The sequence below is a fragment of the Bradyrhizobium sp. CSA207 genome, from assembly GCF_029051685.1.
In the GTDB taxonomy this organism is placed as follows: domain Bacteria; phylum Pseudomonadota; class Alphaproteobacteria; order Rhizobiales; family Xanthobacteraceae; genus Bradyrhizobium.
The window spans coordinates 114,393-227,403 of the sequence record NZ_JAACFT010000008.1 but is presented as its reverse complement, the minus strand read 5'-3'; the positions used below and the strand labels follow the sequence as shown (position 1 = coordinate 227,403).

General features: G+C 63.8%; 106 protein-coding genes and 2 pseudogenes (2 of these 108 only partly in view). 60 read left to right on the top strand and 48 right to left on the bottom strand.

Annotation, left to right across the window (positions count from 1 at the left end; translation table 11 throughout):
- Positions 1-548: pseudogene (locus tag GWG65_RS11755) on the top strand (MsnO8 family LLM class oxidoreductase) (its annotated part extends 154 nt beyond the left edge of the window); the annotation flags it as partial.
- A gap of 112 nt (positions 549-660) precedes the next feature.
- On the opposite strand, the gene GWG65_RS11750 reads toward GWG65_RS11755, so the two are convergent.
- On the bottom strand, positions 661-1,521 hold the full coding sequence (locus GWG65_RS11750; RefSeq protein ID WP_275195733.1) for a prephenate dehydratase: 861 nt from the start codon (positions 1,519-1,521) through the stop codon (positions 661-663).
- A gap of 21 nt (positions 1,522-1,542) precedes the next feature.
- A complete protein-coding gene (locus GWG65_RS11745) occupies positions 1,543-2,283 on the bottom strand; it encodes a 3-deoxy-manno-octulosonate cytidylyltransferase (protein WP_275195732.1) in 741 nt (246 codons plus the stop codon).
- A 219-nt stretch (positions 2,284-2,502) separates the two neighbouring features.
- Here GWG65_RS11745 and GWG65_RS11740 point away from each other — a divergent pair, with 219 nt between their 5' ends.
- The 6 genes from GWG65_RS11740 to GWG65_RS11715 all read left to right on the top strand — a co-directional run bounded on the left by GWG65_RS11740 (position 2,503) and on the right by GWG65_RS11715 (position 10,993).
- Entirely contained in the window at positions 2,503-3,057 is a 555-nt protein-coding gene (locus GWG65_RS11740) for a cytochrome c family protein (RefSeq protein ID WP_275195731.1), read from the top strand.
- A gap of 219 nt (positions 3,058-3,276) precedes the next feature.
- Positions 3,277-5,178, top strand: coding sequence for an extracellular solute-binding protein (locus GWG65_RS11735; RefSeq protein WP_275195730.1), 1,902 nt, complete (start codon positions 3,277-3,279; stop codon positions 5,176-5,178).
- A 14-nt stretch (positions 5,179-5,192) separates the two neighbouring features.
- Positions 5,193-7,064 (top strand): extracellular solute-binding protein, encoded by a 1,872-nt coding sequence (locus tag GWG65_RS11730; RefSeq protein WP_275195729.1) that lies wholly within the window; start codon positions 5,193-5,195, stop codon positions 7,062-7,064.
- A 3-nt stretch (positions 7,065-7,067) separates the two neighbouring features.
- Entirely contained in the window at positions 7,068-8,174 is a 1,107-nt protein-coding gene (locus GWG65_RS11725; RefSeq protein WP_275195728.1) for a microcin C ABC transporter permease YejB, read from the top strand.
- Positions 8,174-9,352 (top strand): ABC transporter permease, encoded by a 1,179-nt coding sequence (locus GWG65_RS11720; RefSeq protein ID WP_275195727.1) that lies wholly within the window; start codon positions 8,174-8,176, stop codon positions 9,350-9,352. The genes GWG65_RS11725 and GWG65_RS11720 overlap by 1 nt, the downstream gene beginning before the upstream one ends.
- Before the next feature lie 3 nt (positions 9,353-9,355).
- A complete protein-coding gene (locus GWG65_RS11715) occupies positions 9,356-10,993 on the top strand; it encodes an ABC transporter ATP-binding protein (protein ID WP_275195726.1) in 1,638 nt (545 codons plus the stop codon).
- Positions 10,994-10,999: 6 nt separating this feature from the next.
- On the opposite strand, the gene GWG65_RS11710 is transcribed toward GWG65_RS11715, so the two are convergent.
- Together GWG65_RS11710 and GWG65_RS11705 are read right to left on the bottom strand one after the other, a co-directional pair.
- Positions 11,000-11,842: an NlpC/P60 family protein gene (locus tag GWG65_RS11710; protein WP_275195725.1), complete on the bottom strand. Its 843-nt coding sequence runs from the start codon at positions 11,840-11,842 to the stop codon at positions 11,000-11,002.
- Positions 11,835-13,211, bottom strand: a complete 1,377-nt coding sequence (locus GWG65_RS11705; RefSeq protein WP_275195724.1) for a leucyl aminopeptidase family protein — start codon at positions 13,209-13,211, stop codon at positions 11,835-11,837. Before GWG65_RS11705 ends, GWG65_RS11710 begins: the two co-directional genes overlap by 8 nt.
- Before the next feature lie 200 nt (positions 13,212-13,411).
- On the opposite strand from GWG65_RS11705, the gene GWG65_RS11700 reads away from it, so the two are divergent.
- Positions 13,412-13,615: a hypothetical protein gene (locus GWG65_RS11700; protein ID WP_275195723.1), complete on the top strand. Its 204-nt coding sequence runs from the start codon at positions 13,412-13,414 to the stop codon at positions 13,613-13,615.
- Between the two features lie 224 nt (positions 13,616-13,839).
- Entirely contained in the window at positions 13,840-14,652 is an 813-nt protein-coding gene (locus tag GWG65_RS11695) for a tetratricopeptide repeat protein (protein WP_275195722.1), read from the top strand.
- A gap of 58 nt (positions 14,653-14,710) precedes the next feature.
- Here the strand turns inward: GWG65_RS11695 and GWG65_RS11690 are convergent, their stop codons facing one another.
- From GWG65_RS11690 to GWG65_RS11645, 10 genes are all read right to left on the bottom strand, one after another.
- A complete protein-coding gene (locus GWG65_RS11690) occupies positions 14,711-15,685 on the bottom strand; it encodes a type II secretion system F family protein (protein WP_275195721.1) in 975 nt (324 codons plus the stop codon).
- Between the two features lie 9 nt (positions 15,686-15,694).
- On the bottom strand, positions 15,695-16,672 hold the full coding sequence (locus GWG65_RS11685) for a type II secretion system F family protein (protein WP_275195720.1): 978 nt from the start codon (positions 16,670-16,672) through the stop codon (positions 15,695-15,697).
- Positions 16,673-16,688: 16 nt separating this feature from the next.
- On the bottom strand, positions 16,689-18,152 hold the full coding sequence (locus GWG65_RS11680) for a CpaF family protein (RefSeq protein WP_275195719.1): 1,464 nt from the start codon (positions 18,150-18,152) through the stop codon (positions 16,689-16,691).
- Positions 18,153-18,173: 21 nt separating this feature from the next.
- Positions 18,174-19,442 (bottom strand): AAA family ATPase, encoded by a 1,269-nt coding sequence (locus tag GWG65_RS11675; RefSeq protein ID WP_275195718.1) that lies wholly within the window; start codon positions 19,440-19,442, stop codon positions 18,174-18,176.
- Positions 19,439-20,173, bottom strand: coding sequence for a CpaD family pilus assembly protein (locus GWG65_RS11670; protein WP_275195717.1), 735 nt, complete (start codon positions 20,171-20,173; stop codon positions 19,439-19,441). Before GWG65_RS11670 ends, GWG65_RS11675 begins: the two co-directional genes overlap by 4 nt.
- A 20-nt stretch (positions 20,174-20,193) precedes the next feature.
- Entirely contained in the window at positions 20,194-21,684 is a 1,491-nt protein-coding gene (locus GWG65_RS11665; protein ID WP_275195716.1) for a type II and III secretion system protein family protein, read from the bottom strand.
- Positions 21,681-22,484 (bottom strand): Flp pilus assembly protein CpaB, encoded by an 804-nt coding sequence (gene cpaB, locus GWG65_RS11660; RefSeq protein WP_275195715.1) that lies wholly within the window; start codon positions 22,482-22,484, stop codon positions 21,681-21,683. Before cpaB ends, GWG65_RS11665 begins: the two co-directional genes overlap by 4 nt.
- A gap of 128 nt (positions 22,485-22,612) precedes the next feature.
- Positions 22,613-23,137, bottom strand: a complete 525-nt coding sequence (locus tag GWG65_RS11655) for a prepilin peptidase (RefSeq protein ID WP_275195714.1) — start codon at positions 23,135-23,137, stop codon at positions 22,613-22,615.
- 125 nt (positions 23,138-23,262) lie between these two features.
- A complete protein-coding gene (locus tag GWG65_RS11650) occupies positions 23,263-23,403 on the bottom strand; it encodes a hypothetical protein (RefSeq protein ID WP_275195750.1) in 141 nt (46 codons plus the stop codon).
- A gap of 76 nt (positions 23,404-23,479) precedes the next feature.
- Positions 23,480-23,644 carry a Flp family type IVb pilin gene (locus GWG65_RS11645; protein WP_275195713.1) on the bottom strand — a complete coding sequence of 55 codons (165 nt, stop codon included), beginning with the start codon at positions 23,642-23,644 and terminating at the stop codon, positions 23,480-23,482.
- Positions 23,645-23,910: 266 nt separating this feature from the next.
- On the opposite strand from GWG65_RS11645, the gene GWG65_RS11640 reads away from it, so the two are divergent.
- A complete protein-coding gene (locus GWG65_RS11640; protein WP_275195712.1) occupies positions 23,911-24,738 on the top strand; it encodes a sterol desaturase family protein in 828 nt (275 codons plus the stop codon).
- 162 nt (positions 24,739-24,900) lie between these two features.
- Positions 24,901-25,395: a pilus assembly protein N-terminal domain-containing protein gene (locus GWG65_RS11635; protein WP_275195711.1), complete on the top strand. Its 495-nt coding sequence runs from the start codon at positions 24,901-24,903 to the stop codon at positions 25,393-25,395.
- 164 nt (positions 25,396-25,559) lie between these two features.
- On the opposite strand, the gene GWG65_RS11630 is transcribed toward GWG65_RS11635, so the two are convergent.
- From GWG65_RS11630 to GWG65_RS11620, 3 genes are all read right to left on the bottom strand, one after another.
- Positions 25,560-25,772 (bottom strand): cold-shock protein, encoded by a 213-nt coding sequence (locus GWG65_RS11630; protein WP_007599788.1) that lies wholly within the window; start codon positions 25,770-25,772, stop codon positions 25,560-25,562.
- Positions 25,773-26,040: 268 nt separating this feature from the next.
- Positions 26,041-26,325: a translation initiation factor IF-1 gene (gene infA / locus GWG65_RS11625; protein WP_275195710.1), complete on the bottom strand. Its 285-nt coding sequence runs from the start codon at positions 26,323-26,325 to the stop codon at positions 26,041-26,043.
- 24 nt (positions 26,326-26,349) lie between these two features.
- On the bottom strand, positions 26,350-27,918 hold the full coding sequence (locus GWG65_RS11620) for a DEAD/DEAH box helicase (RefSeq protein WP_275195709.1): 1,569 nt from the start codon (positions 27,916-27,918) through the stop codon (positions 26,350-26,352).
- Between the two features lie 505 nt (positions 27,919-28,423).
- Between GWG65_RS11620 and urtA the strand changes: the two genes are divergently transcribed.
- The 15 genes from urtA to GWG65_RS11545 all read left to right on the top strand — a co-directional run bounded on the left by urtA (position 28,424) and on the right by GWG65_RS11545 (position 42,521).
- Complete coding sequence (gene urtA / locus GWG65_RS11615) at positions 28,424-29,746, top strand: urea ABC transporter substrate-binding protein (protein ID WP_275195708.1); 1,323 nt, start codon at positions 28,424-28,426, stop codon at positions 29,744-29,746.
- Between the two features lie 144 nt (positions 29,747-29,890).
- The gene (gene urtB / locus GWG65_RS11610) at positions 29,891-31,501 is read left to right on the top strand and encodes an urea ABC transporter permease subunit UrtB (RefSeq protein WP_275195707.1); all 1,611 of its coding nucleotides are present in this window, start codon (positions 29,891-29,893) and stop codon (positions 31,499-31,501) included.
- Complete coding sequence (gene urtC / locus GWG65_RS11605) at positions 31,498-32,667, top strand: urea ABC transporter permease subunit UrtC (RefSeq protein ID WP_275195706.1); 1,170 nt, start codon at positions 31,498-31,500, stop codon at positions 32,665-32,667. Before urtB ends, urtC begins: the two co-directional genes overlap by 4 nt.
- Positions 32,668-32,672: 5 nt before the next feature.
- On the top strand, positions 32,673-33,434 hold the full coding sequence (gene urtD, locus GWG65_RS11600) for an urea ABC transporter ATP-binding protein UrtD (protein WP_275195705.1): 762 nt from the start codon (positions 32,673-32,675) through the stop codon (positions 33,432-33,434).
- Between the two features lie 3 nt (positions 33,435-33,437).
- On the top strand, positions 33,438-34,133 hold the full coding sequence (urtE, locus tag GWG65_RS11595; RefSeq protein WP_275195704.1) for an urea ABC transporter ATP-binding subunit UrtE: 696 nt from the start codon (positions 33,438-33,440) through the stop codon (positions 34,131-34,133).
- 50 nt (positions 34,134-34,183) lie between these two features.
- Positions 34,184-35,029, top strand: coding sequence for an urease accessory protein UreD (locus GWG65_RS11590; protein WP_275195703.1), 846 nt, complete (start codon positions 34,184-34,186; stop codon positions 35,027-35,029).
- A gap of 40 nt (positions 35,030-35,069) precedes the next feature.
- Entirely contained in the window at positions 35,070-35,372 is a 303-nt protein-coding gene (locus tag GWG65_RS11585; protein WP_195802235.1) for an urease subunit gamma, read from the top strand.
- 9 nt (positions 35,373-35,381) lie between these two features.
- Positions 35,382-35,687 carry an urease subunit beta gene (locus GWG65_RS11580; protein ID WP_247388141.1) on the top strand — a complete coding sequence of 102 codons (306 nt, stop codon included), beginning with the start codon at positions 35,382-35,384 and terminating at the stop codon, positions 35,685-35,687.
- A gap of 57 nt (positions 35,688-35,744) precedes the next feature.
- Positions 35,745-36,284, top strand: coding sequence for an HD domain-containing protein (locus GWG65_RS11575; RefSeq protein ID WP_275195702.1), 540 nt, complete (start codon positions 35,745-35,747; stop codon positions 36,282-36,284).
- A gap of 37 nt (positions 36,285-36,321) precedes the next feature.
- Positions 36,322-38,037, top strand: coding sequence for an urease subunit alpha (gene ureC, locus GWG65_RS11570; protein WP_275195701.1), 1,716 nt, complete (start codon positions 36,322-36,324; stop codon positions 38,035-38,037).
- 129 nt (positions 38,038-38,166) lie between these two features.
- A complete protein-coding gene (locus tag GWG65_RS11565) occupies positions 38,167-38,466 on the top strand; it encodes a putative quinol monooxygenase (RefSeq protein WP_035998129.1) in 300 nt (99 codons plus the stop codon).
- A 12-nt stretch (positions 38,467-38,478) separates the two neighbouring features.
- The gene (ureE, locus tag GWG65_RS11560; RefSeq protein ID WP_275195700.1) at positions 38,479-39,078 is read left to right on the top strand and encodes an urease accessory protein UreE; all 600 of its coding nucleotides are present in this window, start codon (positions 38,479-38,481) and stop codon (positions 39,076-39,078) included.
- Entirely contained in the window at positions 39,059-39,787 is a 729-nt protein-coding gene (locus tag GWG65_RS11555) for an urease accessory protein UreF (protein ID WP_275195748.1), read from the top strand. The genes ureE and GWG65_RS11555 overlap by 20 nt, the downstream gene beginning before the upstream one ends.
- 161 nt (positions 39,788-39,948) lie before the next feature.
- Positions 39,949-40,572, top strand: a complete 624-nt coding sequence (gene ureG, locus GWG65_RS11550; protein WP_275195699.1) for an urease accessory protein UreG — start codon at positions 39,949-39,951, stop codon at positions 40,570-40,572.
- 299 nt (positions 40,573-40,871) lie between these two features.
- Positions 40,872-42,521, top strand: coding sequence for an HWE histidine kinase domain-containing protein (locus GWG65_RS11545; RefSeq protein WP_275195698.1), 1,650 nt, complete (start codon positions 40,872-40,874; stop codon positions 42,519-42,521).
- Positions 42,522-42,529: 8 nt separating this feature from the next.
- Here GWG65_RS11545 and GWG65_RS11540 read toward each other — a convergent pair whose 3' ends face one another.
- The 5 genes from GWG65_RS11540 to GWG65_RS11520 form a co-directional block, all read right to left on the bottom strand.
- Entirely contained in the window at positions 42,530-43,183 is a 654-nt protein-coding gene (locus GWG65_RS11540; protein ID WP_275195697.1) for a TetR/AcrR family transcriptional regulator, read from the bottom strand.
- Positions 43,184-43,230: 47 nt separating this feature from the next.
- Positions 43,231-44,373 carry an OpgC domain-containing protein gene (locus tag GWG65_RS11535; RefSeq protein ID WP_275195696.1) on the bottom strand — a complete coding sequence of 381 codons (1,143 nt, stop codon included), beginning with the start codon at positions 44,371-44,373 and terminating at the stop codon, positions 43,231-43,233.
- A 183-nt stretch (positions 44,374-44,556) separates the two neighbouring features.
- Positions 44,557-45,012 carry a hypothetical protein gene (locus tag GWG65_RS11530; RefSeq protein WP_275195695.1) on the bottom strand — a complete coding sequence of 152 codons (456 nt, stop codon included), beginning with the start codon at positions 45,010-45,012 and terminating at the stop codon, positions 44,557-44,559.
- Between the two features lie 72 nt (positions 45,013-45,084).
- Positions 45,085-45,456 carry a DUF883 family protein gene (locus GWG65_RS11525; protein WP_275195747.1) on the bottom strand — a complete coding sequence of 124 codons (372 nt, stop codon included), beginning with the start codon at positions 45,454-45,456 and terminating at the stop codon, positions 45,085-45,087.
- A 78-nt stretch (positions 45,457-45,534) separates the two neighbouring features.
- Positions 45,535-46,647 (bottom strand): AI-2E family transporter, encoded by a 1,113-nt coding sequence (locus GWG65_RS11520; protein ID WP_275195694.1) that lies wholly within the window; start codon positions 46,645-46,647, stop codon positions 45,535-45,537.
- Positions 46,648-46,858: 211 nt separating this feature from the next.
- On the opposite strand from GWG65_RS11520, the gene GWG65_RS11515 reads away from it, so the two are divergent.
- The 3 genes from GWG65_RS11515 to GWG65_RS11505 all read left to right on the top strand — a co-directional run bounded on the left by GWG65_RS11515 (position 46,859) and on the right by GWG65_RS11505 (position 48,804).
- Positions 46,859-47,635 carry a L,D-transpeptidase gene (locus tag GWG65_RS11515; RefSeq protein WP_275195693.1) on the top strand — a complete coding sequence of 259 codons (777 nt, stop codon included), beginning with the start codon at positions 46,859-46,861 and terminating at the stop codon, positions 47,633-47,635.
- A 17-nt stretch (positions 47,636-47,652) separates the two neighbouring features.
- Positions 47,653-48,303, top strand: coding sequence for a DUF2865 domain-containing protein (locus tag GWG65_RS11510; RefSeq protein WP_275195692.1), 651 nt, complete (start codon positions 47,653-47,655; stop codon positions 48,301-48,303).
- 345 nt (positions 48,304-48,648) lie between these two features.
- Complete coding sequence (locus GWG65_RS11505) at positions 48,649-48,804, top strand: Thivi_2564 family membrane protein (RefSeq protein ID WP_011084288.1); 156 nt, start codon at positions 48,649-48,651, stop codon at positions 48,802-48,804.
- An 82-nt stretch (positions 48,805-48,886) separates the two neighbouring features.
- Here GWG65_RS11505 and GWG65_RS11500 read toward each other — a convergent pair whose 3' ends face one another.
- The 4 genes from GWG65_RS11500 to cysD form a co-directional block, all read right to left on the bottom strand.
- Positions 48,887-49,087 (bottom strand): CsbD family protein, encoded by a 201-nt coding sequence (locus tag GWG65_RS11500; RefSeq protein WP_187435802.1) that lies wholly within the window; start codon positions 49,085-49,087, stop codon positions 48,887-48,889.
- Positions 49,088-49,182: 95 nt separating this feature from the next.
- A complete protein-coding gene (locus GWG65_RS11495) occupies positions 49,183-51,348 on the bottom strand; it encodes a malate synthase G (protein ID WP_275195691.1) in 2,166 nt (721 codons plus the stop codon).
- Positions 51,349-51,728: 380 nt separating this feature from the next.
- Complete coding sequence (gene cysC / locus GWG65_RS11490) at positions 51,729-53,645, bottom strand: adenylyl-sulfate kinase (RefSeq protein ID WP_275195690.1); 1,917 nt, start codon at positions 53,643-53,645, stop codon at positions 51,729-51,731.
- A 20-nt stretch (positions 53,646-53,665) separates the two neighbouring features.
- On the bottom strand, positions 53,666-54,460 hold the full coding sequence (cysD, locus tag GWG65_RS11485; protein ID WP_247388121.1) for a sulfate adenylyltransferase subunit CysD: 795 nt from the start codon (positions 54,458-54,460) through the stop codon (positions 53,666-53,668).
- A 245-nt stretch (positions 54,461-54,705) separates the two neighbouring features.
- Between cysD and cysG the strand changes: the two genes are divergently transcribed.
- From cysG to GWG65_RS11425, 12 genes are all read left to right on the top strand, one after another.
- Positions 54,706-56,142, top strand: coding sequence for a siroheme synthase CysG (cysG, locus tag GWG65_RS11480; protein WP_275195689.1), 1,437 nt, complete (start codon positions 54,706-54,708; stop codon positions 56,140-56,142).
- Positions 56,139-56,456 carry a DUF2849 domain-containing protein gene (locus tag GWG65_RS11475; protein ID WP_275195688.1) on the top strand — a complete coding sequence of 106 codons (318 nt, stop codon included), beginning with the start codon at positions 56,139-56,141 and terminating at the stop codon, positions 56,454-56,456. Before cysG ends, GWG65_RS11475 begins: the two co-directional genes overlap by 4 nt.
- 11 nt (positions 56,457-56,467) lie before the next feature.
- Positions 56,468-58,123: a nitrite/sulfite reductase gene (locus GWG65_RS11470; RefSeq protein WP_275195687.1), complete on the top strand. Its 1,656-nt coding sequence runs from the start codon at positions 56,468-56,470 to the stop codon at positions 58,121-58,123.
- A complete protein-coding gene (locus GWG65_RS11465; RefSeq protein WP_275195686.1) occupies positions 58,110-58,625 on the top strand; it encodes a DUF934 domain-containing protein in 516 nt (171 codons plus the stop codon). Before GWG65_RS11470 ends, GWG65_RS11465 begins: the two co-directional genes overlap by 14 nt.
- Positions 58,622-59,347 carry a phosphoadenylyl-sulfate reductase gene (locus tag GWG65_RS11460; RefSeq protein ID WP_275195685.1) on the top strand — a complete coding sequence of 242 codons (726 nt, stop codon included), beginning with the start codon at positions 58,622-58,624 and terminating at the stop codon, positions 59,345-59,347. Before GWG65_RS11465 ends, GWG65_RS11460 begins: the two co-directional genes overlap by 4 nt.
- 124 nt (positions 59,348-59,471) lie before the next feature.
- Entirely contained in the window at positions 59,472-60,473 is a 1,002-nt protein-coding gene (locus GWG65_RS11455; RefSeq protein WP_275195684.1) for a sulfate ABC transporter substrate-binding protein, read from the top strand.
- Positions 60,474-60,509: 36 nt separating this feature from the next.
- Complete coding sequence (cysT, locus tag GWG65_RS11450; protein WP_275195683.1) at positions 60,510-61,346, top strand: sulfate ABC transporter permease subunit CysT; 837 nt, start codon at positions 60,510-60,512, stop codon at positions 61,344-61,346.
- A gap of 10 nt (positions 61,347-61,356) precedes the next feature.
- On the top strand, positions 61,357-62,265 hold the full coding sequence (gene cysW / locus GWG65_RS11445) for a sulfate ABC transporter permease subunit CysW (protein ID WP_275195682.1): 909 nt from the start codon (positions 61,357-61,359) through the stop codon (positions 62,263-62,265).
- Positions 62,255-63,289, top strand: a complete 1,035-nt coding sequence (locus GWG65_RS11440; RefSeq protein WP_275195681.1) for a sulfate ABC transporter ATP-binding protein — start codon at positions 62,255-62,257, stop codon at positions 63,287-63,289. Before cysW ends, GWG65_RS11440 begins: the two co-directional genes overlap by 11 nt.
- Positions 63,290-63,383: 94 nt before the next feature.
- Positions 63,384-63,887, top strand: a complete 504-nt coding sequence (locus GWG65_RS11435; RefSeq protein WP_275195680.1) for a CAP domain-containing protein — start codon at positions 63,384-63,386, stop codon at positions 63,885-63,887.
- Positions 63,888-63,964: 77 nt separating this feature from the next.
- Positions 63,965-65,152: a patatin-like phospholipase family protein gene (locus GWG65_RS11430; protein WP_275195679.1), complete on the top strand. Its 1,188-nt coding sequence runs from the start codon at positions 63,965-63,967 to the stop codon at positions 65,150-65,152.
- On the top strand, positions 65,145-65,933 hold the full coding sequence (locus GWG65_RS11425; protein ID WP_275195678.1) for a 3-hydroxybutyrate dehydrogenase: 789 nt from the start codon (positions 65,145-65,147) through the stop codon (positions 65,931-65,933). The genes GWG65_RS11430 and GWG65_RS11425 overlap by 8 nt, the downstream gene beginning before the upstream one ends.
- 138 nt (positions 65,934-66,071) lie before the next feature.
- Here the strand turns inward: GWG65_RS11425 and GWG65_RS11420 are convergent, their stop codons facing one another.
- The 3 genes from GWG65_RS11420 to GWG65_RS11410 form a co-directional block, all read right to left on the bottom strand.
- Positions 66,072-66,896: a sulfite exporter TauE/SafE family protein gene (locus tag GWG65_RS11420; RefSeq protein WP_275195677.1), complete on the bottom strand. Its 825-nt coding sequence runs from the start codon at positions 66,894-66,896 to the stop codon at positions 66,072-66,074.
- A gap of 208 nt (positions 66,897-67,104) precedes the next feature.
- The gene (locus GWG65_RS11415) at positions 67,105-68,472 is read right to left on the bottom strand and encodes an oligosaccharide flippase family protein (protein ID WP_275195676.1); all 1,368 of its coding nucleotides are present in this window, start codon (positions 68,470-68,472) and stop codon (positions 67,105-67,107) included.
- Between the two features lie 177 nt (positions 68,473-68,649).
- Complete coding sequence (locus GWG65_RS11410; RefSeq protein WP_275195675.1) at positions 68,650-69,489, bottom strand: protein-disulfide reductase DsbD domain-containing protein; 840 nt, start codon at positions 69,487-69,489, stop codon at positions 68,650-68,652.
- 142 nt (positions 69,490-69,631) lie between these two features.
- Between GWG65_RS11410 and GWG65_RS11405 the strand changes: the two genes are divergently transcribed.
- On the top strand, positions 69,632-70,276 hold the full coding sequence (locus tag GWG65_RS11405) for a YqgE/AlgH family protein (RefSeq protein WP_148739013.1): 645 nt from the start codon (positions 69,632-69,634) through the stop codon (positions 70,274-70,276).
- 129 nt (positions 70,277-70,405) lie between these two features.
- Here GWG65_RS11405 and GWG65_RS11400 read toward each other — a convergent pair whose 3' ends face one another.
- Positions 70,406-71,293 (bottom strand): TauD/TfdA family dioxygenase, encoded by an 888-nt coding sequence (locus GWG65_RS11400; RefSeq protein ID WP_275195674.1) that lies wholly within the window; start codon positions 71,291-71,293, stop codon positions 70,406-70,408.
- Positions 71,294-71,523: 230 nt separating this feature from the next.
- Here GWG65_RS11400 and GWG65_RS11395 point away from each other — a divergent pair.
- Both GWG65_RS11395 and GWG65_RS11390 read left to right on the top strand, forming a co-directional pair.
- Positions 71,524-72,260: pseudogene (locus GWG65_RS11395) on the top strand (SDR family oxidoreductase).
- 64 nt (positions 72,261-72,324) lie between these two features.
- A complete protein-coding gene (locus GWG65_RS11390) occupies positions 72,325-72,699 on the top strand; it encodes a CsbD family protein (protein WP_275195673.1) in 375 nt (124 codons plus the stop codon).
- A 52-nt stretch (positions 72,700-72,751) separates the two neighbouring features.
- Here the strand turns inward: GWG65_RS11390 and GWG65_RS11385 are convergent, their stop codons facing one another.
- A complete protein-coding gene (locus GWG65_RS11385; RefSeq protein WP_275195672.1) occupies positions 72,752-74,443 on the bottom strand; it encodes an SGNH family hydrolase in 1,692 nt (563 codons plus the stop codon).
- A 182-nt stretch (positions 74,444-74,625) separates the two neighbouring features.
- Positions 74,626-76,026, bottom strand: a complete 1,401-nt coding sequence (locus tag GWG65_RS11380; protein ID WP_275195671.1) for a lytic murein transglycosylase — start codon at positions 76,024-76,026, stop codon at positions 74,626-74,628.
- A 203-nt stretch (positions 76,027-76,229) separates the two neighbouring features.
- Here GWG65_RS11380 and GWG65_RS11375 point away from each other — a divergent pair, with 203 nt between their 5' ends.
- The gene (locus GWG65_RS11375) at positions 76,230-77,105 is read left to right on the top strand and encodes a UTP--glucose-1-phosphate uridylyltransferase (protein WP_275195670.1); all 876 of its coding nucleotides are present in this window, start codon (positions 76,230-76,232) and stop codon (positions 77,103-77,105) included.
- A gap of 154 nt (positions 77,106-77,259) precedes the next feature.
- Here the strand turns inward: GWG65_RS11375 and GWG65_RS11370 are convergent, their stop codons facing one another.
- Positions 77,260-78,756, bottom strand: a complete 1,497-nt coding sequence (locus GWG65_RS11370; protein ID WP_275195669.1) for a diguanylate cyclase — start codon at positions 78,754-78,756, stop codon at positions 77,260-77,262.
- Between the two features lie 153 nt (positions 78,757-78,909).
- On the opposite strand from GWG65_RS11370, the gene GWG65_RS11365 reads away from it, so the two are divergent.
- Positions 78,910-79,179 carry a hypothetical protein gene (locus GWG65_RS11365; protein ID WP_275195668.1) on the top strand — a complete coding sequence of 90 codons (270 nt, stop codon included), beginning with the start codon at positions 78,910-78,912 and terminating at the stop codon, positions 79,177-79,179.
- A 183-nt stretch (positions 79,180-79,362) separates the two neighbouring features.
- Here GWG65_RS11365 and GWG65_RS11360 read toward each other — a convergent pair whose 3' ends face one another.
- Complete coding sequence (locus GWG65_RS11360) at positions 79,363-82,239, bottom strand: EAL domain-containing protein (RefSeq protein ID WP_275195667.1); 2,877 nt, start codon at positions 82,237-82,239, stop codon at positions 79,363-79,365.
- 139 nt (positions 82,240-82,378) lie between these two features.
- Entirely contained in the window at positions 82,379-83,377 is a 999-nt protein-coding gene (locus tag GWG65_RS11355; RefSeq protein ID WP_275195666.1) for an NAD(P)H-quinone oxidoreductase, read from the bottom strand.
- Between the two features lie 110 nt (positions 83,378-83,487).
- Here GWG65_RS11355 and GWG65_RS11350 point away from each other — a divergent pair, with 110 nt between their 5' ends.
- On the top strand, positions 83,488-83,679 hold the full coding sequence (locus GWG65_RS11350; protein ID WP_275195665.1) for a DUF1192 domain-containing protein: 192 nt from the start codon (positions 83,488-83,490) through the stop codon (positions 83,677-83,679).
- A 596-nt stretch (positions 83,680-84,275) separates the two neighbouring features.
- Positions 84,276-84,785 carry a DUF1465 family protein gene (locus GWG65_RS11345; protein WP_275195664.1) on the top strand — a complete coding sequence of 170 codons (510 nt, stop codon included), beginning with the start codon at positions 84,276-84,278 and terminating at the stop codon, positions 84,783-84,785.
- Positions 84,786-85,010: 225 nt separating this feature from the next.
- Here GWG65_RS11345 and rpmE read toward each other — a convergent pair whose 3' ends face one another.
- Positions 85,011-85,238 carry a 50S ribosomal protein L31 gene (gene rpmE / locus GWG65_RS11340; protein ID WP_247387036.1) on the bottom strand — a complete coding sequence of 76 codons (228 nt, stop codon included), beginning with the start codon at positions 85,236-85,238 and terminating at the stop codon, positions 85,011-85,013.
- Positions 85,239-85,439: 201 nt separating this feature from the next.
- Between rpmE and GWG65_RS11335 the strand changes: the two genes are divergently transcribed.
- Positions 85,440-87,284, top strand: coding sequence for an ABC transporter ATP-binding protein/permease (locus GWG65_RS11335; protein WP_275195663.1), 1,845 nt, complete (start codon positions 85,440-85,442; stop codon positions 87,282-87,284).
- Between the two features lie 180 nt (positions 87,285-87,464).
- Here GWG65_RS11335 and GWG65_RS11330 read toward each other — a convergent pair whose 3' ends face one another.
- From GWG65_RS11330 to GWG65_RS11320, 3 genes are all read right to left on the bottom strand, one after another.
- Positions 87,465-87,911, bottom strand: a complete 447-nt coding sequence (locus tag GWG65_RS11330; RefSeq protein ID WP_275195662.1) for a GNAT family N-acetyltransferase — start codon at positions 87,909-87,911, stop codon at positions 87,465-87,467.
- A gap of 127 nt (positions 87,912-88,038) precedes the next feature.
- Positions 88,039-89,067 (bottom strand): peptidoglycan -binding protein, encoded by a 1,029-nt coding sequence (locus GWG65_RS11325; protein WP_275195661.1) that lies wholly within the window; start codon positions 89,065-89,067, stop codon positions 88,039-88,041.
- A 39-nt stretch (positions 89,068-89,106) separates the two neighbouring features.
- Positions 89,107-90,126, bottom strand: a complete 1,020-nt coding sequence (locus GWG65_RS11320) for a flagellar motor protein MotA (protein WP_275195660.1) — start codon at positions 90,124-90,126, stop codon at positions 89,107-89,109.
- A gap of 183 nt (positions 90,127-90,309) precedes the next feature.
- On the opposite strand from GWG65_RS11320, the gene GWG65_RS11315 reads away from it, so the two are divergent.
- The 4 genes from GWG65_RS11315 to GWG65_RS11300 all read left to right on the top strand — a co-directional run bounded on the left by GWG65_RS11315 (position 90,310) and on the right by GWG65_RS11300 (position 92,910).
- Positions 90,310-90,615: a hypothetical protein gene (locus tag GWG65_RS11315; RefSeq protein WP_275195659.1), complete on the top strand. Its 306-nt coding sequence runs from the start codon at positions 90,310-90,312 to the stop codon at positions 90,613-90,615.
- Positions 90,612-91,640, top strand: coding sequence for a cyclopropane-fatty-acyl-phospholipid synthase family protein (locus GWG65_RS11310; RefSeq protein WP_275195658.1), 1,029 nt, complete (start codon positions 90,612-90,614; stop codon positions 91,638-91,640). The genes GWG65_RS11315 and GWG65_RS11310 overlap by 4 nt, the downstream gene beginning before the upstream one ends.
- 166 nt (positions 91,641-91,806) lie before the next feature.
- The gene (locus GWG65_RS11305) at positions 91,807-92,379 is read left to right on the top strand and encodes a DinB family protein (protein WP_275195657.1); all 573 of its coding nucleotides are present in this window, start codon (positions 91,807-91,809) and stop codon (positions 92,377-92,379) included.
- 303 nt (positions 92,380-92,682) lie between these two features.
- Positions 92,683-92,910 (top strand): hypothetical protein, encoded by a 228-nt coding sequence (locus tag GWG65_RS11300; RefSeq protein ID WP_275195746.1) that lies wholly within the window; start codon positions 92,683-92,685, stop codon positions 92,908-92,910.
- 78 nt (positions 92,911-92,988) lie between these two features.
- Here the strand turns inward: GWG65_RS11300 and GWG65_RS11295 are convergent, their stop codons facing one another.
- Entirely contained in the window at positions 92,989-93,393 is a 405-nt protein-coding gene (locus GWG65_RS11295) for a response regulator (protein WP_275195656.1), read from the bottom strand.
- 358 nt (positions 93,394-93,751) lie between these two features.
- Between GWG65_RS11295 and GWG65_RS11290 the strand changes: the two genes are divergently transcribed.
- Together GWG65_RS11290 and GWG65_RS11285 are read left to right on the top strand one after the other, a co-directional pair.
- The gene (locus tag GWG65_RS11290; RefSeq protein WP_275195655.1) at positions 93,752-94,945 is read left to right on the top strand and encodes an efflux RND transporter periplasmic adaptor subunit; all 1,194 of its coding nucleotides are present in this window, start codon (positions 93,752-93,754) and stop codon (positions 94,943-94,945) included.
- Between the two features lie 162 nt (positions 94,946-95,107).
- Positions 95,108-98,263 carry an efflux RND transporter permease subunit gene (locus GWG65_RS11285; RefSeq protein WP_275195654.1) on the top strand — a complete coding sequence of 1,052 codons (3,156 nt, stop codon included), beginning with the start codon at positions 95,108-95,110 and terminating at the stop codon, positions 98,261-98,263.
- A gap of 32 nt (positions 98,264-98,295) precedes the next feature.
- On the opposite strand, the gene GWG65_RS11280 is transcribed toward GWG65_RS11285, so the two are convergent.
- Both GWG65_RS11280 and opgC read right to left on the bottom strand, forming a co-directional pair.
- Positions 98,296-98,598 carry a hypothetical protein gene (locus GWG65_RS11280; RefSeq protein ID WP_275195653.1) on the bottom strand — a complete coding sequence of 101 codons (303 nt, stop codon included), beginning with the start codon at positions 98,596-98,598 and terminating at the stop codon, positions 98,296-98,298.
- Between the two features lie 33 nt (positions 98,599-98,631).
- Positions 98,632-100,005 (bottom strand): OpgC domain-containing protein, encoded by a 1,374-nt coding sequence (gene opgC / locus GWG65_RS11275; RefSeq protein WP_275195652.1) that lies wholly within the window; start codon positions 100,003-100,005, stop codon positions 98,632-98,634.
- A gap of 601 nt (positions 100,006-100,606) precedes the next feature.
- On the opposite strand from opgC, the gene GWG65_RS11270 reads away from it, so the two are divergent.
- On the top strand, positions 100,607-101,269 hold the full coding sequence (locus GWG65_RS11270) for a response regulator transcription factor (protein WP_275195651.1): 663 nt from the start codon (positions 100,607-100,609) through the stop codon (positions 101,267-101,269).
- Here GWG65_RS11270 and GWG65_RS11265 read toward each other — a convergent pair.
- Positions 101,264-103,384, bottom strand: coding sequence for an MASE1 domain-containing protein (locus GWG65_RS11265; RefSeq protein ID WP_275195650.1), 2,121 nt, complete (start codon positions 103,382-103,384; stop codon positions 101,264-101,266). The genes GWG65_RS11270 and GWG65_RS11265 overlap by 6 nt on opposite strands.
- 1,278 nt (positions 103,385-104,662) lie before the next feature.
- Between GWG65_RS11265 and GWG65_RS11260 the strand changes: the two genes are divergently transcribed.
- From GWG65_RS11260 to GWG65_RS11245, 4 genes are all read left to right on the top strand, one after another.
- Positions 104,663-104,896, top strand: a complete 234-nt coding sequence (locus GWG65_RS11260; protein WP_275195649.1) for a hypothetical protein — start codon at positions 104,663-104,665, stop codon at positions 104,894-104,896.
- 737 nt (positions 104,897-105,633) lie between these two features.
- The gene (locus GWG65_RS11255) at positions 105,634-105,825 is read left to right on the top strand and encodes a hypothetical protein (protein ID WP_275195648.1); all 192 of its coding nucleotides are present in this window, start codon (positions 105,634-105,636) and stop codon (positions 105,823-105,825) included.
- Positions 105,826-106,316: 491 nt separating this feature from the next.
- Positions 106,317-106,751, top strand: coding sequence for a hypothetical protein (locus tag GWG65_RS11250; RefSeq protein WP_275195647.1), 435 nt, complete (start codon positions 106,317-106,319; stop codon positions 106,749-106,751).
- Between the two features lie 71 nt (positions 106,752-106,822).
- On the top strand, positions 106,823-106,972 hold the full coding sequence (locus tag GWG65_RS11245; RefSeq protein ID WP_275195646.1) for a hypothetical protein: 150 nt from the start codon (positions 106,823-106,825) through the stop codon (positions 106,970-106,972).
- Positions 106,973-108,122: 1,150 nt separating this feature from the next.
- Here the strand turns inward: GWG65_RS11245 and GWG65_RS11240 are convergent.
- From GWG65_RS11240 to fba, 5 genes are all read right to left on the bottom strand, one after another.
- The gene (locus tag GWG65_RS11240) at positions 108,123-108,914 is read right to left on the bottom strand and encodes an inositol monophosphatase family protein (protein ID WP_275195645.1); all 792 of its coding nucleotides are present in this window, start codon (positions 108,912-108,914) and stop codon (positions 108,123-108,125) included.
- 110 nt (positions 108,915-109,024) lie between these two features.
- Positions 109,025-110,101, bottom strand: coding sequence for a tetratricopeptide repeat protein (locus GWG65_RS11235; protein WP_275195644.1), 1,077 nt, complete (start codon positions 110,099-110,101; stop codon positions 109,025-109,027).
- Positions 110,102-110,109: 8 nt separating this feature from the next.
- A complete protein-coding gene (locus GWG65_RS11230; protein WP_275195643.1) occupies positions 110,110-110,778 on the bottom strand; it encodes a thiamine phosphate synthase in 669 nt (222 codons plus the stop codon).
- A gap of 3 nt (positions 110,779-110,781) precedes the next feature.
- Entirely contained in the window at positions 110,782-111,807 is a 1,026-nt protein-coding gene (locus GWG65_RS11225) for a class I fructose-bisphosphate aldolase (RefSeq protein ID WP_275195642.1), read from the bottom strand.
- Between the two features lie 213 nt (positions 111,808-112,020).
- On the bottom strand, positions 112,021-113,011 hold the 3' portion of the coding sequence (fba, locus tag GWG65_RS11220; protein ID WP_275195641.1) for a class II fructose-bisphosphate aldolase. Its footprint extends 77 nt past the window's final position; only the last 991 of its 1,068 coding nucleotides appear in the window; its start codon lies off the right edge, out of view; it ends in the stop codon at positions 112,021-112,023.

Sequence of the window (113,011 nt, the reverse complement as noted above, 5' to 3'; positions counted from 1 at the left end):
TCGTCGCGATGCCCGACGACACACCCTTGCCGCCGGTCTGGCTGCTCGGCTCCAGCGATTATTCCTCGGAATTGGCTGCGCAAGTCGGCATGGGCTTCGCCTTCGCCCATCATTTTGCGTCCCACGACGCGATCGATGCGATGGTGCATTACCGCAATCGTTTCCAGCCCTCGGCGTGGCGCGCGAGCCCGCAGGCGATCCTCGCCGTCGCCGTCATCACGGCTGACACTGATGACGAGGCTGAAAAACTCGCCGCCTCGTTCGACCTCAACCGCCTACGCCGCGACCGCGGCCAGTACCTGCCGCTGCCGAGCGTCGAGGAAGCGCTGGCTTATCCCTATACGGATGCCGAGCGCACCTCGACCCTGCGCAACCGCTCGCGCCTGTTCGTCGGCTCGCCTGCCACGGTACAGCAGAAGCTCCAGCCGCTGATCCATGCCAGCAAGCCCGACGAGCTGATGGTGATCACCGCTGTCTACGACCACGACGCGCGCAAGAAGTCGTATTCACTGCTGGCGGAGGCGTTCGGGCTGGCGAAGCCGGCATAATCGCTCTCGTGCCCCGGACGCGGCGCAGCTCCCTTCCGCGGTGCGCTGCTGAGCGGGGGCCCATCTTGGCTCCTGGGTCCCGGCTCGCGCTTCGCGCGTCCGGGACACGAGACTAGTCCTGCTGCGTTTCGTTGAACGTCGCGCGGAACGGATGTCCCGGATACACGCCGACGATACGGAATTCGCGCGAGAAGAACTTCAGCTCTTCGATCGCAAACGCCAGGCCCTTGTCCTCGGGATGACCGTCGACGTCGGCGTAAAACTGCGTGGCGAAGAAATTGCCGTCGACCATGTAGCTCTCGAGCTTGGTCATGTTGACGCCGTTGGTGGCAAAGCCGCCGAGCGCCTTGTAGAGCGCGGCAGGCAAATTGCGCACCCTGAATACAAAAGTCGTGACCAGCGGGCCCAAGCCTTGCGCGGCCCATTTCGGCTCCCGCGCCAGCACCACGAAGCGCGTGGTGTTGTGGGCCTCGTCCTCGATGTCCTCGGCGAGGATGTCAAGTCCATAGATTTTTGCGGCCAGACGCGAGGCTATCGCGGCGACCGTCTTGTCCTTGCGCTCGGAGATGTCGCGGGCGCTGCCGGCGGTGTCGGCGTGCACGATCGGCTTGATGCCGAGCTTGCGAATGATGCGCCGGCACTGGCCGAGCGCATGCACATGGCTCTCGACGCTCTTGATGTCCTCAAGCTTGGTCCCCTTCACCGCCATCAATTGATGGCGGACCGGCAGAAACCATTCGCCGATGATGAAGAGGCCGGAGGCGGGGAGCAGGTGATGGATGTCGGCGACGCGGCCTGCGACCGAATTTTCGATCGGGATCATGCCAAGATCGGCCTCGCCCGACGAGATCGCCGACAGCGCGTCCTCGAAGGTGGCGCAGGGCATCGGCTCGGCGTCGGGATAGGCCTCGGCGATGGCGATGTGGGAATTGGCCCCGGGCTCGCCCTGGAATGCGATCTTCATCTTGCTCATGGTCGGCCTTGTAACAGCAGCTCAGGATTTGGAAAGGATGCTGCGGGCGGTCTCAAGGTCCGCCGGCGTATCGACGCCGCGGGGTACGGTATCGACGATGGTAAAGTCGATCCGCATGCCGGCCTCAAGCGCGCGCAGCTGCTCCAGGCTCTCCTGCAATTCCAGCGGCGACGGCGGCAGCGAGACGAACCGCTCCAGGGCCGCGCGGCGGTAGGCGTAGAGGCCGATATGATGGTAGCGCGGTCCGTCGCCGGTCGGCGCCGTGGCGCGGGTGAAATAAAGCGCGCGCATGCGCCTGCCGCCGAGCGAGGTTCCCACCGCCTTCACGACGCTCGGGGCAAGGTCCTCCTCCTCGGTATGGATCTGCGAGGCCAGCGTGGCGATGTCGACGGCCGGATCGTCCAGAGGCGGCAGCACATCGCGGATGTTGCCGGTCGTGATGGTCGGAAAATCGCCCTGGAGATTGACCACGATCTCGGCCTCGCCTGCGGGATCGAGCTTCTGCATCGCTTCGTGGATGCGGTCCGAGCCCGATGGGTGCTCGGTGCGGGTCATCACGGCCTCGCCGCCATGGGCGGTCACGACCGAGGCGATCTCCGCCGTATCGGTTGCAACCGCAACCCGGCCGATTCTGGCGGCCTCGGCCCGGCGCAGCACGTGCACGATCATCGGCAGGCCCGCAATATCGGCAAGCGGCTTGCCGGGCAGGCGGGTGGCCGCCATGCGAGCCGGGATCAGCACCAGGATGCGGGGATCGGTCATCGGTTCAAAGGCCTGGAAATGGAGCGTTTTCCGCGTCGAGAAATGGGATGGGAATGAGGCGAAAGCCGGCTCGCTTATACGGGTTGCCAGACCACGGGCAAACCGATATCTCAATGGCAAAACTCGGGGAAACAATAAGGAACGTTTGATTCTCCCGAGGCGCGTCCTGGCGGCCGCTTGGCCGCTTGATCCTTCTTGCGGTGTGGGGCCTGGCCGGAAATGGACTCTTTCGAACTCAACAAGATCCTCGGTGCCGTGCTCGGCACCTGTCTTTTTCTGCTGGTGACGAGCTTCACCGCCCAGGCGCTGTTTTCGCCGAGGATACCGGAAAAGCCGGGCTTCGAGATCGCCGTGAAGGAGGACGCCGGTCACGGCAAGGAAGGCGGCGCTGCTGCTGCTCCCTCCGAGCCGATTGAAAAGCTGCTTCAGACCGCCTCCGTCGAAAAGGGCGCTGCGGCCGCCAAGAAGTGCGGCGCCTGCCACACATTCGAGAAGGGCGGCCCGAATCGCGTCGGTCCGAATCTCTTCGGCGTCGTCGGCGAGGCGAGGGGGCAGGGCCGTAACGGCTTCAACTTCTCAGCCGCCATGAAAGGCAAGGGCGGCACGTGGACATTCGACGACCTGAACAAGTTCATCGCCAATCCGAAGGGCTTCATCCCGGGCACCGCGATGGGCTTCGCCGGTATCCCGAAGGATTCCGAACGCGCCGACGTCATTGCCTACCTGAATTCACTGTCGGATCATCCTCAGCCGCTGCCGACCGCGTCCAAGTAGGACCTTTCGGCCTGCTCACTATTTCTGCATTTCTGCGGCCAGGCTGAAAAGCCTGGCCGCTTGCGTATCCGGGCCTCGCGGTGTCGGTATCGGGGCGTTTGGCCGCAGCGAAGGCTGGAGCGGGGCCTCCAAGATGAGGAAAAAGCAACGTGTTCCGTCGAAACCTCGCCTATATTGAGCACTTAAAGGGGTAACCTCCTTCAAGACAGGGATGTTGATTTGGCCATCACCCGACGCGACCTCTTGCTCACCGGCACTGCTGCCGCCGCACTTCCCGCCCTCGGTTCCGGGATAGGCGTTCCGTTGATTGGTACGGCCGAGGCGCAGGCCGCAGGCGAGTTGCCCTGGCGACACGCGCTGTCGCTGTTCGGGAACGTCAAATATCCCGCCGGCTTCACGCGGTTCGACTATGTCAATCCGGAAGCCCCCAAGGGCGGTGCAGCGCGCCAGATCGCCGTCGGCACGTTCGACAATTTCAACATCGTCGTCGCCGGCGTGAAGGGCGCGATCGCCGGGGCCGTCGCCTTCATCTACGAATCCCTGTTGACGGCCTCGCTGGACGAAGTCTCGACCGAGTATGGCGCGCTCGCGGAGGCCGTGAGCCATCCCGACGATTTCTCCTTCGTGACCTATCGCCTGCGCGCCGAGGCCAAATGGCATGACGGCAAGCCGGTCACCGTCGACGACGTCATCTTCTCGCTCGACGCCTTCAAGAAGCACCACCCGATGTACTCGGCCTATTACAGCCATGTGGTCAGGGCCGAGAAGGTCGGCGACCGTGACGTCAAGTTCGTGTTCGACGCGCCTGGCAATCGCGAACTGCCGCAGATCGTAGGACAGCTCACCATCCTGCCGAAGCACTGGTGGGAGGGTACCGACGCACAAGGGCGCAAGCGCGACGTCTCCGCCACCACGCTGGAGATACCGCTGGGCTCGGGTCCCTACCGGATCAAGGAGTTCGTTGCCGGCCGCACCATCGGCCTTGAGCGCGTGAAGGACTATTGGGGGCGTGACTTCGCCGCCAATGTCGGACGCAACAATTTCGACGAGCTGCGCTACGAATACTTCCGGGACGCCACCGTCGCGATCGAGGCATTCAAGGCCGACCAGGTCGACTGGCGCACTGAGAACAGCGCCAAGAGCTGGGCGACCGCCTACGATTTCCCCGCCGTGGCCGAGAAGCGCGTGATCCTGGAAGAGTTCGCCAACCGCAGCTCGGGCGTCATGCAGGCCTTCGTGCCGAACCTGCGCCGCGCCAAATTCAGGGATCCGCGCCTGCGTCGTGCGCTCAACTACGCGTTCGACTTCGAGGAAATGAACAAGCAGATCTTTTTCGGCCAGTACAAGCGCATCAGCAGCTATTTCGACGGCATCGACGAATTGATGGCGACCGGCCTGCCGCAGGGCAAGGAACTCGAAATCCTCGAAACAGTGCGCGCGGACGTGCCGCCCGAGGTCTTCACAACGGCTTACACCAACCCGGTCGGAGGCAGCCCGGAAGCCGTGCGTGACAATCTGCGCGAGGCGCTGCGCTTGCTGAAGGAGGCCGGCTACGAGGTGCGCGATCGCAAGCTGATCGACGTCAAGACCGGGACCCAGCTTGCCTTCGAACTCTTGAGCTCGGATCCGAGCTTCGAGCGGATCGTGCTGTTCTACAAGCCATCGCTCGAGCGCCTCGGCATTGCGGTCAGCGTGCGGACGGTCGATCCGACGCAATACGAGAACCGGCTTCGCGACTGGGATTTCGACATCATCACCAACTCCTGGGGCGAGTCGCAGTCTCCGGGCAACGAGCAGCGCGAGTTCTGGGGCTCCAAGTCCGCCGACATGGCCGGTTCGCGCAACGTTGCCGGCATCAAGAACCCCGCCGTCGACAAGCTGATCGAGCGGGTCATCTATGCCACCGACCGCGACGATCTCATCGCCGCCACCAAGGCGCTGGACCGCGTGCTGCTCTGGAATAACTACGTCGTGCCGCAGTGGAATTATCCGAAAGTACGCACCGCCCGCTGGGATCGCTTCGGACGGCCGTCGGAATTGCCCAAATACGGCCAGTCCGGCTTCCCGTTCATCTGGTGGTACGACGCGGACAAGGCGGCGCGGATCGCGAAGAAATCGTGAAGGACATTGTTCGCATGGCGCAGCCCTCACGCCGGCACGTGCTCGGCCTCGGCATCGGCGCCGTGAGCGCGTCCTGCTTGCGCGGCGCGGTAGCGTCGGAACTGCCGGCCGAAATGCACGGCATCTCGGCGTTCGGCGATCTAAAATATCCCGCCGACTTCCATCATTTCGACTACGTCAATCTCGACGCGCCGAAGGGTGGCTCGTTCTCGCTGATCCCATCGGTGCGCGCATACAACCAGTCCTACCAGACCTTCAACTCGCTCAACGCCTTCATCCTGAAGGGGGATGGCGCGCAGGGCATGGACATGACCTTTGCGGCGCTGATGGTACGAGCCAATGACGAGCCGGACGGGATGTACGGGCTTGCCGCCAAGTCCGTGCAGATATCGCCCGACAGGCTGATCTATCGCTTCACGATGCGACCCGAGGCGAAATTCCACGACGGCACCAAGCTCACCGCGCTTGACGCTGCGTTTTCGCTAACGGCGCTCAAGAGCAAAGGCCATCCGCTGATCATCGTGCAGATGCGTGACATGGTCAGCGCAGAAGCTATCGACGATGCGACACTGGTCGTCACCTTCGCCAAAGGGCGGGCTCGCGACGTCCCGCTCTATGTCGCCGGCCTGCCGATCTTTTCGAAATCGTATTATGCATCTCGAACCTTCGATGAAACATCTCTGGAGATTCCGTTAGGCTCGGGTCCGTACAAGGTCGGAAAATTCGAGGTCAATCGCTACATCGAATACGAGCGCGTGAAAGACTGGTGGGCAGCCGATCTTCCGCCTTGCCGCGGCAGCTACAATTTCGACGTCGTGCGCTATGAATTTTACCGAGACCGCGATGTCGCGTTCGAGGGCTTCACCGGCAAAAATTACCTCTATCGCGAGGAGTTCACCTCCCGCATCTGGGCGACGCGCTATGACTTTCCTGCGGTGAAGGATGGCCGGGTCAAGCTCGAGGTCGTGCCCGACCTCACGCCCTCCGGTGCGCAAGGCTGGTTCATCAACACGCGGCGCGACAAGTTCAAGGATCCGCGCGTGCGGGAGGCCTTGATCAATGCCTTCGATTTTGAGTGGACCAACAAGACCATCATGTACGGCGCTTACGCCCGTACCGTGTCGCCGTTCCAGAACTCGGACCTCATGGCGAGCGACGGACCTCCGTCGCCGGAAGAGCTGAAGTTGCTGGAGCCATATCGCGGTCAGGTGCCTGACGAAGTATTCGCCGCGCCGTTTGCGCCCCCGGTATCGGACGGCTCCGGGCAGGACCGCAGCCTTTTGCGCAAGGCGCAGCAGCTGCTGAGCGAGGCTGGCGTGCCCATCAAGGACGGCAAGCGGACACTGCCGAACGGCGAGGTGTTCAGGATCGAGTTCCTGTTGGACGAGCCTTCGTTCCAGCCGCACCATGCGCCCTATATCAAGAACCTGGCGACGCTCGGTATCGAAGCGAGCGTGCGGCTCGTCGATGCCGTGCAATACAGGGCGCGCCAGGAAGAGTTCGATTTCGACATGACGATCCAGCGCTTCAGCATGTCGGCGACGCCCGGCGATGCGATGCGCTCGTTCTTCTCTTCGCAGGTCGCGGCAACCAAGGGCTCATACAATCTCGCGGGTATCGCCAGCCCGGCCATCGACGCCATGATCGAGAAGATCATGGCGGCCGACAGCCGCGAGGAATTGACCATCGCCTGCCGTGCCTTCGACCGTCTGTTCCGTGCCGGCCGCTACTGGGTGCCACAATGGTATAACAAGACCCATCGGCTCGCTTATTGGGATCAGTTCAGTCATCCGGAGAAGCTGCCACGTTATGCCAACGGCGTCGGCGCTCCCGATATCTGGTGGTACGACCGCGCCAAGGCCGCCAAGCTCGAGCAGGCGAAATAGTCCATGAGCGCCTATATCGCCCGCCGCATCCTCCTGATGATCCCGACCCTGCTCGGGATACTCTTCGTCTCCTTCATCGTGGTGCAATTCGCGCCCGGCGGCCCGGTTGAGCGCGTAATCGCGCAGCTCTCCGGCGCCGATACCGGCGGCAGCTCGCGCATTTCGGGAGGCGGCGATTTCGCGCAGCGCGCGCCGGGGCAACTCGGTGCCGGCGATGCCATCAACTCGAAATACCGCGGCGCGCAGGGCCTCGACCCCGACTTCATCAAGAAGCTGGAGGTGCAGTTCGGGTTCGACAAGCCGGCGCCGGAGCGCTTCGCGCTGATGGTCTGGAATTTCGCCCGCTTCGATTTCGGCAAGAGCTATTTTCGCGACGTCAGCGTACTCCAGCTCGTCAAGGAAAAGCTGCCGGTCTCGATCTCGCTCGGCATCTGGCTGACGCTCCTGACCTACCTGATCTCGATTCCGCTCGGAATCCGAAAGGCGGTGAAGGACGGCACGCGTTTCGACACCTGGACGTCGAGCGTGCTCGTGCTCGGCTATGCGATTCCCGGCTTCCTGTTCGCGATCCTCCTGATCATCCTGTTTGCCGGGGGCTCGTTCTTCAACTGGTTTCCGCTGCGCGGGCTGACGTCAGACGGCTGGTCGCAGTTTCCCTGGTACTGGAAGATCATCGACTACTTCTGGCATTTGACGCTGCCGCTGATCGCGATGGGGCTCGGCGCGTTCACCACCATGACGTTCCTGACCAAGAACTCGTTTCTGGACGAAATCCGCAAGCAATACGTGATGACCGCGCGCGCCAAGGGCTGTAGCGAGGGCCGGGTGCTCTATGGGCACGTCTTCCGCAACGCGATGCTGATCGTCATCGCGGGCTTTCCCAGCACCTTCATTCACGCCTTCTTCTCGGGCTCGCTTCTGATCGAGACCATCTTCTCGCTGGACGGGCTGGGACTGCTCAGTTTTGAGAGCGTGCTCAACCGTGACTACCCCGTGGTGTTCGGTACTCTCTTCATCTTTTCGCTCGTCGGCCTCGTGGTCAATCTGATCTCGGATTTGACCTATATGTGGATCGACCCGCGGATCGATTTCGAGGCGCGGGAGGTCTGATGACGCTAACCGCCCCGACCCCGATCGAAACCACCATGAAGTCGCCGCTCGGCCAAGTCGTGCCGATCACGCATAAGCCGTTCGCACCGTCGCCGCTCAACCGGCGGCGCTGGGAGAATTTCAAGGCGAACCGGCGCGGCTACTGGTCGTTCTGGCTCTTCATGATGCTGTTCGTGATGTCGCTGTTTGCCGAGCTGATCGCCAATGACCGGCCGTTCCTGATCAAATATGACGCGCATCTCTACTGGCCCGCCTTCATCACCTACTCGGAAACGACGTTCGGCGGCGACTTCGAGACCGCGGCCGACTATCGCGATCCCTATTTGCAGAAGCTGATCAGGGACAAGGGCGGCAGCATCGTCTGGCCCCTGATCCGCTACTCTTACGACACCCATAATCTCGATCTGCCGACGCCCGCACCGTCGCCGCCGACCTGGATGTTGACGGAGGCGCAGTGCAAGCCCGTCGTCGAGAAGAAGGGCCTCAAGAGCTGCCGCGATCTCGAATACAATTGGCTCGGCACCGATGACCAGGGGCGCGACGTGGTGGCGCGCCTGATCTACGGTTTCCGCATCTCGGTGCTGTTCGGCCTCTGCCTGACCATCATCTCCTCCGTCATCGGCATCGCGGCCGGCGCGGTGCAGGGCTATTTCGGCGGCCGGGTCGATCTCATATTCCAGCGCTTCATCGAGATCTGGACCGCGATCCCCTCGCTCTATCTGCTGCTGATCCTGTCGTCGGTGCTGGTGCCCGGCTTCTTCGTGCTTCTCGGCATCCTGCTCTTGTTTTCCTGGGTGTCGCTGGTCGGGCTCGTACGCGCGGAATTCTTACGCGGGCGCAATTTCGAGTACATCCAGGCGGCGCGGGCGCTCGGCGTGTCGAACGCCGTGATCATGTTCAGGCATCTGCTGCCGAACGCGATGGTCGCGACGATGACGTTCCTGCCGTTCATCGTGTCGAGTTCGGTCATGACGCTGACAGCACTGGACTTCCTTGGCTTCGGCCTGCCGCCCGGCTCGCCCTCGCTCGGCGAGTTGCTGTCGCAGGGCAAGTCGAACGTGCAGGCGCCGTGGCTCGGTTTCTCCGGCTTCTTCTCGGTCGCGATCATGCTGTCGCTACTCATCTTCACCGGCGAAGCCGTGCGCGACGCCTTCGATCCGCGCAAGACGTTCAGGTAGAAGATGGACGCCATCAACCAGCCTCTGCTTGCAGTGAGCGACCTCTCGGTGGCCTTCCACCAGGGCGGCGGCACGACGCTCGCGGTCGACAAGGTCTCGTTTCAGATCAAGCGCGGCGAATGCCTGGCGCTGGTCGGCGAGTCCGGATCCGGCAAATCCGTCAGCGCGCTCTCGATTCTGAAGCTGCTGCCCTATCCGAGCGCCTCGCATCCCTCGGGGAGCATCCGCTTCAAGGGGCGCGAGCTGATCGATCAGTCCGAGCAGCAGATGCGGGAGGTTCGCGGCAGCGACATCTCCATCATCTTCCAGGAGCCGATGACCTCGCTCAACCCGCTGCACACGATCGAGGCGCAGATCGGCGAGATCATCCAGCTGCACAATCCGACCAGCAACGCGCAAGCGCGCGAACGGACGCTGGAACTGCTGACACAGGTTGGCATCCCCGAGCCCGAAACGCGGCTCAAAAGCTATCCGCACCAGCTTTCCGGCGGCCAGCGCCAGCGCGTGATGATCGCGATGGCGCTCGCCAACGAGCCGGATCTGTTGATCGCGGACGAGCCGACCACCGCGCTCGACGTCACCGTGCAGGCGCAGATCCTGACGCTGCTTGCGGAAATCCGCGCCCGGCTTGGCATGAGCCTGCTGTTCATCACTCACGACCTCGGCATCGTGCGCCGCATCGCCGACACCGTCTGCGTCATGAAAGGCGGCGAGATCGTCGAGCAGGGGCCGGTCGAGCAGGTCTTCACCGGTCCGAAGCATCCCTATACGCGCGATCTGCTCGCGGCGGAGCCGAAGCCCGATCCGGCGCCACCGCAGCCGAGTGCGCCGGTGGTGATGTCGGCCGATGATCTCAAGGTGTGGTTTCCGATCAAGCGCGGGCTGATGCGCAAGACGGTCGGCCACATCAAGGCGGTCGACGGCGTCAGCGTTGTCGTACGCAAGGGCGAGACGCTCGGCGTCGTCGGCGAATCCGGCTCAGGCAAGACCACGCTGGGGCTAGCGCTGCTGCGGCTGATTTCCTCGAACGGACGGATCGTGTTTCTGGGAAAGGACATCCAGGGCCTGCGCTTCGAGGAGATGCGCCCATTCCGGCGTGACATGCAGATCGTATTCCAGGATCCGTTCGGCTCGCTCAGCCCGCGCATGTCGGTCGCCGATATCATCGCCGAGGGTCTGTCCGTACATCAGCCCAAGCTGTCGCGCGAGGAGCGCGAGGCACGCGTCGTCAAGGCGATCGAAGATGTTGGGCTGAAGCCGGACACCCGTTATCGCTATCCGCACGAGTTCTCCGGCGGCCAGCGCCAGCGCATTTCGATCGCGCGCGCGGTGGTGCTGGAGCCGGATTTCGTCGTGCTGGATGAGCCGACCAGCGCGCTCGACATGCTGATCCAGGCGCAGATGGTCGACCTCCTGCGCGAGCTCCAGCGCAAGCGCGACCTGACCTACATGTTCATCTCGCACGATTTGCGCGTCGTCGCTTCGCTTGCCAGCCACCTGATCGTGATGCGGGGTGGCAAGGTGGTCGAGGAGGGCCAGGCCGCCGAGCTGTTCAAGGCCCCGAAGACGGATTACACGCGCGCGCTGTTTGCGGCGGCGTTCCGGCTGGAAACGGCGGGAAATGGGTCGGCGACGACGTAATCCCGGCTAGAGCCGCTTGATCGCAACGATCTCGCTGCCGGCCTGCCTGATCCGCGCGATTGCCGGCTCGGTCGGCTCGATCACCGTCGCCATGTGATGCGCATTGGCGTGAACCATGGTGCTGCCATCGCGGACGATCGCGACGTGGCCCTTCCAAAAGATCAAATCGCCGCGCTGCAGCTTGCCCCTCTCGTGCGGTTCGAGCGCGAGGCCGAGACCCGCCTGCTGCATGTCGCTGTCGCGCGGGCAGCCGATGCCTGCCGCCGTCAGCGAGACCTGCACCAGGCCCGAGCAATCGATGCCGAAACTGCTCTTGCCGCCCCAAAGATAGGGCGTGCCGACGAAGCGCTCGGCGACCGCGACGAAATCCGGCTCGCGATAATCGAGCAATGCGAGATGCGCCTTCGGAAGATATGTTCCCTCGCGCGTCACGGCGAAACTGCCGTCTTCGCGCGCCACCGCGAGTTTCGATCCCAGCACCAGCGTGTCGGCCGGCGGCAGCTTGATCGAGGGACCGGGGAAGGCGAACGTTCGAAGCGCGGTCACCAAGTGCGTCGGCGCTGTCGAGGGCCGCGCCAGGCCTGCGTCGGGCAGCCAGCCGACATAGCCGTCGCCGCCTAGCTGGCCCCAGGCCCAGCCTTCGCCGTTGCGATCGTAGACCGTGACGCGTTCGCCGCGTAGCGCCTGCGTCATCAGCATCGCGTTCGAGGACGGCTGCTCGCGCACTGGCGCAATCGGCTCGACCACTTCGAATTCCTCGCCGGTGACGAAGCGATCAGCCTGCACTTTGCCTTCGAGATATTTCGCGGCGAGGTCGCCCCGCGCCGGCGTCAGCCGCGGATCATGCATAGCGCTCGCTCAGCAATGTGTAGAGTGCGCGCGCGGCCTGACATTCGCCGCCCTCGGGACGTGCCGGTTTTGCCGATGGCGTCCAGCCATAGATATCGACATGCAGCCAGCTCTTGGCCTGCTCGACAAAGCGCTGCAGGAACAGCGCGCAGGTGATCGAGCCGGCAAAGCCGCCGGACGGTGCGTTGGTGATGGTGGCCGTCTTGGAGTCGAGCCACGCATCGTAGGCCGGCCATAGCGGCATGCGCCACAACGGATCGTTCTCCTTCGCCGCGCAGCGCGCCACGTCGGCGGCAAGTGTCTCATCGTTGGTGTAAAAGGGCGGCAAATCCGGCCCCAGCGCGACGCGAGCGGCGCCCGTCAGCGTGCCCAGATCGATCAGCAGGTCCGGCTGCTCCTCGTCCGCCAGCGCTAGCGCGTCGGCGAGCACGAGGCGGCCCTCCGCGTCGGTGTTGCCGATCTCGACGGTGATGCCCTTGCGCGAGGTGAAGATGTCGAGCGGACGGAAGGCGTTGCTGGAAACAGCATTCTCCACCGCCGGGATCAGCACGCGCAGCCGGACCTTCAGCTTCGCATTCATCACCATGCGCGCGAGCGCCAAGACGTTGGCGGCGCCGCCCATGTCCTTCTTCATGATCAGCATGCCGCTGGACGGCTTGAGGTCCAGCCCGCCGGTGTCGAAGCAGACGCCCTTGCCGACCAGCGTCACCTTGGGATGGGAGGGATCGCCCCAGCTGATGTCGATCAGCCGCGGCGCGCGGTCCGAGGCCATGCCGACGGCATGGATCAACGGAAAATTCTGCGCCTTCAAGTCTTCACCGACGATGCAGGCAAAGCTTGCGCCGAATTCGCCGGCGAGTGCCTGCGCAGCCGCGGCCAGCTGCTCCGGGCCCATGTCGTTCGCCGGCGTGTTGATGAGGTCGCGTGCGAGCATCGCGGCATCCGCCACGCGGCTAACCTCGGCTGCATCGACGCCGTCCGGCGGCACCAGCCGGACCTCTGGGCGGTCTGCCTTCCGGTACCGGGCGAAGCGGTAGCTGCCGAGCGCAAAGGCGAGCGCAGCCAGTCGTGCATCGTGCGGTGCATTGGCAAAGCGATAGGTGCCCGGCGGCAACAGGCCCGGCAGAGCGCCCGGCCGGAACAGGTCGCGCGATCTGGCGCTGTCATCCTCGATACCGAACAAGATCTGCGCGATCGCGCCGTCGGGCGCGGGCAGCGCAAGGTAGCCGCCAGGCTTGGCGGCAAAGGCGCTGGCCGTCGCGAACTGGCGCTGCGATGGCGGCAGTGCCTCGCGGACCGTGTCCCAGCTCGACTTGGTGACGAAGGTGATCGGGATGGCGGTGGACGAGGTCTCGAAGACAGAAGGCATTGGCGGGTCCGGAACGTCAGATCAGCGGGTCATTCGGTCGGAGGATACTTCGCAGAGTTTTGCCGCGCCAGCAATCGGGTTCGCGATCACCCGTCGAGCGCTACTCGCGAGGGAGGGGACATGCTAGGTTCCGACAATGGTGGCCAGGTGCGCAGAGATCGCCGGCGACCGCAGACGAAGCGTGCCGGGAGGAAGTCGCGATGGACGTTGTGTGGAGCGTGGTCACATTCATGGGCCAGGCCGTCGAGGCGGTTTTTGGCTATGTCGAACATCACCATTGGATCTTCGCGTTCCTCGCCGGCGGCTACGTCTTCTATCTGCACGACCGTTCGGTCCACGCGCGGTTTGATGCGCTCGACAAGCGCATCGACGAAATCCGCAAGCGCCTCGCGATCGAATATTGACCGGACCGGCGAAACCATCTTGGGAGGAGCTCGTGTCTCAGCTGAGAACTGACGTTCGCGCGCGCGGCCGCAGGGCTTTACTAGCGCCTGGGCCTCGGCGGCGAGATGCCGCCGCAAACGCCGCCGTGAAGGCGAGGGGCGGCCGGGCATTAACCGGCCGTTAGGGTTAACAGTCTATTGCTGACGCGTTCGGCTCGATCAATTGGCTCGAGAGTCAAAGCGTCATGCGTCAACGGTTCAGTCTTGCCCGGCTTCTTACGTCCACCTCGCTGGTCGCGGCGGTGGCGGTCGGCCTCGGCGGCTGCACGGCCATGTCGAAGCTCTCCGACGTCACCGGCTCGGTCGGGTCGCGTGCAGAAGCCGCCCCCACAGATCCTGCGCGTGCCATTGAAGCCTATGGCGAGCGCTATCGTGCCAATCCCAAAGACGCCGATGCCGCGCTTGCCTATGGCCAGGCGCTGCGCGCAAACGGTCAGCGCGCCCAGGCCGCTGCGGTGCTGGAGCAGGCGACCATCGCCAATCCCGGCAACAAGGCGCTGCTCGCCCAATACGGCCGTGCGCTCGCTGACAATGGCAATTTCCAGCAGGCCTTCGACGTGCTGTCGAAGGCGCATTCGCCCGACAATCCGGACTGGCGCCTGCTCTCGGTGCAGGGCACTGCACTCGACCAGATGGGCCGTCACGCCGAGGCGCGCTCCTACTATGCGAGCGCGCTGAAGATCGCTCCGGATGATCCTGGCGTGCTCTCCAATCTCGGCCTGTCCTACATGCTGTCGAAGGACCTGCCGAAGGCCGAAGAGGTGCTGCGGCAGGCTTATGCCTCGCCGCGTGCCAGCGGCCGGGTGCGGCAGAATCTCGGCCTTGTCGTCGGCCTCCAGGGCCGCTTCGCCGAAGCCGAGACTATTGTGAAGGCGGACCTGCCGCCGGATCAGGCCGCGGCCAATGTCGCATATCTCAAGGACATGCTGAGCCGCAGCGATGCCCCGCGGGGCGCAGCGAAGCGGACGCCGGTCGCCTCGCTCAGCCAGCCCGAGTGATCAGACCTGATCTTGCAATCTTGAAGTCGCGCGCGGACCGCGTGCGGTCCGCCTTGCGTCAGTGCAGTTCGGAGATCTTGATGCCGGTCGGTCCGAGAATGACGACGAACAACACTGGCAGGAAGAACAGGATCATCGGCACCGTCAGCTTAGGCGGCAGCGCAGCGGCCTTTTTTTCGGCTTCGTTCATGCGCATGTCGCGGTTCTCCTGAGCCATGACGCGCAAGGAATGGCCGAGCGGCGTGCCGTAGCGCTCGGCCTGCTGAAGCGCCAGACACACCGATTTGACGCCTTCGAGCCCGGTGCGCCGCGCCAGATTCTCGTAAGCAACCTTGCGGTCCTGCAAATAAGACAGCTCGGCCGTCGTCAGCGTGAACTCCTCCGACAGTGCGATCGACTGGCCGACGATCTCGGTGGCGACTTTCCTGAACGCCATTTCGACCGACATGCCGGATTCGATGCAGATCAGAAGCAGGTCGAGCGCATCGGGGAAAGCGCGCTTGATCGAGAGTTGACGCTTGGAGATCGCGTTCTTGAGGAACAGCATCGGCGCCTGGAGGCCGAGATAGGCCGCGCCAACGCAGATGCCGATCTTGATCGGCAGCGACTGCTCCAGATGCGCGATCAGGAATACGTACATGGTAGAGCCGACGAACAGAACTAGCGGCGCCACCATGCGGGCAAACAGAAAGGTGACGTAAGGCGCCTGCCCGCGATAGCCTGCCATGATGAGCTTGTCGCGCGCGGCTTCCTGCGCGAGCCATTTGGTAAGGTTGAAGTCCTCGACGACGCGAGAAACGAGTTGCTTCGGCGTCTGGCGCAGCGACACCTTCTCGTTCCTGTTGAGGCGTTCGCGCTCGCGCTGCCGGATGCGTTCGCGCTCGCTCGCCACCGCCTTCATGCGCTTGGAGAGGCCTTCGCCGGCGAACAGCGGCATCACCAGCGTATAGACGGTGGCGCTGGCGGCGATGGCCGCCAGCATCATAGTCATGAAGCGGACGTCATGCAGTTTCGAGACGAGGAATTCGACCATACGGCACCGTCAGAAATCGAAGTTGATCATCTTCTTCATCACCATGATGCCGATCGACATCCAGACGACGCAGCCGACCAGCATGAGCTGGCCGGTGGGATGGGTCCACAGCAGCGAGATGTATTGTGGCGTCGAGAGATAGACGAGGAACATCACGATCGGCGGCAGCGATCCGATGATGCCGGCCGATGCCTTGGCTTCCATCGACATCGCCTGGATCTTTTCCTTCATCTTCTTGCGGTCGCGCAGCACCTTGGAGAGGTTGCCGAGGGCTTCGGAGAGGTTGCCGCCGGACTTCTGCTGGATCGAGATGACGATGCCGAAGAAGTTGGCTTCCGGCAGCGGCATGCGGTCATAGAGCCGCGAGCAGGCCTCGCCGAGCGGCATGCCGATCGCCTGGGTCTCGATGATCGCGAGGAATTCGCTGCGCAGCGGTTCCGGCGAATCGGCAGCGACGACCTTGATCGATTCGAACAGCGGCAGTCCCGCCTTGATGCCGCGGACGATCACGTCGACCGCGTCGGGCAGTGCTTTCAGGAATTTGTTTTCGCGACGCTTCTTCAGGAAGCCGAGCGCCCACCGCGGCAGGCCGAACCCGCCGGCAAAGGCGAGGCCCCCGGCGCCGAGCAGGCCGCCCCCGACGAACAGGGCGGCAGCGAACAGCGCGCCCGCCACGACGGCGGATACGATCCAGAATTTCTGCGGCGTCCAGTCGAGTCCTGCCTGCGACAGGCGGACGCTGAGCGGAACGCTTTTTTCCTGCTGGCGCCGCGCCTCGAGATCCTTGAGCGACGTCTCGACCTGCTCACGGCGCGATCGCTGGGTCTTTTCGGTCTGCTTGGCTGCGGGCGCGTCGGCACGCGCGATCGAGGCGCGGCGGCTTTCCGCCTTTCGCTCGCCGGACAGCAACGGATAAAGGAAGACCCAGCCGATGCCGCCGACGGCGGCGGTGGCGAGGAAGGCGAGAGCGAGGACCTGCATGTTCATGATCGTGCTGACCTGCTCATGTCTTCGGCGCCACTTCCGCCGCGTCGAGCGCGGCGGCAAGGCGCTTCTCGTCGCCGTAATAGCGGGCGCGTTCCCAGAACTTCGGGCGGCCGATGCCGGTCGAGCGATGCCGGCCGATGATCTTGCCGTTGGCGTCCTCGCCGATCATGTCGTAGAGGAAGATGTCCTGGGTGATGATGGTGTCGCCCTCCATTCCCATCACCTCGGTGATGTGGGTGATGCGGCGCGAACCGTCGCGCAGGCGCGCGGCCTGGACGATGACGTCGATCGAGGCGCAGATCATCTCGCGGATGGTCCGCGAAGGCAGCGAAAAGCCGCCCATCGTGATCATGGATTCGCAGCGCGACAGCGCCTCGCGCGGGTTGTTGGCGTGCAGCGTCCCCATCGAGCCATCGTGGCCGGTGTTCATGGCCTGCAGCAGGTCGAACGCCTCGGGGCCGCGGACTTCGCCGACGATGATGCGTTCAGGACGCATACGCAGGCAGTTGCGCACCAGCTCGCGCATGGTGACCTGGCCTTCGCCTTCAATGTTGGGCGGGCGGGTTTCGAGCCGCACCACGTGGGGCTGCTGCAGCTGCAGTTCGGCCGCGTCCTCGCAGGTGATGACGCGCTCGTCGTGCTCGATGTAGTTGGTCAGACAGTTGAGCAGAGTGGTCTTGCCCGAGCCGGTACCGCCGGAGATCAGCACGTTGCAGCGGACGCGGCCGATGATCTGCAGGATTTCCGCGCCTTCCGGCGAGATTGCGCCGAACTTGACCAGCTGATCCAGCGTCAGCTTGTCCTTCTTGAATTTGCGGATGGTGAGCGTCGGCCCGTCGATCGACAGCGGCGGCACGATGGCGTTGACGCGGGAGCCGTCGGCGAGGCGGGCGTCGCAGATCGGAGAGGATTCGTCGACGCGCCGGCCGACCTGGCTGACGATGCGCTGGCAGATGTTGAGGAGCTGCTGGTTGTCGCGGAAGCGGATGCCCGTACGCTGAATCTTGCCGGCGACCTCGATATAGACGGTGTTGGCGCCGTTGACCATGATGTCGGCGATGTCGTCGCGCGACAACAGCGGCTCGAGCGGGCCGTAGCCGAGAACGTCGTTGCAGATGTCGTCGAGCAGCTCTTCCTGCTCGGCGATCGACATCACGATATTCTTGATCGCGATGATCTCGTTGACGATGTCGCGGATTTCCTCGCGCGCCGACTCGGAATCCAGCTTGGCGAGCTGGGCGAGGTCGATGGCCTCGATCAGCGCGCCGAAGATGGTCGCCTTGACCTCGTAGTAATTGTCCGAGCGGCGGCTCTCCATGGCCGGCGCGGGCCTGGCGGGGGCGAGCGGCGGCGAGGCAACGGCCGGCGGGTGCGGCGCGCGCGACACTGCGGGCGCCGGAGCCGGGGAAGGCTCTGGCGACGCGGCGCCGGGCTTCGGGGCCCGAGGGTCGGTGTCTGTTCCGCTACGCTTACCGAACACTTAACAACTCCTTGCGGCGGCTTATTTTCCCCGCAACTTCTCAATCAGGGGTGAAAGGAAGGACGACTTTTGCTTCTTGGTTTCGCTACGGCCGGTCAGGCGCTGCGCGATCTGAAGAAACATCTCGATCGATTTGTGATTGGCGGAGATCTCCGCGATCATCTGACCGTTATTGGCCGCCGAACCGAATATTTGCGGCTCGAACGGAATCGAGACGACCGGCTGGCTCTCGATCGCCTTGGCAAACTCGGCTGCAGCGATCTCCGGCCGCTTCGGCACACCGACCTGGTTCAGGCAGTAGAGCGGCGGCCGGTCGTTGGGGCGCGAGGCCTTCAGGAGATCGAACAGGTTCTTGGTGTTGCGCAGGTTGGCCAGATCAGGCGCCGCCACGATCAGGATATCGTCCGCCCCGATCAGGGCGCGCTTGGTCCAGCCGGACCACTGGTGGGGAATGTCGAGCACGATGCAGGGCATGGTCGCGCGCAGCGTGTCGAACACGGAGTCGAAGGCGTCGGTGCCGAAATCATAGACCCGGTCGAGCGTCGCCGGCGCCGCCAGGAGGCTGAGGTGGTCGGTGCACTTCGACAGCAGGCGGTCGATGAAGGCGGTATCGACGCGGTCGGGCGAGAACACGGCGTCCGCAATGCCTTGCGGCGGATCCTGATTGTAGTCGAGCCCGGCGGTGCCGAAGGCTAGGTCGAGATCGGCGACCACCGCGTCCATCGCAAGGTCGCGCGCGATTGCCCAGGCGACGTTGTGGGACACGGTGGAGGAACCAACTCCGCCCTTGGCGCCGACGACGGCGATGATGCGTCCGACCGCTTTGGCTTCCGGCGCGGAGAACAGGTTGCAGATCGAGCGCACGACATCGATGGCGCCGACCGGCCCGAGCACGTAGTCGCTGACGCCGCGACGGACCAGCTCGCGGTAGAGCGTGACGTCGTTGATGCGGCCGATCACGACCACGCGGGTACCGGCGTCGCAGACGGTGGCAAGGTGGTCGAGGCCGGTCAGGAGGTCGTTGCGTCCGTCGCTCTCGAGCACGATCACGTTCGGCGTGGGCGCCGAGCGATAGGCTTCGATGGCAGCCGCCATACCGCCCATCTGGATCTTCAAATGGGCCTTGCCGAGACGGCGATCCTCGCCGGCCGACTGCACGGCGGCGGCGGTCTCCACGGTTTCGCAGAACGCCTGGACCGAGACGCGCGGCGCGGGCGCGATGTGCTCTTCGGCCGGCGGAAGCGGGGTTTCCGGCTGCTCTTCTTGAGTCTGGCGAGCGTAGCTGATCATTTGCCGGTGTCGCTGAGTTTGGCCTTGTCGGCCTCGGGATAGCTGATCGCCGTCGGAGTTCCCTTGCGATACTTCTCGAACGCGGTGGTGCGACGCGCCTGGTAGGAAGGTGCTTCAGACCGCGGTTGCTCGAGGTCCGAGGGATTGTCGACCATCGCCGCAAGATTGCGCTGATAGGCGCAGCCGAAATTGTAATATTGCTTGTTCTCGAACCAGCTCTTGTTCTTGATCGAGGGACCGATGTCCTCCGGCCACAGCCCGCAGGGGCCTGCAACCGCGGCGATCTTGGAATAGGTGAGCCGGATCGGCGGCAGGAAGCGCTTGTCTTCCGGCTGATAAGGGCGAACCGTGATGCCGCGCGGCGGAACGCCAGCCGCCGCCAGCATCGCCTGGATCTCACGCATGGTATCCGCCACCGGACGCGCGTTGGGCGTGCCCGACGGTACGTCGATATGGATGGCGCCGGTGCCTTCGTGCAGCCAGGTCGACGCCACGCCCATCACGTCGGCGCGCTGGGCGGCAGTCAACCCGCCGCGGGCATGTCCGACGAAGACGACGATCGAGCGGTTCTGCTCCTCGATCGCGATCGGGTGGCGCTGCTTGTAGTCGTCAGGAATGGAGGCGGTAGCGACCTCGTCGTGCTGGCAACCGCCGAGCGCGAGGGCGATACCGACGAGCGCGCCACCGAAACCGATGGCGCGTTTGCGAATCTGGGGTGGTCTTGTGGTCATAACGAAGTCCCCGTTCCGCCTCAATCGGTGATGAAGCCGTAGGTGCCGCGGTAATTCCGGCCCGGTTCGGTCCGGCCCGGCACGCCGTAGAGGCGGTTGATGTTGCCGAGCAGACCGGCCTGCGGGTCCGCGGGCGCCGCAAAGCCGTCATCCGGACGCGACAGATCCTTCTGCGCCACCGCGCGTACGACGTAGGGCGTGACGATCACGACCAACTCGGTCGTGTTGTTGACGAAGTCGCGGCTGCGGAACAGCGTGCCGAGGATCGGAAGCTGCATCATGCCGGGCAATCCGTTGACGGCCTGCTTGGTCTGCTCCTGGATCAGCCCGGCCATCGCCATCGCGCCGCCGGACGGAATCTCCAGCGAAGTTTCCGCGCGGCGGGTCTTGATCGAGGGCACGGTCAGCGAGTTCACCGAGCTCGACGTCACCGCCTGCGACAGCGTGATCGAGTTTTCGTTGGACAATTCGGACACTTCCGTCATCACCCGCAGGCTGATCTTGCCTTCGCTCAGCACCACGGGGGTGAAGTTGAGCGAGATGCCGAACTTCTTGAAGCTGATCTGAGTGGTACAGACATGCGTGGTGGGATCGCACGCATAGCCTGCCGGCACCGGGAATTCACCGCCGGCGATGAAGGTCGCCGACTCGCCAGAGATCGCGGTCAGGTTCGGCTCGGCCAGCGTGCGGATCACGCCGGCGGATTCCATCGCCCGGAGCGTCGCCTGCACCGACGGGGCCGCGCCGAACTTCGTGGTCAGATTGTTGCCGTCGACGAGGTTCTTGCCAAGGGCTGTAAACGGGTTGGAGTTGTTGAAGCTCACCACCGACGTGCCGTAGTTGAGGTTCGCGGAGAGGTCGATGCCGAGTTGCTTGATGATGCTGCGCGCGACTTCGGCGACCGTCACCTTCAGCATGACCTGGTCGCGGCCGCGGACCACGATCGAGTTCACCACCTTGTCGGCGCCGCCGGCGAGCCGCGCGGCGAGATCGTTGGCCTGCTGCGCTTCAAGCGGGTTCGCCGCCGAGCCGGTCAGGACGACGCCGTCGCCGAGGCCGTCGATCTGGATGTCGGAATTGGGCAGGACCTGCTTCAGTGCAGCCCGCACGCCGTTGAGATCGCGCTTGACCGCGATATCATAGGCCGCGATCTGCTGACCGGCGGAATCGAAGAACACGATGTTGGTCTGGCCGACCGAGGCGCCGATGATGTAGGCGCGCTGTGCCGAGCGGACCACCGCATTGGCGATCTTGGGATCGGCGACGAGCACGTCCTTGATGTCGCGCGGCAGGTCGATCACGATCGACTTCCCGACGCCGAGCGAGAGGAAGCGCGCGTTCATCTGGCCGTCGGCCGCGACCGGGGCCACGGGGCGGTAGTCGGCGGCGATGACCGGCACCAGCGCCGGATTGAGAGTCAGCGCGAGAGTGGCCGAAAACGACAGGCTGCGGACCAGGGAGGTTCGCATCGTCGACGATTTTGCCCCACGTTTCATATCGACTGCCCTCATCGTGCCTTCGCCGTCTGGCTGGGGACGCCGTAGCGAATGACCGAGATGCCGTCTCCGCGCTGCTTTTGCGTCTCGTCCAGCGCGTTGTCGCTCATCTTGACATCGGCAATGCTGCGCAACGCCAGTGACAGTGTGCCGCTCTGGCGGGCGGCGGAAAGGGTCGAGGTCTGCTGGGGATTGAGTTCGAGGGTGACGGTCTTGCCGACCACCGAGTTCTGACCGTCCTTCTCCTTCGGCGCCTGGTCGATGGCCAGCACGCGGATATTGACGAGGATGATCTCGGACGTGACGATGTCCGGGGCACCGGAGCTCTGGTCTGGATTCTTGAGGCGTCGGGTCAGGAGCACGTCGACGCGATCGTTGGGCAGGATGAAGCCGCCGGCGCCGGTCTCGGGAGAGATTTCGGTGGAGATGGCACGCATTCCGCTCGGAAGGATCGCGGCCATGAAGCCGGAGCCCTCGGCCTTGACCAGCTTCTGGTCGCGGATCGGCTCACCCTGAATGAAGGGGGCGCGCGCGATCGAGCCCGTGACCTGGGTCACGCCCTCGGGACGCTCGTTGCGACGGATGAAAGTGGAGCTGGCGGTTGCTGACGGCCAGGTCTGCCATTGCACGTCTTCCGGCTTGACGGTCTGACCGAGGCCGATGTCGTTCTTGGCCACCAGCACGTCGACGGTCGGAAGCTGCGCGACCGGCGCCGCCGGAGGCGGCGCAGAATTGTCCGAGCCGCTCGCCAGGTACGCGGCGACACCGCCGGCGCAGATGGCGACCGTCAGGACGACAATGCGTGCCCTATTCATACGCTCACTTTCCAACTAAACGCCGCGACGCTTCCGCCGCCGTAATCGGCAGTTGACCAGCTATTCGTCAAAGCATGGTTAATGAGGCGTATCTAAATCGCCTTAACGCCGGGTTGATCCCGGTGCGTTCAGCGCAGCGCGAGGTGAGCGAGGTCGATCGCTTTCACCCATTCGGTCTCCGGGTAGACCATCAGCGCGCTCAGCGCGAGCGCAATGCCGTAGGGAATGCCGCTCTCCTTGGCGTGCAGCCGGGCGAGCCAGGCCTGGCCCGCGAGCCCGTAGGGCAGCGGCCATTGCCGGAACTGGAGCAGGAGCAGCGTCAGCGCTCCGCCGAACAGCGAGGCGTAGAGCAGGAAGTTCATCAATTGCGCGAAGCCGAACCAGAGTGCGACGGAGGCCGCGACCTTCGCGTCGCCGCCGCCGACCCAGCCCATAGCAAAGCAGGTGAAGGCCACGACCAGGACAAGCGCGCCGGCGCCGACATGGCTCAGTATGTCGTAAGGTGCCATGCCACCGGCAATGGCGAGTGCGAAGAAGCCCGCGCCGAGCGCCAGCGACACGCGGTTCGAGATGGTCATCGTGAAGAGGTCGCTCGCGGCGGCAAATGCCATCAGGGCCGGAAACAGCAGAAGGCGCGCAAGGTCGAGGATCATGGGCTGCGTCTTGAGGCCTGGGTTTGTCGCCGGATCGGGGCGTCGCTAGCAATGCTAGTGGGCAGTGCTAAACAAACCGACAATGGCGACAGCAGCCCTGGGGGCGGAGCCCGCCGAGGGCGCTCTCACCAGAGGCTGGCAATGCGTGCGGCGAGCGCGACCATCGCAAGCAGCAGCGCAAGGCAGACCCAATATGTCGGCGAGTCGGTCCGCGCCGTGTCCGCCTGGCTTGCCGCAAATGCGGCATCGGTTCTGTACTTACGCAACGCCACTGGAACTCGCCGTGTCCGAAAACACAAAGGCCCCGGAGGTCCGGGGCTTTTGCCGTCGTGCGTCCGTCGCTTACTTCAGCGACGTGCTGATCGAGCCGAACTTGGTGTTCAGCGTGCTGCCGAGATTGTTGACGACGGTGATGATGGCCAGCGCGATGCCGGCGGCGATCAGGCCGTATTCGATGGCGGTGGCGCCGGACTCATCCTTCACGAAACGCGCGATCAGGTTGTTCATGAACTAAACTCCATCTGGGGTGGGGTCGCCTCATCGGCGCTATTGACGCGATGACCATGAGAGCCGAGCTCTTTCGGTAGAGTTAATTCAGCCCGGGAAACCCGGCGTCTGCGCGGTGCTTTTGGCCAGAGTGAATTTCGCCTTAAGACGGCAGTTGCAAATCGCTCGTGTTCGGAACGCGCTGCAGGTGCGCGGCGAACTTCACCCTCCCTTAAATCTAGCGGAGTAGGCCTAGAGGAGACCAGGAATTCGGAAGAGAGGCGACGATGTCGAGCCTACCCATGCAGGTCGCCCTGATGCTCGGCGAGACCATCGAGAAAGTGATCCCCATCACCTTCGGGCTGGCGGTGGTCTTCACGGTGCTCGAGCATTTCTGGGCCTGCAATCCTGGCGCGCCGTGGTGGCGGAAGCGGGAAATCATCACCGACATCTGCTATTGGTTCTTCGTTCCGGTGTTCGCCCGCACCATGCGGATCGGGCTCTTGATCGTCGGCGCAGGCGTCGTCTTCAATATCCACGACGCCGACGATCTCATCGCCTTCTACGACAATGGTCACGGGCCGCTGTCGCAACTGCCGCTCTGGGTGCAGGGCGTGCTGTTTGTGGTCCTGGCCGATTTCATGCTGTACTGGCTGCACCGGCTGTTTCACGGCGGCGGGTTCTGGAAGTACCACGCGATCCATCACTCCTCGGAGGAACTGGGCTGGATTTCGGCGGCCCGCTTCCATCCCGTCAATCTCATGCTTGGCACGATCGGTGTCGACGTCGTGTTGCTGATGGCCGGCATTTCCCCGAACGTCATGATCTGGGTCGGCCCGTTCACCACCTTCCACTCGGCCTTCGTGCACGCCAACCTGAACTGGACCTTCGGGCCGTTCAAATATTTGCTGGCGACGCCGGTGTTCCACCGGTGGCATCACACGTCGCTCGAAGTGGGCGGCGACACCAATTTCGCCGGAACGTTTCCGATCTGGGACATGATGTTCGGCACCTTCCGCATGCCGGCGGGTGAATTGCCGCAGGATTACGGCAAGGACGAAGCGACCATGCCGAAGGAGATTGCGGGCCAGCTCGCCTATCCATTCCGCCGCTAGGACCGGATTCGGGGCCTTGAGGCCGCAAAACGCCAGTCCGTTCAAACAATAGTCGGCGAATTTGCGGAACGTTCACGAATTGAGGGCAGGCTAGCCGTGTCGGGCGCCGGCTCCGCTTTCCGAATCGTTTCTGCCGGTTTGTGACGTCCCGGGAGTAAGTGTATGCGTAAAGAGTTGCTGCGCCGCCGTGCGCGCGTTTGCCTTCTGGTTGCGGCCGCAGTGCTGGCGTCGCCAGCCGCGGGCCAAGCCGAGTCCACCGCCGAAGCCATCGCCGTCAATGTCGACCAGGCCAAGCTGGTGCGGCTGCCCGGCAAGGTGGCGACCATTGTGGTCGGCAATCCCCTGATCGCTGACGTCACGCTCCAGCCCGGCGGCATGATCGTCGTGACCGGGAAGGGCTATGGCGCGACCAATTTCGTCGCGCTGGACCGCGGCGGTGAGATTCTGGTCGATCGCCAGATCCAGGTCGAAGGTCCGAGCGACCGGCTCGTCACCGTCTATCGCGGGATCGAGCGCGAGTCCTATAGCTGTATGCCGATCTGCCAGCGCCGCGTGACGCTCGGCGATAGCGATGCGTATTTCAACAACACGATGAACCAGGCCGGTACGTTGAGCAGCAACGCCAGCAACGGCGGCACAGCCGCCAAGACCAACTAGCAAGACCAACTAGCAAGACCAACTAGCAAGACGAACTAGCAAGACGAACTAAACTAGCAAGAGCGCGGCCGCTCGTTCCGACATGAAAAAGGCCGTGCATTGCGCACGGCCTTTTCCTTTGGCTTGTTCGCTCGATCCGATCCGGCTCGAAGGCCGGGGCTGGCTCAGCCGGCGGAGCGAAGATTGTCGGCGGCCGACTTGCCGGACCGGCGATCGGCCACGATCTCGTACGAGATCTTCTGGCCTTCGCGCAGCGTGCCGAGGCCTGCGCGCTCGACGGCGCTGATGTGTACGAACACGTCCTGGCCGCCGTCGTCGGGCTGAATGAAGCCAAAGCCCTTGGTCGCGTTAAACCACTTCACGGTTCCCATGCTCACGGGGGTAGTTCCTTCTCAGATAACACAATGTAAGAGCCTGCTCGCGCAGGCAGGTTAGATCGAATTTTTGGAAGGGTCGTCAGCGTGTCTGAACCGGCTGTACCGGTGGATGCCAATGTCGTCCGGCCGAAAATCGATAAGTTGATTTTATTGGAATCAAGGCGCCAAAACAATCCTGCGCGCACGATTTTTTGATCCGCCGCGGTTTGCGCGGCGGATCAGCATGCAGGTCAGCATTTTAGTTCCGCGCTTGCGTCGGATCGATCGCTTAGCGTCGGCGGAACTGGCCGCCCGCCCCGCGCCGCGGCGGTCCACCGGCCGTGGAGGGACGTTCGTCCTTGTGACGGAAAATCAGCCGGCCCTTCTCGAGGTCGTAGGGCGACATCTCCACCGTTACGCGGTCACCCGCCAGCGTCTTGATGCGGTTCTTCTTCATCTTGCCGGCGGTGTAGGCGACGATCTCGTGCCCAGCGTCGAGCTGCACACGGTAGCGCGCGTCGGGGAGGATTTCAGTGACCAGTCCTTCGAACTGGATCAGCTCTTCCTTAGCCATGAATTACTCCAGGTCGATGGTCGGCTAATTCGAATATGGTTTGCGGGTCGGTTGGCCCATCGGCCGACTCTCGCGGCGCAAAAAGGCCACGCCTTGTATCCCATCAGGCTTGCCTGCGCTATGCGCCGAACGCTGTTCCGGTCGGTCGGTTGACGATGAGTGCATCTTTCCACCGGACTGGCGGCGGCGAGATCCCTTGGCGGTGTTCTGGCCGCCGCCGGGCCGTCCGTCAACATGCCGGCCTTCACCGTGCCGACCTTCGCCGGGCCTTCCGTCGCCCTGCTTGCCGGCGCTATGCCGTCCGTCGCTGCGTCTTTCGTCGGCGCGTCGGCCCTCGCCGTTGCGTCCCTCACCATGCCTTGCGCCTTGGGGACGCTGGCCCGGGCGGCCCGGGCGTCCCTGCCGCTGCTGTGAGGGGGCTGGGCCCGCATCGTTGCGCCCTGCGTCCGTGCGGTGATCCTCCCGCGGCAGCGCCACGCGGATCAGCCGCTCGATATCGCGGAGATAACCGAGTTCCTCACCGCCTGCGACCAGCGAGATCGCGGTGCCCTCGGCGCCAGCGCGCGCCGTGCGGCCGATGCGGTGAACATAGGTCTCGGGCACGTTCGGTATGTCGAAATTGATGACGTGGGTAATGCCATCGACGTCGATGCCGCGGGCGGCGATGTCGGTGGCGACCAGGGTGCGGATCTCGCCGGAGCGGAACTGCGCCAGCGTCCGCTCGCGATGGTTCTGCGACTTGTTGCCATGGATGGCGCTGGCGGCGATGCCGGCCCTCTCGAGCGTCTTCACCACCTTATCGGCGCCGTGCTTGGTACGGGTGAAGACCAGTGCGCGGTTGATCGGCTCGTCCTTCAGGAGCTTGGTCAGGACGGCGGGCTTGGCCGAGAAGTCGACCTGGATGATGCGCTGGTTGATCCGCTCGGCCGTCGAGGACACCGGGGTGACCGCAACGCGGGCGGGGTCACGCAGCATCGCGTCCGCGAGTTCGGCGATGTCCTTGGGCATTGTGGCCGAGAAGAACAGCGTTTGCCGCTTGATCGGCAGCTTGGCGACGATTTTGCGGATGTCGTTGATGAAGCCCATGTCGAGCATGCGGTCGGCTTCGTCGAGCACCAGGAATTCGACGCTCGAAAGCTTAAGTCCGTTGCTCTGCACGAGATCGAGCAGGCGGCCGGGGGTCGCGACCAGCACGTCGACGCCCGGCATGAGCGCGCGGACCTGGCGCCCCATCGGCACGCCGCCGATTGCGAGCGTCGAGGCAAGGCGAACGTGCCGGCCATAGGCGTTGAAGCTGTCGAGGATCTGGCCGGACAGTTCGCGCGTCGGCGAGAGCACCAGCACCCGGCAGGTCTTGGGCTGCGGCTTGATGCGATTCTCGAGCAGGCGGTGCAGGATCGGCAGCGCGAAGGACGCGGTCTTGCCGGTTCCGGTCTGGGCGATACCGACCACGTCCCGGCCGGTCAATGCCAGCGGGATGGTCTGGGCCTGGATGGGGGTGGGCGTAACGTACTTCTCTTCGGTGAGAGCACGCGAAATGGGTTCGGCGAGGCCGAAATCCTGAAACGAAGTCAAAAGGTGGGTTCTTTCCATGTCAAAAGCGGGCGCCCGGCGCAGTCTGCGGGGCACGCGCAAGAGGGTGTCGAGAGGACACCTGCGTGTTTGGGGTGTCGGATGGGCTTGATGGGATGGGGCAAGCCAAACGCCCGTAAGGGCCTAAGAACACGCGGCTCGCAACGACCGCTTGATTCGCAAGAGGTCTCCCGCACCATATGGAACATCCAGGGGGCGTTTTCAAGGCGGGCCAGCACCGAATGGCGATTGCGGTGCGGAAATAGCTATGCCGGAAATTTAGACAGAAGCGCAATTCTGCCCAGAAAATAGACTGTTTGCCACATTAGCATACATTTTATTCGCCCAATTTCTGAGCAAGTGGAGTGCGGCGAAACTTTGATTTCGAACAAATAATCAAATTACATCAATGGCTTGATTGGCATTCAGCCCATGGCATGGTTCTTGCGATTCCGTTAATCGCAGGCGGCCGTGGGGCCGTTTCGCAGCGTCTTTTTCACGTCTGCGTCAGGGAGATGATACAATCATGCTTACCAAATCCACTCACGATATAGCGGCGTCATTTAGCCGCCGCGGCGTGCTCGCCGCGACCGCCGGACTGATGCTCGGTCTGGCTTCATTGACCGGCGCGAAGGCCGCCGACGACACCATCAAGGTCGGTGTCCTCCATTCTCTCTCCGGCACCATGGCCATCAGTGAAACCACGCTGAAGGACACCATCCTCTTCCTGATCGACGAACAGAACAAGAAGGGCGGCGTGAACGGCAAGAAGCTCGAGGCCGTCGTCGTCGACCCTGCCTCGAACTGGCCGCTGTTCGCCGAAAAGGCGCGCGAGCTGATCACCAAGGACAAGGTCGCGGTCGTGTTCGGCTGCTGGACCTCGGTGTCGCGCAAGTCCGTGCTGCCGGTGTTCAAGGAGCTGAACAGCATCCTGTTCTACCCCGTGCAGTACGAGGGTGAGGAAAGCGAGCGCAACGTGTTCTACACGGGTGCCGCGCCGAACCAGCAGGCGATCCCGGCCGTCGACTACCTGATGAAGGAAGAGAAGGTGAAGCGCTGGGTGCTCGCGGGCACCGACTACGTCTATCCGCGCACCACCAACAAGATCCTGGAAGCCTATCTGAAGTCGAAGGGTGTCGCCCAGGAAGACATCATGATCAACTACACCCCGTTCGGTCACTCCGACTGGCAGACGATCGTGGCCGACATCAAGAAGTTCGGCTCGGCCGGCAAGAAGACCGCGGTGGTCTCGACCATCAACGGCGACGCCAACGTTCCCTTCTACAAGGAGCTCGGCAACCAGGGCATCAAGGCCAAGGACATCCCGGTCGTCGCGTTCTCCGTGGGTGAGGAAGAACTCGCCGGCATCGACACCAAGCCGCTGCTTGGCCATCTCGCCGCCTGGAACTACTTCCAGTCGATCAAGTCGCCGGAGAACGAGAAGTTCATCAAGGCGTGGCAGACCTACACCAAGAATCCGAAGCGCGTGACCAACGATCCGATGGAAGCGCACGTGATCGGCTTCGACATGTGGGTCAAGGCGGTCGAGAAGGTGAAGTCGACCGATCCCGACAAGGTCATCGACGCTCTCCCGGGCATCGAAGCCAAGAACCTGACCGGCGGCACCTCCAAGATGCTTCCGAATCACCACATCACCAAGCCGGTGTTCATCGGCGAGATCAAGGCGAACGGTCAGTTCGACGTGGTCTGGAAGACGCCTGGCCTCGTTGCTGGCGACGCCTGGTCGAAGGAGCTCGACGGCTCCAAGGATCTGATCGGCGACTGGGTCGGCAAGAAGTGCGGCAACTTCAACACCAAAACCAACAAGTGCCTCGGTTCGGGTTCTTGATCCAAGGACTCCCGATCGAAGGGCTCCTGATCCAGGGGCTCCCGATCCAAGAACTCCCGATCGAAGCCTGACGGCCAACTGCACCACCGGAGAAGGCGGCGATCCCGCCGCCTTCTCCACATATTTCTGCCGGGGTCATTCACAGTGCCAGCCAATTTGTCCGCCCGTCTCTGTTCGCTTGCGCTTTCGTTGTTCCTGATCGTGTTCGCGCTGCCGGCCTTCGCCGGTCCGTTCGAGGATGCGGTTTCCAAATTCGCCAACGACGATTTCTCCGACACGGAAGAGGCGATCGGCGCGGTCGCGAGCAGCGGCAATCCGTTGGCCTACCCCATTATCAGTGCGCTCCAGGACGGCCGCCTGATGGCCGATCCGGACAGCAAGAAGGTTTACGTCACCGGCGCCGACGGCAAGTCGATCGATGCCGCGACTGGCCAGCCGGTGGCCAGCGTTCCCGACAGTGCGAGCGCGGTCCGTCTCAACAATCGTCTGCGCCGCAGCGTCGACGCCGCGATCGGTGGTCTGACGCTGATGTCGCCGGACCTCGGAATGCGCCTGCAGGCCGCACAATCGGTCTTCAAGTCGCATGAGGAGACCGCGCTCGACGCGGTCGAAGGCGCGCTCGCCAAGGAAACCAACAGATCTGTCAAGGCCACGCTGGGCGACGCGCGTGCCGCCATCCTGCTGTACAAGTCCGACGCCACCGAAGTGCAGAAGCTCGAGGCGGTCGCCACCATCAAGGCGCGCGGCGACCAGGAAGCGCTCGCTCTGCTCACCGGCATCGGCAGCGATCAGCCCGCCTCGGTGACGAAAGCCGCCGCGAGCGCAATCGGCTCGATCCAGAGCTCGCTGGCGGTCTGGTCCATGGTGCAGAATGCCTGGTACGGCCTCTCGCTCGGCTCCGTGCTGCTGCTCGCGGCGATCGGCCTTGCCATCACCTTCGGCGTGATGGGCGTCATCAACATGGCGCATGGCGAGATGGTGATGATCGGGGCCTACACCACCTTCGTGGTGCAGGAGGTGATCCGCACCCGTTATCCCGGCCTGTTCGACTATTCGCTGCTGATCGCCGTGCCGCTCGCCTTCCTCGTCGCCGGCGCCCTCGGCGTCGTGATCGAGCGCAGCATCATCCGTTTTCTCTATGGCCGTCCGCTGGAGACGCTGCTTGCGACCTGGGGCCTGTCGCTGGTGTTGCAACAGGCCGTGCGCACCATGTTTGGTCCGACCAACCGCGAGGTCGGCAATCCCTCCTGGATGAGCGGCGCCTTCGAGCTCGGCCAGATCACCATCACCTATAACCGGCTCTGGATCCTCTGCTTCACGCTCGCGGTGTTCGCGATCCTGCTCGCGATGCTGCGCTATACCGCGCTTGGCCTCGAGATGCGCGCGGTGACGCAGAACCGCCGCATGGCGGCCTCGATGGGCATCGCCACCTCGCGCGTCGACGCCCTGACTTTTGGCCTCGGCTCCGGCATTGCCGGCATCGCCGGCGTGGCGCTGTCGCAGATCGACAATGTCAGCCCCAATCTCGGCCAGAGCTACATCATCGACAGTTTCATGGTCGTGGTGTTCGGCGGCGTCGGCAATCTCTGGGGCACGCTGGTCGGCGCCTTCACGCTCGGCATCGCCAACAAGTTCCTGGAGCCGGTCGCCGGCGCCGTGCTCGGCAAGATCGCCATCCTGGTTCTGATCATCCTGTTCATTCAAAAGCGCCCGCGCGGCCTGTTCGCGCTCAAGGGGCGGGCGGTGGAAGCATGACGCCGCATATGCTGACGCGATCGTTGGACCGCAGCGCAACCATCTTTCTGCTGGTCGTGGCCGCGTTGGGGGTGTTGATCCCGCTTTCCAACCTGCTGCTGCCTGCCGGCTCGTTCCTGCAAGTGCCGACCTATCTCGTCGCGCTCTGGGGCAAATACGTCTGCTACGCCATCCTCGCGCTCTCGATCGACCTGATCTGGGGCTATTGCGGCATCCTTTCGCTCGGCCACGGCGCCTTCTTCGCGCTCGGCGGCTACGCGATGGGCATGTACCTGATGCGGCAGATCGGCACCCGCGGCGTCTACGGCAATCCGGTCCTGCCCGACTTCATGGTGTTCCTGAACTACTCGAAGCTGCCCTGGTACTGGTACGGCTTCGACATGTTTTGGTTCGCGGCGCTGATGGTGCTGGTCGTGCCGGGCCTGCTCGCGTTCTGCTTCGGCTGGCTCGCCTTCCGCTCACGCGTCACCGGCGTCTATTTGTCGATCATCACCCAGGCGATGACCTATGCGTTGTTGCTCGCGTTCTTCCGCAACGATTTCGGCTTCGGCGGCAACAACGGCCTGACCGATTTCAAGGACATTCTGGGCTTCAATGTCCAGGCGGAGGGCACCCGCGCCGCGCTGTTCGCACTCAGCTGCCTGGCGCTGATCGCCGCCTTCCTGATCTGCCGCGCGATCGTCTCCTCCAAGCTCGGCAAGGTGCTGATCGCGGTGCGTGACGCGGAATCGCGCACGCGCTTCCTCGGTTACCGCGTCGAATCCTACAAGCTGTTCGTGTTCACGGTGTCGGCCTGCATGGCCGGCGTCGCCGGCGCGCTCTACGTGCCGCAGGTCGGCATCATCAATCCATCCGAATTCGCGCCGGGCAATTCGATCGAGGCGGTGATCTGGGTCGCGGTCGGCGGCCGCGGCACGCTGGTCGGCGCCGCGCTGGGCGCCGTCGTCGTCAACTACGCCAAGACGTTCTTCACCTCCGGCATGCTCGCGCCGTACTGGCTGTTCATGCTGGGTGCCATGTTCATCCTGGTGACGCTGCTGCTGCCCAAGGGAATCGTCGGCACCTTCAACGCCTGGCGGGAATCGTCGAGTGAAAGACGCCCGGCCGAGGCCGCCAGGAGCGCCGCAGCCGAGGACGGCGTCACCGAACCGAAGATGGCGGAGTAGGCGCAATGAACGTCATGGACACCCGCGCGACCTCCGCGATGCTCTATCTCGACGGCGTGCACGTCTCGTTCGACGGCTTCCACGCCATCAACAACCTCTCGCTGACGCTCGAGCCCGGCGAGATGCGCGCCATCATCGGCCCCAACGGCGCCGGCAAGACTACGATGATGGACATCATCACCGGCAAGACCAAGCCCGACGAGGGCACGGTGTTGTTCGACGGCGTCACCGACCTGACGCGGCTGGACGAGACCCGCATCGCCGAGCTTGGCATCGGCCGCAAATTCCAGAAGCCGACCGTGTTCGAGAGCCAGACCGTGCAGGACAATCTGCTGCTCGCGCTCAATGTCGATCATAGCGTCAAGGGCACGCTGTTCTGGCGCGGCAGCAAGGCGGAATCGGAGCGCATTGACAAGGTTCTGGAGACGATCCGTCTTACCGAGGCGCGAGGCCGCCTCGCCGGCAGCCTCAGCCACGGCCAGAAGCAATGGCTCGAGATCGGCATGCTGCTGGCGCAGGATCCGAAGCTTCTTCTGGTCGACGAGCCCGTCGCCGGCATGACTGACGTTGAGACCCATCTCACCGCCGAGCTGCTCAAGGAAATCAACAAGACCCACACCGTGATGGTCGTGGAGCACGACATGACGTTCGTGCGCGAGCTCGGCGTCAAGGTCACCTGCCTGCACGAAGGCTCCGTGCTCGCCGAGGGCACCATCGATCAGGTCTCGTCGAACGAGCGGGTCATCGAAGTATATTTGGGGCGCTGAGCGATGCTTGAGGTCAAGGACATCAACCTGTTCTACGGCGCGGCACAGGCGCTGCGCGGCGTCTCGATCGCGGCCGAGCCCGGCAAGGTCACGTGCGTGCTCGGACGCAACGGGGTGGGCAAGACCTCACTCTTGCGCGCCATGGTCGGTCAGTATCCGGTCTCGTCGGGCGCGATCGTGTTCGACGGTGACGACATCACCTCGCTCAAGCCCTATGAGCGGGCCCGCAAGGGCATCGGTTTCGTGCCGCAGGGCCGCGAGATTTTTCCACTGCTGACGGTCGAGGAGAACCTCAAGACCGGCTTCGGTCCGCTCAAGCGCCAGGACAAGCATATCCCCGACGATGTGTTCTCGCTATTCCCGGTGCTGCAATCCATGCTCGGCCGACGCGGCGGCGACCTCTCCGGCGGCCAGCAGCAGCAGCTCGCGATCGGGCGCGCACTGGTGATGCGGCCGAAGCTGCTCCTGCTCGACGAGCCGACCGAGGGCATCCAGCCCTCGATCATCAAGGATATCGGCCGCGCGATCTCCTACTTGCGCAACCTCGGCAGCATCGCCATCGTGCTGGTCGAACAATATCTCGACTTTGCCTGCGAACTCGGCGACAGTTTCGCGGTGATGGATCGTGGCGCGGTGAAATTCACCTGCGACCGCACCAATCTCGACGCGGGCGAGATCAGTCGCCAAATGGCGCTGTAAGCCAGGAAACCGTAGGCCAGACATCCTGCCGCGACCGGCTGGGGAGGCGGATGCGCAGCGAACTATCAGCCAATTTATCTGACTTCGAGACTTCGGTATTCGAGGCGAATCGTGCCCGCGGCGCGGTGCGGTTCGACGTGCACGCGCGCCACGGCATAACGCGACGCGGCGTCGTGCATGAATCGGGCTCGCTGCGCGTGCGCTTTCCCTCGCCGGAAGATGAAGGACTGTCCGGCATGTTCGTCAACACGGCCGGGGGCGTCGCCGGTGGTGATCGCTTCGACGTAGAGATCGCAGCGGCCGACGCAGCGCGCCTGACCCTGACCACGGCGGCTGCGGAAAAGGTCTATCGCGCGCCGGGCCCGGCGGCGCAGCTCAGTATCGCATTGAAGGTCGGCGCCGGCGCGCATCTGTCCTGGCTGCCGCAGGAGACGATTCTGTTCGACCGGGCCCGCGTACGACGCCGCTTCGACATCGACCTCGACGCGGCCGCCTCGCTCCTGCTGTGCGAGATCGTGGTGTTCGGGCGCACCGCCATGGGCGAGCGGATGGAGCAGGGCGAGTTCGTCGATCGCTGGCGGTTGCGCCGTGGCGGTAAGCTCGTCTTCGCCGAGACCGTCCGGCTCGACGGCAATATCGGCGCAAAGCTCGCACGATCGGCGGTGGCCAAGGGCGGCGCGGCGATCGGCACGACGCTGATCGTTCCCGGCGACGAGGCGCTGGTCGAACGAATCCGCGAGGCCTCGGAATCCTTTGCCGGCGAGGTCGGGATATCCGCCTGGAATGGATTTGCAATGGCGCGGTTCTGTGCCCAAGATGCAGCCGCGTTGCGAGCCGACATGATGGCCGTGCTGGCGCGCAGCGGCGCGGTCCTGCCGCGGCTCTGGCTGAATTGACGGCTGGCTGAATTGATGTGTTGAACGGAAGAGATTTCGCATGAACCTGTCTCCCCGCGAAAAGGACAAGCTTCTGATCTCGATGGCGGCGATCGTAGCGCGCCGCAGGCTCGATCGCGGCGTGAAGCTCAACCATCCCGAGGCGATCGCGATCATCTCCGATTTCATTCTCGAAGGTGCGCGCGACGGCCGCACCGTCGCCGAACTGATGCAGGCCGGCGCGCAGGTGCTCACCCGCGACCAGGTGATGCCGGGCATTCCCGAAATGATCCACGACATCCAGGTCGAAGCAACGTTTCCGGACGGGACCAAGCTCGTCACCGTGCACGAGCCGATCAGGTAGGAGCAAAACATGATTCCCGGCGAACTCTTCATCCAGGACGGCGAGATCGAGCTCAATGCCGGCCGCAAGACCGTGACGCTGACGGTCGCCAACACCGGCGACCGACCGATCCAGGTCGGCTCGCACTACCATTTCTTCGAGACCAACCCAGCCCTGAAGTTCGACCGCAAAAAATCCCGCGGCATGCGCCTCGATATCGCCGCCGGCACCGCCGTCCGCTTCGAACCCGGCCAGACCCGCGACGTCCAGCTCGTCGCCGTGGCCGGCAAGAAGACCATCTACGGCTTTCGCGGCGACGTGATGGGGAAGCTGTGATCTCCACAGGAACGAGCGCGGCACGGCACGGTTGAGACGAAAACGGAGGTCTTTGCGATGCTCTCACCCGTCCGCCTCATCTCTGAAGCTGCCGAACTCGCCGCGCACCGTCACAACGGCATGTCGCGCAAGGGGCGCGGCAAGGAGCCCTACATCAACCATCTCGCCGAGGTGGCGAACCTGCTCGCAACCGCGACCGATGGTACCGATGCCGAGCTGGTCGCGGCCGGCTGGTTGCACGATTCGATCGAAGACACCGACACCACGCGCGAAGAGCTCGCGCAGAAATTCTCCGAGCGTGTCGCGTCGCTCGTCGCCGAGTGCACGGACGATGTGAGCCTGCCGAAGCCAGAGCGCCGGCGCCGGCAGGTGATCGATGCGCCAAAGAAGTCGACCGGGGCAAAGCTGATCAAGATCGCCGACAAGATCAGCAATATCGGCGCGCGCATTCATTCCGATCCGACCGCCGAGGAGCGCGACGATCTCGCCGATTATGCCGATTGGGCCGAGCAGGTCGTCGCCGGTTGCCGCGGCGGCAACCCATGGCTCGACACGACATTCGATACCACGGTGCTCACAGCAAGGGCTTCGCTGTGAGCACCAATCCAACATTCAACCGCAAACGGGGCTTGTGATGTCCGTCAAGATCAAACGTTCCGTCTATGCCGACATGTTCGGCCCCACCACCGGCGACAAGGTGCGGCTTGCCGACACCGACCTCATCATCGAGGTCGAGAAGGATTTCACCACTTACGGCGAGGAGGTGAAGTTCGGCGGCGGCAAGGTGATCCGCGACGGCATGGGGCAGTCGCAGGTCACCAACCGGCAGGGCGCGGCAGATACCGTCATCACCAATGCCCTCATCGTGGATCACTGGGGCATCGTGAAGGCCGACGTCGCCATCAAGGATGGCATGATCGCCGGGATCGGCAAGGCCGGCAATCCCGACATCCAGCCGGGCGTCACCATCATTATCGGCCCCGGTACCGATGTGATCGCGGGCGAAGGCAAGATCCTCACCGCCGGCGGCTTCGACAGCCACATTCATTTCATCTGCCCGCAGCAAATCGAGCACGCGCTGATGTCGGGCGTCACCTCTATGCTGGGCGGCGGCACCGGTCCGTCGCACGGCACCTTTGCCACGACCTGCACGCCCGGGCCGTGGCACATGGGGCGGATGATCCAGTCGTTCGATGCCTTCCCGGTCAATCTCGGCATTTCCGGCAAGGGCAACGCCTCGCGGCCCGCGGCGCTGATCGAGATGATCAAGGCCGGCGCCTGCGCGCTGAAGCTGCACGAGGACTGGGGCACCACGCCGGCTGCGATCGACAACTGCCTGTCGGTCGCCGACGACTACGACATCCAGGTGATGATCCACACCGACACGCTGAACGAATCGGGCTTCGTCGAGGATACCATCAAGGCGTTCAAGGGCCGCACCATCCACGCCTTCCATACCGAGGGCGCCGGCGGCGGGCATGCCCCTGACATCATCAAGGTCGCCGGCCTCAAGAACGTGCTGCCATCCTCGACCAATCCGACGCGGCCGTTCACGCGTAACACCATCGACGAGCATCTGGACATGCTGATGGTGTGCCACCACCTCGATCCCTCGATCGCGGAGGATCTGGCGTTTGCCGAAAGTCGCATCCGCAAGGAAACCATCGCCGCCGAAGACATTCTGCACGATCTCGGCGCGCTCTCGATGATGTCCTCGGACTCCCAGGCCATGGGCCGGCTCGGCGAGGTCATCATCCGCACCTGGCAGACCGCCGACAAGATGAAGAAGCAGCGCGGGGCGCTGCCGCAGGACAAGGGCAAGGACAACGACAATTTCCGCGTCAAGCGATACATCGCCAAGTACACGATCAATCCCGCGATCGCCCATGGCGTGTCGAAACTGATCGGCTCGGTGGAGAAGGGCAAGCTCGCCGACCTCGTGCTGTGGTCGCCGGCCTTCTTCGGCGTCAAGCCGGACTGCATCGTCAAGGGCGGCTCGATCGTCGCCGCGCCCATGGGCGATCCCAACGCCTCGATTCCGACGCCGCAGCCGGTGCACTATCAGCCGATGTTCGGCGCCTTCGGCAAGGCGCGCACGGCGTCCTCGGTGGTGTTCACCTCGAAGGCCGCAGTCACCGGCGGTCTTGCACGGAAGCTCGGCATCGACAAGAAGCTCTATGCGGTCCAGAACACCCGCGGAAAGATCTCGAAGAAGAGCATGATCCACAACGACGCCACGCCCAACATCGAGGTCGATCCTGAGACCTACGAGGTGCGCGCCGACGGCGAACTGCTCACTTGCGCGCCGGCCGAGGTGCTGCCGATGGCTCAGCGGTATTTCATGTACTGAGAATAGCGCCTCAACGCATGTCCCCGGCCGTGGCTCCAGGGGCCGATTTTACGGTTTTGCGTTCGATCCCGCCTGGTCTAATGTCCCGCCCGGTATCTTACCTCAGAAGAAAAGCCGGGAGGATTTCTCGTGATCTATGTCGTTGCCACTTTGACCATCAAGCCCGAGACGCGCGCCGAATTCATTGCAGCCGCCACCGCCTGCATCAAGGAGACTCGGAAAGAACCAGGCAATATCGCCTATGATTTGCACGAGAGCGTCACTGATCCGGCCAAGATGGTGTTCGTCGAGCAGTGGGAAAACATGGAGGCGCTAGGGCCGCATCGCGCTGCCGAGCACATGAAGACGTTCGGCCGCGTGGCGGTGAAATGCTTCACGGCACCGCCGAAGATCGAATACATCACGCCCGAGAAGGTCGAGACACGGTAACAGGGTAAAAGCATGATCCGGGCGACACAGGTCAAGGGACAGCACCGCTTTGCGGAAGCGCCGGCGGATACCGTCGTGCTCGATTTTGACGATCGGCACCGCCGCCGCATGGCGATGACGGGCACCCGCGGCCTTGAGTTTTTGCTCGACCTGGAAAACGCCGTCGCGCTGCGGGGTGGCGATGCGCTGGTGCTGGAGGATGGGCGGCTGGTCGAAGTGGTTGCCGCCCCGGAGCCGCTGCTCGAGATCCGCGGCCACGATCCGCACCACCTCATCCGCGTCGGCTGGCATCTCGGCAATCGCCATTTGCCGACCCAGATCATGGCCAAGGGCCTGCGCATCCGCCGCGATCATGTCATCGAGGCCATGGTGAAGGGGCTCGGCGCCCGTGTCATCGAGATCGAGGCTCCGTTCGATCCCGAAGGCGGTGCCTACGCCGATGCCGGTCACGCGCACGGCCACGACGACCACGCCCATCACGATCACGGCCATGACCGCCACGATCACGATCATGCCGGGCATGACCATGGGCACGATCATCATCACCACGACGAGCATTGCGACCACCCCGACCATCACCACGGCGATAGCCATGTTCATGACCACAAATGAGCCGACCGGCGCCGGCCGCCTCGCCGAGCGCGAGGCGGCGGCGCTGTACCGGCTGATGACGTGGCTGTCGCCGGCGTTCCCTGTCGGCGGCTTCTCGTACTCGAGCGGCATCGAATGGGCGGTCGAGGCGGGCGACATCGTCGACACCGCCTCTTTGGCCGACTGGCTCGATACGATGCTGGGCGACGGCTCCGGCTTTTGTGACGCGACGTTTCTGGTCCATGCCTACCGGGCCGCGGATGCGGGCGAGGAGGCCTCCTTGCGCGATATCGCCGAGCTCGCTGCCGCCTTCGTGCCGTCACGCGAGCGGCAACTCGAGACGACCTCGCAGGGACGCGCCTTCATCGACATCACGCGGGCGGCCTGGGATGCCGACGGACTGGATGCCATGGTCGCGGTATGCAGCACGCCGCTGATTTATCCCGTCGCCGTCGGCGTGGTCGCCGCGATGCATGGCGTGCCGCTGGCCCCGACGCTGCACGCCTTCCTGCATGCGCTGGTCTCGAACTGGATCTCGGCGGCAAGCCGGCTCATTCCGCTCGGTCAGACCGACAGCCAGCGCGTTCTGGTGACGTTGGAAGCTGCCGTCGGCGCGACCGCAAATCGTGCGCTGGTTGCGTCGTTGGACGATCTCGGCAGCGCAACGTTTCGCGCCGATCTCGCCAGCCTGCGGCACGAGACGCAGTATACGCGGCTGTTCCGGTCATGAGCGCGATGCGCTTCACTCCGTCGTCCCGGCGAAGGCCGGGACCCATAACCACTAATCTTCGTGGGTATGAAGGGATGCGGCCACAGCCCGCCTCATCAATAGACTTCGGTGGCTATGGGTCCCGGCCTTCGCCGGGACGACGATAGGAAAGAGCGCGCTACATGTCGAAATCTCACGGCCCCTTGCGTGTCGGTGTCGGCGGTCCCGTCGGATCGGGCAAGACCGCGCTGATGGACCTGCTCTGCAAGACCATGCGCGATCGCTACGACATCGCCGCGATCACCAACGACATCTACACCAAATGGGATGCGGAATTCCTGGTGCGCTCGGGCTCGCTGACGCCTGACCGCATCGCCGGGGTCGAGACCGGCGGCTGCCCTCATACCGCGATCCGCGAGGATGCTTCGATGAACCTGGCCGCGGTGGCGGACATGCGCGCGAAATTTCCCGGGCTCGACCTCGTTCTGATCGAGTCCGGCGGCGACAATCTCGCTGCCACTTTTTCCCCGGAGCTTGCCGACCTCACGATCTACGTCATCGACGTGGCGGCCGGCGACAAGATCCCCTCCAAGGGCGGCCCCGGCATCACCCGGTCCGACCTTCTGGTTATCAACAAGATCGACCTTGCGCCCCATGTCGGCGCCTCCCTGGAGAAGATGGAGACAGATGCCAAGCGCATGCGCGGCACGCGTCCCTTTGTCATGACCAATCTCAAAAAGAGCGAAGGGCTCGACCGCATCGTCGGCTTCATCGAAGCCAAAGGCGGACTGCACCGGGCGGGCTGACCAGCGCGACGACATAGCGCAGGCTTTTCCGCCGTTAACGCCTGGGGCAAAAGCTGCAAACAATGGAACAAATTCCCGGCACCGCGATTGACTACCTTCGGTGCCCCGGGGGCAAGCCGTCTGACCACATGAGCGGCCGGACGGATTAAGCTTTTCAGGCGACCCAAGTTGCGTACTGATGCCTCCTCCTTCATTATCCCGGTCACTGGGGTCCACTCTGTTCCGGCACATGGCCGTTCGAGCGGCATTGATATGCTCCGTATTTATTGCCGACCTCCTGCTTTCGCCTGAGTAATCGCGTGGTCCGGCTGGGTTTCATCATCGGCTTCATCGCTCTTCTCGGAGCCCTGCTCTCCGGGCTTGCGGCCTATCGCGTCCACGATCAGGAGCTGGCGTTGGACCGGATCGCGCTGGCGCGCGCGATCGACGTTCATGCCAGCCTGGTCCAGGACCGGCTGACCGAACGCGAGCTGCTCGCGCGTGTCGCCTCCGGCCTGTTCCGAGCGCCGTCGGTGATCAAGCCGAACATGCTGGAGCCGCTGCGCTCGGCCATCTACGCCTTCAAGACCGATTTCGTGGTGGCCGGCTGGGTCGCCCGGCTGAAGCCAACCGAGCTGGCGGCAGCGCAGACGGCCATCGCGGGTGCCGGCTTCCCAAACTCGCGGATCCGCACCTACGACGACAAACCGATCGATCCGGCGAGTGTCACCCGGCCGATCGACGTGCTGATGGATCTCGAGCCGCGCAGCGACGAGACCAAGACGTTGCCCGGCCGCAGCTATGATCAGGATCAGGTTCGCAGCGCGATGCTGACGCGCGCCCGCGTGGAGAAGCGGTCGGTTGCCTCCGATCCGGTTGCTCTGCTGCGCGGGAATGGGGCGATCGGTGTCATCGTGGCGGCTCCCGTGATTCCCGAAGGCGCGGTGGAGCCGGCCGGCTTCATCACCTTTTCCTATGAGCTCGCTTCGCTGATGCTGACCAATGACGACATGTCGCTGTTCTCGGTCGCGCTCAAGGATCCGCGCAGGGACGGTGGCGAACTGGTCGCCAACGACCAGGGCGTAGTCTCCGCGCGCAACGCGCAGCCGGACGGCTCGGTGCCGTCGGCGACGCGAACCGTGAGCTTCGGTGGCCGCGACTGGCAGCTCGGCTACTACGCGAAGACCAACTCGGCACGGCGCGCCGAGCAGACCGCGATCATCGTGGCCGCGATCGGCTTCGCCATCACCGCCATGGTGTGCGGCCTGTTCGGCTACGTTGCCTACAACAATCTGCGGCTCAGCCGGGAAATCCAGGTCAGAATTGGCTTCGAGCGCCGGCTGACGGCCGTCATCGACGAGCTCAACCACCGGGTCAAGAACATCCTGGCCGTGATCCAGTCGATCGTGACGCGGACGCTGCGTCATGGCTCCGACATCGACGTCGCGCGCGAGCTGCTGATCGGCCGCATCCATGCGATGTCCAATGTCGTTTCGCTGCTCAGCGAGAGCCAGTGGCAGGGCGTCAAGCTGAAGGGCCTGTTCGAGGCGCGCGCCATTCCGCATGCCGACCGCATCGCCGTCAGTGGCCCGGACATCGCGGTCAGCGCGCGTGCCGCGCAGAGCCTGTCGCTGCTGTTCTTCGAGCTCGCCTCGCACTCGGACGAGGGCTTGTCACTGGTCGGCAAGCACCCGCACATCACCGCGAACTGGACGGTGACGGGTGAGGCGCCCGGCGAGGTCTTCCAATTCCGCTGGGAGGAGTTCAACACCAGCGAGGCGACGCGCCGTCCCGATTCCGATTTCGGCCTGATCCTGCTCGACCGCGTCGCGCCCGAAGCGCTCGGCGGCACCGCCAAGCGATTCTTCACCGAGGCCTCCTACGTCTACGAGCTGACCGCGCCGATGGAGACGGTCGTCGACATGTCCGAGCGCGACCGCACCGAGAAGTTTTCGAAGCCGGTGAGATAGTTTCGCGGCTACTCCTTCGGCCGCAACACGAGGTCGACCAGGGTCCGCGCGTAGCCCGGCGTGATCGGCGCAATGCCGAAGACGTAGCGGTAGAACAGGCTGCCATAGATCGCGTCGTAGAGATCCTCGGGCTGCCCCTCGGCCAGGATGCTGCCGTCACGCTGGCCTGCGGCGATCATCTCGACCAGTGCGTCGCGGCGCAGTTGCAGATAGCGTGCGTAGAACAGCTCCGCCGAGCCGGTCCGGGAGATGCATTCGGAGATGACGGCGAGCTGCACCTTTCCGAACTCGCCCTGAAGCGCCTCGGCATAGGCCGCAGCATGACGACGTGCACGCGCCGCGGGGCTGCCGGCGCTTGCCGGGGGCAGCGGCAGCATTTGCGCGGCATGGTGCAGGAAGGCGTCGATCAGCAGCGCCTCCCGCGATGGCCACCATTTGTAGATCGTCATCTTGGAGACGTTGGAGTGGCGCGCCACCGCGTCGATCGTGGTGACGGTGGGTCCCGTGGCGGCCATAAGCGCATAGGCGCTTTCGAGAATCGCGTTGGTGGTCTCGATCGAGCGCGGCCGGCCGCGCCGGGGCGCACTGTCGGCCTCTTCACCCCCGCCTTTTGCCGTCACCACGCCCGGTCTCCTTGCACAGACGCCGCCTTCGCCCGGCATAGCGCAGCCGCAGCTTTGGGCCTAGCGGAATCGAGACGTCTCGGCGGTCAGGCCTGCTGTCGCAATGCTGCGGGCAGATCCTGCCGCTTCGACCAGGAGATGTAATAGGCGACCGCAGCCATCGCCGCGAAGCCGACCAGGCTGACGGCGATCTGCATCACCACCAGATTGGCGCCGGTGATCAGGATCAGATGGCCGGCGAAGGACAGGAACACGCCAACGCAGAACACCGCGAGCCATTCCTCGCCGCATCTGATGACCGCCTGAAGCGGTCTCAATCGCAGGCCCGGATGGTCGGCCGGGACGAGATATGTTGCGAGGAAAGCGAGCGCGAGGAAATGGACCACACGATAAGGCGCGAGGTTTTCCTTGTCGGTCGGCGTGATGCTGTTGAGCACGATATCCGGCAAGAGGGCGGCAAGCGCCGGCGAGTGGCGCATCAGCGTGATCGCCAACGCGAACACGAGATAGGCGCCCGCGAGCACGCGCAGCCAGGACATGCGATGCAGTGCGCGGCCCGACGCACCGGTTACGGCGAACCAGCCGCCCAGCACCATCAGCATCTGCCAGCAGAACGGGTTGAAGGTCCACTCCTGATCGGGATAGACCCGGAAATTCCAGTCGAACCAGCGCGCCGCAAAATACAGGGCGACTGATGCCGCCAGCGTCAGGCTCGGCCGTCGCAGCAGCCCCCACAGCGCAAACGGAAAGAACGCCATCAGCGGGATCATCAATTGCAGGAGATCGAGGTTCAGCGGCTCTTCCTGAAGCACCAGGCCGCGGACCAGGATGCGCAGCGGATGTTCGAGGATGCCGGAGATGTTGTATTCGTGGATGATCTCCGGCGCCATCGATTGCGAGGCGACATAGGCGATGGTGTCGATATAGATCACGAACAGCACGACATAGGCGGCGTAGAGTCGCCAAACGCGGCGGAAGATGCGTGTCGCTGCGACCACGTAGCCGCGCTCCAGCGCCATTCTGCCGTGGATGATGGCGACGCCGTAGCCCACCACGAACACGAACAGATCCGCAGCGCCGCTGAAGCCGAAGTTTCGCAGCGTCAGCAGGTTGACGACATTGTTCGGGATGTGGTCGACGAAAATCGACCAGTTGGCGATGCCGAGCGTCAAATAGAGCCTGGCGTCGTGTTGGAATGCGGCGAGGTTCGCCTTGACGGACGGTTTCATCGCGGAAAATGACTTTTGGAATCACGGGCGCCGCTTTTAGCGGCAACCGCCCGCCTATCCGAGTAGCGTTTGCGTGAATGGAGCCTGATCTGTCCCAGGCGGCGAAAAATTGCGCAAGCCGCGGCCGTGGGATCGCCCGGTCCCGTTGCCCGGATGACGTCCTGCTGTCCGGAGGTCTGACCGCTACTCGGCAGGCTCAGCCGATGCCTCGTCCGATACGCCGGCGCGGCTCGCCATGATTCCGAGTGCGATGCCACCGATCGCAAGGATCGGCAGCAGCCGCTTGACTCCGATGGCGCGAACGATCTGCAGTCCCGTCGCGAGCAGCATCGGGTCGGCCAGCATGCTCTGCGCCGCCGATTTCGCGGCGCGCTCGGCCGCGATCTTGGCGCGCTTCTGCACCTCGCGCTTGTAGCCCCAATAGGTGCCGGCGGAAGTGAGCGTCAGCAGAAAGAAGATGCCCGCGCCAGCGAGACAGGCCTGAACCGGACCATATTTCTCCAGGACCGAGATGAAGACGGCGGCGCAGAGGAAGCATGTCGTCACGAACAGCGCGAATGCCGCGGCGGCGGCAAGCGATGTCAGCCGGACAGTCGTGCCGGTGGATGCACTGATCCCGTCTATAATGCGCTGAAGCATGGCCTTGCTCCTCAAATGCCCACAAGCCGCCCCGGCGGCGCTGCAGCCGCGGTCTTGAGGCCGTTCGCGGCCTTACCGACGCCAGGCGGCGCCAATCAGGAAACCGATGCCCAGCGCGAGCGCGACCGTCGCGAGCGGTCGCTGCGTGATCGCATCTTCCAATGTCTCCTCGATCGATCCGTAAGCGTCTTGCGCAGCATCCATCATCGCGCTGCCGCGCTCGGACATGTCGTCGATCGCGGAATCCATGTTCTCGCGCGCCTGACGATAGCCACGGCGGGCCTGCTTGCTCGTGGACTTGGAAAAGGTATTGAGCGCGTCGGTGATCTGATCGGTAAGGGTGGCGATATCGCTTTTCACAGCTGCTATATCCTTCTCGAGGCGTTCTCTGGTGGCTTTGTCGGTCCAGTCTCTCATCCCGGATTCGGCATTGGTCGTAGACATCGGGAGCTCCGAACTATTGACGACTGAGGCAACCGGAAAACGTTTCGTTGTCGGGTAAGTTCCGTTCACGGAAACCGGTCAGTCCTGCGGAAGCTGCGGCGAATCCGTCGGCAGCAGATGCTCCTTCAGGATCAGCGCGACGATCAGGAGCGGCGACGACAGGAAGGCGCCCATCGGGCCCCATAGCCAGGTCCAGAACGCCAACGCCAGCAGCACGGCAAGCGCATTGAGCGCGAGCCGCCGGCCGATGATGGTCGGCGTGACGAAATGTCCCTCCAGGAAGGTGATGCCGCCAAAAGCAAGCGCCGCCGTCAGACCGCCGCCGATGGTCGGGAACGCGACCAGTCCCACCACGACCAGAATGGCGAACATGGCGACCGGCCCGATGATCGGGACGAAATTGAGGGTCGCCGCAAGCGCGCCGAGCCCGGCCGGGTTGGGCATGCCGGTCAGCGCGCAAACGATGCCGGCGGCGACGCCGACGCCGACATTGATGACGGTGACGGTCAGGAGGTAGTTGCCGAGATGGACCTCGATCTCGTTGAGGATGCGCAGCGTACGCAGCCGGGCGTCGTGATCGCTGAAAGTCATGATTATCGCCCGCCGCAAATCGCGCCAGCTCGCGATGAACAGGATGAGGGTGACGAAGAACAGCAGAAACTCGGTGAAGGTCGGCGACAGGAATTCCAGCGTCGGCTGCACCCATTCGAATTTCGGCATCTGGAAGCTCGGCAGTTCATCCGAGCCGCCGACCATCATCTGCAGTTCCCGCCAGAGCGCGAGCGGCCGGTCGAACACGTGCAGCTTGTCCTTCAGCTTCACCCCGAGTTCGGGCAGGCGGGAGCTCCATTCCATCACAGGTGAAGCGATCAGCGCGACGACGAAGCTGACCACGGCGGTCCCGGCGACCACGATCAGCACGGAGGCGAGCCCCCGCGGCACTTTGCGCTTCTCCAGGAAGGTTGCTGCCGGCGATAGCATCGTGCCGATGATGAAGGCCATCACCACAGGAAGGAAGAACGCCCTTCCGACGTAGAGCACCGCGACTACGGCGATCAGGAGCAGTCCGGCGAGCGAGAAGGCGACGAATTCGGTGCGACGGATCACCCGCGGCAGTTCGCTATGACTGTCTGCAAGCGGGGTGCCTTCGCCGTTACCGGGGATCATACGTTCACTGGGAAGGACGCGCACAACACCTCTCCGGCACGGAAGCCCCTCGGCCCGCGCGCCCACGACAAGCTGAGAACGTGCGATCGCCCCCATGGGTTCCATCGCGGCCTCGTGAAGATGCGCTCGCTTGACTGTGACATGGCTGCCGCATCCCTGGGCGGAACTTGAGTCGGCTCGGCCGCGTTTAGCCGGCAGCGCATCACCCAGATGCACAATTCTAACGGGGCGGCACATGACGAAATTCTCTGCATTCCACCGCCGGCTCTCGCCGCGCGTGCTCACCACTGTTGCTTTTGCCACAGCGTTGCTGACAGTGCCCTTCGCGGCACAGGCACAGACGTTCGGCTATCCGCCGATGCCGTCGCAGGCCTTTCCACAGAACCCGAGCTATTCGCAGGGCTATGCGCGCCAGGAGCCGCAGGCCGCCGACGAGGACGCCGTGCTGCCCGATCGGCTGCGCAGGCAGATCGTCAGCTTCGACAAGAACGAGCCGGCCGGCACCATCGTCATCGATACCGGCAACACCTATCTTTATTACGTTCTCGGCAATGGCCGCGCCATCCGCTACGGCGTCGGGGTCGGTCGCGACGGCTTCACCTGGTCAGGCGTGCAAAGCGTGGCGCGCAAGGCGGAGTGGCCGGACTGGCATCCGCCGGCGGAAATGATCGCGCGCCAGCCCTATCTGCCCCGCTTCGTTGCCGGCGGCCCTGGCAACCCTCTCGGTGCGCGCGCGATGTATCTCGGTGCGAGCGAATACCGCATCCACGGCACCAACGATCCCACCACTATCGGCAAGTTCGTGTCGTCCGGATGCATCCGCATGACCAATGAGGACGTCATCGACCTGTTCGGTCGGGTCAATGTCGGCGCCAAGGTCGTGGTGCTGCCCAAGAACGCGCCGCTGATGGCCAAGGGGTACGACAGGGGCGGTGAGCGCAAACGCCCGGCGATGACGCCGCCGCCCGCGGGCCGCCAGGCGTTGAACGCCTCGATCTCGGCGGTGAACTAGGAGTTGAATGAGGTCACATGAGTAAATGTTCGATCGGCAAGCTGGCTAGCGGCGCGGCGGCATTGTTCACCGTCGCCTCTCTCGGTCTCGTGCTGGCGCCGTCGGCGCAGGCGGAGGATTTTTTCTCGGCGCTGTTCGGCGCGTTCGGAGCGCGGCCTCCACAGATCCGGATGCCGTTCCCGAACGACGACATGCCGGGCTACGACTCCCCGCGCCAGCGGGCTGCCTATGGCGGCGGCGCTGCCTATTGCGTGCGCGGCTGCGACGGCCGCTATTTTCCGGCGCAGGGTGCAGATAGCGAAAGCAAGGCGCAATCCTGCAAGAGCTTCTGTCCAACCGCCGAAACCTCGCTGGTGTATGGCAGCAATATCGACGACGCCACGACCGAGGGCGGAAAATCCTATTCCGACCTGCCGAACGCGTTCCGCTATCGCAAGGAGATGGTTGCGGGCTGCACCTGCAACGGCAAGGATTCCGCCGGTCTCGCGCAGGTCAAGGTCAAAGACGATCCCACCTTGCGCAAGGGCGACATCGTCGCTGGCGCCGAAGGACTGGTGGTGGCCAACCGCAACGCAAATGACCGGCACGGTGTCGCAATGAACTTCTCGCCGCTGCCGGAATCGATCCGCGCAAAATTCCGCCAGGTGCCGGTGGTGGCGAAGGAATAGGGCGCGCTTCCCGCTCCTGTATCGTCGTCTTGGCGAGAGCCAGGACCCAGCTCGCCGAGCGAAACGATCAGCGAGGCTTCGCCCGCGGTGTTGCGGAGCAGCCAGGCGTTCTGCTTGATCGACAGCAGCTGGTCGATCTCGGGTCCTGGTGGTTGACGGTGGCGGCCAGGATGTTCGAGAGCTTGTCGAGCAGGCATCTGAAACGAAAAGGGCAAAATTTTAGGCGGGCGGCCTATCGTAGAAGTACGAAACTACGATAAGTTGCAATGGGTTGCCTGTGTGGAACCAGCGCGGGGGACAGACGTTAGGACATCGTTAGCAATTTGCCTGAAGGGGGCTTCTGCGATGCTGGTCGGTGTACTCGTCACCTTTCTCGTCGTCATTCTCGTGCTCTATCTCATCAACATGCTGCCGATGGACGGCCGTGCCAAGCAGATCGCGCGCGTCGTCGTCATCATCATCGGCGTCGTGTCGCTGCTGAAATACCTGACGGTGTTTTAGCGCGGGCAAGGTCCTTCCCTCGTACCGTCGCTGTCGCAACGAAAAAGCCCCGGCTTGCGCCGGGGCTTTGCTTGCGGCTGCTTCAATGCAGCGACTTGAGCCAGTCGTCGACATCCTGACGCACCTGATCCTTGGCCTTGCCGTAGCGTTGCTGGAGCCGGCCCTCGAGTTGCTCGCGGCGGCCCTCGATCAATTTGAGATCATCGTCAGTGAGCTTGCCCCATTTCTCCTTGGCGGATCCCTTGAACTGCTTCCAGTTTCCTTCGATGCGATTCCAGTCCATGACCATCTCCCATTGGTTGATGGCCCGACAACGCAAGCGGCGCGCGGCCGTTCCGCTGCGCGCCGCGACGTTTCGCCCGCTCGATGCAATCCTCCTCAGCCTGCCGCCTTCGCTTCGCGGCGGCGCGCGGTGAGGATGTATTCGGTGTAGCCGTTCGGCTGCTCGCGCCCCTTGAAGACCAGGTCGCAGGCCGCCTTGAACGCGACACCGTCGAAGGAGGGCGCCATCGGCTGATAGAGCGCATCGCTCGCGTTCTGCTTGTCGACGACGACGGCCATGCGCTTGAGGGATTCCATCACCTGGGCCTCGGTGATGACGCCCTGGTGCAGCCAGTTGGCGAGGTGCTGGCTGGAGATGCGCAAGGTCGCACGGTCCTCCATCAGGCCGACGTCGTGGATGTCGGGGACCTTGGAGCAGCCGACGCCCTGGTCGATCCAGCGCACGACGTAACCCAGGATACCCTGGCAGTTGTTGTCGATCTCCTGCTTGACGTCGTCGGGCGCCCAGTTCGACTTCGACACCGGAATGGTGAGGATGTCCGAGAGCTTCGCGCGAGGCCCGCCCTTGGTGAGCTCCTGCTGGCGCGCGGTCACGTTGACCTGATGGTAGTGCAGCGCGTGCAGCGTCGCCGCGGTCGGCGAGGGTACCCACGCTGTGGTGGCGCCCGCCTGCGGATGGGCGAGCTTCTGCTGCAGCATGTCCGCCATCTTGTCCGGCGCGGCCCACATGCCCTTGCCGATCTGGGCGTGGCCGGGCAGGCCGTCGATCAGGCCCATGTCGACGTTCCAGTCCTCATAGGCCTTGATCCAGGCCTGCGCCTTCATCTCGTTCTTGCGGATCATCGGACCCGCCTCCATCGAGGTGTGGATCTCGTCGCCGGTACGGTCGAGGAAGCCGGTGTTGATGAACATGATGCGCCTGGAGGCGCGCTGGATGCAGGCTTTCAGGTTGACGGTGGTGCGCCGCTCCTCGTCCATGATACCGACCTTCATGGTGTTCTCGGGAAGGCCCAGCATCTTCTCGACGCGATTGAAGATCTCGCAGGTCAGCGACACCTCGTCCGGGCCGTGCATCTTCGGCTTGACGATATAGGCCGAGCCGGTGCGGCTGTTCTTGACCTTGGAATTGCCCTTGAGGTCATGAATCGCAAGCAGACCGGAGACGGCGGCATCGAGCAGGCCTTCCGGAATCTCCTCGCCCTTCTCGTCCAGCACCGCGTCGGTGAACATGTGGTGGCCGACATTGCGCATCAGCAGCAGGCTGCGGCCGTGCAACGTCACCTCGCCCTTGCCGTCCGGCGTCTTGTAGGAGCGGTCGGTGTTGAGCGAACGCGTCAGCGTCTTGCCGCCCTTCTCGAAATCGGCCGAGAGCGTGCCGTTCATCAGGCCGAGCGTGTTGCGATAGACCAGCACCTTGTCCTCGGCGTCGACCGCGGCAACCGAATCCTCCATGTCGAGGATGGTGGAGACCGCGGACTCCATGATCATGTCGGCGACGCCGGCCGGATCGTCCTTGCCGATCATGTTGTTGCGGTCGATCTTGACCTCGACGTGCAGGCCGTTGTTGACGAGCAGCACGGCGGAAGGTGCCGCCGCATCGCCCTGGAAGCCGGCAAACTGCGCGGCGTTCTTCAGCGCGGTGGCGTTGCCGCTCTTCAGCTTCACCGCAAGCTGGCTGGCGACCACGCTATAGGCGGTGACGTCGGTGTGGCTGCCGGTCGCGAGCGGCACGGCGGCATCGAGGAACGCCTTGGCCTTGGCGATCACCTTGTCGCCGCGTGCCTTGTTGTAGCCCTTGCCCGCGTCGGCGGCATCGTGCGGGATCGCATCGGTGCCGTAGAAAGCGTCATAGAGCGAACCCCAGCGCGCATTCGCCGCGTTCAGCGCATAGCGCGCATTGGTCAGGGGCACGACGAGTTGCGGGCCGCAGATCTTGCCGATCTCCTCGTCGACATTGGCCGTTTCGACCTTCTGGGTCGCCGGCTCGGGCAGGAGATAGCCGATCTCCTTCAGGAAGGCCGTGTAGGCGTTGATGTCGAACGGCTTGCCCTTGTTGGCGCGATGCCAGTCGTCGATCTGGGCTTGCAGCGTATCGCGGACCGCCAGCAGCGCGCGGTTCTTCGGCCCCAGCTCCTTGATGATGGCGGCCAGCCCGGCCCAGAACGCGTCGGGTGCGATGCCGGTATTCGGGGCCGCTTCCTTGGCGATGAAATCGAACAGGACGGGGGCGATCTTCAGTCCGTGGGCGTCGACGCGTTTCATGATGGGCTTTCTTGTTGGAAATGGCTGTTTTTGGCTGCTTTTGACCCGACAGCAGCAAAATGCGCCCGCAAAGGACGGCTTTCGGGGCTCTATTAGCCCCAAAATCGAGGCCGTGAGAAGGCCCCCGAGGTCTGTCAAAATGTCAAGGCGAGGTGGGGAGGCAAGCTCGCTGTCATCGCCCGGCTCCGACCGGGCGATCCAGTATTCCAGAGGCGGCGGGTGGACCTAACCGAGAAGTCTCGGCGTACTGGATTCCCCGCCTTCGCGGGGAATGACAGCGGAGCACGTGGTGGCGTCCACCGTTGTCATGCCAGGCTCCCCAGATGCGACGGCGGCGCGGATGGCCGGGTCTAGCCCGGCCAAGACGTAAGAGGTCGCCCTCAAATATTCGCGGCGAGATCCACGACCTCATCGAACAGAACACCGGTCGTCTTCAGCATTTGCTCGATGGCGTCGGTCGCATCTGCGACCGAACGCGTGGCGGTGTCGATCACGAGCTCGGCGGCCTCGGGCTTCTCGTAATCGTTGCCGATGCCGGTGAAGGATGCGAGCGCGCCGGCTCTCGCCTTCTTGTAGTGGCCCTTCGGGTCGCGCTCCTCGCACACCTCGGCCGATGTCGCGACGTGGATCTCGCGGAACGCGGTATCGGCGATGCGGCGCGCCGCGGCGCGGTCCTCGCGTGCGGGCGAAACCGCTGCGACGATCGCGATGTGACCGTTGCGGGCGAGATGCGTCGCCACTTCGGCGAGACGGCGGATGTTCTCGCTGCGATCAGTGGCGGAGAAGCCGAGATCGCTGTTGAGGCCGGCCCGCACGGTGTCGCCGTCGAGCAAAATCGGAGAGCCGCCGTTGGTGAACAGCCGCCGCTCCAGCGCCTTCGCCAGCGTCGACTTGCCGGACGCCGGCAGGCCGGTGAGCCAGACCACCGCGCCGTTGTGGCGATAGCGTGCGGAGCGCTCATCCAGCCGCAGCGCCGATTCCACCGGCACGATGTCGACCGGCTCGGCGCGCTGGCCGGCATCGACCGACAGCACGAGGCCGCCGCCAGCGATGCGCCCCGAGACTTCGATCACGAGGCGGCCGGTGCGCGGATTTTCGGTGTAGGGATCGACCGCGATCGGATTGGAGAGAGAGATGTCGATCTCGCCGACATGGTTGCGGCCGATCGCCTTGTTCTCGACGCTCGACAGCTCGCCGGGATCGACCGCCTTCTCGATCGCGACCACGGTGGCGCGGCTTTCCTTCGGGCCGCAGCGCACCAGCAGCTGGTCGCCCTTGGCGAGCGGCTTGTCGTGCAGCCAGAAGATCCGTGCGCGCAGCCGCCGCGTCTCGCGCGGGGCGGCGTTCGCATGCGCGATAATGTCGCCGCGCTCGACGAACAGCTCTCGGTCGAGCGTGATGCCGACCGAGCGGCCGGCGCCCTGACGTCCGGCGACCGGCGTCACCGGCCAGCTCTCGACCGACTTGATTCTGGCGATCTTGCCGGCTGGCATGATCACGATCTCATCGCCGGCAACCAGGCTGCCGGATTCGATGCGGCCGGCGACGATGCGGCGATCGTCAAATTTGTAAATTGCCTGCACCGGCAGGCGCAGCGCCAGCGCCTCCAGCGGCCGCGCCGGCTCCAGCCGGTCCAGCGCCTCCACCACCGTCGGTCCCCTGTACCAGCCGATCCGGTCGGTCCGTTCGGCGACGCCGTCGCCGTCGCGGGCGGAAATCGGGATCACGGCCGTCGGCGTCACGCCGAGGCTTTGCAGATGCGCCGAAATCTCATCGCTGATCGCCTTGAAGCGTTCGGCGGCGAAGTCGACGCGGTCCATCTTGTTGACGACGATCGCGACCTGCTTCACGCCGAGGAGATGCAGGAGATAACCGTGCCGGCGGGTCTGGTCGCGCACGCCTTCGAGTGCGTCGATGATCAGCACCGCGCCGTCGGCTTGCGAGGCGCCGGTGATCATGTTGCGCAGGAATTCGGCGTGGCCGGGCGCGTCGATCAGCACGATGTCGCGCGAATTGGTCCGGAAGCGGATTTGTGTGGTGTCGATGGTGATGCCCTGGTCACGCTCGGTCTGGAGCGCGTCGAGCAGGAATGACCATTCGAACGGCATGCCGCGCCGCGCGCTGACGGCTTTGAGCATTTCGAGCTTGCCGTCGGGCAGGCTGCCGGTCTCATGCAAAAGCCGGCCGACCAGCGTCGACTTGCCGTGGTCGACATGGCCGACGATGACGATGCGGACTTGCGGCCGCGTCGTGCCGTTCGGGGTGGCGGGCGAGGCGGGGGTGACGATCATGTTCATAGCCGCGATGCGTCCTTGAATCAGAGATAGCCGGCGACGCGGAGGCGCTCGAAGGCGTCCTCGGTCTCGTGGTCGAGCGCGCGACCGGCGCGCTCCGGCACCTTGGTCTGTTCGAGCTCGATCAGGATCTCGTCGATGGTCGATGCGGTCGAATTCACCGGATTGGTGATGTCCTGGTCGCCCAGCGAGCGATAGCGCTTGCCGTTCTGCGAGAGATAAAGCGGGATGATCGGGATGTTCTCGCGCTTGGTGTAGGCCCAGATGTCGGCCTCGGTCCAATGCAGGATCGGGTGAATGCGCAGATGGGCGCCCTGCGGCGGCGAGGCGTTGAAATGGTCCCAGAACTCCGGCGGCTGGTCGCGCACGTCCCAATTGCCTTCGAGCCCGCGCGGCGAGAACACGCGCTCCTTGGCGCGCGTCGCTTCTTCGTCGCGGCGGATGCCGGCGATCAGGCCGTCAAAGCCGAATTTGGCCAGCGCCATCTTCAGCCCTTCGGTCTTGCGCGCGGCAGAACGGGCCGCGGGCGGCAGCGTTGGGTCGACGGCATCGATCGGCGGGCAGGGCTCGACGCGCAGGTCCAGATCCCACTCCTTGCCGTAGTGATCGCGGAAGCGATACATCTCCGGAAACTTCTTGCCGGTGTCGACATGAAGCGCCGGGAATGGCAAGCGGCCGAAGAACGCCTTGCGCGCCAGCCAGATCATGACATTGGAGTCCTTGCCGAGCGACCACAGCAGGGCGATCTTCTTCAACCGGGCAAAGGCCTCGCGGAAGATATAGATGCTCTGCGCCTCGAGCTGGTCGAGATGGTCCATGCTGGGGGCAAGTTCAGCAGAAAATTCTTGAGCACGTGCGCGCTCGGTGAACGCGGGGCTGCTCAGTCGATCAGCAGCGGAATCGTCCTTGAGAAGATGCATCTCTGCCACTTTGCGTTTGGAGGCGAAAATTCTATAGTCGCAGCGCGGGAGAGAAGAAAAAATTTTCTCTTTGCGCGCGTGAAACGACACATATATAGAAAATAATTCCAGTCAACCCCGTATGTGGGGGAAGCGAGTATCGCATGCGGTTCTTGCCGGTGTTTCTCGATCTCAAGGCCGGTCCCGTGGTCCTCATCGGCGCGGGTGAGCTTTTGCGCGCCAAGCTGCGCGTGCTTGCCGCCGCCGGCGCACGCCTCCGCGTGCACGCGATCGACGGCGATCACGACCTCGGTCTCGGATCTGATGACACGGCGCGGGTGACGCTTGCCGACGGCGATCCGCTGACCACTGATCTTTCCGGCGTCATTGCCATCGTCTGCGCCGGCGCGGGCGGTGTCGGCGTTGCGATGTCGGCGCGGGCCAAGGCTCTGGGCCTGCCCGTCAACGTCATGGACGACCTCGAGCACTCCAGCTTCATCTTCCCGGCCATTGTCGATCGCGGCGACGTCGTGGTCGCGGTCGGCACCGGCGGAACGTCGCCGGTCGTGGCACGGCGCGTGCGTGAGAAAATCGAGGCGCTGCTGCCGGCGCGCATCGGCGAGCTCGCCGAGTTCATCGGCGCCTTCCGCAAATCCATCAACGAGCGCATCGCCGAGTTTCCGTTGCGCCGGCGCTTCTGGGAGCGCGTGATCGACGGTCCGATCGGCGCTGCCGTGCTCGCCGGCCGCAAGGGCGAGGCGGAAGCCGCGCTTGGGAAGATTTCAGATCCGACCGCCTTCGCGCGCACGGACAAGCCGGAAGGCTCCGTCACGCTCGTCGGTGCCGGTCCCGGCGATCCCGATCTCTTGACCATCAAGGCGCTGCGCGCGCTCCAGGATGCCGATGTCGTCTTTCATGACGAACTGGTCTCGCCGGAAATTCTCGACCGCGTCCGCCGCGACACCGCGCGCATTCCGGTCGGCCGCCGCGTCGGCAGGCCCGGTATCGGCCAGGACGCCATCAACAAGCGCATGATCGAGGCTGCACAGGCGGGCCAGCGCGTGGTGCGGCTGAAGGGCGGCGATCCCTTCGTGTTCGGTCGCGGCGGCGAAGAGATCGAAGCCTTGCGCGCGGCCGGTATCGCCTATTCGATCATTCCCGGCATCACCGCCGGGCTCGGCGGCGCCGCCGATTTCGAGGTGCCGCTCACCTATCGTCATGAGGCGACCCGCATCACCTTCCTCACCGCGCACAGGGCGCGCGATGCCGAGACGGTGGACTGGTTGACGCTGACCGACACCAAAATGACCGTCGTCGTCTATATGGGCATGACCGCGGCACCTGCCGTGCGCGCCGGCCTGTTTGCGGCCGGCCGCTCGCCGGAAACGCCGGTCGGCGTGTTCGCACGCGTGACGCGACCCGACGCGCAAGGCGCCATCGGCACGCTTCGCGACTTGCCCGAGCTGGTGCGGCGGATCAACGGTGGTCCCGCCATTCTCATCATCGGCGACGTGGCCCGGCATGCCGGGTCCCTGCGCCGCGAAACTCCCGAGAATAACCCAAAGAAAATCATCTCTGACCTCTTGGACGCAGCCGAATGACCTCTCCGCTTGAACAGAAGAAGATCAAAATCGCCGGCCCCTCGGTCGTGACCGCCAACCGTACCTGGGACGGCATCGTGGTCTACCGTACCGCAGCCAACGGCTGGTCCGCGGACCTGTCGGACGCCGCAATTGTGCGCAACTCCGACGAGGCGAAAGCGTTGCTTGCCGAGTCCGTCGCCGATGACGTCGGCGCGATTGGTCCCTATATCGCGCCGGTGCAGATCGGCGCGGACGGCAAGGTCCAGCCCGGCAATCTGCGCGAACAGATCCGCCGCACGGGTGTGACGATCGGGTCGCCGGTCCAGGTTTAAGGCGCTCTCTGATGTATGCTTACGACGAAATCGACCGCACGCTCGTCAACGAGCGCGTCTCGGAATTCCGCGACCAGGTGAAGCGCCGCCTCTCCGGCGAACTCACCGAGGACGAGTTCAAGATGCTGCGCCTGCAGAACGGCGTCTATCTGCAACTGCACGCCTACATGTTCCGTGTCGCGATTCCCTACGGCACGCTGGCGTCGAACCAGTTGCGGCAGCTCGCTCACGTCGCGCGCAAATATGACCGCGGCTACGGCCATTTCACGACGCGGCAGAACATCCAGTTCAACTGGATCAAGCTTGCGGAGCTGCCGGATGCGCTGGCCGATCTTGCCGAGGTCGGCATCCATGCGATGCAGACGTCCGGCAACAACATGCGCAACGTCACCTCGGACCAGTGGGCCGGCGTCGCGCCCGGCGAGATCGAGGATCCGCGCATCTGGTCGGAGCTGATCCGCCAGCACACCACGCTGCATCCGGAATTCTCGTTCCTGCCGCGCAAGTTCAAGATCGCGATCACCGCGTCGGACCATGATCGCGCTGCGATCAAGATCCACGATATCGGCCTGCGCCTGATCAAGAACGAGAAGGGCGAGACGGGGTTCGAGGTGCTGGTCGGCGGCGGCCTCGGCCGTACGCCGTTCATCGCCAAGACCATCAAGCATTTCGTTCACGGCCGCGACATCCTCAGCTATATCGAGGCCATCCTGCGCGTCTATAACCAGTACGGTCGCCGCGACAACATCTACAAGGCGCGCATCAAGATCCTGGTGCACGAGCTCGGCATCGAGAAGTTCTCGCGCGAGGTCGAGGATGAGTGGCAGCACATTCGCAATTCCTCGCTTCAGATCGACGACGAGGTGATCGAGGACATCCGCTCGCGCTTCACCTATCCGGCTTACGAGAAGCTGCCGCACATGCCGGACGAGCTGCGCCAGGCCGCGGCCGATCCCGGCTTCGAAGCGTGGCGCAAGAACTCGGTGGCCCCGCACAAGAACCAGGGTTATTCCATCGTCACGATCTCGCTGAAGCCGATCGGTGCGCCGCCCGGTGATGCCACCGCCGAGCAGATGGACGCGCTGGCCGATCTCGCCGACAAATACTCCTTTGGCGAGATCCGCGTCGGCCACGAGCAGAATCTGGCGCTGCCCCATGTCGCCAAGCGCGACCTGCCGGCGCTATGGAAGGCGCTCGACAAGCTCGGCCTGGCGACGCCGAACGTCAACCTGATCACCGACATCATCGCCTGCCCCGGGCTCGACTATTGCTCGCTGGCGAATGCGCGTTCGATCCCGATCGCGCAGGAGCTGACGCGGCGCTTTTCCAATCACGAGCTCGCCAATCTGATCGGCCGGCTGCACATCAACATCTCCGGCTGCATCAACGCCTGCGGCCATCACCATGTCGGCCATATCGGAATTCTCGGTGTCGAGAAGAACGGCGAGGAGGTCTATCAGATCACCATCGGCGGCCGTGCCGACGAGAATGCCGCGCTCGGCAATCTGATCGGTCCCGGCGTGAAATTCGACGAGGTCGCCGACGTCGTCGAAGACATCGTGGAAGCCTATCTGGCGCTGCGCGAACGGCCCGAAGAGCTGTTCATGGACACGGTGAAACGCCTCGGCGTCGAACCTTTCAAGGAGCGCGTCTATGCCACTCGTTAACGGCGGAAAGATCGTCGACGACAGCTTCGCCAAGCTTGCCGTCGATACGCCGCTGCCCGCCGGCGGCGACATCCTGGTGCCGGCCGAACGCTTCCTGAGCGAAAGGGAAGCGTTGCTGGCGCGTGGCGGCAAGGTCGGCGTGATCTGGCCGAACAATCGCGACATCAGCGAACTGGCGCCCCATCTCGAAAAGCTCGCCGCCGTTGCGCTGGTGTTCCCGACGTTCCGCGACGGCCGCGCCTACAGCCAGGCGCGGCTGCTGCGCGAGCGCTACAATTATCGCGGCGAATTGCGTGCGACGGGCCAGGTGCTGCGCGACCAGTTCGTATTCATGCTGCGCGCCGGCTTCGATTCCTTCGAGGTCAAGAAGCAGGCAGACGCGGAGGCCTTCATGCAGACGGCAAAACGCTACTCGGTGTTCTATCAGCCGACCGGCGATGGCCGGGTCACGGCGCTGCACCGGCGCATGCAGCTGCGTCACTCTGAAGGTGTCGGCACGTGAACGCAGTCGCATCTCAGGTATCGTCAGTCTCCGGACTGCCCTCGGCGGAGGAGCTCGATCGCGCGCTGCGCGATGCGTCGCCCGCGGAGGTCATCGCCGCGGCCCTGAAGGCGGTTGGCCGCGAGAAGCTTGCGCTGGTGTCCTCGTTCGGCACGGAATCGGCGACGCTGCTCAAGGTGATGGCGGATGTCGATCCGGCGATCCCCGTGGTCTTCCTTGATACCGGCTGGCTCTTCGAGGAGACGCTGGCCTATCGCGACACGCTGATCACGGCGCTGGGGTTGAAGGACGTTCGCTCGATCAAGCCGGCCGAGGAGACGCTGTCGCGCGAGGATCCCGACCGCGACTTGTGGTTCTCCGATCCCGACGCCTGCTGCCGCATTCGCAAAGTGGAGCCTCTAGCGCATGCGCTAAAGCCGTTCGCTGCCTGGATCAACGGCCGCAAGCGCTTTCAGGGCAATGCGCGCGCCGACATTCCGGTCGTCGAGGACGATGGCGCGCGGTTGAAGTTCAACCCCTTTGCCAACGTCTCGCGCGAGGAGATCGAAGCGATTTTCGTCCGCGCCAAATTGCCGCGGCATCCTTTGGCCGCGTCCGGATTTCTGTCCGTTGGATGCATGCCTTGCACCAGCCGAACGGCTGCGGGCGAGGACGAACGCGCCGGCCGGTGGCGCGGCCGCGCCAAGACAGAATGCGGCATTCACACGATGAAGATTTCGTAGCACAGCTAGGCTGCAACGCTACGAACAAGGAAATCCGGTTCCGTTGACTTGAACGTGTTTCGCCCCGAGTTATGTCTGCACGCCTTCGTTGACACTGAGGTCCTCGAAGTGAATGGAGATGGACATGATGCGCCGTATCGTTCCGCTCGCGGCAGGGCTGCTCCTGACAGGCTTCTTGGCAAGCTCGGCTTTCGCCGCTGACATCAATCTGCTGAACGTGTCGTACGATCCGACGCGCGAGCTCTATGCCGAATTCAACAAGGCGTTCGCGAGCGCCTATCAGAAGGAGACCGGCAAGAGCGTCGAGATCAAGCAGTCGCACGGCGGCAGCGGTTCGCAGGCGCGCGCGGTGATCGACGGATTGCAAGCCGATGTGGTGACGCTTGCGCTCGCCTATGACATCGACGCCATCGCGAGCAAGGGTCTCACCGCAGCCGATTGGCAGAAGCGGCTGCCGCAGAATTCATCACCCTATACTTCGACCATCGTGTTCCTGGTGCGCAAGGGCAATCCCAAGGGCATCAAGGATTGGGACGATCTGCTCAAGCCGGGCGTCGCCGTGATCACGCCGAACCCAAAGACCTCGGGCGGCGCGCGCTGGAACTATCTGGCGGCGTGGGGCTATGCCCAGAAGAAGCTCGGCTCGGCCGACAAGGCCAAGGACTTCATCGGCAAACTCTATCAGCAGGTGCCGGTGCTCGACACCGGTGCGCGCGGCGCGACCGTGACCTTCGTCGAGCGCGGCGTCGGCGACGTGCTGCTGGCCTGGGAGAACGAGGCGTTCCTTGCCTTGAAGGAGTTTGGTCCCGCAAAGTTCGAGATCGTGGCGCCGCCGCAATCGATCCTGGCCGAGCCGCCGGTCACGATCGTCGACAAGGTTGCCGATAAAAAGGGCACGCGCAACGCCGCCGACGCTTATCTTCAGTATTGGTATACCAAAGAAGGTCAGGAGATCGCCGCGCGCAATTTCTACCGTCCGCGCGATGTCGAGATCGCCAAGAAGTACGAAAACGCCTTCGCCAAGGTCGAGCTGTTCACCATCGACGATGTGTTCGGCGGCTGGACCAAGGCGCAGAAGGAACATTTTGCCGACGGCGGCGTCTTTGATCAGATCTACAAGAACTGATCGGGCGCGGTCGGAGGGGCTTTTGCAGGGGGCCTGGTGAGCGCAATCGCAGCACGACGCCGGACATTGCCGGGCTTCGGTCTCACCATGGGACTGACGCTTTCCTGGCTGTCAGTCATCATTCTGATTCCGCTTGCCGGCCTGTTCCTGAAATCGCTCGAGCTCAGCCCCGAGCAGTTTTGGAACATCCTCTCCAGCCGCCGCACCCTGAACGCGTTTCGCGTCTCCTTCGGCCTCGCCTTCGCGGCGGCCTGCGTCAACCTGGTGATGGGCAGCATCATCGTCTGGGCACTGGTGCGCTACCGCTTCCCCGAACGGCGTTTGTTCGATGCCATTGTCGACGTGCCGTTCGCGCTGCCGACCGCGGTGGCCGGTGTCGCACTGACCGCGCTGTTCGCAGAGAAGGGCTGGTTAGGGGCGCCACTCGCAGCGCTCGGCATCAAGGTGGCGTTCACGCCGGTCGGCATCTTCGTCGCGATGATCTTCATCGGCATCCCCTTCGTCGTCCGCACCGTGCAGCCGGTGCTCCAGGATCTCGATCCCGAGATCGAGGAGGCCGCCGGCAGTTTAGGGGCGAGCCGCTGGCAGACCATCATTCGCGTGATCCTGCCTTCGCTCGGGCCGGCGCTGCTGACGGGGCTCGCGCTCGCCTTCGCCCGTGCGGTCGGCGAATACGGCTCGGTGATCTTCATCGCCGGCAATTTGCCGAACGTGTCCGAGATCGCGCCACTCCTGATCGTGATCCGGCTCTCCGAATTCCGCTACGCCGATGCGACCGCCATCGCGGTGGTCATGCTCATCGTCTCCTTCGTCATCATCTTCGCCGTCAACCGGCTCCAGCGCTGGGCGCAGAGCCGGATCCCGGCGCGTTGAGGATGGGTCGATGACGATGCAGCTTGCAGATTCCGTTTCGCTCTCTCCGTCCGAGGCCAAGGCGCGCGTGCATGCGGCGGCCGCGCGCAACAACCTTCGCACCGAGCCGAGGGCGGTGCGCATCGTCATCATCGCGCTAGCGGTGCTGTTCCTTTCCGTCTTCGTCGTGCTGCCTCTGGTGGTCGTGTTCGCGCAGGCGTTCTCGAGAGGAATCCTGGCCTATCTCGCCGCGCTCGCCGAGCCGGAGGCGCTGTCCGCGATCAAGCTGACGCTGCTGGTGGCGGCGATCTCGGTCGGCCTCAACCTCGTGTTCGGTCTGGTCGCCGCCTGGGCCATCGCCAAGTTCGACTTCAAGGGCAAGACCTTCCTGATCACGCTGATCGATCTGCCGTTCTCGGTGAGCCCGGTGATCTCGGGGCTCGTCTTCGTGCTGCTGTTCGGCGCGCAAGGCTATTTCGGCGGCTGGCTGCGCGACCACGACATCCAGGTCCTGTTCGCGGTGCCCGGCATTGCGCTCGCCACCACCTTCGTGACTTTCCCCTTCGTGGCGCGGGCGCTGATCCCGCTGATGCAGGAGCAGGGCACCCAGGAGGAGGAGGCCGCGATTTCGCTCGGCGCCTCCGGCCTTCAGACCTTCTTCCGTGTCACGCTGCCGAACATCAAATGGGGCGTGCTCTATGGCGTACTGCTCTGCAACGCCCGCGCAATGGGCGAGTTCGGCGCGGTCTCGGTCGTCTCCGGCCACATTCGGGGTGAGACCAACACCATGCCGCTGCTGGTCGAGATCCTCTACAACGAATACCAGTTCGTCGCCGCGTTCGCGATCGCCTCGCTGCTGGCGATGCTGGCGCTGGTCACGCTGATTGCCAAGACCGTTCTCGAACGTCATCTCGACGAAGGACACGCCCGTGACCATTGAAGTCAGGAATCTCGTCAAGAAGTTCGGCAGCTTTGCAGCTCTCGACAGCGTCGACCTCAAGGTCGACAACGGCGAATTGCTGGCGCTGCTCGGGCCGTCCGGCTCCGGCAAGACCACGCTGCTGCGGATCATCGCCGGCCTCGATTGGCCCGACTCCGGCGAACTCGCTTTCAACGGCGAGGATGCGCTGGCGCAGGGCGCGCGCGAGCGTCACGTCGGCTTCGTGTTCCAGCACTACGCGCTGTTCCGCCACATGACGGTGTTCGAGAATGTCGCCTTCGGCTTGCGCGTGCAACCGCGCGCGGTCCGGAAGGAAGAGGCGGCGATCCGCGCGCGCGTCAAGGAGCTGCTCGATCTCGTGCAACTCGACTGGCTCGCCGACCGCTATCCGAGCCAGCTCTCGGGCGGCCAGCGCCAGCGCATCGCGCTGGCCCGTGCGCTCGCGATCGAGCCGCGCATCCTGCTGCTCGACGAGCCGTTCGGCGCGCTCGACGCCAAGGTGCGCAAGGAGCTGCGCAAATGGCTGCGCTCGCTGCATCACGAGATCAACGTCACCTCGATCTTCGTCACCCACGACCAGGAAGAGGCGCTGGAAGTCGCCAATCGCGTCGTGGTGATGGACAAGGGCAGGATCGAGCAGATAGGCTCGCCCGACGACGTCTATGAAAGCCCGGCCACCGCCTTCGTCCACGGCTTCATCGGCGAGTCCATCGAGCTTCCAGTCCGGATTGCCGACGGCGTAGTCCGGCTCGGCGACCGGCCGCTCGCACTTGACGCAGATGGGCTTGCGCCTGGCGCGTCAAGACTGTTCGTGCGGCGACACGACATGCTGGTCGGTCCGCCCGGCAGCGGCGCCTTCGAGGGCGCCGTGCAGCAGGTCCGAAATTTTGGCCCGGTCCAGCGGGCGGAGGTCGCGCTGTCGGGCGGGCAAACCATCGAGATCGACGCCCCCCGCGGCAAGGAACTGCGCGCCGGCGACGCGATCGGCCTCCAGCCCCGCCGCTACCGCATATTTGCGGGCTAGGTGAGCCGGCCCGAAGGCTCAGATTTTCCGCAAAATTCACCTTTCAGCCACGGTTGGTATGCAACAACGGCCCCTCATTTGGGGGCTCTGATTCATGCGCGCTGCGGCCGCAATACTCATCACTTTGCTGCTCGTCGGCTGTGCCGGCAACGAAGCGCCCGTCCAGCAGCCGTCGATGTATGCCGATATGGCGGTCCCGGGCGCAAAGCTCGATGCGCAGGCAGCTTCGGTGATGATCTCCCAATACCGCCAGAACAACGGCCTCGGCACCGTCGTCATCGATCCCGAACTGATGCGGCTTGCGGAATCCCAGTCCCAGGCCATGGCGGCCGCCAACAAGATGGACCACGACGTCCGCGCGCCGCTGGCCAAGCGGCTAGCCACCGGCGGTTATCCGGCGGCCGTGGCAGTCGAGAACGTCTCGGCCGGCTATCATACGCTGGCGGAAGCGTTTTCCGGCTGGCGCGACTCGCCCCCGCACCGGGCCAACATGCTCAAGAGCGGTGTCACAAAATTGGGCATCGCGGCGGGCTATGCTCCAGGCACCAAATACAAGGTGTTCTGGACCATGATCCTGGCCTCGACCGACCCTCGATAAGCCAGACTTGATCCGGCATGCATTGACGCCGCGGCGATCTGTCGCCACGGTCGCTCGTCATCTGCTATTGTTCCCGCATGACCGATCACACCAGTCCGCAATCCACCAGTGTCCCCGCGAATGCGCAACGCGTCCTGGTTCTCCAGGGCGGCGGTGCGCTCGGCTCCTATCAGGCCGGTGGCTATCAGGCCCTGTGCGGCTACGGCTTCGAGCCGGAGTGGGTCGCCGGCATCTCGATCGGCGCAGTCAATGCCGCCATCATCGCCGGCAATGAGAGCCACATCCGCGTCAAGCGGCTCAAGGAATTCTGGGAGATGGTCTCGGCGCCGGTGCCGTGGAAGCCGATCGGCAAGAGCGACCACAGCCGCGAGCTGTTCAACTCGACCAGCGCCGCGCTGATCGCCACCTTCGGTGTGCCCGGCTTCTTCACGCCGCGTCTCCCGCCTGCGCCGCTCTGGCCCCCTGGCAGTCCGCAGGCGCAGAGTTACTACGACACCGCGCCGCTGAAGAAGACGCTGGAGCGGCTGGTCGATTTCGACCGCATCAACGACCTGAAGACGCGCCTGTCGGTCGGCGCCGTCGGCGTCACCTCGGGCAATTTCAAATATTTCGACAATCACGAGTTCAAGAAGCTCGGCAAGAAGATCGGTCCCGAGCACATCATGGCCTCCGGCGCGCTGCCGCCGGGCTTTCCGTCCGTCATCATCGACGATGAGCATTATTGGGACGGCGGCATCGCTTCCAACACGCCTCTGGACTATGTGCTGGACGCGGAGCTCGCTCGCGACCTCCTGATCTTCCAGGTCGACCTGTTCAGCGCCCGCGGGGATTTGCCGACTTCGCTGCTCGAAGCTGCCGAGCGAGAGAAGGACATCCGCTTTTCCAGCCGGACGCGGATGAACACCGACAAGAACAGGCAGTTGCACAATGCCCGCAAGGCCGTGCGCGACTTGATCGGAAAATTGCCGGATTATCTGAAGAACGATCCGTCCGTCGAATACCTCTCCAAGGCCGCGCGTGAAAGCACCGTGACGGTGGTGCACCTGATCTATCGCAGCAAGAATTACGAATCCTCCTCCAAGGATTACGACTTCTCGCATGTCGCGATGGTCGAGCATTGGGAAGCCGGCGTGCGCGACGTGCATCTGTCGATGCGCCACAAGGACTCGCTCGAGCGGCCGCAGTCCGGCGAGACCATGGTGACCTACGATCTCACGGGGGACGTCACCGCGCCCCCGCTAAAAAGGAGCGAACAAAATGGGTAGTCTGTCAGGCAAGAACGCCGTCGTGACCGGATCGACCAGCGGCATCGGGCTCGCCTATGCGCGCGCTTTCGCCGCTGCCGGTGCCAACGTGGTCATCAACGGCTTCGGCTCGCCCGAGGACATCGAGAAGGAGCGCGCAAAGATCGAGTCCGATTTTGGTGTGAAGGCGGTCTACTCGCCGGCCGACATGACCAAGCCCGCGGAAATCGCCGGGATGATCGCGCTCGGCGAGAAGACCTTCGGCTCGGTCGACGTCCTCGTCAACAATGCCGGCATCCAGTTCGTCTCGCCGATCGAGGAATTCCCGATCGAGAAGTGGGACCAGATCATCGCGATCAACCTGTCCTCGGCCTTCCATGCCATTCGTGCCGCCGTGCCCGGCATGAAGAAGAGGGGCTGGGGCCGCATCATCAACACGGCATCGGCGCACTCGCTGGTCGCCTCGCCATTCAAGTCGGCCTACGTGTCGGCCAAGCACGGCATTGCCGGCCTGACCAAGACCGTGGCGCTGGAGGTTGCGACAAATAAGATCACCTGCAACTGCATCAGCCCCGGCTATGTCTGGACGCCGCTGGTGGAGAAGCAGATTCCCGACACCATGAAGGCCCGCAACCTCACGCGTGAGCAGGTCATCAACGACGTGTTGCTCGATGCGCAGCCGACCAAGGAGTTCGTCACCTCCGAGCAGGTCGCCGCACTGGCGCTGTTCCTGTGCAGCGACGATGCCGCGCAGATCACCGGCACCAACCTCTCGATCGACGGCGGCTGGACCGCGGAGTAAATCCGTTCTCTGTCATGCCCCGGCTTGACCGGGGCATCCAGTACGCCGCGGCTTATCGATTCAACCACAGCTTTCTCGGAGTACTGGATCGCCCGGTCAAGCCGGGCGATGACAGCGAGTGTGGAGCGCCGCTTCCGTTCAATGAGTCCAGGCCAGAGCCGTCACGATCGCGGATGACAAGTTCAATTCCGTGAACATGATCTTGCCGGCGACCACGAAGAGGACGCTGGCGAGCGTCAGGCGCAGCACCGTTTCGGGGACGCGCGTGGCGCTGTAGCTGCCGATGACGATGCCTGGCAGCGAGCCCAGCAGCAGAACGCCCATCAGAGCCCAATCTACGTCGCCGAGCGCCCAGTGCCCGGTCCCGGCGACCAGCGTCAACGGCACCGCGTGCGCGATGTCGGAGCCGACGATGGTCGCCATCGGCAGGCGCGGATAGAGCAGCAGCAGCACGGTCACGCCGACGGCGCCCGCGCCGACAGATGAAATCGATACCAGCGTGCCGAGCACGGCGCCTGTGACCACGGTGGCAATTGCCGTCGTACGGTCGTCGACGCGCTCCAGTTTGCTGCGGTAGCGCTCCATGATGGCCTTGCGGAAGATCAGCGAGGTCGCGGTCAACACCAGCGCAAAGCACAGCACCAGATTGACCAGGCTGCGTTCGGCATCGCTCTTGAGATCGAGATTCCAAAGCACGAGCAGCGTCAGTGCGCTCGCGGGGATACTGCCGCAGGCGAGCCGCAGCACCGCTGGCCAGTGCACGCTGCGCGACCAGCCATGGACCACGCTGCCGCCGGTCTTGGTACCGGCGGCGTAGAGCAGATCGGTCCCGACCGCAGTGGTTGGATGGACCCCGAACAGCAGGATCAGGAGCGGCGTCATCAACGATCCGCCACCCACGCCGGTCATCCCGACAAGGAGGCCGACGCCGAATCCGGAGGCGACGTAGAGCGGATCAATCATGTCTGAGGAATCTTAGGTTTATCTCGTCATCTGGGCAATACGACGTAGAATAAACTTTCCCTGGCAGGCAACTGCTTCGACGGAATAAGAAAAATCCTACCCATATCGGCTAATGGGCAGACGATTTGCCCTATTCGCCAGCTTCCGGCGGAACATATCTTCCGTCGGGACGGCAAGGGGCGGCAAGGGATGGAACGGAGAGGCCCGGCTACCTTCCAAACGCCAGCACGTGCAGGCCCAGCCGCTGCCGCACGATCCAGAACAGCAGCACCGTCTCGAAGCTGAGCGAGATCGAGGTCGCGGCCGCGGCGCCATGGCCGCCGAAGCGCGGCACCAGCGTGATGCAGAGCACCAGATTCATCACGAATGCCAGCCCGTAGGCCAGGGCGCAGATCTTCTGCTCACCTAACATGTTGAGCAGGCGTTCGACCGGCCCGATCGCAGAGCGCACCACCAGCCCGATCGCGGCGACGAACATGATGTCGTAGCCGACCGTGAATTGCGGCCCGAACAGCCAGAGCAGCGGTTTGCCGAGCGCGAGCAGCACCAGGGTTGCGGCCAGCGACGGCCAGAACGTCCAGTTGATGGCGTGTGCCACATAGGCCGACAGCCGCGCCTTGTCGCCAGCTGCGTTGTATTCGGCGAAGCGATGCGCGGTCGTTGCCGACATCGCGTAGTGGATGAAGGAGACCAGCGCCAGCGTCTTGACCACGGCGAAGTAGACGCCGACCTCGCCGGAGGGGCGAAACTGCTGAAGCACCAGCACGTCGGTGTAGGACAACAGCAGATAAAAGCTCTCGACCAGCAGGATCGGCAGCGAGACGGCGAGCCAGCCCCTGACATCATAGGTCCTGGGACCTGGCTCGATGTGGCCGGCGAGCTTGCGGTTGAGCACGACCATCTGTCCGGTCATCGCGATCCACACCGCGCCGGCGCTCGCCACCATCGCGGCGACCGCGCCGAGATGGTAACCGAGCAGGAATGCGCTGGCCGTGATGCCGATGATCAGCGCCTGGCGGATGATGAATTGCGGCATCAATCCGAGCTGCATCCAGTCGTGCGAGCGCGCGATGCCGTCCTGGGTGTTGGCGACGACGAAGGCGGGCAGCGTCATGCAGCCGATATAGAGCGGCAGCTCTTCGGCCGGATCGATCCATGGCGAGAGCAGCTTGACGAGGCCGGCGAGCCCCAGCGACACCAGCAAGGATGCGGCAAAGGTCAGCCAGCGGCTGCCGGAAAGAAAGCCGCGCAGCAGCGCCTGCTCGCCCGCGGTGCGGTACTCGGGGATAATCTTCTGCGCGGAGGCCGAGAGGCCGAAATCCATCATGCTGCCGAGCAGCAGCACCCAGGTCCAGACATAGACGTAGACGCCGTAGTCGGACGTGCCCATCCAGCGCGCGAGCAGCACCTGCGAAACATAGGCAAGGCCTGCGCTGATCACGCGGATGATGAAGATGGTGCCGGCCAGCCGCCGCGTCAGCGACGCTTCGCTGGACCCGCCCGTCAATTTGCCGCGCAGCCGCGCGATGAGCCCGGCCGGTGCGGTCGCTGCGGGTTCTGCATCCATCACGGCCACGTCGAAGAGTCCCCAGGGCGCACGCGCATGCTGCGGCAGGCTTGGGAATTAGCAACCATTCGTTAAGATTCGGTTGGGTGGGCGTCCCATCCGCGGTGTCGTCCCGGACAAGCATAGCTCCTGGCAACGCGTAGCGTTGTCCGGAGCGGAGCGCAGATCCGGGACGACAGCTCGGGCTCACTCCAAATTCGTGTTGAACTCGTACGACTTCTCCGGCCCGACCAGCGTGAACTTGAGCGCGGCGCCGTCAGGCTTGGCGCGCGGCGGCAGTCCGTCGAGCTCGAAGGTGAAGCGCTTGACGCCGGGCGGGCTGGGTTCGACCGGAGCGGGGATCGGCAGCGACCAGTCGAGCGTCGGTCCTTCCACGAACAAATTGACGTTGCGGGCATCCGGCGTGACCACGTCGATCACCACCTTTTTGGCGCCGTCGCGCTTGACGTCGCGGATGGTCAGCGGATTGGAGTCGCCGATATTGGCGGGCTTGGGCACGGTATCGAGCGCTGCACGCAGATTGGCGTCCTCGGTCGAGGCGACGCTGTTGAAGGCGAGCTCGGCGCTGGCCTCGACGGGAATGCAGAGTTTTTCGCACACCGCGTAGTTGATCTCGGCGCGCAATGTCACCGGCTTGTCGGCCGCCTTGGCGACGATGCGCAGCGGCAGCACGATCTGATTGTGATAGCCGATGGAGTGACCGCCCGCGCCATCGTCGAATTTCAGCGGCGCCGGCCACATCACTGTCACCGCTTCGACATTGTCCGACTTCGAGAAGTCGAATCGCGGTGGAACGCCGGAATCGCCCGGCGTTCGCCAGTAGGTTTTCCATCCCTGCTGGAGCTGGAAGGCGATGCCGCCGAGCAGGACCGCGCCGCTGCGCGAGCCCGCCAGCAACCGCACCGCGGAATGACCGTCGCGTTGCCAGGGCGAGGCGTCGTCGGCGCGGGCGGTCATCGCCAGCGACGACGCGAGCAGGGTTGTTGCGACGGCAATCGCCGCACGCATAGGAACTATGCAGAGCATGGCACGTCTTTACAGGGGCGCCCCAGGTCAAACCATTGAATTGCTTGTGATGGATGCACTTGAATCAGCTCCCCGCAAGCCTTGATTTGACAGTGGCGGGGCCCGACATCAGGATGGGAACTGAAACCGGAGTGCTTCAGCGATGGCTCCCGCAGGTAAAAGGACTGGCGACAGCACCCGGAGCAGGGGCTCCACGCCCCCGAATTCCGCCGGGTATCTCGACGGCCGGCTTCTGATCGCGATGCCGGTGATGGGTGATGCCCGTTTCGAGCGTTCGGTGATCTATCTCTGCGCCCATTCGGCCGAAGGTGCGATGGGCATCATCGTCAACCACCCGGCCGGCAGCATCGATTTCCCCGAGCTTCTGATGCAGCTCGGTATCATCAAGAAGGGCGAGCACATCAAGCTGCCGGAGAATGCCGAAAGCATGAAGGTGCTGCGCGGCGGTCCGGTCGACACCGGCCGGGGCTTCGTGCTGCATTCCAGTGATTTTTACATCGAGAACGCGACGCTCAGGATCGACGACGGTGTCTGCCTCACCGCGACCGTCGACATCTTGCGGGCCATCGCCAAGGGCTCCGGCCCCAAGCACGCCATCCTTGCGCTCGGCTATGCCGGCTGGGCGCCGGGCCAGCTCGAGACCGAGATCCAGAGCAATGGCTGGCTGCATTGCGACGCGGATGCGGATCTGATCTTCGGCGACGACGTCGACGACAAATATGCCCGCGCCCTGCACAAGATCGGCATCGATCCCGGCATGCTCTCGAACGAAGCGGGACACGCGTAGTTACTCGGTGTCATGCCCCGCGAAGGCGGGGCATCCAGTACGCCGCGGCCTATCGGCTCAATCACAATTGTCTCGGAGTACTGGATCGCCCGGTCCAGCCGGGCGATGACGACCCTCAGTATGTGACGCCTACTCCGCCGCCTGCTGCTGCACCGTCGGCTCCGTGCCCGCCACCGTGGCGCGGCGCATGTCGCGGGGCTGCGATTGGTCGTAGCGGCGGACGCGGTGCATGGTCTGGCGGTTGTCCCACATCACGAGATCATGCAGCTTCCATTTGTGGACGTAGACGAACTCGGCTTGCGTCGCGTGCTCGTTGAGGTCGCGCAGCAGTAGCCGGCCCTCGGGCACGCTCATGCCGACGATCTTGCCGGCATGCGATGAGAGATACAGCGACTTGCGGCGATGCACGGGATGGGTGCGCACCAGACGCTGCAGCACCGGCTTGAACATCTCCTTCTCGTCATCGGTATACTCCGTGAAGCCGAGCGAGCCGCGCGAATGCATCAGCGAATGTTCGCAGACGAGGTCCTCGATCTCCGCCCTGGTCTCTTCGTCGAGCGCGTCATAGGCCGCGCGCATGTCGGCGAATTCGGTGTTGCCGCCTTTGGGGTTCACCACGCGCGCCGACAGCAGCGAGAATTTTGCCGGGATGGGACGGAACGAGCTGTCGGAGTGCCACAGGCAATTGCCGAGATTGAACAGATGCGCGCGGCTGTCCTTCGCCAGCGGCTTGCCGTCCTTGCCGAGGTTGGAGACGTCGTTGAGGCCGGAATTGAGCCGGTAGTCCTTTTCCTTGGTCACGGTGCCGCCGCGCGCGTCCTCGCGCTCGCCGAAATTGAGCGCGAAGGCCATCTGCTGATCGTCGGCGATGTCCTGGTCGTGGAACACGAGCACCGCATATTTGTCCATGGCGGCCTCGACCTCGCGCGCTTCGCTCTCGGTGAGGGGCTTGCGCAGGTCGAGGCCGGAAACCTCGCCGACGAAATATTTCTGAAGCTGCCGGATGGCGATCGTCATGGCGTTTCTCCCGCGAACCGCGAGCGGTTGGTCCCGCTCTGTTGGGGAAAAAGTTACTCCCGCGCCCGGCCGTGTCAACGCCCCGACGGCATGCCTCTCACGCGTTGCGCGCCGTCAGGCCGCCGTCGACGGGGATCACCGCACCGGCAAGGAACGACGCTGCCGGCGATTGACAAGGCTGGCATCGATCCGCAGACAGGTCAAACAAGCAAAAACGAAGGGAGACGGCGATGGCGAACGAGCTCGATTTCTCAGGCAGGCAGGTGCTGGTCGTGGGCGGCTCCAGCGGCATCGGAAACGGCATTGCGCAGGCCTTTCGGACCAGGGGCGCGCAAGTTGCAGTTTGCGGTACGCGTGCTCACGCAAGCGACTATTCGGCGGCGGAAGGCTCCGACCTCGAAGGTCTCGCCTATGCGCAGCTCGATGTCAGCAATGCCGGCGCGATCGAGGCGTTCAAGCCGGCCTTCAAGCGGCTCGACGTGCTCGTGCTCGCGCAAGGCGCATGCTGTATCGCCGCGGCGAATTCGAGATGAGCGGCTTCCGCAAGGTGGTCGAGGTCAATCTGATGAGCCTGATGGCGTGCGCGACGCGCTTTCATTCCATGTTGCGCGATGCGAAGGGCGCGCTGATCATGGTGTCCTCGACCGCAGCCTATCATTCCACCATGGGCAATCCCGCCTACAACGCGTCGAAGACCGGTGCGGTCGGATTGACGCGGACATTGGGCGAGGCCTGGGCGGAGGACGGCATCCGCGTCAACGGCATCGCGCCCGGCCTCGTCGACACCAAGATGACGAAGGTGACGACCGACAATCCCAGGCGGCTCGAAGATGCGCTGTCGCGGATTCCGCTGCGGCGATTGGGCACGCCGGCCGACATGGCGGGCGCGGCGCTGTTCCTGGCGTCGCCGCTGTCCTCCTACATCATCGGCCAGACCCTCGTCGTCGATGGCGGGCTCATTCTGTAGGTAAATGCAAGGAACCGCGTTGCTTCTGATCGGTTACTTCGGCTGATCACCGAGGAGGATTATCATGGACGCGGATCGGATCATCGGATCAGCAAAGGAAATGGCGGGCGGCGTGGAAGGCACCGTGGGCGAGATGGCGGGAGATGCGAAGACGCAGGCTTCAGGCAAGGCGCGCGAGGCCGCCGGCACCGTGCAGAACCTGTATGGTCAGGCGAAAGATGCGGCGCGCGATGCTACGGACACCGCCGCGAGCTACGCCAAGGACGCCTATGAGGCAGGCCAGGACACGTTCCGCGATGGCACGCAAGCGATCGCGCAGAAGGTGCAGGACAACCCGCTCGGCGCGCTGCTGGTCGCCGGCGGCATCGGCTTCGCACTTGCCCTGCTGATGTCACGCCCCGCCCGTCGCCCGCCGCCGCGCTGGCGCTATTACGGCTGAGGCCAGGCACGTCATTCGCGCCCCCGAATGACATCTCAAGTCGGAGAGGCGACTACCGGAACACTTCCGCCGACCGCCCGACGTTGCCCGGCGGACGCGGGATCGCGGGGTTGGGATTCGGATAGCGCGGCGCCGGCGCCAATTGACGTGGCGGTGGCGGCGGAGAGCCGAAGCCGAAGAAATCGCGCATTGACGGGGCTGCTTGCGCCGGTTGCTGCTGCACCGGCGGCTTCTTCGGCGCGAGTTTTGGCGGCGCGATCGCTGCGGCCGCACCCGGCGCACCGCCGTCAGGCGTCGTCGCCGCCATCGGCGTATCGCCCTTGGCCTGCTCGCGCCCGACTTCGCGGCGCGGCCAGGCATAGTCGTCGGCGCGGCCCGCCGGCGCTGCCAGCGGCTCGCCCTTCACCAGCGTCTTCGCAGCGAGCGCATCGACGGCGGCGGGACGCGAGCCCGGTCCGCCCAGCAATTGATCGGTCGAGATCGAGGCGGCAACCAGCGGCACGATCGGCCCGGCCAGCGGCCGCGGCGCGGGCTTGCCCGGCTCGGCGCTGGTGTCGGGCGTCGCAGGCTCGCTCGGCAGCGCGATCGGGCCGGAGCGTCCCGCGAGCAGGCGCGTGATCTCGCGCTCGACATAGTGGGCGAGCTTGCGCGCGCCGGGCTTGGTGAAATAGACGCCGTCATAGCTGCGGAGCTGGCGGATCTGGCCCTCGAAATCCGGGCCCTTCTGCAGGAAGCGGCCGGCCTCGTCGACAAAGCCGTCCCACACATCGACATAGGTGATGCCGGCCTTGGCGGCGCCCTCGCGATAGAGCGAATCCAGGAACAGCATGTCGGCCGTGCCCCTGGGGCCGCGGATCGCGGGCAGGCCGACCCAGAGCACCGGCACGCCCTTGCTCTTGAGGACGTTGGTCAGCTCCTCGATCTTCTTGCCGTACAGCTCGACCCAGCGGTCGTCGCGGAACTCGTAGAGGCCGTTCGGATTGCGCGCGGTCTTCTCGGGCGCTGCGGCCGCCGGCGTATCGGCGTTGTCGGCGTCATCCTGCGGCAGGTCGCTGTCGGCCGGCTTATCGTCCGGCTTGGCGGCGGTGTCGCCGGCGTTGGGCTTGGCGTCGCCAGGCTTTGCCGGCGGCTTGGCGCGCGCGCCCTTGTCGTTCTTCTTGTCCTTGTCCGCGGGCTTGTCGGATTTGTCGGGTGCGGCCTCGCGGATCGCGATGCGGTCGTTGAGGCCGAGCATGACGACGATGACGTCCGGTTTTTCAGTCTCGAGGATGCCCTTCGCCGCGGCCGCCCAATCCGAGGGCTCGCCCTTCGGCTGGTACCTGATCAGGCCGGACGTGGTCTTGTGCTTGCGGATCACGCCCATGTCGGGCTGTTCGGTGTAGGCGTCTTCCAGGCCATAGGCGAGCCAGTCGGCCATGCCGTCGCCAATCACCAGCACGTTCTTGTCGGGAATCGTGTCGCGCTTGCTAGGTGCCGGCGCGCGCGAAAAATCCTGGCGCGGCGCTTGCGGCTGTTGCTGCTGGAACGGCGCAAAGAAATCGCCGCCGAACCATCCGCCGCCGCCTCCGCCGCCCCTTGGTGGTGGCGGGGCCGCGCGCTGCGGCGGGCCGCCGAAGCCGGGGAAGTTGAAAAATTGCGCCGAGGCGGGCCCCGCGACCGATACCAGGATCGCAAGCGCCGTCCCCAGCGCGATCAACGGGCCGGTCTCGGTCAGCGCCTTGAACAGGGACTTATGCTTCGACATGCGATCTCGGGCACGCGCAACGGGGATCGGAACGGGTTCAATATAATAACGGAATCCGGCCGCAAACGGGCAGATTCTCTCGCGGATTTTCTTATGGTCTCTCTAGGCCATACACGGGGATCAGCGGTCCCCGTCAAGGCCGGCGCGTAAAATCCCTGTTCAGGGTTACTTTCGGCGCGATTTTACCGTCCTCGCAGCCGTTCCAGCGCGTCCGAGGAGGCAAATCCGTCCGCCGGCACCCCGATCGAGGCCTGGAAGCTGCGCAGGGCCTCGCGAGTCTGGCCGCCGAACTGGCCGTCCGGGGTGCCCTTGTAGAAGCCGCGCTGGGCCAGCAGCTGCTGGAGTTCCAGCCGCTCGGTGCGGGACAGCTCCCGCTCCTGGCGCGGCCAGGGCTGCACGAAGGGTTGGCCGCCGCGCAGCCGGTCGGCGAAATGACCGATCGCCAGCGCATAGGCCTCCGCCGGATTGTACCTCATGATAACGCGGTAATTCTGCAGCATCAGGAAGCCCGGTCCCTGCGCGCCGGCGGGCGCCAGCAGATAGGCTTTCTCCGCCGGCTGCGGAAAGGGCTGGTTGGCCGGGCGTTTGAGCCCGAGCTTCTCCCACTGTGCGATCGTCATCGCCTTGGCGCGATCGGCCAGCATGTAGTTGAAGCCCTGCGGCACCACGACCTCGTAGCCCCAGGTCTGGCCGCTCTGCCAGCCGTCCTTCTTCAGATTGTTGGCGGTGGATGCGATCAGGTCGGTCGGATTGTCGACGACGTCGCGCCGGCCGTCGCCGTCGCCGTCCACGGCAAAGCGCTTGAACGCGGTCGGCATGAACTGCGTCGGACCGAAGGCGCCGGCCCAGGAGCCGCGCATCTGCTCGGGCCTGAGATCACCGCGGTTGAGGATTTCCAGGCCGGAAAGGAATTCGTCCTTGAAATAGGCTTGGCGGCGGCCGATGCAGGCCAGCGTCGCGGTCGATTGCAGCACGCTGCGATCGCCCATCTGGGTCGAGTAGTTGGATTCGATGCCCCAGATCGAGGCGATGATGTAGCGATCGACGCCGGTGGCCTTTTCGGTGGCGTCGAACTGCGCCTTGTACTTGGCGAGGACCTCGCGGCCCTTGGCGAGCCGGTTGTCGTTCACGAGGATGTCGAGATAGTCCCAGATCGACTTGGTGAACTCCGGCTGCGAATCCATCAGGTCCATGATGCGCAGGTCGGGCGCGAGCCCTGCGGTGAAGCGCTGAAAATTCTCCTGCGTGATGCCGCGCCGTGCGGCATCGGGCCACATCGCAGCGACGCAATTGTTGAAATTGGCGGCGGCTTCGCGGATTGCCGATGCGCTCATCAGCGGATGGCCGGACGCGCCGTCCTCGCCGCTCCAGGGTTGAGTGCCGCCGGGCGTGGGCGCAGGCTGCGAGGGTGCCGGGGTCGCGCCGGAGAAAATACCGCCGAACAGGTTCGACAGGCCGTTTTGCGCCTGGGCGCGCGCGGAGACAGGGAGCAACAGGACGGCCGCAATCATCGTTGCGCCGGTCAGAGATCCAGCGCGCTTTGCCAGCCCTGCCACTGCCAGCCTTGCCACTGATTGCATCATGTCCCCCACCCGTCCGGCCAAAAATCCGCCTTCAGGAGGCCTTGTTACGGTTGCCAATAGCTTAACAAAGGTGAAATTTTGTGGGCCCCCTTTTCTCACTCAAGGGGGCGGGGCCCTACATCCGCCTTTGTTACCGGCTGCAAACCGGGTAGCAAGCCGCCATTGCATCATTCACGCGCGTCTCAAGGTATTCGATCAATCCCATGAAAATCCGCAAAGCCGTATTTCCCGTCGCCGGCCTCGGCACCCGCGTCCTGCCCGCTACCAAGGCGATGCCGAAGGAAATGCTGACCATCGTCGACAAGCCGCTGATCCAGTACGTCTATGACGAGGCCAGGGAAGCCGGCATCGAGCACTTCATCTTCGTCACCGGCCGCAACAAGAATGTCATCGAAGATCATTTCGACCGGATGTTCGAGCTCGACGCCACGCTGGCGGCGCGCGGCAAGAAGACCGAGCAGGACGTTCTGGCACAGAACCAGCCCGAAGCCGGCGCCGTCAGCTTCACCCGCCAGCAGGCGCCGCTCGGCCTCGGGCACGCGGTCTGGTGCGCGCGCGACATCGTCGGCAACGAGCCGTTCGCGGTGGTGCTGCCCGACGAGCTCGTGCTCAATTCGCCCGGCTGCCTGAAGCAGATGATCGAGACCGCCGGCACGCTGGGCGAAAAATCCAATGTCATCGCGGTCGAGGCGGTGCCCGACCATCTCACCCACCAGTACGGCATCTGCGGCGTCGGAAAACGCACCGGGAAGATGTTCGAGGTCGACGGCATGGTCGAGAAGCCGGCGAAGGGCACCGCGCCCTCCAATCTGTCGATCACCGGCCGCTACATCCTGCAGCCGGAAATCTTCAAGATCCTTCAGACCCAGGAGCGCGGCGCCGGCGGCGAGATCCAGCTCACCGACGCCATGATCGGTCTCGCCAAATCGCAAAAGTTCTATGGCGTCGAGTTCGAGGGCGAGCGCCACGATTGCGGCTCCAAGCCCGGCTTCCTCCGCGCCAACATCGCCTACGGCCTGCAGCGCCCCGAGCTGCGCGACGGCCTGATCGCGGAGATGAAGAAGTATCTGGGGCAGTAGTGCGAGGCTGTCTCCTCACCGTCATTGCGAGCGAAGCGAAGCAATCCAGGAATGCTTCCGCGGAGAAAGTCTGGATTGCTTCGTCGCACCAGCGCAAAATTGCTTCGCAATTTTGTCGCGGGCTCCTCGCAATGACGGCCTTGGAGCAGCGGCCTCACGCCACCAGCGACAGCTTCGGCAAGCTTGCGACCACGGACTGGTTGCGGCCTCCGGCTTTCGCCGCATAGAGCGCCTTGTCGGCGGCGGCGATCAGGATCGGCCAGTCGATGTCTGCCGTGGGAACGAGACTCGCGATGCCGCAGGAGACGGTCGAGGTCGCCTGGTCGTCGGACCAGCCCTGCACCTTGCCGCGGATCGTCTCTGCGATCATGAAAGCGTCGGTGGCCGAGGTGTCCGGCAGCAGCACGGCGAACTCCTCGCCGCCATAGCGGGCGGCGCAGTCGCCGGCGCGGCGCACCGAATCGGAAATGCAGATGGCGATGCCGACCAGCACCTGGTCGCCGGCTTGGTGGCCGAACGTATCGTTGTAGGCCTTGAAGTGATCGGCATCGATCATCAAGAGCGCAACGGGCGTCTTCTGTCGCATGGCGCGGCGCCATTCGACGTCGATCACCTGGTCGAACTTGCGGCGGTTGCGCAAGCCGGTGAGGGCGTCCGTCGTCGCCATCTCCTCGAGCTTGCTTTCGGCTTCGGCGCGCCGGCCAATCTCGCGGGCGAGCACCAGGGTCGAGGCCAGCACGAACAGGATGAGCGCCAGCACCACCGCACCGATCCGATAGGCTTCCTTCTGCCACAGCTCGAACACGGCGGCCAGCGGCTTGCCGGCCACGACGAACAGCGGACCGGAGGCGTTACTGCGCACGTACAGACGCGGCGTTGTGTCCACCGGCCCCCGGCCCGCATAGGACCCGCCCGCCTGCAGATTATCGGGCTTCCAGGTCCGGACCGTCGCCAGGTTCTTGCCGATGACGTCGAGGTCGAACGGCCGCCGCATCATGATGGTGCGGTCTCGCCTCAGCACCGTGATGGTATCAGCGGGATCGAGGCTCAGCCGCTCGAACAATTCGTGGAAATAGCTGAAGCGGATCGAGCCGGCGACGACGCCGAGAAAGCCGCCGTCGGTGTCGCTGATGCGGCGGCTCAGCACGATCGAGTAGGCGCCGCGAAACAGCATCGGGCGGCTGATGAACAGTCCGGCGCCGGCATTGTCGCGATGGACCCTGAAGTATTCCTCGTCGCCCCGGTTCTCCGCAAGGGGATCGAGCGTGGAGGCGTCGATGGTCAGCCTGCCGTCGGCATCGAACACCTGGATCGCGCCGAAATGCCTCGCCGTGGTCGCGTGATCGAACAAGATGAGATGGCGGATCGGCTTCGAGACCGTGGCGATCTCGGGCAGCAGCATGCTGCTGGCGACCGCCTTCAAGGACAAATCGTAGATCTCGATGTTGCGGCTGATGTCGGACTCGATGGTCGTTGCCAGGTTCTCGAGGGTCTGGCGGGCCAGCGCCTCCTCGCCGCGGCGCATGTCCAGCATGACGTTGACGCAAATGGCGGAAAAGCCGATCACCGTCACCACGGACGAGATGATCAGCAGCTTCGCCGAGATTCGCCACGGCCGGCGGGCCGTGACTTCGCGCCATCCAGACAACATCGCCTGCTCCCGACATCAGTGGATGCGCCCGAAAGCTTGAGTAGTGTTTAAGCCGGGACGGCGCCGTCGCAATGAGTTAAGAAACGGTTTATGCAGCTCCCGGTTTTCGGCAGACCTTATTGAGCGGATTTGGGTATCGCACGAGGGACGACGGTGAACGATTACGACGCGTTGCGCGACTATCTGATGCGGCAGAAGCAGACGGAATTCGTGCTGACCTATGAGCAGATCGAGGAGATCATCGGCGCCGCCCTGCCGCGTGCGGCGCATCGGGCCTCATGGTGGGACAGCCTGCGCAGCCCCGACATCCAGATGCCGCAGCGCGAAGCCTGCCTCGCCGCAGGGTTTGTGGCGACGCGGATGCCGGACGGCCAGAGCGTGAGATTCACGAAGCGGAAAAGCGACCGGCGGCGTCCTGGGTGAGCGCCGCTCTTCCCCTCTCCCCTTGTGGGAGAGGGTGGCTCGCCGCATCGCGGCGAGACGGGTGAGGGGTCTTCCTCCGCGCGTGAATCTCTTACGTCGGAATTCTCGGAGGCGACCCCTCATCCGGCGCTTCGCGCTACCTTCTCCCACAAGGGGAGAAGGGAAAGCAGCGCGCGTTTTGCATCAGCTCGCGGCTTCCAGCCGTACTTCCGTGAGCAGCCGCATCGCGGCATCGGCGTCCATCGGCTCGCCGAAGGCAAAGCCCTGCGCGTATTCGCAGCCCATCTGGTAGAGCTCGACCGCGTCGGAATCGGTCTCGGCGCCTTCCGCCACCACGTCCATGCCGAGGTCGTGCGCCAGCGCGATGATCGATTTCAGGATCACCGGGCGGGTGCCGCGGTTGGTGGTGCGCACGAACGACTGGTCGATCTTGATGGTGTCGAACGGGAAGCGCTGCAGATAGGCCAGCGAGGAATGGCCGGTGCCGAAATCGTCGAGCGACAGCCCGGTGCCGAGCTCGCGGATCCGCGTCAGCATCTGCGCCGCGTGCTCCGGATTCTCCATCACCAGCGATTCCGTCAGTTCCAGCTTGAGCGTGCCGCGCGCCACAGACGAGCGCGACAGCACGGTGCGGATGTCGTGGATCAGGTCGTGGCGCAGCAACTGGCGCGAGGAGACGTTGACGGAAGCGAAGATCGGCTCGCGCGAACGCATTGCGCGCTGCCAGATCGAGAGCTGCTTGGCGGTCTGGTCGAGCACGAACATGCCGAGGTCGACGATCAGCCCGGTCTCTTCCGCAATGGTGATGAATTCCGACGGCGCCATGCGCCCGAGTTTGGGATGATCCCAGCGGCACAGCGCCTCGAAGCCCGCGATCGACCGGTCCTCGAGTCGCACGATCGGCTGGTACAGGATCGTGAGCTCCTGCCGTTCGATGGCGCGGCGCAGCTCGCTCTCCAGCGTCAGGCGGTCGGTCTTGCGCGCGCGCATCGCCGGCTTGTAGACGTCGATGCGGTCGCCGCCGATGCGCTTGGAATGATACATCGCCAGCTCGGCGTCCTTGATGATCTCGTCGGTGAGCTGGGCTTGCGGATCGGAGAGCGCGAGGCCGATCGAGGCGGTCAGGAAGATTTCGCGGTCGTTGAAGGCGATCGGCGCGCGGATGGTCTTGCGGATGGTCTCGGCGAAGGCGGTGATGCGGGCGGGATCCTGCTCCGACAGCAGGATCAGGCCGAACTGGTCGCCCGCCATCCGGGCCAGCGTGTCCTGGGGCTTCAGGATGCGGGTGAGGCGGCGGGCGAGCGTGAGCAGGATGGAATCGCCGACCGCGATGCCGACGGAATCGTTGACCTGCTTGAAGCGGTCGAGATCGATCACCATCAGCGTCGGCCGCATCGTCGGCATGGTCTTGGCGAAATGCGCCACCGCACCTAACCGGTCCATGAACAGCTTGCGGTTAGGCAGGCCGGTGAGGTTGTCATGCACGGAATCGTGCAGCAGGCGCTCTTCGGCGATGCGCTGCTCGGTGACGTCGGTGAGGGTGCCGACCACGCGCGAGACCTCGCCGTCGGAGCCGACCACCGGGCGCGCCTTCAGCGCGAACCACATGAAATGACCGTCCGGCGTGCGCAGGCGAAAATCCTGCACCAGGCGGCCGCGGCGCTGGTCGAGCACGCTGTCGAGCGCGGCGCGGAAACGATCCTGGTCGAGCGGATGCAGCACCTCGAGCCACGATGCCGCCGGGCCTTCCAGCGTGCCGCGCTTCAACCCGAGCAGGGCCTCAGTCTCGGGACTGGTGAAGACCTTGTCGGCGGAGACGTCCCAGTCCCAGATCAAATCGCCGGAGCCGGCCAGCGCCAGCGCCCGCCGCTCGATGTCGGAAACGACGCCGGTGGTGGCGCCGCCGCCGGCAAAGGCGTGCTGCATCACCGTAAACCCGATCAGCATCACGATCAGCACCAGGCCGCCGAGCAGCGCGGGGCCGACGATATCGTTGGTGACGGAGCCCGCGACCGTCATGCCGGCCGCGACCACCCAGACCACCAGCAGGAACCAGGTCGGGATCAGCAGCACCGCGCGGTCGAAGCCGTGGGTCGACAGATAGACAATCAGCGCGAAGCCGGCGAAGGCGATCAGCACCAGCGATATGCGCGCGATGCCGGAGGCGACGGCCGGATCGAACAAAGCGAGCGCCACCAGCGAGCCCAGGAAGGCAAGCCAGCCCACCGTGATGTGCGAGTAGCGCACGTGCCAACGGCTCAAATTGAGATAGGCGAACAAGAACACCAGCAGCGTTGCCGCCAGGATGGCTTCACCCGCCGCGCGCCAGATGCGCTCGGCGTTGTTCGACATGTCGAGCACCTTGCCCCAGAAGCCGAAATCGACGCCGATATAGACCAGCACCGCCCAGGCCAGCGCCGCGGCCGCCGGGAACATGATGCTGCCTTTGACGACGAACAGGATGGTCAGCACCAGCGCAAGCAGGCCGGAGATGCCGATCACGATGCCCTGGTAGAGCGTGAAGGAATTGACCTTGTCCTTGTAGGATTCCGGCTCCCACAGATAGAGCTGTGGCAGCTTGTCGGTGCGCAGTTCCGCGACGAAGGTGATGACGGCGCCCGGGTCGAGCGTGATGCGGAAGACGTCGGCGGTCGGACTTTCCTGCCGCTCCGGCCGGTCGCCGGTCGAGGGCGTGATGGTCGCGATGCGCGACAGCCCGAGGTCGGGCCACAACAGGCCGGAGGAGACGATGCGGTAGTGCGGGGCGACGATCAGGCGGTCGAGCTGATCGTCGGTGTTGTTGGCGAGCGCGAACACCACCCAATTCTGGCCGCCTTCGCGGGCGCGCACCTCGATGCGGCGGACGATGCCGTCGGTGCCCGGTGCGGTCGAGACCTGGATGCGGTCGGCATCGCTGCGCTGATGCTCGAGCACGCCGGTGAGGTCGATCGCGGGCGCATCGCTGCGGACGCTGACAGCGTCAAGCGCGCGTGCAGGGGACGCGGCGACAAGAATCATGAGGCCCAGCGCGATGGGCGCGAGGCACCTGATCAGACGCAAGGTCAGTTCTCCGCGTTCGACGCAAACTTTGAGTGCAAGGCGATTTCAGACCGGACGGAATTGGTTCGGTGCGTCGCGATAGATGCCACGAAAGCGAGGAAAATCAAAGGGTTTCCGCCCGGCCCTGTGGGCCAGAGGCCTAGACCTCCAACACAATTTTGCCAATATGCGCGCTGGTCTCCATGCGCCGGTGCGCGTCGGCGGCATTTTCCAGCGGGAATGAGCTGTCCATCAGCGGTTTTACGCGGCCTTCGCGCAAAAGCGGCATGACGTTCTCCTCGATCGCCGCGACCATCGCCGCCTTATCCGCATTCGTACGGGGGCGCAGCGTGGAGCCGGTATGGGTTAACCGCTTCACCATCACCTTGGCGATGTTGACGTTGACCTTGGGGCCGTTGAGGGTCGCGATCTGGACGATGCGGCCGTCGACCGCGGCGGCGTCGTAGTTGCGGTCGACATACTCGCCCGCGACCATGTCGAGGATCAGGTTGACGCCGGCATTGTTGGTCTCCGTCTTCACCACGGCAACGAAGTCTTCGTTCTTGTAGTTGATGGCGCGGTCGGCCCCCAACTTGAGGCAGGCATCGACCTTGTCCTGCGAGCCGACGGTGACGAACACTTTGGCGCCAAACGCCTTGGCAAGCTGAATTGCCATGGTGCCGATGCCGGAGGAGCCGCCATGGATCAGCAGCGTCTCGCCGGCCTTGAGGCCGCCGCGCTCGAACACATTGTGCCAGACCGTCATCAGCGTTTCCGGCAACGCGCCGGCTTCCTTGATCGACAGCGCCGGCGGCACGGTCATCGCCTGGGCGTCCTGGGCGATGCAGTACTGCGCATAGCCGCCACCGGCGACCAGCGACATCACCTTGTCGCCGATCTTGTGCCTCCTGGCGTTGTTGCCAACCGCCACCACTTCACCCGCGATCTCCAGGCCCGGCAGGTCGCTGGCGCCGGGCGGCGGCGGATAGGCGCCGGAGCGCTGCGCCACGTCGGGCCGGTTGACGCCGGCGGCCTGCACCTTGACCAGGATCTCGTCGGGACCGGGCTGCGGCACGGTGCGTTGTTCCGGCACCAGCACCTCGGGTCCGCCGGGCTTGGAGATGGCGACCACCGTCATTTGCGCGGGCAGCTTGTCCATGATTTGTCCTTGAGCAAAGGTGCAGAATGAACGAGGCCATTGATTAGCCAGCATGGCCCACGCTGGCAACCGTCCAGCCTCGTTTGGCGCGTGAATGCAGGAGAACGACGATGTCGATGGAAGAGGACGACCGGCCGCGCAAGAAGACCAGCCATGAGATCGGACAGGACCTCTCACTCTTGTCGGTCGAGGAACTGACCGAGCGCGTCACCCTGCTCAAGACCGAGATCGCAAGGCTGGAGGAAGCCGCCGCCAAAAAGCGCGCCTCGCGCGATACGGCGAACAGCGTGTTCAAGTCGTAGGGCCCGACGCTGGATTGACGCTGTCCATTTGGCACAATCCTTATCCTGAGGGACCGCGAAGCGGTCGTCTCGAAGGACGGCCGCGGGCAGGAGCGGGGCCTGTATGGTTCGAGACGCGCGCGAACGGCGCGCTCCTCACCATGAGGATTTGCTTTCGGCCTTCGCCGCGGCGACCTGTAGAGAGTTTGTTCCTCAACGCCCTCGGCCACTGACCGACATGGCTAACGAACCCTCAAAAAAATCGTTCGTTTACTCCACATTAAGCTTTCGGGTTTATGACTGGAACTGTCCTCGTTTGGACACCGAGTGGCTCCTGTCCACTCTGTTTGACGCCTCCCTGTTATCAACTTTCAAAGCCGCCGGTTTTCCGGCGGCTCTTTTTTTGGTCCAAAGCGTTTTCGAGCGAAGTGGATACCGGCTCGCGTCAAGAAAACGCGTCAAAACAAGAGCCTCATTCCGTTGAATTCCGAGGAAGGACCCGCGGAAACCATATCCGCGCTTGTCGCTGGACTCCGCGGTTCGACCGCGCAATGATTTGTTCATCATAAGCCGGCGCCAAGCCGGATCGGTAGATAGTTGCGTAAGGGGCGTTAACCATGGAACGTTTGCAAGCCGACGGCGCTCTCGTTCAACTCAGCGAGCGGTTCACCAATTCTGCGGCGTTCGGCGCCCTGTTCCGCGAAGGCATGGATCTCGTCGAAGCGACCGCCGCCTATCTCGACGGCGCGGGCCGCACCGAGGCCAAGGCGCTCGATCGCGCCGTCAGCCTCACCTACGCCACCGAGAGCATGCGCCTCACCACCCGCCTGATGCAGCTCGCCTCGTGGCTGCTGCTGCATCGCGCGGTGAAGGAAGGCGAGATGACGCTGGGCCAGGCCAATCGCGAAAAGACCAAGGTCAAGCTTTCCGCCGCCGATCCCGGCCCCGCCGACACCATCGAGAAGCTGCCGTCGCAGCTCCAGGACCTGATCCACCGCTCGATGAGCCTGCAGACCCGCGTGCGCCGTCTGGACACCACCATCCACACCCCGCCGGCCGAACAGCCCAGCATCGGCAATCCGCTGGTGCCGCACCTGAACGCGCTGAAGGCCGCGTTCGAGCGGTAAAATTCAATCAATCCGTCACCCTGAGGTGCTCGCCTCTTCGGCGAGCCTCGAAGGGCGACGGCCCGGCTGCTGCATTTCGGCCGTTCATCCTTCGAGGCTTTTCACGCGACCCGTCGCGTGAAAAGTACCTCGGATGACGGGTCAACAGCTCAGGGCTACGCCCCACAAACAAAAACGCCCCTGGTTTTCCAGGGGCGTCTTTCGTTCGCGGCCGGAATGGCCGGATCAATCCTTTTTGAGGAAGCCCGAAAACTTCTTCTGGAAGCGCGAGACGCGGCCGCCGCGATCCATCAGCTGGGCGTTGCCGCCGGTCCAGGCCGGGTGCGACTTCGGGTCGATATCGAGGTTCAGCGTGTCGCCTGCCTTGCCCCAGGTGGAGCGGGTCTGGTACTCGGTTCCGTCGGTCATCACGACCTTAATCATATGATAATCAGGATGAATTTCGGTTTTCATGGCAATTCGCCGGCGCCCGGCGCCTCTCGCTTGAGTGATGATCGATGACGGATTTGGGCGGCTCTATACCCCAGGGGGGACCTTAAAACAAGCCATTGCCGGAACAGGAGAGCCGGGCCGTCCCCTAAGGGACATCCCGGATTTGCCACTCCCCCTGCACCGGCCTATGTGGAGCAGACTTGTCCCCTTGGGTCCGATCTCATGAGCGCAGTGGAACGGCTTGACGACCAGTATCGCGACGAGGGCCAAAACGTCCCCGCTGTCGAAATCGGAGCCGAGCTGATCGAGCAGCCGGCGAAGAGCCGTGCCCGGCTGCGGCCGCTGCTGGCGCTCGCGCCTTATGTGGCGCGCTATCGCGGCCGCGCGGCGCTCGCCTTCGTCGCGCTGACGATCGCCGCGCTGACGACGCTGCTGGTGCCGATCGCGGTCCGGCGCATGATCGATTTCGGCCTGACGCCGGAAGGCATCGAGCTGATCAACAGCTACTTCTCGGTGATGATCGCGGTCGTCGCCGTGCTCGCGCTGGCCAGTGCCGCGCGCTACTACCTCGTTATGACGATCGGCGAGCGCATCGTCGCCGACCTCAGGCGCGACGTCTTTGCCCATCTCTTGTCGCTGTCGCCTTCCTTCTTCGACTCCGCGCGCAGCGGCGAGCTGGTGTCGCGGCTCACCGCCGACACCACCCAGATCAAATCCGCCGTCGGCGCCTCGGTCTCGATCGCGCTGCGCAACCTGATGATGTTCTTCGGCGCCGCGGCGATGATGGTGATCACGAGCCCGCGTCTCTCCGGCTTCGTGCTGCTCGCCATTCCCCTGATCGTGTTGCCGCTGGTCGCCTTCGGGCGCTGGGTGCGGCGACTGTCGCGCAATGCGCAGGATACGCTCGCCGAGGCTTCGGCCTATGCGGGCGAACTGGTCGGTGCGATCCGCACCGTGCAGGCCTACACCAGCGAAGGGTTGGCCGCGAAGCGCTTCGGCGGCGAGGTCGAGCAGGCCTACGAGGCCGCGCGCACGTCGACCCAGGCGCGTGCGGTACTCACCGCCATCATCATCTTCATCGTGTTCGCAAGCGTGGTCGCGATCCTCTGGATCGGTTCGCATGACGTGCTGACCGGGACCATCACGCCGGGCCGGCTTGGACAGTTCGTGCTCTATGCGGCTTTCGCCGCGGCTGGCCTCGGCCAGCTCAGCGAAGTCTGGGGCGAGGTCTCGGCCGCCTCGGGCGCCGCCGAGCGCCTGTTCGAGATCTTGCATGTCGAGCCGGAGATTGCCGCGCCCGCGACACCGCGTGCGCTGCCGGTGCCGGCGCGCGGCGAGGTCGGCTTCGATCACGTCAGCTTCGCCTATCCGGCGCGGCCCGACGTCAATGTGCTCGACGCCGTCTCGTTCAGCGTGCGTCCCGGCGAGAAGGTCGCGATCGTCGGTCCATCCGGCGCCGGCAAGAGCACGCTGTTTCATCTGCTGCTGCGCTTCTACGATCCAAGCAACGGCGCCATTTCGCTCGACGGCGTGCCGGTCAGATCGGCCGATCCGCGCGACTTCCGCGCCCGCATCGCGCTGGTGCCGCAAGAATCGACCGTGTTCGCCGCGAGCGCCCGCGAGAACATCCGCTTCGGCCGGCCCGATGCGACCGACGCCGAGGTCGAGCGCGCCGCCGAGCTTGCGCACGCCGCCGAGTTCATCCGCCGCATGCCGGAAGGCTTTGAGACCCCGCTCGGCGAGCGTGGCGTGACGCTGTCAGGCGGGCAGCGCCAGCGCATCGCGATCGCGCGCGCGATCCTGCGTGACGCGCCGCTCTTGCTGCTCGATGAAGCGACCTCGGCGCTCGATGCCGAAAGCGAGACGCTGGTGCAGACCGCGCTCGAAGAACTGATGCGCCACCGCACCACGCTGGTGATCGCCCACCGCCTCGCCACCGTCTTGTCGTGCGACCGCATCCTGGTGATGGACCAGGGCCGGATCGTCGAGCAGGGCACCCATGCCGAGCTGGTGGCGGAGAACGGGCTTTATGCCAGGCTCGCGCGGCTCCAGTTCGAGGGCGCGTGAGGCCTTGCGGCATTGACAGTGTCATCACCCGCCTTGTGCGCACTTGCGCACTGGGGCGGGTGATCCAGTATTCCAGAGGCGGTAGTGATCAATCGATAAGCCGCGGCGTACTGGATTCCCCGCCTTCGCGGGGAATGACAGCAGAGCTTGTGGCAGGGGCTTCGCGCCACACAAGGCGCCTTACTGCTTCCATTCCATCTTCAGCACCGGCCGCCCCGAGGTCGGGTTCACGTCATCGCCGACATGTGCAAAGCCGTTGCGCTCGTAGAAGCGGATGGCGCGGGAATTGTCCTTGTTGACGAGCAGCGTGATGCCGGCCGGGGACAGGCGCTTGGCCTCATCCACCAGCAGCCGCGCTGCGTCCGAGCCCCAGTGCCCGGGATCGACCACGAGCTGGTCGAGATAGCCTTCGCCGTCGATGGTGACGAAGCCGGTCAGCGCACCGTCCTGCTCGGTGACGACGATCGAGGCTTTGGGGACCAGATCCTTGCGCCAGCGCTCGCGCCACCAGTCCAGCCGGGCCGCGAAGTCGATCTGCGGATAGGCCTGCTGCCAGGTGCGATGCCAGAGGTCGATCGCGGCTGCTTCGTCCTCGGGACGGTAGGGGCGGAGGTGCAGAGCGCTCATTGTGCGAAGGCCGTCATGCCCGGGCTTGTCCCGGGCATCCACGAGAAGCCACGGCTACGGAAGCAAAGACGTGGATGGCCGGGACAAGCCCGGCCATGACGGTGGGGTGAGTATTGCGCGCCGCTCACTACCGCTCCGTCAGCTTCAGCTCGATGCGGCGGTTGCGCTTGTAGGCTTCCTCCGTGTTGCCGGTGTCGAGCGGCTGGAATTCACCGAAGCCGGCGGCGACCAGGCGCTGGGCCGGCACGCCGAGCGAGATCAGGTACTGCACGACCGAGATCGAACGGGCGGCCGATAGGTCCCAGTTGGACTTGAAGTTCGGACCGTTGACCGGCCGCACGTCAGTGTGGCCATCGACTCGCAGCACCCAGGGGATCTCGTTCGGGATCTTCTTGTCGAGCTCGATCAGCGCGGTCGCCAGCGTATCGAGCTCGGCGCGTCCCTCGGGCAGGAGCGTCGCCTGTCCGGTGTCGAAGAACACCTCGGACTGGAACACGAAGCGGTCGCCGACGATGCGGATGTCGGGCCGGTTGCCGAGAATGGTGCGCAGGCGGCCGAAGAATTCGGAGCGGTAGCGCGACAATTCCTGCACGCGCTGCGCCAGTGCGACATTCAGGCGCGAGCCGAGATCGGCAATTCGATTTTGCGATTCCTTGTCGCGCTTCTCGGAAGCGTCGAGCGCCTCTTCCAGCGCCGCCAATTGCCGCCGCAGCGCGCTGATCTGCTGGTTCAGCACCTCGATCTGTGCCAGCGCCCGTGCGGAGACCGCCTTCTCCGAGTCGAGCGCCTTGCCGAGCTCGGTGGTCTTGCCCTGCGCGTCGTTGCCGGCGCTGGCAAGGCCCTCATAGAGGCCCTTGATGCGGTCGCGCTCGGTCTCGGCCGAGGCGAGGCCGGCTTTGAGCTGCGAGACCTGATCGTCGAGGCTGAGCTTGCCGAGCTTCTCCAGCGACAATAGCTCGTTGAGCTGCGCGATTTTGGCGTTGAGCAGCTCCAGCGCCTTGTCCTTGCCGGTGACCTCCTGCGACAGGAAGAACTGCACGACCAGGAACACCGACAGCAGGAACACGATCGACAGCACCAGCGTCGACAGCGCGTCGACGAATCCGGGCCAGTAGTTGAAGGAGGTATCGCCGCGGCGGCCTCGGGCTAGAGCCATTTATTTCTCCGCTTCTTTCGTGTGCGGCACGCCGTGTCGCTAACTCTTCTCCGGCTGGCGCGCGATGCGTTCCAGGAGGCGCCGGATCTCGCGGTTCTGCTCGCCCTGGCCGTCGGCCCATTCGCGGATCATCTGCTGCTCGGTCCGCATGTGCGAGACCAGCGCCTGGATGGCTTCGGCAAGGCTCGCCATCGCCGCGGTGGTGCCGCGGCTGGCGCTGCCTTCCTCGAGCACGGAGCGCAGCCGCTCGACCGCGGCCTGCATCTCGCCGGAGGCAACGCCGCCACCGCCGGAGGCGGCAGCCAGCTCGCCGCTGCCGTATTCGCGCACGGTGGTGGCGAGCCAGTCCTCGAGGTCGGTGTAGAAGCGGTTCTGGGCCTGGCTCGATTGCAGGTCGAGGAAGCCGAGGATCAGCGAGCCGGCGAGGCCGAACAGCGAGCTGGAGAACGAGATGCCCATGCCGCCGAGCGGGGCGGCCAGCCCCTCCTTCAGCGTGTCGAACAGCGCGCCGGAATCGCCCCCGACCTTGAGCCCATCGATCACCTTGCCGACCGAGCCGACCGTCTCGATCAGGCCCCAGAAGGTGCCGAGCAGGCCGAGAAAAACCAGGAGGCCGGTCATGTAGCGCGAGATGTCGCGGGCCTCGTCGAGGCGGGTCGCGATCGAATCGAGCAGGTGGCGCATGGTCGTCTGGGTGATGGTCATCCGCCCCGAACGCTCGCCGCCGAGGATCGCCGCCATCGGCGCCAGCAGCTTCGGGTGCCGGGCCGGCGCCAGGCCGGGATCGGCGATGCGGAAATTGTTGACCCAGGAGACCTCGGGATAGAGCCGGATGACCTGCCGAAACGCCAGCACGATGCCGATGAACAGCACCGCCCCGATCAGGGCGTTGAGGCCAGGATTGGCGAAGAAGGCCTGGATGATCTGCTTGTAGAGCACCACGCCCACCAGCGCGCACAGCACCAGGAAGACCAGCATCCGCACCAGGAAGACGCTGGGTGAGGACAGTTTTGTGTACTCGATATCGATGGAGGAGCGAGGCGAGGTGCCTGGCGGCATGTCCGGTATCATCCGTTACGAAGCTTGCTTGCAGTGCGCACTATGGCACAGCGCCGGCCCAAAAAAAGCGCCGGATGCGCCGATTTCGCGGCGGGGCAGGGAACCCAGTGCCGAAACCGCGCTTTGATAGCTAAGTATTTTGCAAAACTTCGGCATTCCACTGGCTTGGGTCGGAATTTTTGCATGGCGATGCATCTCGGGGCACTGCCCGTCAATCCGCTTCGGCTCGCGGTCCTGGCAGCGCTCGCTCTGATGGTGCAACGGCGCACCGGCCATTTGGACCAGGATGATTCCATCCCAACCCCTGCCGGCGGCCACAGCGGCGTGGGCGCGGCACTGTGGCCGCGCGCGAGCGAGGCGTTCAACGCGCGGCACGGGCTGATCGGCGGGCTTGCGGGGCCGCCGGGTTACCGCGCCTCCCAATCCCCGATCAGCACGGTCTTTCCGTTCGTCCCCAAAGACGTCATGGCCAAGGGAGCGGTCGCATGAGCTTTGTGTCCACGATCATCGGGACTGCCGAACGTGTGCCGCTGCCGGACCTCGTGGTCCGCGCCGCGATCCAGCGCCTGTGCTCGCGCACCGCGACCCGCCTTGCTCTGCTCAATGCGGCCGATGACGCCGCCTTCGCCGGGCGGATGATGCTGCGCCCGATCGCCGAGCAAGCGGATGCCGCCAACACCCAGCATGACGACGTGCCTCCGAGCTTCTTCGCGCACGTGCTCGGTCCCAACCGCAAATATTCGGCCTGCTTCTACAGGACCGATGCCACCACCTTGCAGGAGGCCGAGGAGGAGGCGCTGCGCCAGACCGCCGAACATGCCGGTCTCGCCGACGGCCAGAGCATCCTCGAACTCGGCTGCGGCTGGGGCTCGCTGTCGCTGTGGATGGCCCGGCAGTATCCGCATGCAAACGTGACGGCGGTGTCGAACTCGCAGCCGCAGCGCGCTTATGTCGAGAGGGAGGCACGGCTGCGCGGCTTGCCGAATCTGCGCGTGGTCACCGCCGACATGAACGTGTTCGCGCCCGACGGCCAGTTCGATCGCATCGTCTCGGTCGAGATGTTCGAGCACATGATGAACTGGCGCAAGCTGATGACGCGCCTGCGCTCATGGCTCGCGCCCGAAGGGCGCTTCTTCATGCACATCTTCACCCATCGCTCCGGCTCCTATCTGTTCGACCGGACCAATCGCGAGGACTGGATCGCGCAGCACTTCTTCACCCGCGGGCTGATGCCGAGCCATCAACTGGTCCGGCAATATGACGACATCTTCACGGTCGAGAAGGAATGGCGCTGGAGCGGCACCCATTATCAGCGCACCGCCAACGACTGGCTCGTCAATTTCGACACGCATCGCGATGCCATCGAAGCGTCCTTGCTCCATGTCTATGGCGAGGACACTGCATTGTGGATGCGGCGCTGGCGCTGGTTCTTTCTCGCGACCGCCGGGCTGTTCGGCTACGCCGACGGCAGCGAATGGGGCGTGAGCCACTACCGGATGAAGGCAGCGGGGTAGGGCGCGTGCTCATGTGCGCCGAAGACGGGAATAAGATCGCCCTGCCTTTTGATATCGGCGCGAGAGCCGGCCCTTACCAGAGGTCCGAGTACGGCCGGATGCACCTCGCGCTGGTCGTGGTATCCTTTCCGTCAGGGCAGATAGTCGGTGAGGAAAGGAAATTACAATGTCCGTTGGTCTTGTTCAGACCTATCGTGCGTTCGCCTATAACAATGCGTGGGCGAACCATCGCCTATTGGGCGCGTGCGCCGAACTGAGCCAAGCCGAATTTGAAGCCGAGCGGACAGGCTTCTTCCCGAGCTTGCAGCGGACGTTGAACCACATCTATGTCATCGATCTTTTTTACGTTGATGCACTTGAGGGCGGTTGGCTCGGACCGAGGGCTTGGGAAAATCAGATCCCGTTTTCCGCTATTGCAGAGCTGTCGGAGGCCCAAGCGTCGATGGACAAGCGCTTCATCGGTGTCTGCGACGCTCTGACCCCCGCCTTGCTGAGCCGTGAGGTGCGGATCAATCGAGATGCTCGTGTCCAACTTGAACGATGCGATCGGCCGCTGATGCATCTCATTCAGCACCAAATTCACCACCGTGGGCAGGCCCATGCAATGCTATCGGGCGCCGGCATCAAGCCGCCGCAACTTGATGAGTTCTTTTCCGCTGAAGAAGCGCCGCTGAGGGCGTTCGAGTTTGTCGATCTTGGTTGGACGGAAGAAACGGTGTGGGGGCGGCCCGACGCCTAATCGGAGGTCGCCTTCGAACCAGAAATGCTCTTCGAGCGAACCGGCTCGTAAAGAATTCCGGCCGCAATCGGAAACGTCAGGCTCCGCCGTGGTTATCGGCAAACACCCCGTGGAGGAAACATCATGCGGCATCTCGCATTCGCAGCAATCGCCCTGGTGGCCGGCTTTGCGGCGCCGGCGATGGCGCAGCAGGCCCCGCCATCGCAAAACCTCCAGAATGAAGCCGACAAGGGCATCAAGACTCAGAACTCCGGTGCATCTGGTTACGTCTCCGAACAGGACAAGCCTGGGTCAGCGGCCAAAATCCCGGGTAGTCCTTCTCGCGCCGACTCCGGCAACGCGGCAACCGCGCCGAGTGCGCAGAACTCAGGGGCCGGAATTGCCGGCGCTCCCGGGAACAAGAACGGGCCGCCCGCCCATACCGGCACCACCGGCGCGGCGTCTCAGAATCAACAATCGGTGCAGCAGCAGGATCCGGCGAACATCAAGGGATTGCCGGGCAACAAGAGCGGTCCGCCCGCCAAGCGATAGGTTCGCTGACCATTCAGCAGGCTCCGCAAGTAGCTTCATGGCACGGGCGGGGTCCCGCTGCGCTCACGCGTGTCCCGGCTAACCTTGGTCGGGGCGCTCCGCTGACGGCGCCTGGGCGTTGAGGAGATTGGACAGGGCAGTCACGAGCTGCGCCGGCGCGAAAGGCTTGGTCAACAGAACGCTGTTCGGCACGCCCCTGGAAGCCCAGTCTTCTGCGTGTGTACCCGTCATATAGATAATGGGCATCGACGGGTCGATTTCCCGGGAGCGCTGGGCTACATCCCATCCGTTACGCCGCCCAACCAGATTGATGTCGGTGATGATCGCGCGATAATGGCTCTCGTTGGATTGAAGAAGCTCAATCGCTTCCTCGCCCGAGGTGGTGACGGCCGACTGAAAACCGCCATCCGAAAGAGCGTCTTCGATCATTGCCTGAATGAGCCGATCATCCTCGACGACCAGAACTGCAACAGCGTCACTCACGTCACGTTCTCCCTGCTGCATCGTTGCAGTCCTGCGGCGAGGTAAGTGACTGGGACGCGAACAGTTCCGCGAAATGTTCAAAAGTGCACTTAGCTAAGTGGACGCGCGACTAAACCGATCTTCACACCGGACACCATTCGTTGCGATCTTCTGTCGCAGCACGCTGCGATGGAACCCGAACTCACAATCCAGTGAGCCCTGAAAACCGGCCTGATCTCAGACCGATAGGCCGTGTGACATTGAGCCGCCGATCCGATGCGTTGCGTCGCAGCAAGACCAATCTATCTTCGCGGAAATTGCCCAGAACGGGCTCGCGCGGAGCGTGATCAGTTTCAACAACATCGGGGCACCCCACTTCATGTCAGGACTTCGTGCGCGATCGGCATGCGTTGCAATGATGCTCGCGGCCTTTGCGCCGCTGCTGGCTGGCTGCGATGAATCCAGCTCGGCCGTTTCTGCCGCCCCGCCTGCCGACCCTGATGTCAGCATTGTCGTCGTCAAGCCGCAGTCGCGCGCCGTAGTGCGCGAACTGCCGGGGCGCATCGCGCCGACGCGCGTCTCCGAGGTGCGCCCGCGCATCTCCGGCATCGTGGTCGAGCGCCTGTTCCGTCAGGGCAGCGAGGTGAAGGCGGGCGACGCGCTCTATCGTATCGACCCGCGCCCGTTCGAGGTCGAGGTGATGGCGAACGAGGCCGCGGTTGCCAAGGCCGAGGCCGCATTCATGCAGGCCAGGCAGCAGGCGCACCGCATCTCAACGCTCACCAAGGATCGTGCCGCCCCGGAAGCCGAGAACGAGAAAGCGATCGCGGCCGAGCGGCAAGCCCATGCCGAGGTCGAGGGCCGCAAGGCCGACCTCGCGCGTGCCAAGCTCAACCTCGACTACGCCACTGTACGCGCGCCGATCGACGGCGTCGTCGGTGCGGCGCTGGTCAGCGAGGGCGCGCTCGCGGTGCAGAACGAGACCAATCTCGCCACCATCCAGCAGCTCGATCCGATCTATGCCGATTTCACCCAGTCGGTGAACGAGCTCAACCAGCTCCGCCGCGCCTTCGAGAGCGGCGACCTCGAGCGCATCGCCGCCGATGCCGCCAAGGTGCGCCTCGTGCTTGACGACAACACCCTCTATTCGCTCGACGGCAAGCTGCTGTTCTCCGATGCCAAGGTCGACGCCCATACCGGTCAGGTAACGCTGCGCGGCCAGTTTCCCAATCCCAAGCGTGAGCTGTTGCCGGGCATGTATGTCCGCGTGCGCATCGACCAGGGCCTCGATTCCGATGCCATCGCGGTGCCGCAGCAGGCGGTCCAGCGCAATGGCGGCGGCGGCAGCGAGGTGTTCGTCGTCAAGGACGATAATCGCATTGCCGTGCAGCCGGTGCGTACCGGCTCGGTGCAGGACGGAATCTGGTTCGTCACCGAGGGCCTGAAGGCCGGCGACAAGGTCGTGGTCGAAGGTTTCCAGAAGTTCGCCGCAGGCGACAAGGTCAAGCCGCAATCCTGGTCGGAGGCGGATGCGACCGCGGACAACCGGCACGCTCAGAAGCTCACCCGGTAACGCTAGAGCGGCGCAAGGATATTTGTCCCTCATCCTGAGGAGCCCGCTGGAAGCGGGCGTCTCGAAGGATGGCCACGGCGAGAGCCGGGCTGTCATGGTTCGAGACGCGCTTCGCGCTCCTCACCATGAGGGACTGATGAAACTACGAGGGTAAAACGGCAAATGGCGAGCTTTTTCATCGACAGGCCGATCTTCGCCTGGGTCGTCGCGCTATTCATCTGCCTCGTCGGCGCGATCGCGATCCCGCTGTTGCCGATCGCACAATATCCGATCATCGCGCCGCCCTCGATCTCGATCTCGACCAGCTATCCCGGCGCCTCGCCCGAAAACCTCTACAACAGCGTCACGCGCCTGATCGAGGAGGAACTCAACGGCGCCTCCGGCATCCTCAACTTCGAATCGACCAGCGACTCGCTCGGCCAGGTCGAGATCATCGCCAATTTCGTGCCGGGCACCGACACGAGCGCAGCTTCCGTCGAGGTGCAGAACCGCATCAAGCGCGTCGAAGCGCGCCTGCCGCGCGCCGTGATCCAGCAAGGCATCCTGATCGAGGAAGCCTCCAGCGCGGTGCTGCAGATCATCACGCTGAGCTCGACCGACGGCAGCCTCGATGAGGTCGGCCTCGGCGACTTCATGATCCGCAACGTGCTCGGCGAGATCCGCCGCATCCCGGGCGTCGGCCGCGCCACGCTGTATTCGACCGAACGTTCGCTTCGGGTCTGGGTCGATCCGGCAAAGCTGGTCGGCTATGGGATGACTGCGGACGACGTCAACAAGGCGATCGCGGCGCAGAACGCGCAAGTCGCCTCGGGCAGCATCGGCGCCGAGCCGTCGACCGCAACCCAGCGCACCTCCTCGCTGGTGCTGGTCAAGGGCCAGCTCTCGTCCCCCGATGAATTCGGCGCCATCATCCTGCGCGCCAACGCGGATGGGTCGACCGTGCGGCTGCGCGACGTCGCGCGGATCGAGGTCGGCGGTCTCAGCTACCAGTTCAACACCCGCCTCGACGGCAAGCCGACCGCCGGTCTTTCCGTGCTGATGTCGCCGACCGGCAATGCGCTGGCGACCGCGAGTGCGGTCCAGGAGAAGATGAAGGAGCTGTCGCGCTTCTTCCCCGCCAACATCACCTACGAGATTCCCTACAACATCACGCCGGTGGTCGAAGCCTCGATCAAGAAGGTGCTGTCGACACTGGTGGAAGCCATCGTGCTGGTGTTCGTGGTGATGTTCCTGTTCCTCCAGAACATCCGCTACACCATCATTCCGACCATCGTGGTGCCGGTTGCGCTCCTGGGCGCCTGTACGACGCTGCTCCTCGCCGGCTATTCCATCAACATGCTCTCGATGTTCGGCATGGTGCTCGCGGTCGGCATCCTCGTCGACGACGCCATCGTCGTGGTCGAGAACGTCGAACGCATCATGGCCGAGGAAGGCCTGCCGCCGAAGGAGGCGACACGGAAAGCCATGTCGCAGATCACCGGCGCCATCATCGGGATCACGCTGGTGCTGATGGCGGTGTTCGTGCCGATGGCGTTCTTCCCGGGCTCGGTCGGCATCATCTACCGCCAGTTCTCCGTCACCATGGTCGCCGCGATCGGCTTCTCCGCCTTCCTGGCGCTGTCGCTGACGCCGGCGCTATGCGCCACGCTGCTCAAGCCGGTCACTGCCGGCCATGGCCATGCCAGGAAAGGCGTGTTCGGCTGGTTCAACCGCATGCTGGAAGGCGGCAAGGAGGGTTATTCCCGCACCGTCGGCTTTTCGCTCAAGCGCACGGGCCGGCTGATGCTGGTCTATGTCGCGCTGCTGGCCGGCCTGTCCTGGGCCTTCGTCAAACTGCCCGGCGGCTTCCTGCCCGTCGACGACCAGGGCTTTGTCACCACTGACGTGCAGACGCCGTCGGATTCGTCCTACGCCCGCACCGAGGCCGTGATCGAGAAGGTCGAGAAATATCTGGCGCAGCGGGCTGGCGTGGACAACGTCACCTTCCTCACCGGCTTCAGCTTCTCCGGCCAGGGCATGAACACCGCGCAGGCCTTCATCACGCTGAAGGACTGGTCGGAGCGCGGCCCGAAGGATTCGGCCGCCGCGATCGTTGCCGACATCAACCGGGATCTGTCGTTGTCAATCCACGACGCCAAGATCTCCGCGTTGCAGCCGCCGCCGATCGACAATCTCGGCAATTCCTCGGGCTTCTCGTTCCGCCTCCAGGACCGCGGCCAGAAGGGCTATCCGGCCTTGATGCGCGCCGCCGACCAGTTGATCGCGGAAGCCAATGCGAGCTCCGTGCTTCAGAAGGTCTATATCGAGGGCCTGCCCGAAGCGGGCGTGGTCAATCTCGTGATCGATCGCGAGAAGGCCGGCGCCTTCGGCGTCACCTTCGAGGACATCAACAACACGATCTCGACCAATCTCGGCTCGAACTACATCAACGACTTCCCCAACCGCGGCCGCATGCAGCGCGTCGTGGTGCAGGCCGACGCCCGCGACCGCATGCGGACCGAGGACATCCTCAACTACAACGTCAAGAACAGCCGCGGCCAGCTGGTGCCGTTCTCGTCCTTCACCACGGTCGAATGGGCGCGCGGCCCGACGCAGATCGCCGGCTTCAACTATTATCCGGCGGTGCGCATCTCCGGCGAGGCCAAGCCCGGCTTCACCTCGGGCGATGCCATCGCCGAGATGGAACGGCTCGCCGGCAAGCTGCCGCGCGGCTTCGGCTTTGAGTGGACTGGACAGTCGCTCCAGGAAAAACTGTCGGGCTCACAGGCGCCGTTCCTGCTGGCGCTGTCGGTGTTCGTGGTGTTCCTGTGTCTGGCCGCGCTCTATGAGAGCTGGACCATTCCGCTCGCGGTGCTGCTCACGGTGCCGCTCGGAGTCGTCGGTGCGGTCGTCGCAGCGATGCTGCGGGGCCTGCCCAACGACGTCTATTTCACCGTCGGCCTGATCACCATCATCGGCCTTGCGGCGAAAGACGCGATCCTGATCATCGAGTTCGCCAAGGATCTGCGAAAAGAAGGCAAGCCGCTGGTCGAAGCCACCATCCAAGCCTGCCGCCTGCGCTTCCGCCCGATCCTGATGACGGGCCTTGCCTTCATCTGCGGCGTGCTTCCGATGGCGATTGCCCACGGCGCCGGCGGTGCCAGCCAGCAATCGCTCGGCACCGTCGTGATGGGCGGCATGATCGCCGTGGTGATCCTGGCGCTGCTGATGGTGCCGGTGTTCTTCGTGTCGGTGCAGCGCGTGCTGGGCGGAGATCGGGAGAAGGTGGCGAAGGCGGAGGCCGAGACGTATGGCCCGCCGGCGCCGGTGAAGCCGTAAGAGAGTCGTTCGATAACGGACGCACCGCTGTCTCACTCCCTCTCCCCGTTCTTACGGGGAGAGGGTGGGGTGAGGGGCTGAGGGGCTGCTTCCGCAAGCTGGCTTTGTATTGCAATCAGCCGCCGCTTGCGCACGCCAGTGGAAACGGTCTCGTGTGCACGCACCGGGGTGCAGGTCGTGAATACGAGCGCAAACCGGCTGCACTGCCAGTCCGCGCCGAGCGCGGCGCTGGTGGGTGATGTCAGGTTGACCGACAGTAATGCCGCTATGCAGGCAAACATCACGTACGCCGCGATCAGCACCGCTCCCTTGTGGGTCCTTGGGTGGGAAATCATGGCCTTGGCTCCCGTACAATGGCCCCTTGTGATCTAATTCGCATCCTGACCCACATTTTTCGCTGGTGGCCCGAAGGCGTGCGCGACTGCTGACACTGGATCAGCGCCGCAGACGGATTCGCGCACCGGAGCAAACAGCATCTTTATTCGATCACCTCGCCGGCACGAGGCGGGCAGCGTGGGCGGAATGTCAACGCTGAGCGCCTTGGCTGCCTTGAGATTGATGATCCGCTCAAACTTAGTTGGCAGATCAGCGGGGTTCGCGTGCGGCAGCTGTTTGGGTTTGATCTTGATCAAGTTCAGCAGCGTCGCCGCCAGGATCATCATCAGGACGCCACCAACGCTGAGCGTGATCTGCATCGCCATCCCCTCGGAGATATCGAGCAGCGCCAGCAGGCTGGCGAGCGTAAGCAGTACGCCGAGGCAATAGATCGGCAACGAGTTCTTGCCACACAGAATCGCGCCGCGCATCACCGCCGTCGTCAGCCCTCGCCGATTGGGAGGCACGAGCCATGCCGCCAAAACCGCAAGGGCCAAAAAATGCAGCAGTCGTAATGGATCGAGATTTGATTTATCCATCGGGTAAAGCAGCTTCAACAGCGTCTGCGGAACTATTGCGTCCAGCGGTTGGATCTTCCAGCTCAATGCGATGATGAGGCTGAACACCAGATAGAGAACGGCAGGCACAAGCGCCGTGCGTGACGTCACCCACAGCCGCACTTTCTCGCCCTCGATCATCCACCACGCGCCAAGTACAACAAGCAGCTGCCAGGCCAGCGGATTGAAAGCCCAGTGGCCGTTCGGCCACGCCGACACGGTCCAGCCGAACACATGCACCAGGGCATAAAGGGCCAGCGAGGCGCCAAGCGTCACGTTCGGCAGTCGCAGCAGCAGCCACAGCAACGGCGCGAACAAGAGATGAAGAAGCACGAAGATCGGCAACACGTCGGTGTTGACCGGACAGTATTGCAGGATTGCCGCGTGAACGAGCGTCGCGCCCGGCTGGTCCAACAGAATGCGCGTATTGCTCGCGTCAGCGAGACGGTCCCCGCCTGCGAGGTACACCAAGATCGCGCAGGCGAGCGTGAGCAGCAGAAATGCGGCATAAATATCCCAGCTTCGCCGCAGCGTCCGGCTGATCACGCCTGTCCAGCCCTCGCAGCTCCATGCCTTGCTGTAGGCCAGTGCGCAGGTCACACCCGAGACGAACATGAACACTTCCGCGGCATCGCTGAAGCCGTAGTTGTGCAGCGTCACCCAACTTCCGATGTTGTTGGGGACATGGTCGAGAAAGATGCACCAGAGCGCGATGCCGCGGCAGGCATCAATGCGCAGATCGCGGCCCTGGCCTTTCAGCTCCGGCAGCTCGCCGATCAATAGCTTTGGGGTGGCGATTCGATCGTGCATCTGGTTGCCCCATCCGGCGTGCGAACACGCTTGGGACCGAATTTGATAAAAACATCGCCGCCGCACTGCCGGATTGTGACAGCGCCGCAGTCTAGAGCTGCTTCACGCCGAACCCGGCCACGAAAGCTATTGCGATAACGATTATATGGCGGCGCTTGGTAGAACCTCCTAGCGCGTAAGGCGGTCCGTTGACGATCATGGTTCAACGGCACAGCGCGTCAATCAGCCGGATGTCCACACAGAGAGGTTCCTAGGTCCTATGATCAAGGTACCGTACAGATCTCGGACATCCGTCAGCCACATCATGGACATTTCACCATTGCGCATAGTCGAAGGAGACTCTGAGTCCCGCGGCTCTCGTGGTCCGCGTTCGCTTTTTCGGTGTACTGCTGTGTGAGGTGATTACAATTACAGCACGCAACGGCATTCGGCTCCTACCTTGAGTGCCTGCCGGTGAACCGCTGGTTGGGCCAAGGATGGAGGATGGACGGTTTCGGGAGCCAGTCTTCCGCAAGCCTCTTCCTCGCCAAAGACCCGAAAGTGGGTGTATGATTTTCTTTTTAATTGGATCTCCGTGCAATTGGATGACGGAGAGTTTTTCATGAAAGTTCTTATTGTCGACGACCATGCATTGATTCGCGACGCGTTGCACGCTGTCCTGAAACAACTGAAGCGAGAAGCCGTCATATTTGAAGCTTCGAACAGCCGTCAGGCAATGCAAATAGTCGAGGAACATCCCGACATAAGCCTCACTTTGCTGGATATCAATTTGCCTGATCGAGATGGCTTCTCTGTCCTCCGCGAACTGCGAGACCGCTATCCGACCGTTGCTATCATCATTCTTTCGTCCTCGGATGATCAAGACACAGTCAAGCGCGCTTTCAAACTTGGCGCTTTAGGTTTCATCCCGAAAACTACCGAACGTGAGGTCATGCTCAACGCCATTAAGTTAGTATTCTCCGGCGGCATTTACATTCCCTCGGAAATTCTGGAGGAAACAACATCTCCGCAGCTTACAAATAAGCCAGCGGCGCACGATTCTCTTAAGGGTCTCGGGTTGACCGATCGGCAGATTGAAGTGCTTGGGCTCCTGATGAAGGGAAAAAGCAACAAGTCCATTGCCAATATCCTGAATATGGCAGTGCCGACAGTGAAGAACCACATCACGGTCGTTCTCAAGGCGCTCAACGTAACTAGCCGCACCGAGGCAGTAATAAAAGTAGGAAAAATGGGCTGGGAGTTGCCGCCGAAATCTGAGTCATGAAGCCGCCCCGGTGTCTCTCCTGTTGTCATGATCCCTAAATAACTCGTGCATGACAGCGCGGAGCCGCATTGGGTCGACTGGCTTGTGCAGCAAACTGTATCCTCTAGCGTTAGCGTCACGTAATGGTTCAGCTGCCGTATCGCCGCTGATAAGAATGGCTGGAATTGACGAGCCCAACGCCGCATTAATTTGTTCGATTGCCCGGATCCCGGTGGTTCCGCTCGCAAGATGATAATCCGAGATTATAAGATCGGGGCGTTGTTGGTGCTCGGCAAGTCGGACAAGTGCAGCTTCGTCGGATCCGGCGGAAAGGACAGAGTATCCCCAGTTGCCTAGCAATCCGGCTGTTCCTTCCAGCACCAATGGCGCATCGGCAATAACAAGAACTACCTTGCCTTCGACCGCAAAGGCCCTAGGGCGAGGTGAGTCGACGGGCTCGGCGGACGTGGCGCATTCATCGGCCTTCGGAACCAGGATTGCGAATCGCGAACCTCGGCCCACAGTCGAAGCCAAGTCAATTTGATGGTTGAGAAGTAGGCGAAGCCTGTCGACAATAGCCAGGCCGAGCCCCAGGCCGCCATACCGGTTCCGTTCAGAGGCAGGAAGTCGAAAAAACTCGCCAAAGATATTCTGCTTCTGATCCTCAGGAATGCCGGGACCGCTATCCCATACTTCGATACGCAACATTTCACCGCGCCGACGACATCCGACGATGACCCCGCCCCGCAATGTATAGCGCACAGCATTGGATACCAGATTGAGCAGTATGCGTTCGAGCAGCATGGCGTCGCTCCGCACCCAGGCGTCACTTCGCCTAACGCGTAGGCGCAAGCCTTTTTCTCGCGTTGCTCGATCAAACCTCGTCTCAATTGTTTGCAACAGACGTGCGATCGGGAATTCGGTAATTTTGGGGGTAAGGATCCCGGCATCGAGCCTGGAAATATCCAGGAGCGAGTTGAACATTTCATCCATTTCTTTGCGCGTTGCATCGATCTGCTCGATCGTCTTTGTCCTTTCACCCGATTTGAGCGGCGTGCGTAGCTGTGCAACGAACAGGCCTAGCGCATGTAGCGGCTGCCGCAAATCATGGCTCGCCATGGCAAAAAAGCGCGATTTTGCTGCATTGGCGAGCTCCAGCTGTTGCGTACGCTCTGCGACCTTCCGTTCGAGATCGATCTGCGCGCGGCGCAGACGTTCCTCCGCTTTCTTGCGCACCTCGACGTCGGCGCTCAGTAACAAGCTTGGAACGGTAATACTGATCAGGAACATCAGCACCAGTAGGAATGAAACGTTGAGATCCGCGGTCGTGAAGGGGCCGCCGCCCGTTAGCGTCCCCCAGATCGTCATGCCCGCAAGCACCAGCGCAACCGTTGCGGTGTCACGCGGACCGCGGCGCAGCGCCGCCCACAACATTGGCAAGATCGCAAGAAAACCCAGTGGATCTCGACTCGCCGTTTGCTCGATCAGGGGGCTGAAAGCAATCAGTCCAACGGCCGCCGCGGTTGCGAGGACGCCGACCGTCTCCAAAAATTCATTGCGGTTGAAAGCGTGATAGTGGCTTGATGCCCAAAGCACGATAACGGGGACAATGACCAGCGCGCCGGTCACATCTCCCAGCCACCATGTGACCCAGGCGTTTGCGAAATTGGTCGGTTCGATGTACCCGGCGATTGCCAGGCTGGTCAGTCCGATGCTGGCGCTGATCGGTGTCGCGATCACGAAGCAAATCAGAGCAAACTTCGCGACAGAATTTGGCGTCGAAAACGTATTGCATCCGCTCGACCATCGCTTGATCAGGTAAGCGCCAACAACCGCCTCAAGAGAGTTACCGGTCGCAATCGCAATAGCGGTGGCAACGGAGCCGGCGGTCGTCGCATTGGCGATCACCGCTGCCGTGAAAATTGCGGGCCAAGTCCGATATCCCCACAACAGCACCGCCGCCAGCGCGACACCCGTCGGTGGCCAAATTGGCGTTGCACTGGGATGAATAGAGGCGAGAGAAAGGCCGCCTTTTGCCAGGGCGAAATAGATCACGCCAATTGCGACGAGACCACCGGCTTGGCCAATGCCTCGGCGGAAAGTTATCTCCGGCGTTAGTGATCGTGGATCGGACATCGTCGACGCCTAGACTAGGCAGTTGGATCGTCCACCATGACTGACCTTTTGGTCTCCTTGATAAAGATCAAAGATCGCTGGGCAAAAGGGGGCGCGCGGCATTTGTGGGCCGTTGCTTGTTACGCTGTAGCGGCCATTCTTTGCGCCAGTTCAGCATCAAGCTCTGGCAACAGCACGATGCCATCCTGATCGCTGCCAGATGAATGCATCACGATCCGCGTGCACCCACACCATAGGTGAAGCCCTAAATCTCCCCGCTGAATAAGACATTCTTCCAGAGCCCCTTGTCTTGTGGCCGCTTCAATTCGGTGGCCCGTGACCGATCTCGTGCTGCTTGTCAATGCAACTCCGATCGGCAGCGTCGGCGGCATCGCAGTCAGCTTGTAGGATTTCAGGACTTTGACCCGCGATCAGAAGCTGCTTCCGCATTTCAGCGAGGCGGGCGCGGCAGTATTCTCGATAGAGCAGGTCGAATATGGCGGGCATCGTTGCCCCCGTCGTTGGACCATCACTACTGTAAGATATTTCCACCACGAATTTTCGGATGAGCTTAGCCCTGTCGGTGGCTGTCGGATGTGAGCCCATTCACAAGGCTGCGCCAATTCGAAATGCTCAAAGGGCGATAGGCTCACTTGCTTGCCGCGGTAAGAAAGGAGCAGGGCTCGTTACCTACAATGTAATATAGCAGCCGTCTGTTTCAGCAATACTTCGTCAAACAACTCAAGGCTGCTGCCGCCAAGCCAAAAATCCAACCACAGCGCGAAATCACACACTACTGGCTGCAAGCACAATTGGGTGCAACGCCGACTGAGACGCTAAAGGCATCGAGATCAATTGCCATCGGCGCCCATGACGATGTGCGCGAATGTCGTCGAGCCATCGAAATCAACCGCCAACATCAATAACGCTTCGATCGCTACCTGAGTTCACAATTTGTGAATTGAACCTGCCATCGATCGGAGCATCATGCCTTCGTCGATCGGTGATCGACTCAAGGGTACTAGGCAAGGATTGGAAGGTCTTGGATTGGGTTGTCTGGTTAGGGCGTAACCCTGCACAAGAAGAAGCTGAAGTTGACGCGAGCCGCCAAGGAACAGTTGGCGGCTCGTTTGCGTCGGTGGCTCGGGCGGTAGACTCACCAGCGGCGAAGTGGAGGACCGGGGGCCGGGCCGGGGCAAATTTTCGGCGTCGGCCTATCGATGGTCCCTCGGATTTTTCCTGCGTTTATCCGTGACTCCCATTAAGCTGCACATTGAGTCCAACCAAGGGGGCGACCTGATGTCGGAGATCGACCCGCATACGCTGGAAGGCCATCTCTCGAAGCTAGTAGAGGACTGCGAGTCCTTGACGATTGTGTTCGGCGTGCAGAATGCATGCACCATGTACCCGTCCTACTCCGTGGGGAGGGATTTCATCGCTGGGAGCGATCACGCGGACCACGCAAGAGCTAGGCCTCTCGTGGCGCCGTTCAACAGCATCCAACAGATCATCTGTCACCCGAGGAAGAGCTAGGTGATCCGTTCTAGCGGAAGCTTGTTGCTTCTTAGCAATAACACATGAAATTCATCGAGCCTCGCCCACCCCGCCGATGCTGACGCCGCCGCGCGCAAGCTGATGGAGCTGGCCAACGCCAGCCGGTGCAGGATGAGAAGATCAACGGCCCTGTCATACACCAGCACAAGGGCACGCCTGGTTGCCCGATCAAACTGACAGTTGCAGATGCATCTGCGACAGTCGTACCCCCACGGCACTAACCCTGATTAGCTCCCTGGCAGTCGCAAGAACAAGGGCCTGGCGGGCGGTTAAGCCACCAGGCCTTTTCTTTGTGGGGACTGAGCGGCCCGTGCCCGATGACGCGCTCAAGATCGTGATGCGCAGCGCGGACAGGGAGGATCGGGCGCCGCATCGCACTCCCTTCTCCGGAAATATCTATGCGACCGCACCTGCCAAGCGTAGCTTTACTGGGTACCTGGGGTGAAGAAGTTTGAATTCGTACCGATCTTGAACACGGGGGCAGGCGGCTATGCTGCCAGAGGTTCGACCTACGCGATTGGATCAGCGCTTTAGACTTTCCAGAGGCCGCTTTCGGGCGGCCTTTCTGCTGTTGCACGGTCCGTAAGACTGGCATTTCGTCGCAGTGGCGGGCTGTCGTCGCCATCGGCAACGCGCTACGATAAATTCACCGGAACGAATATGGGCAACCAGAGTTGATAGCCACTATGGTCAAGCCCTCGCCTGGAATGCGCAGAGTGTTGAGGCAAGCCCACCTGTACGGCCGCCTGGTCGCACACAATGGCAAACTGTATTCCCCCGGCGACAACCACCGTTTATGCAGCGAGGAGACCGCGATCGCGATGGTCAAGGCAGGCTGGCTCAGGCATCGCGGCGAGGACTATGAGGTTACGCCCGACGGCGTAAGAGCCGATGCGCGGCGCGAATAGCTTGGTCTGACCAGCGCGTCCGCCTCACGCCGAAGGGATACCGGACTGAGTTCGACAAGAAGGCTGGCGGCGTTGAAAAAGCCCGCCCGCGAATATTTGCGAGCGGCCTCCGGGCTCAAAATAAACCGGCTACTCAAATGCCCGTGCCCCGGACGCGGCAATCCTAGAGCCGCGCGCAGATGCTGTGGAGCACGAAAATTGTGCGCCGGGAGATGAACCTTTTCCGCTCGCAGTGAGAGTAAGTCCGTCCGCAGGCGCTGGGGAGTTAGACACTCACCGATGATGGCGCGCATCGAAGTGCGTGCGCTCAAGCGGGATCGTGCGGCGCAGCACGTCCCGATACTCTCGCACCTGATCAACATCCAGTTCTTGTGTTACGCTTCAGCGTCCCACCGATGGGACGGGATTGTTTTCAACATCAGCGATTATTTTAGAGGAGGACGCACATGCGAATGTCTCATGCTTTGTGCTTCTTGTTAGCAGTGCTCTCAGTGCCTGCGGCATCGACTGCTCTCGCTGGCGAGCAGGTGCTTGAGTTCAAGCTCGTCACTAAGCCGATTGATTACAAAGTAACAGAGGTCGCGAACATCGAAGGCCAGACGGTCGCGTCCGGCAAATTATTCGGCGTCGCCGTCTTCAAGGACGGCCGTATCGGGGTGAAAGAGTTCGTCAATTCCGCAGACTTGCTCAAAGGCTCGGGACCCTTCTACGGCTACAGCACCTACACGTTCGAGGATGGCTCGATCACGGCGCGCTATACCGGCTCGGTAAAAAACGGCCAGTCGAAAGGCGAATATACGATCCTCTCGGGCACGGGCGCCTATGCGAACGCTACGGGCACGGGCACGATCGAAAGCGCGCCGAACCCGTTCAAGGGTGTCAACCTCTTGAACATAAAACTGGTCGTCAAGACGCCCGGTACGTAAGAGGCCCTACACACAACAACGCGCCTCACGCAACTAGTGCCGTGAGGTGCGTCTTACTCACGCAATTTGCTTTGTTGATTGCAATCGCCTCGCTGCTGGCGCTCGCGGCCGATCTCGTCGGCCAAGCCAGCGTCATCGACGGCGACACACTCGAAATTCAGGCCAGCGCATCCGCTCTGGGGCATCGGCGCGCCGAAAAGCACGCAGCTTTGTCGTGGTGATGACAGCCAAAGGGCGGCTGTTAGCCACCAGACCGAAGAAATGGATCCACGGACCCAGCTAATCGGTCCGCCGGTTGCACGGCGCTCGGCGTGGACTGCTTTTCGGAAGGCAGCGAGCCGACAGAGTTGACTGACAGCCCAGCACCAACGGCAAGAACAGCTATCACAATCGTGGCGAGATATTCGCTCCTCATGGCGATGGTCCCTTCATCGCCCCAGAAAACCAACCGGACACTCTCAGAAATGGTTCCGAACGCCGCGCGGCTCGATGTGTTCGCCCACATCGGAGGTTGCCGCCATGGTGTCAGCGACTGGCCGCTCCTAGCTAGGTCCCTCCTTTCAAATGGAACTCGCCGTCGCGATCAGAAATCGGGAACGAAAGCCGTCCGCGAGCTTTAGAAATGTGAGACCGCCGCTCGCCGGTACCAACACGGCGCATGTCGCGGATAGCCAAAGGTCGCCGACCCGCTTTTCTCTGCAAGCGCTCGCGCAAGATAGCCAAAAGCGGCGGTCTCCGGTTCCATTCAAAATCGCCAGCCGCGCCCCGATCGGTTGCGGGGGAGTAGTGACGGCCTGCCGGTGGCGTTGTTGTTACCGAAGGCTCCGCCATGCGCAACCGCATCGAGATCGACTACGTACACAGCCGGGCCATCGTTCGAGAGATCGGCGAGAGGTTACGAGCGTCGCTGAAACCAGAGCCGGAACTACCGCCGAACCTTAGAACGCAAATCGATCGGCTCCGAGAATTGGAGGAGCAGTCTCCCTCAATCGTTCCCGGTGCCGAGCGTTGGGACAAAACTCGGCGTTGAGGCGTGGTCGATACTAGACGTTAAGGCGCGATCGATCGCTTGCTAGTTCCGACTAAAGCGACTCTCCATGGCCCGCAGGCGCCTATTGTTTTGCCGCACAAGCGCTGCGCACGCTCTTGGATGCCTCCATGACGACGAGACTGCTTGTGCAAAAGCAGCAGGCGCTGCGGCTTTTATCCGGGATCGAACCCAGGGGAGCGCACCCGCGCGGGTGTCCCCAGGAAGAATGCACGATCGTCGCGCGCATCGGATGGATCGTCGATTTGGCCCGCGCCGTGCCTTGCCCCTCACCCGGATTGCTTTTGCAATCCGACCTCTCCCCGCGGAAGGGCGGGGAGAGGTTAAGCCGCCTTCCGCAAAATCTTCACCAGCTCCCCGTGCACGAACTCATTCCCGCACACGACATGCCCGGTCACCAGTGCATCGCCCGGCGTGTCGATGTCGCTGATCGTGCCGCCCGCTTCCCGGAGCATGATCTGGCCCGCGGCGATGTCCCAGGGTTGCAGATTGCGTTCCCAGTAGCCGTCGAGGCGGCCGGCGGCGACGAAGGCTAAGTCGAGCGAGGCGGCGCCGAAGCGGCGCAGCCCTGCGACGCGGTCCTGGATCGCGGTCATCTCGCGGCGGAATTCCTCGTGGTCGCCGCGGCCGATATGGGGCAGGCCGCAGGCCACCACGCATTCGTTGAGCTGGCGGCGGCCGGCCACCCGCAGGCGCTGGTCGTTGAGGAAGGCGCCCTTGCCGCGCTCGGCGATGTAGAGCTCGTCATTGGCGGGATTGTAGATCACGCCGGCGATGATCGTGCCCTCGCGCGAAAGCCCGATCGAGATCGCAAATTGCGGGATGCCGTGCAGGAAGTTGGTGGTGCCGTCGAGCGGATCGACGATCCAGGTGTGGCTCTTGTCGGGGCCTTCCCGACTGCCGCCTTCCTCGCCGATGAAGCCGTAGCCGGGCCGCGCCTTGGCGAGGTCCTGGTAGAGCATCTCCTCGGCGCGCTTGTCGGCGAGCGAGACGAAATTGGCCGGGCCTTTTAGCGAGACCTGGAGATGTTCGATCTCGCCGAGATCGCGCTTGAGGCTGCGGCCGGCGCGGCGCGCGGCCTTGACCATGACGTTGATAGTGGCGGAATACAGCATGAGCTCTGGTCTTGATCGGGGGAAATGGCGCGCAGTCGCGCCCGTTTGAGGGATGGGGTGCCCTGCGAGGGGCTTGACGTCAAGTCATTGCGTCAACTCATTGCGTCAAGTCATTTGGTCCCGAGCCATTTCCTGGCGGCGGCCTCGGCCTTGGCCCGGTCGTCGGGCGACAAATCGGACAATTGCTTGTCGAGCTCCGGATCGCCCTTGCCGGCGGTTTTGGCCACCAGGTGCCATTTGAAGCCCTCGATCTTGTCCATCTGGGCGCCCACGCCGTTGATCAGGACCCAGGCCAGCCGGTTCTGTGCGATCGCGCTGCCCTGACGCGACGCCTTGCGGAGCAACGCGACGGCCGCCGGCTGGTTCTTCGGCGTGCCGGTGCCGTTGAACAGCGCGATGGCGTATTCGACCTCGGCATCGACATTGTCGGTCAGCGTTGCCGCCTGGAGCAGCCGCACCGCCCTTTCGGGGTCCTTCGGCACGCCGGTGCCTTCCTTGTAGAACGTCGCCAGCGCGTATTGCGCCTCGGGCAGCCCGGCGTCGGCGGCTTGGCGCAGCAGCTCGGCGGAGCGCTTGACGTCCTGTGGCAGGGTCTGGCCATCGAGATAGAGCAGCGCGAGATTATAGGCCGCCTTGGGCTCGCCGAGCTTGGCGGCGGACGCCATCAGCTTGACGGCCTCGCCCTTGTCGACAGGGCCGCCGCGGCCGGACATGCGCAGCATGGCGAGCGCGAACATCGCCTCGCGGTCGCCGGCGTCGGACGCGCGCTTGTACCACTGCGACGCCTTGGCGTAGTCGCGCCTGATGCCCATCGCGTTGGAATAGAGCTCGCCCAGCATGGTCATCGCCTTGGCATCGCCGGCTTGCGCGCGGGCGGTGGCGAGCTCGAGCGCCGTCTTGTACTGGCCGCGCTGATAGGCGCCGTACACCAGGTCGACATTGGAATTGTCGGTGGGAGGCGCGGGGATCACGGTCGCAGCGGGCGCCGGGCTCGGCGAGGCCGATGGTTTTGGCGCGGCGTCCTTCTTCTTGGTGATGGTGTGCGGCTTGGTCGCGGGTTTTTCTTTGGCTTTTTCCTTGGCGGGCGCCGCGCTCGGCGTTGCCACCGGCGGAGTGATCTGAAGCTGCGCGGCAGCGGGCGCCGTCAGCAACAGCGTGGCCAGGATGGTGATGCGCGGGAGCTTCATGTCGGGCGCTAGCCCTGCCCCACAGCGAGAGCCGCGTAAGCCTTCTTGATCGCGGCGTCGGCCTCGATCAGCGCGGCCTTGGGCCCGCGCGGATCGGCCCAGATGAAGTCGCCGACCAGCACGAAATCGGCGCCGCTGGCGGCGAAGTCATGGGCCTCCTCCAACGAGGTGGCAAAGCCGACGCAGGGCGGCTCGAACAACTCGGCCCACCAATCCAGTCGCTCGGCAATCGCTTGAGCCGACGGCCGCTGTCCGGTCGCGTCTAGCTCGCCGAACAACACATAATCTGCGCCCATCTCGCCCGCTGCCATGGAGTCGTGGCGGGTCTCAAGTCCCCCGACCCCGGCGATGCGATCGGGCTTGAGCGAGGGCATCGCCTCTTCCAGCGCGGCGATGCCGGAGAGGTGGGCGCCGTCGGCGCCGCCGCGCGCGACCAGCTCGGCGTGGCCGTCGACGAGCAGCGCAGCTCCCGCGTTCTGCACGATCGGTGCCAGCGCCTTGATGCGCGAAATCATGCTGCGCTGGTCGGCGTCTTTCAACCGCACCAGCACGGCGGCGACGTCGGCCGATGCAAGCAGGCCGGGCAGCTCGGCCAGAAGCGAAGCGGGATCGTCGACAATCGGCGTCGCGAGATAGAGGCGCGGCGCCGGGCGCGGTGGAGGCGATTTGTTCGACAAGATCTAGGCCGCCTTCTGTTCCAGGCTGCTTTGCCATTCGCCTTTGGAGGCGAGCCCATTCATTCGCGCGCGATGACTGAAGGCGCGCTGCCCGGCCGCGACGTTCTCGGCCTTGCCCGACCAGGCCTTCTGCGGCGCGGCTTGCAGCGCCCGGCCGTAGGAGAAGGTCAGGCCCCAGGGCAGCGGGCCGAGTTTGTGCATGGCGTTGAGATGCGCGGTCGCCTCCTGGTCGGACTGGCCGCCGGAGAGGAAGGCGATGCCAGGCACCGCCGCCGGCACGCAGGCCTTGAGCAGCCGTATCGTCTTCTCCGCGACCTCCTCGACGGAGGCCTGCTTTGCGCATTTCTTGCCGGAGACCGCCATGTTGGGCTTGAGCACCATGCCCTCGAGCGCGACGCGCTGCACGCGCAATTCCTGAAATGTCATATTGAGCACGCGGCTCGTCACCTCAAAGCAGCGGTCGATGTCGTGATCGCCGTCCATCAGCACCTCCGGTTCGACGATCGGCACGATCTGCGCGGCCTGGCACAGCGCGGCGTAGCGGGCCAGCGCATGGGCGTTGACGCTGATCGCGGTCATCGAGGGAATCCCGCTGCCGATATCGATCACCGCGCGCCATTTGGCAAAGCGCGCGCCGCGGTCGTAATATTTCTTCAGCCGCTCGGCGAGCTTGTCGAGTCCGACGGTGACGAGCTCGCCCGGGCACATCGGCAAGGCCTGCGTGCCCTCGTCGACCTTGATGCCGGGAATGGCGCCGCTCTGCTCGATCAGCTTGACCAGCGGCGTGCCGTCCTTGGCGTCCTGCCAGATCGTCTCATCATAGAGAATGACGCCGGAGATGTACTGGCTCATGGCCTCCTTCGACCGGAACAGCATCTCGCGATAGTCGCGGCGATTGGTTTCCGTCGATTCGACGCCGATCGCGTCGAACCGCTTCTTGATGGTGCCGGAGGATTCGTCGGCGGCAAGGATGCCCTTGCCCGGGGCGACCATGGCAGCCGCGATCTTGTTGAGCTCAGTCAGATTCATCGAGATGTCCTCCCAAAACGATTCTGCCCTTGCCCGTGAAAATAGACCGTTCTCGGGCAATTGCCGAGTTAACGTTCGTCGCAGGGGCGCCCGTGTCATTCCGGGATGCGCCGAAAGGCGCAGGCCCGGAATCCATAACCCCAGGCTGTGGTTATGGATTCCGGGCTCACGCTCCGCGCGCCCCGGAATGACGGGAGGATGTGGTTGAGGGCCTTACGCCACCTTCGGGTCGAGCTCGCCCTTGGCGTAGCGCTTGGCCATTTCGGCGGTGGTCAGGACCTTCTTGATCTTGGCGGCCTGGCCGGCGGTGTTGAACTCCTGGAGGCGCTGCTTGCACAGCTTGGTCATCGCCTCCATCGCAGGCTTCAAGTACTTGCGCGGATCGAACTCTTCCGGATTGTCCTTCAGGACCTTGCGGATCTGGCCGGTCATCGCCATGCGGTTGTCGGTGTCAATGTTGATCTTGCGCACGCCGTTCTTGATGCCGCGCTGGATCTCGGCGACCGGCACGCCCCAGGTCGGCTTCATCTTGCCGCCGTTGGCGTTGATGATCTCCTGGAGGTCCTGCGGCACCGAGGACGAGCCGTGCATCACCAGATGCATGTTCGGCAGCTTGCGGTGGATCTCCTCGATCACGTTCATGGCGAGGATGTCGCCGTCCGGCTTGCGGGTAAATTTGTAAGCACCGTGAGAAGTCCCCATCGCGATCGCGAGCGCATCGACCCTGGTCTCCTGGACGAACTTCACGGCTTCGTCCGGATTGGTCAGGAGTTGGTCGTGGCTGAGCTTGCCTTCGGCGCCATGGCCGTCTTCCTTGTCGCCCATGCCGGTCTCGAGCGAGCCGAGCACGCCGAGCTCGCCCTCGACCGAGATGCCGCCGAGATGGGCCATGTCGGTCACGGTCCTGGTGACGCCGACATTGTAGCCCCAGTCGCCGGGGGTCTTGCCATCGGCCTTGAGCGAGCCGTCCATCATCACCGAGGTGAAGCCGGCCTGGATCGCGGTCATGCAGGTCGCAGGCTCGTTGCCGTGGTCGAGATGCACGCAGACCGGGATGTGCGGATAGATCTCGGTCACCGCGTCCATCATGTGCTTGAGCATGACGTCGTTGGCATAGGAGCGCGCACCGCGCGAGGCCTGGATGATCACGGGCGCGTCGACCTGGTTGGCGGCGTCCATAATCGCCAGCGCCTGCTCCATGTTG

Excerpts from the sequence above, each read along its gene's own strand:
- GWG65_RS11750 (WP_275195733.1), bottom strand. The coding sequence starts at position 1,521 with ATGAGCAAGATGAAGATCGCATTCCAGGGCGAGCCCGGGGCCAATTCC.
- GWG65_RS11745 (WP_275195732.1), bottom strand. The coding sequence starts at position 2,283 with ATGACCGATCCCCGCATCCTGGTGCTGATCCCGGCTCGCATGGCGGCC.
- GWG65_RS11740 (WP_275195731.1), top strand. The coding sequence starts at position 2,503 with ATGGACTCTTTCGAACTCAACAAGATCCTCGGTGCCGTGCTCGGCACC.
- GWG65_RS11730 (WP_275195729.1), top strand. The coding sequence starts at position 5,193 with ATGGCGCAGCCCTCACGCCGGCACGTGCTCGGCCTCGGCATCGGCGCC.
- GWG65_RS11725 (WP_275195728.1), top strand. The coding sequence starts at position 7,068 with ATGAGCGCCTATATCGCCCGCCGCATCCTCCTGATGATCCCGACCCTG.
- GWG65_RS11720 (WP_275195727.1), top strand. The coding sequence starts at position 8,174 with ATGACGCTAACCGCCCCGACCCCGATCGAAACCACCATGAAGTCGCCG.
- GWG65_RS11715 (WP_275195726.1), top strand. The coding sequence starts at position 9,356 with ATGGACGCCATCAACCAGCCTCTGCTTGCAGTGAGCGACCTCTCGGTG.
- GWG65_RS11710 (WP_275195725.1), bottom strand. The coding sequence starts at position 11,842 with ATGCATGATCCGCGGCTGACGCCGGCGCGGGGCGACCTCGCCGCGAAA.
- GWG65_RS11705 (WP_275195724.1), bottom strand. The coding sequence starts at position 13,211 with ATGCCTTCTGTCTTCGAGACCTCGTCCACCGCCATCCCGATCACCTTC.
- GWG65_RS11700 (WP_275195723.1), top strand. The coding sequence starts at position 13,412 with ATGGACGTTGTGTGGAGCGTGGTCACATTCATGGGCCAGGCCGTCGAG.
- GWG65_RS11695 (WP_275195722.1), top strand. The coding sequence starts at position 13,840 with ATGCGTCAACGGTTCAGTCTTGCCCGGCTTCTTACGTCCACCTCGCTG.
- GWG65_RS11690 (WP_275195721.1), bottom strand. The coding sequence starts at position 15,685 with ATGGTCGAATTCCTCGTCTCGAAACTGCATGACGTCCGCTTCATGACT.
- GWG65_RS11685 (WP_275195720.1), bottom strand. The coding sequence starts at position 16,672 with ATGAACATGCAGGTCCTCGCTCTCGCCTTCCTCGCCACCGCCGCCGTC.
- GWG65_RS11675 (WP_275195718.1), bottom strand. The coding sequence starts at position 19,442 with ATGATCAGCTACGCTCGCCAGACTCAAGAAGAGCAGCCGGAAACCCCG.
- GWG65_RS11670 (WP_275195717.1), bottom strand. The coding sequence starts at position 20,173 with ATGACCACAAGACCACCCCAGATTCGCAAACGCGCCATCGGTTTCGGT.
- GWG65_RS11665 (WP_275195716.1), bottom strand. The coding sequence starts at position 21,684 with ATGAGGGCAGTCGATATGAAACGTGGGGCAAAATCGTCGACGATGCGA.
- cpaB (WP_275195715.1), bottom strand. The coding sequence starts at position 22,484 with ATGAATAGGGCACGCATTGTCGTCCTGACGGTCGCCATCTGCGCCGGC.
- GWG65_RS11655 (WP_275195714.1), bottom strand. The coding sequence starts at position 23,137 with ATGATCCTCGACCTTGCGCGCCTTCTGCTGTTTCCGGCCCTGATGGCA.
- GWG65_RS11645 (WP_275195713.1), bottom strand. The coding sequence starts at position 23,644 with ATGAACAACCTGATCGCGCGTTTCGTGAAGGATGAGTCCGGCGCCACC.
- GWG65_RS11640 (WP_275195712.1), top strand. The coding sequence starts at position 23,911 with ATGTCGAGCCTACCCATGCAGGTCGCCCTGATGCTCGGCGAGACCATC.
- GWG65_RS11635 (WP_275195711.1), top strand. The coding sequence starts at position 24,901 with ATGCGTAAAGAGTTGCTGCGCCGCCGTGCGCGCGTTTGCCTTCTGGTT.
- infA (WP_275195710.1), bottom strand. The coding sequence starts at position 26,325 with ATGGCTAAGGAAGAGCTGATCCAGTTCGAAGGACTGGTCACTGAAATC.
- GWG65_RS11620 (WP_275195709.1), bottom strand. The coding sequence starts at position 27,918 with ATGGAAAGAACCCACCTTTTGACTTCGTTTCAGGATTTCGGCCTCGCC.
- urtA (WP_275195708.1), top strand. The coding sequence starts at position 28,424 with ATGCTTACCAAATCCACTCACGATATAGCGGCGTCATTTAGCCGCCGC.
- urtC (WP_275195706.1), top strand. The coding sequence starts at position 31,498 with ATGACGCCGCATATGCTGACGCGATCGTTGGACCGCAGCGCAACCATC.
- urtD (WP_275195705.1), top strand. The coding sequence starts at position 32,673 with ATGAACGTCATGGACACCCGCGCGACCTCCGCGATGCTCTATCTCGAC.
- urtE (WP_275195704.1), top strand. The coding sequence starts at position 33,438 with ATGCTTGAGGTCAAGGACATCAACCTGTTCTACGGCGCGGCACAGGCG.
- GWG65_RS11590 (WP_275195703.1), top strand. The coding sequence starts at position 34,184 with ATGCGCAGCGAACTATCAGCCAATTTATCTGACTTCGAGACTTCGGTA.
- GWG65_RS11585 (WP_195802235.1), top strand. The coding sequence starts at position 35,070 with ATGAACCTGTCTCCCCGCGAAAAGGACAAGCTTCTGATCTCGATGGCG.
- GWG65_RS11580 (WP_247388141.1), top strand. The coding sequence starts at position 35,382 with ATGATTCCCGGCGAACTCTTCATCCAGGACGGCGAGATCGAGCTCAAT.
- GWG65_RS11575 (WP_275195702.1), top strand. The coding sequence starts at position 35,745 with ATGCTCTCACCCGTCCGCCTCATCTCTGAAGCTGCCGAACTCGCCGCG.
- ureC (WP_275195701.1), top strand. The coding sequence starts at position 36,322 with ATGTCCGTCAAGATCAAACGTTCCGTCTATGCCGACATGTTCGGCCCC.
- ureE (WP_275195700.1), top strand. The coding sequence starts at position 38,479 with ATGATCCGGGCGACACAGGTCAAGGGACAGCACCGCTTTGCGGAAGCG.
- GWG65_RS11555 (WP_275195748.1), top strand. The coding sequence starts at position 39,059 with ATGTTCATGACCACAAATGAGCCGACCGGCGCCGGCCGCCTCGCCGAG.
- ureG (WP_275195699.1), top strand. The coding sequence starts at position 39,949 with ATGTCGAAATCTCACGGCCCCTTGCGTGTCGGTGTCGGCGGTCCCGTC.
- GWG65_RS11540 (WP_275195697.1), bottom strand. The coding sequence starts at position 43,183 with ATGCCGGGCGAAGGCGGCGTCTGTGCAAGGAGACCGGGCGTGGTGACG.
- GWG65_RS11535 (WP_275195696.1), bottom strand. The coding sequence starts at position 44,373 with ATGAAACCGTCCGTCAAGGCGAACCTCGCCGCATTCCAACACGACGCC.
- GWG65_RS11530 (WP_275195695.1), bottom strand. The coding sequence starts at position 45,012 with ATGCTTCAGCGCATTATAGACGGGATCAGTGCATCCACCGGCACGACT.
- GWG65_RS11525 (WP_275195747.1), bottom strand. The coding sequence starts at position 45,456 with ATGTCTACGACCAATGCCGAATCCGGGATGAGAGACTGGACCGACAAA.
- GWG65_RS11515 (WP_275195693.1), top strand. The coding sequence starts at position 46,859 with ATGACGAAATTCTCTGCATTCCACCGCCGGCTCTCGCCGCGCGTGCTC.
- GWG65_RS11510 (WP_275195692.1), top strand. The coding sequence starts at position 47,653 with ATGAGTAAATGTTCGATCGGCAAGCTGGCTAGCGGCGCGGCGGCATTG.
- GWG65_RS11505 (WP_011084288.1), top strand. The coding sequence starts at position 48,649 with ATGCTGGTCGGTGTACTCGTCACCTTTCTCGTCGTCATTCTCGTGCTC.
- GWG65_RS11500 (WP_187435802.1), bottom strand. The coding sequence starts at position 49,087 with ATGGACTGGAATCGCATCGAAGGAAACTGGAAGCAGTTCAAGGGATCC.
- GWG65_RS11495 (WP_275195691.1), bottom strand. The coding sequence starts at position 51,348 with ATGAAACGCGTCGACGCCCACGGACTGAAGATCGCCCCCGTCCTGTTC.
- cysC (WP_275195690.1), bottom strand. The coding sequence starts at position 53,645 with ATGAACATGATCGTCACCCCCGCCTCGCCCGCCACCCCGAACGGCACG.
- cysD (WP_247388121.1), bottom strand. The coding sequence starts at position 54,460 with ATGGACCATCTCGACCAGCTCGAGGCGCAGAGCATCTATATCTTCCGC.
- cysG (WP_275195689.1), top strand. The coding sequence starts at position 54,706 with ATGCGGTTCTTGCCGGTGTTTCTCGATCTCAAGGCCGGTCCCGTGGTC.
- GWG65_RS11475 (WP_275195688.1), top strand. The coding sequence starts at position 56,139 with ATGACCTCTCCGCTTGAACAGAAGAAGATCAAAATCGCCGGCCCCTCG.
- GWG65_RS11470 (WP_275195687.1), top strand. The coding sequence starts at position 56,468 with ATGTATGCTTACGACGAAATCGACCGCACGCTCGTCAACGAGCGCGTC.
- GWG65_RS11465 (WP_275195686.1), top strand. The coding sequence starts at position 58,110 with ATGCCACTCGTTAACGGCGGAAAGATCGTCGACGACAGCTTCGCCAAG.
- GWG65_RS11455 (WP_275195684.1), top strand. The coding sequence starts at position 59,472 with ATGATGCGCCGTATCGTTCCGCTCGCGGCAGGGCTGCTCCTGACAGGC.
- cysW (WP_275195682.1), top strand. The coding sequence starts at position 61,357 with ATGACGATGCAGCTTGCAGATTCCGTTTCGCTCTCTCCGTCCGAGGCC.
- GWG65_RS11435 (WP_275195680.1), top strand. The coding sequence starts at position 63,384 with ATGCGCGCTGCGGCCGCAATACTCATCACTTTGCTGCTCGTCGGCTGT.
- GWG65_RS11430 (WP_275195679.1), top strand. The coding sequence starts at position 63,965 with ATGACCGATCACACCAGTCCGCAATCCACCAGTGTCCCCGCGAATGCG.
- GWG65_RS11425 (WP_275195678.1), top strand. The coding sequence starts at position 65,145 with ATGGGTAGTCTGTCAGGCAAGAACGCCGTCGTGACCGGATCGACCAGC.
- GWG65_RS11420 (WP_275195677.1), bottom strand. The coding sequence starts at position 66,896 with ATGATTGATCCGCTCTACGTCGCCTCCGGATTCGGCGTCGGCCTCCTT.
- GWG65_RS11410 (WP_275195675.1), bottom strand. The coding sequence starts at position 69,489 with ATGCTCTGCATAGTTCCTATGCGTGCGGCGATTGCCGTCGCAACAACC.
- GWG65_RS11405 (WP_148739013.1), top strand. The coding sequence starts at position 69,632 with ATGGCTCCCGCAGGTAAAAGGACTGGCGACAGCACCCGGAGCAGGGGC.
- GWG65_RS11400 (WP_275195674.1), bottom strand. The coding sequence starts at position 71,293 with ATGACGATCGCCATCCGGCAGCTTCAGAAATATTTCGTCGGCGAGGTT.
- GWG65_RS11390 (WP_275195673.1), top strand. The coding sequence starts at position 72,325 with ATGGACGCGGATCGGATCATCGGATCAGCAAAGGAAATGGCGGGCGGC.
- GWG65_RS11385 (WP_275195672.1), bottom strand. The coding sequence starts at position 74,443 with ATGTCGAAGCATAAGTCCCTGTTCAAGGCGCTGACCGAGACCGGCCCG.
- GWG65_RS11380 (WP_275195671.1), bottom strand. The coding sequence starts at position 76,026 with ATGATGCAATCAGTGGCAAGGCTGGCAGTGGCAGGGCTGGCAAAGCGC.
- GWG65_RS11375 (WP_275195670.1), top strand. The coding sequence starts at position 76,230 with ATGAAAATCCGCAAAGCCGTATTTCCCGTCGCCGGCCTCGGCACCCGC.
- GWG65_RS11370 (WP_275195669.1), bottom strand. The coding sequence starts at position 78,756 with ATGTTGTCTGGATGGCGCGAAGTCACGGCCCGCCGGCCGTGGCGAATC.
- GWG65_RS11355 (WP_275195666.1), bottom strand. The coding sequence starts at position 83,377 with ATGGACAAGCTGCCCGCGCAAATGACGGTGGTCGCCATCTCCAAGCCC.
- GWG65_RS11350 (WP_275195665.1), top strand. The coding sequence starts at position 83,488 with ATGTCGATGGAAGAGGACGACCGGCCGCGCAAGAAGACCAGCCATGAG.
- GWG65_RS11345 (WP_275195664.1), top strand. The coding sequence starts at position 84,276 with ATGGAACGTTTGCAAGCCGACGGCGCTCTCGTTCAACTCAGCGAGCGG.
- rpmE (WP_247387036.1), bottom strand. The coding sequence starts at position 85,238 with ATGAAAACCGAAATTCATCCTGATTATCATATGATTAAGGTCGTGATG.
- GWG65_RS11335 (WP_275195663.1), top strand. The coding sequence starts at position 85,440 with ATGAGCGCAGTGGAACGGCTTGACGACCAGTATCGCGACGAGGGCCAA.
- GWG65_RS11330 (WP_275195662.1), bottom strand. The coding sequence starts at position 87,911 with ATGAGCGCTCTGCACCTCCGCCCCTACCGTCCCGAGGACGAAGCAGCC.
- GWG65_RS11325 (WP_275195661.1), bottom strand. The coding sequence starts at position 89,067 with ATGGCTCTAGCCCGAGGCCGCCGCGGCGATACCTCCTTCAACTACTGG.
- GWG65_RS11320 (WP_275195660.1), bottom strand. The coding sequence starts at position 90,126 with ATGCCGCCAGGCACCTCGCCTCGCTCCTCCATCGATATCGAGTACACA.
- GWG65_RS11315 (WP_275195659.1), top strand. The coding sequence starts at position 90,310 with ATGGCGATGCATCTCGGGGCACTGCCCGTCAATCCGCTTCGGCTCGCG.
- GWG65_RS11310 (WP_275195658.1), top strand. The coding sequence starts at position 90,612 with ATGAGCTTTGTGTCCACGATCATCGGGACTGCCGAACGTGTGCCGCTG.
- GWG65_RS11305 (WP_275195657.1), top strand. The coding sequence starts at position 91,807 with ATGTCCGTTGGTCTTGTTCAGACCTATCGTGCGTTCGCCTATAACAAT.
- GWG65_RS11290 (WP_275195655.1), top strand. The coding sequence starts at position 93,752 with ATGTCAGGACTTCGTGCGCGATCGGCATGCGTTGCAATGATGCTCGCG.
- GWG65_RS11285 (WP_275195654.1), top strand. The coding sequence starts at position 95,108 with ATGGCGAGCTTTTTCATCGACAGGCCGATCTTCGCCTGGGTCGTCGCG.
- GWG65_RS11280 (WP_275195653.1), bottom strand. The coding sequence starts at position 98,598 with ATGATTTCCCACCCAAGGACCCACAAGGGAGCGGTGCTGATCGCGGCG.
- opgC (WP_275195652.1), bottom strand. The coding sequence starts at position 100,005 with ATGCACGATCGAATCGCCACCCCAAAGCTATTGATCGGCGAGCTGCCG.
- GWG65_RS11270 (WP_275195651.1), top strand. The coding sequence starts at position 100,607 with ATGAAAGTTCTTATTGTCGACGACCATGCATTGATTCGCGACGCGTTG.
- GWG65_RS11265 (WP_275195650.1), bottom strand. The coding sequence starts at position 103,384 with ATGTCCGATCCACGATCACTAACGCCGGAGATAACTTTCCGCCGAGGC.
- GWG65_RS11260 (WP_275195649.1), top strand. The coding sequence starts at position 104,663 with ATGTCGGAGATCGACCCGCATACGCTGGAAGGCCATCTCTCGAAGCTA.
- GWG65_RS11240 (WP_275195645.1), bottom strand. The coding sequence starts at position 108,914 with ATGCTGTATTCCGCCACTATCAACGTCATGGTCAAGGCCGCGCGCCGC.
- GWG65_RS11235 (WP_275195644.1), bottom strand. The coding sequence starts at position 110,101 with ATGAAGCTCCCGCGCATCACCATCCTGGCCACGCTGTTGCTGACGGCG.
- GWG65_RS11225 (WP_275195642.1), bottom strand. The coding sequence starts at position 111,807 with ATGAATCTGACTGAGCTCAACAAGATCGCGGCTGCCATGGTCGCCCCG.